At 39.9% G+C, this 115,343-nt stretch carries 105 protein-coding genes (2 of these 105 only partly in view); 46 read left to right on the top strand and 59 right to left on the bottom strand.

Going from position 1 to position 115,343, the window contains the following annotated elements; translation table 11 throughout:
- The 4 genes from DC498_RS02645 to DC498_RS02630 form a co-directional block, all read right to left on the bottom strand.
- Positions 1-59, bottom strand: the start of a protein-coding gene (locus DC498_RS02645) for a S8 family serine peptidase (protein WP_116872542.1). 1,630 nt of this gene lie to the left of the window's left edge; 59 of the gene's 1,689 nt are visible here — the first part of the coding sequence; it begins with the start codon at positions 57-59; its stop codon lies beyond the left edge, outside the window.
- A gap of 5 nt (positions 60-64) precedes the next feature.
- The gene (locus DC498_RS02640) at positions 65-955 is read right to left on the bottom strand and encodes a hypothetical protein (RefSeq protein ID WP_116872541.1); all 891 of its coding nucleotides are present in this window, start codon (positions 953-955) and stop codon (positions 65-67) included.
- A gap of 195 nt (positions 956-1,150) precedes the next feature.
- On the bottom strand, positions 1,151-2,245 hold the full coding sequence (gene mnmA / locus DC498_RS02635; protein ID WP_116872540.1) for a tRNA 2-thiouridine(34) synthase MnmA: 1,095 nt from the start codon (positions 2,243-2,245) through the stop codon (positions 1,151-1,153).
- Positions 2,246-2,341: 96 nt separating this feature from the next.
- The gene (locus DC498_RS02630) at positions 2,342-3,835 is read right to left on the bottom strand and encodes an aldehyde dehydrogenase (NADP(+)) (protein ID WP_116872539.1); all 1,494 of its coding nucleotides are present in this window, start codon (positions 3,833-3,835) and stop codon (positions 2,342-2,344) included.
- A 179-nt stretch (positions 3,836-4,014) separates the two neighbouring features.
- Here DC498_RS02630 and DC498_RS02625 point away from each other — a divergent pair, with 179 nt between their 5' ends.
- From DC498_RS02625 to DC498_RS02615, 3 genes are read left to right on the top strand one after another with little or no spacing between them, the layout of a single operon-like run.
- Positions 4,015-4,416: a DoxX family protein gene (locus DC498_RS02625; protein ID WP_116872538.1), complete on the top strand. Its 402-nt coding sequence runs from the start codon at positions 4,015-4,017 to the stop codon at positions 4,414-4,416.
- A 5-nt stretch (positions 4,417-4,421) separates the two neighbouring features.
- Positions 4,422-5,483 (top strand): NADPH dehydrogenase NamA, encoded by a 1,062-nt coding sequence (namA, locus tag DC498_RS02620; RefSeq protein ID WP_116872537.1) that lies wholly within the window; start codon positions 4,422-4,424, stop codon positions 5,481-5,483.
- Positions 5,484-5,528: 45 nt separating this feature from the next.
- Complete coding sequence (locus DC498_RS02615) at positions 5,529-6,131, top strand: CDP-alcohol phosphatidyltransferase family protein (protein ID WP_116872536.1); 603 nt, start codon at positions 5,529-5,531, stop codon at positions 6,129-6,131.
- A 4-nt stretch (positions 6,132-6,135) separates the two neighbouring features.
- On the opposite strand, the gene DC498_RS02610 is transcribed toward DC498_RS02615, so the two are convergent.
- Entirely contained in the window at positions 6,136-6,645 is a 510-nt protein-coding gene (locus DC498_RS02610) for a DinB family protein (protein WP_116872535.1), read from the bottom strand.
- A 111-nt stretch (positions 6,646-6,756) separates the two neighbouring features.
- On the opposite strand from DC498_RS02610, the gene DC498_RS02605 reads away from it, so the two are divergent.
- Together DC498_RS02605 and DC498_RS02600 are read left to right on the top strand one after the other, a co-directional pair.
- The gene (locus DC498_RS02605; RefSeq protein WP_206197506.1) at positions 6,757-7,266 is read left to right on the top strand and encodes a cupin domain-containing protein; all 510 of its coding nucleotides are present in this window, start codon (positions 6,757-6,759) and stop codon (positions 7,264-7,266) included.
- A gap of 224 nt (positions 7,267-7,490) precedes the next feature.
- Positions 7,491-10,187, top strand: coding sequence for a S8 family serine peptidase (locus DC498_RS02600; RefSeq protein ID WP_116872534.1), 2,697 nt, complete (start codon positions 7,491-7,493; stop codon positions 10,185-10,187).
- Between the two features lie 23 nt (positions 10,188-10,210).
- Here DC498_RS02600 and DC498_RS02595 read toward each other — a convergent pair whose 3' ends face one another.
- On the bottom strand, positions 10,211-12,412 hold the full coding sequence (locus tag DC498_RS02595; RefSeq protein WP_116872533.1) for a S9 family peptidase: 2,202 nt from the start codon (positions 12,410-12,412) through the stop codon (positions 10,211-10,213).
- Between the two features lie 404 nt (positions 12,413-12,816).
- On the opposite strand from DC498_RS02595, the gene DC498_RS02590 reads away from it, so the two are divergent.
- From DC498_RS02590 to DC498_RS02580, 3 genes are all read left to right on the top strand, one after another.
- Positions 12,817-13,230: an RNA-binding S4 domain-containing protein gene (locus DC498_RS02590; RefSeq protein WP_240627825.1), complete on the top strand. Its 414-nt coding sequence runs from the start codon at positions 12,817-12,819 to the stop codon at positions 13,228-13,230.
- A 292-nt stretch (positions 13,231-13,522) separates the two neighbouring features.
- A complete protein-coding gene (gene trmD, locus DC498_RS02585) occupies positions 13,523-14,200 on the top strand; it encodes a tRNA (guanosine(37)-N1)-methyltransferase TrmD (protein WP_116872532.1) in 678 nt (225 codons plus the stop codon).
- A 36-nt stretch (positions 14,201-14,236) separates the two neighbouring features.
- The gene (locus DC498_RS02580) at positions 14,237-15,847 is read left to right on the top strand and encodes a L,D-transpeptidase family protein (RefSeq protein ID WP_116872531.1); all 1,611 of its coding nucleotides are present in this window, start codon (positions 14,237-14,239) and stop codon (positions 15,845-15,847) included.
- Positions 15,848-15,903: 56 nt separating this feature from the next.
- Here DC498_RS02580 and DC498_RS02575 read toward each other — a convergent pair whose 3' ends face one another.
- Positions 15,904-16,980 carry a glycosylase gene (locus tag DC498_RS02575; RefSeq protein WP_165813729.1) on the bottom strand — a complete coding sequence of 359 codons (1,077 nt, stop codon included), beginning with the start codon at positions 16,978-16,980 and terminating at the stop codon, positions 15,904-15,906.
- A 193-nt stretch (positions 16,981-17,173) separates the two neighbouring features.
- Between DC498_RS02575 and trpS the strand changes: the two genes are divergently transcribed.
- Together trpS and DC498_RS02565 are read left to right on the top strand one after the other, a co-directional pair.
- On the top strand, positions 17,174-18,184 hold the full coding sequence (gene trpS, locus DC498_RS02570; protein WP_240627823.1) for a tryptophan--tRNA ligase: 1,011 nt from the start codon (positions 17,174-17,176) through the stop codon (positions 18,182-18,184).
- A gap of 114 nt (positions 18,185-18,298) precedes the next feature.
- The gene (locus tag DC498_RS02565; RefSeq protein ID WP_116872530.1) at positions 18,299-18,934 is read left to right on the top strand and encodes a deoxynucleoside kinase; all 636 of its coding nucleotides are present in this window, start codon (positions 18,299-18,301) and stop codon (positions 18,932-18,934) included.
- Between the two features lie 211 nt (positions 18,935-19,145).
- Here the strand turns inward: DC498_RS02565 and DC498_RS02560 are convergent, their stop codons facing one another.
- From DC498_RS02560 to DC498_RS02550, 3 genes are all read right to left on the bottom strand, one after another.
- Positions 19,146-19,568, bottom strand: a complete 423-nt coding sequence (locus DC498_RS02560; RefSeq protein WP_133176744.1) for a hypothetical protein — start codon at positions 19,566-19,568, stop codon at positions 19,146-19,148.
- A 58-nt stretch (positions 19,569-19,626) separates the two neighbouring features.
- Complete coding sequence (locus tag DC498_RS02555) at positions 19,627-19,986, bottom strand: hypothetical protein (protein ID WP_116872528.1); 360 nt, start codon at positions 19,984-19,986, stop codon at positions 19,627-19,629.
- Between the two features lie 126 nt (positions 19,987-20,112).
- Positions 20,113-20,559 carry a hypothetical protein gene (locus DC498_RS02550; RefSeq protein WP_133176743.1) on the bottom strand — a complete coding sequence of 149 codons (447 nt, stop codon included), beginning with the start codon at positions 20,557-20,559 and terminating at the stop codon, positions 20,113-20,115.
- Positions 20,560-20,828: 269 nt separating this feature from the next.
- Here DC498_RS02550 and DC498_RS02545 point away from each other — a divergent pair, with 269 nt between their 5' ends.
- From DC498_RS02545 to DC498_RS02530, 3 genes are all read left to right on the top strand, one after another.
- A complete protein-coding gene (locus DC498_RS02545; RefSeq protein ID WP_116872526.1) occupies positions 20,829-21,473 on the top strand; it encodes a hypothetical protein in 645 nt (214 codons plus the stop codon).
- Between the two features lie 648 nt (positions 21,474-22,121).
- Complete coding sequence (locus DC498_RS02535) at positions 22,122-22,937, top strand: sensor histidine kinase (protein WP_116872525.1); 816 nt, start codon at positions 22,122-22,124, stop codon at positions 22,935-22,937.
- Positions 22,924-23,574 carry a response regulator transcription factor gene (locus tag DC498_RS02530; protein ID WP_116872524.1) on the top strand — a complete coding sequence of 217 codons (651 nt, stop codon included), beginning with the start codon at positions 22,924-22,926 and terminating at the stop codon, positions 23,572-23,574. Before DC498_RS02535 ends, DC498_RS02530 begins: the two co-directional genes overlap by 14 nt.
- A 21-nt stretch (positions 23,575-23,595) precedes the next feature.
- Here the strand turns inward: DC498_RS02530 and DC498_RS02525 are convergent, their stop codons facing one another.
- On the bottom strand, positions 23,596-24,519 hold the full coding sequence (locus DC498_RS02525; RefSeq protein ID WP_116872523.1) for an energy transducer TonB: 924 nt from the start codon (positions 24,517-24,519) through the stop codon (positions 23,596-23,598).
- A gap of 924 nt (positions 24,520-25,443) precedes the next feature.
- Here DC498_RS02525 and DC498_RS02520 point away from each other — a divergent pair.
- Complete coding sequence (locus DC498_RS02520; protein ID WP_206197505.1) at positions 25,444-26,340, top strand: hypothetical protein; 897 nt, start codon at positions 25,444-25,446, stop codon at positions 26,338-26,340.
- 69 nt (positions 26,341-26,409) lie between these two features.
- Here DC498_RS02520 and DC498_RS02515 read toward each other — a convergent pair whose 3' ends face one another.
- From DC498_RS02515 to rpsT, 3 genes are all read right to left on the bottom strand, one after another.
- Positions 26,410-27,489: a family 10 glycosylhydrolase gene (locus DC498_RS02515; protein ID WP_116872522.1), complete on the bottom strand. Its 1,080-nt coding sequence runs from the start codon at positions 27,487-27,489 to the stop codon at positions 26,410-26,412.
- Positions 27,486-28,592 (bottom strand): carbohydrate-binding family 9-like protein, encoded by a 1,107-nt coding sequence (locus DC498_RS02510; RefSeq protein WP_116872521.1) that lies wholly within the window; start codon positions 28,590-28,592, stop codon positions 27,486-27,488. The genes DC498_RS02515 and DC498_RS02510 overlap by 4 nt, the downstream gene beginning before the upstream one ends.
- Before the next feature lie 86 nt (positions 28,593-28,678).
- Positions 28,679-28,933, bottom strand: a complete 255-nt coding sequence (gene rpsT, locus DC498_RS02505) for a 30S ribosomal protein S20 (protein ID WP_116872520.1) — start codon at positions 28,931-28,933, stop codon at positions 28,679-28,681.
- Positions 28,934-29,191: 258 nt separating this feature from the next.
- On the opposite strand from rpsT, the gene DC498_RS02500 reads away from it, so the two are divergent.
- From DC498_RS02500 to DC498_RS02475, 6 genes are all read left to right on the top strand, one after another.
- Positions 29,192-31,981, top strand: a complete 2,790-nt coding sequence (locus DC498_RS02500) for a 2-oxoglutarate dehydrogenase E1 component (RefSeq protein ID WP_116872519.1) — start codon at positions 29,192-29,194, stop codon at positions 31,979-31,981.
- 44 nt (positions 31,982-32,025) lie between these two features.
- Complete coding sequence (gene odhB, locus DC498_RS02495; protein ID WP_116872518.1) at positions 32,026-33,585, top strand: 2-oxoglutarate dehydrogenase complex dihydrolipoyllysine-residue succinyltransferase; 1,560 nt, start codon at positions 32,026-32,028, stop codon at positions 33,583-33,585.
- Positions 33,586-33,615: 30 nt separating this feature from the next.
- Complete coding sequence (locus DC498_RS02490; protein WP_133176742.1) at positions 33,616-34,431, top strand: hypothetical protein; 816 nt, start codon at positions 33,616-33,618, stop codon at positions 34,429-34,431.
- A gap of 54 nt (positions 34,432-34,485) precedes the next feature.
- Positions 34,486-35,400 (top strand): hypothetical protein, encoded by a 915-nt coding sequence (locus DC498_RS02485; RefSeq protein ID WP_133176741.1) that lies wholly within the window; start codon positions 34,486-34,488, stop codon positions 35,398-35,400.
- Positions 35,401-35,501: 101 nt separating this feature from the next.
- Positions 35,502-35,891: a hypothetical protein gene (locus DC498_RS02480; RefSeq protein ID WP_116872515.1), complete on the top strand. Its 390-nt coding sequence runs from the start codon at positions 35,502-35,504 to the stop codon at positions 35,889-35,891.
- 25 nt (positions 35,892-35,916) lie between these two features.
- Entirely contained in the window at positions 35,917-37,125 is a 1,209-nt protein-coding gene (locus tag DC498_RS02475; RefSeq protein ID WP_165813728.1) for an Fmu (Sun) domain-containing protein, read from the top strand.
- Positions 37,126-37,177: 52 nt separating this feature from the next.
- Here DC498_RS02475 and DC498_RS02470 read toward each other — a convergent pair whose 3' ends face one another.
- Both DC498_RS02470 and purL read right to left on the bottom strand, forming a co-directional pair.
- Positions 37,178-37,960, bottom strand: a complete 783-nt coding sequence (locus DC498_RS02470) for a tetratricopeptide repeat protein (protein WP_116872514.1) — start codon at positions 37,958-37,960, stop codon at positions 37,178-37,180.
- A gap of 331 nt (positions 37,961-38,291) precedes the next feature.
- On the bottom strand, positions 38,292-40,514 hold the full coding sequence (purL, locus tag DC498_RS02465; protein WP_116872513.1) for a phosphoribosylformylglycinamidine synthase subunit PurL: 2,223 nt from the start codon (positions 40,512-40,514) through the stop codon (positions 38,292-38,294).
- Between the two features lie 1,030 nt (positions 40,515-41,544).
- Between purL and DC498_RS02460 the strand changes: the two genes are divergently transcribed.
- A complete protein-coding gene (locus DC498_RS02460; RefSeq protein ID WP_165813727.1) occupies positions 41,545-42,195 on the top strand; it encodes a GldM family protein in 651 nt (216 codons plus the stop codon).
- Between the two features lie 84 nt (positions 42,196-42,279).
- On the opposite strand, the gene DC498_RS26065 is transcribed toward DC498_RS02460, so the two are convergent.
- From DC498_RS26065 to DC498_RS02445, 5 genes are all read right to left on the bottom strand, one after another.
- On the bottom strand, positions 42,280-42,447 hold the full coding sequence (locus DC498_RS26065) for a hypothetical protein (RefSeq protein ID WP_165813726.1): 168 nt from the start codon (positions 42,445-42,447) through the stop codon (positions 42,280-42,282).
- A 35-nt stretch (positions 42,448-42,482) separates the two neighbouring features.
- Positions 42,483-42,656, bottom strand: coding sequence for a hypothetical protein (locus tag DC498_RS26060; protein ID WP_165813725.1), 174 nt, complete (start codon positions 42,654-42,656; stop codon positions 42,483-42,485).
- Positions 42,657-42,663: 7 nt separating this feature from the next.
- On the bottom strand, positions 42,664-43,188 hold the full coding sequence (locus DC498_RS02455) for a hypothetical protein (protein WP_116872511.1): 525 nt from the start codon (positions 43,186-43,188) through the stop codon (positions 42,664-42,666).
- A 162-nt stretch (positions 43,189-43,350) separates the two neighbouring features.
- Positions 43,351-43,953, bottom strand: a complete 603-nt coding sequence (locus DC498_RS02450) for a hypothetical protein (RefSeq protein WP_116872510.1) — start codon at positions 43,951-43,953, stop codon at positions 43,351-43,353.
- A 51-nt stretch (positions 43,954-44,004) separates the two neighbouring features.
- Positions 44,005-44,487 (bottom strand): hypothetical protein, encoded by a 483-nt coding sequence (locus tag DC498_RS02445; protein WP_116872509.1) that lies wholly within the window; start codon positions 44,485-44,487, stop codon positions 44,005-44,007.
- A gap of 298 nt (positions 44,488-44,785) precedes the next feature.
- Between DC498_RS02445 and DC498_RS02440 the strand changes: the two genes are divergently transcribed.
- The gene (locus DC498_RS02440; protein ID WP_116872508.1) at positions 44,786-45,016 is read left to right on the top strand and encodes a transcriptional regulator; all 231 of its coding nucleotides are present in this window, start codon (positions 44,786-44,788) and stop codon (positions 45,014-45,016) included.
- A 119-nt stretch (positions 45,017-45,135) separates the two neighbouring features.
- Here the strand turns inward: DC498_RS02440 and DC498_RS02435 are convergent, their stop codons facing one another.
- The 6 genes from DC498_RS02435 to DC498_RS02410 form a co-directional block, all read right to left on the bottom strand.
- The gene (locus tag DC498_RS02435; RefSeq protein WP_116872507.1) at positions 45,136-45,798 is read right to left on the bottom strand and encodes a dual OB domain-containing protein; all 663 of its coding nucleotides are present in this window, start codon (positions 45,796-45,798) and stop codon (positions 45,136-45,138) included.
- Positions 45,795-46,274, bottom strand: coding sequence for a DUF488 domain-containing protein (locus DC498_RS02430; RefSeq protein ID WP_116872506.1), 480 nt, complete (start codon positions 46,272-46,274; stop codon positions 45,795-45,797). Before DC498_RS02430 ends, DC498_RS02435 begins: the two co-directional genes overlap by 4 nt.
- A 1-nt stretch (position 46,275) precedes the next feature.
- A complete protein-coding gene (locus DC498_RS02425) occupies positions 46,276-46,836 on the bottom strand; it encodes a DUF488 domain-containing protein (RefSeq protein ID WP_116872505.1) in 561 nt (186 codons plus the stop codon).
- Between the two features lie 293 nt (positions 46,837-47,129).
- Positions 47,130-48,449, bottom strand: a complete 1,320-nt coding sequence (locus DC498_RS02420) for a hypothetical protein (protein ID WP_116872504.1) — start codon at positions 48,447-48,449, stop codon at positions 47,130-47,132.
- Positions 48,446-48,988 (bottom strand): hypothetical protein, encoded by a 543-nt coding sequence (locus tag DC498_RS02415; RefSeq protein ID WP_116872503.1) that lies wholly within the window; start codon positions 48,986-48,988, stop codon positions 48,446-48,448. Before DC498_RS02415 ends, DC498_RS02420 begins: the two co-directional genes overlap by 4 nt.
- 353 nt (positions 48,989-49,341) lie before the next feature.
- Complete coding sequence (locus DC498_RS02410; protein ID WP_116872502.1) at positions 49,342-50,115, bottom strand: hypothetical protein; 774 nt, start codon at positions 50,113-50,115, stop codon at positions 49,342-49,344.
- A 291-nt stretch (positions 50,116-50,406) separates the two neighbouring features.
- Between DC498_RS02410 and DC498_RS02405 the strand changes: the two genes are divergently transcribed.
- Positions 50,407-50,790, top strand: a complete 384-nt coding sequence (locus DC498_RS02405; RefSeq protein WP_133176740.1) for a hypothetical protein — start codon at positions 50,407-50,409, stop codon at positions 50,788-50,790.
- Complete coding sequence (locus tag DC498_RS02400; RefSeq protein WP_165813724.1) at positions 50,709-51,452, top strand: hypothetical protein; 744 nt, start codon at positions 50,709-50,711, stop codon at positions 51,450-51,452. Before DC498_RS02405 ends, DC498_RS02400 begins: the two co-directional genes overlap by 82 nt.
- 483 nt (positions 51,453-51,935) lie before the next feature.
- Here DC498_RS02400 and DC498_RS02395 read toward each other — a convergent pair whose 3' ends face one another.
- The 5 genes from DC498_RS02395 to DC498_RS02375 all read right to left on the bottom strand — a co-directional run bounded on the left by DC498_RS02395 (position 51,936) and on the right by DC498_RS02375 (position 55,848).
- Positions 51,936-52,592, bottom strand: a complete 657-nt coding sequence (locus DC498_RS02395) for a ClpP family protease (protein WP_116872499.1) — start codon at positions 52,590-52,592, stop codon at positions 51,936-51,938.
- A gap of 1 nt (position 52,593) precedes the next feature.
- Positions 52,594-52,851: a hypothetical protein gene (locus DC498_RS02390; protein WP_133176738.1), complete on the bottom strand. Its 258-nt coding sequence runs from the start codon at positions 52,849-52,851 to the stop codon at positions 52,594-52,596.
- Positions 52,832-53,338 (bottom strand): RNA polymerase sigma factor, encoded by a 507-nt coding sequence (locus DC498_RS02385; RefSeq protein WP_133176737.1) that lies wholly within the window; start codon positions 53,336-53,338, stop codon positions 52,832-52,834. The genes DC498_RS02390 and DC498_RS02385 overlap by 20 nt, the downstream gene beginning before the upstream one ends.
- A gap of 594 nt (positions 53,339-53,932) precedes the next feature.
- Positions 53,933-54,763: a hypothetical protein gene (locus DC498_RS02380; protein WP_133176736.1), complete on the bottom strand. Its 831-nt coding sequence runs from the start codon at positions 54,761-54,763 to the stop codon at positions 53,933-53,935.
- A 176-nt stretch (positions 54,764-54,939) separates the two neighbouring features.
- Positions 54,940-55,848, bottom strand: a complete 909-nt coding sequence (locus DC498_RS02375; protein ID WP_116872495.1) for a metallophosphoesterase — start codon at positions 55,846-55,848, stop codon at positions 54,940-54,942.
- 255 nt (positions 55,849-56,103) lie between these two features.
- Between DC498_RS02375 and DC498_RS02370 the strand changes: the two genes are divergently transcribed.
- Positions 56,104-57,282, top strand: a complete 1,179-nt coding sequence (locus DC498_RS02370; RefSeq protein WP_116872494.1) for a glycosyl hydrolase family 28-related protein — start codon at positions 56,104-56,106, stop codon at positions 57,280-57,282.
- Between the two features lie 201 nt (positions 57,283-57,483).
- On the opposite strand, the gene DC498_RS02365 is transcribed toward DC498_RS02370, so the two are convergent.
- Complete coding sequence (locus tag DC498_RS02365; RefSeq protein WP_116872493.1) at positions 57,484-57,903, bottom strand: T9SS type A sorting domain-containing protein; 420 nt, start codon at positions 57,901-57,903, stop codon at positions 57,484-57,486.
- Between the two features lie 64 nt (positions 57,904-57,967).
- Positions 57,968-58,390, bottom strand: coding sequence for a T9SS type A sorting domain-containing protein (locus tag DC498_RS02360; protein ID WP_116872492.1), 423 nt, complete (start codon positions 58,388-58,390; stop codon positions 57,968-57,970).
- 390 nt (positions 58,391-58,780) lie between these two features.
- Here DC498_RS02360 and DC498_RS02355 point away from each other — a divergent pair, with 390 nt between their 5' ends.
- Positions 58,781-60,925 (top strand): transcriptional regulator, encoded by a 2,145-nt coding sequence (locus tag DC498_RS02355; protein WP_116872491.1) that lies wholly within the window; start codon positions 58,781-58,783, stop codon positions 60,923-60,925.
- A gap of 311 nt (positions 60,926-61,236) precedes the next feature.
- On the top strand, positions 61,237-62,592 hold the full coding sequence (locus DC498_RS02350; protein WP_116872490.1) for a sulfatase-like hydrolase/transferase: 1,356 nt from the start codon (positions 61,237-61,239) through the stop codon (positions 62,590-62,592).
- Positions 62,593-62,603: 11 nt separating this feature from the next.
- Here DC498_RS02350 and DC498_RS02345 read toward each other — a convergent pair whose 3' ends face one another.
- Together DC498_RS02345 and DC498_RS02340 are read right to left on the bottom strand one after the other, a co-directional pair.
- Positions 62,604-65,036 (bottom strand): T9SS type B sorting domain-containing protein, encoded by a 2,433-nt coding sequence (locus DC498_RS02345; protein WP_165813723.1) that lies wholly within the window; start codon positions 65,034-65,036, stop codon positions 62,604-62,606.
- A 217-nt stretch (positions 65,037-65,253) separates the two neighbouring features.
- A complete protein-coding gene (locus DC498_RS02340) occupies positions 65,254-67,008 on the bottom strand; it encodes a HAMP domain-containing sensor histidine kinase (protein ID WP_116872488.1) in 1,755 nt (584 codons plus the stop codon).
- Between the two features lie 293 nt (positions 67,009-67,301).
- Here DC498_RS02340 and DC498_RS02335 point away from each other — a divergent pair, with 293 nt between their 5' ends.
- Entirely contained in the window at positions 67,302-68,663 is a 1,362-nt protein-coding gene (locus DC498_RS02335; protein ID WP_116872487.1) for a TrpB-like pyridoxal phosphate-dependent enzyme, read from the top strand.
- Between the two features lie 210 nt (positions 68,664-68,873).
- Here DC498_RS02335 and DC498_RS02330 read toward each other — a convergent pair whose 3' ends face one another.
- From DC498_RS02330 to DC498_RS02295, 8 genes are all read right to left on the bottom strand, one after another.
- Positions 68,874-69,281: a hypothetical protein gene (locus DC498_RS02330; protein ID WP_116872486.1), complete on the bottom strand. Its 408-nt coding sequence runs from the start codon at positions 69,279-69,281 to the stop codon at positions 68,874-68,876.
- Between the two features lie 83 nt (positions 69,282-69,364).
- Complete coding sequence (locus DC498_RS02325; protein WP_116872485.1) at positions 69,365-70,054, bottom strand: hypothetical protein; 690 nt, start codon at positions 70,052-70,054, stop codon at positions 69,365-69,367.
- Positions 70,055-70,086: 32 nt separating this feature from the next.
- A complete protein-coding gene (locus DC498_RS02320; RefSeq protein WP_116872484.1) occupies positions 70,087-70,641 on the bottom strand; it encodes an RNA polymerase sigma factor in 555 nt (184 codons plus the stop codon).
- 20 nt (positions 70,642-70,661) lie between these two features.
- Positions 70,662-71,618 carry a transketolase family protein gene (locus DC498_RS02315; protein WP_206197504.1) on the bottom strand — a complete coding sequence of 319 codons (957 nt, stop codon included), beginning with the start codon at positions 71,616-71,618 and terminating at the stop codon, positions 70,662-70,664.
- 30 nt (positions 71,619-71,648) lie between these two features.
- Positions 71,649-72,707: a UDP-glucose 4-epimerase GalE gene (gene galE / locus DC498_RS02310; protein WP_116872483.1), complete on the bottom strand. Its 1,059-nt coding sequence runs from the start codon at positions 72,705-72,707 to the stop codon at positions 71,649-71,651.
- A 17-nt stretch (positions 72,708-72,724) separates the two neighbouring features.
- Positions 72,725-73,585: a glucose-1-phosphate thymidylyltransferase RfbA gene (gene rfbA / locus DC498_RS02305; protein WP_116872482.1), complete on the bottom strand. Its 861-nt coding sequence runs from the start codon at positions 73,583-73,585 to the stop codon at positions 72,725-72,727.
- 87 nt (positions 73,586-73,672) lie between these two features.
- Positions 73,673-74,866 carry an inorganic phosphate transporter gene (locus tag DC498_RS02300; RefSeq protein ID WP_116872481.1) on the bottom strand — a complete coding sequence of 398 codons (1,194 nt, stop codon included), beginning with the start codon at positions 74,864-74,866 and terminating at the stop codon, positions 73,673-73,675.
- Positions 74,867-74,936: 70 nt separating this feature from the next.
- Entirely contained in the window at positions 74,937-75,581 is a 645-nt protein-coding gene (locus tag DC498_RS02295; protein WP_240627821.1) for a DUF47 domain-containing protein, read from the bottom strand.
- A 238-nt stretch (positions 75,582-75,819) separates the two neighbouring features.
- Here DC498_RS02295 and DC498_RS02290 point away from each other — a divergent pair, with 238 nt between their 5' ends.
- Both DC498_RS02290 and DC498_RS02285 read left to right on the top strand, forming a co-directional pair.
- Positions 75,820-78,579: a TonB-dependent receptor gene (locus DC498_RS02290; protein WP_165813722.1), complete on the top strand. Its 2,760-nt coding sequence runs from the start codon at positions 75,820-75,822 to the stop codon at positions 78,577-78,579.
- A 29-nt stretch (positions 78,580-78,608) separates the two neighbouring features.
- Entirely contained in the window at positions 78,609-80,078 is a 1,470-nt protein-coding gene (locus DC498_RS02285; RefSeq protein ID WP_116872478.1) for a hypothetical protein, read from the top strand.
- Positions 80,079-80,260: 182 nt separating this feature from the next.
- Here DC498_RS02285 and DC498_RS02280 read toward each other — a convergent pair whose 3' ends face one another.
- Positions 80,261-80,548: a cell division protein ZapA gene (locus tag DC498_RS02280; protein WP_116872477.1), complete on the bottom strand. Its 288-nt coding sequence runs from the start codon at positions 80,546-80,548 to the stop codon at positions 80,261-80,263.
- Between the two features lie 119 nt (positions 80,549-80,667).
- On the opposite strand from DC498_RS02280, the gene DC498_RS02275 reads away from it, so the two are divergent.
- A complete protein-coding gene (locus DC498_RS02275; RefSeq protein WP_116872476.1) occupies positions 80,668-80,922 on the top strand; it encodes a hypothetical protein in 255 nt (84 codons plus the stop codon).
- On the opposite strand, the gene DC498_RS02270 is transcribed toward DC498_RS02275, so the two are convergent.
- The gene (locus DC498_RS02270) at positions 80,923-81,213 is read right to left on the bottom strand and encodes a hypothetical protein (protein ID WP_116872475.1); all 291 of its coding nucleotides are present in this window, start codon (positions 81,211-81,213) and stop codon (positions 80,923-80,925) included.
- Between the two features lie 18 nt (positions 81,214-81,231).
- The gene (pheT, locus tag DC498_RS02265) at positions 81,232-83,661 is read right to left on the bottom strand and encodes a phenylalanine--tRNA ligase subunit beta (protein WP_116872474.1); all 2,430 of its coding nucleotides are present in this window, start codon (positions 83,659-83,661) and stop codon (positions 81,232-81,234) included.
- 467 nt (positions 83,662-84,128) lie between these two features.
- On the opposite strand from pheT, the gene dnaB reads away from it, so the two are divergent.
- The 5 genes from dnaB to DC498_RS02240 all read left to right on the top strand — a co-directional run bounded on the left by dnaB (position 84,129) and on the right by DC498_RS02240 (position 90,612).
- Complete coding sequence (gene dnaB / locus DC498_RS02260) at positions 84,129-85,691, top strand: replicative DNA helicase (RefSeq protein WP_116872473.1); 1,563 nt, start codon at positions 84,129-84,131, stop codon at positions 85,689-85,691.
- A 165-nt stretch (positions 85,692-85,856) separates the two neighbouring features.
- Positions 85,857-87,926, top strand: a complete 2,070-nt coding sequence (locus DC498_RS02255) for a tetratricopeptide repeat-containing sensor histidine kinase (protein ID WP_165813721.1) — start codon at positions 85,857-85,859, stop codon at positions 87,924-87,926.
- A 98-nt stretch (positions 87,927-88,024) separates the two neighbouring features.
- A complete protein-coding gene (locus DC498_RS02250) occupies positions 88,025-88,729 on the top strand; it encodes an RsmE family RNA methyltransferase (RefSeq protein ID WP_116872471.1) in 705 nt (234 codons plus the stop codon).
- Between the two features lie 14 nt (positions 88,730-88,743).
- Positions 88,744-89,892, top strand: coding sequence for a DNA polymerase IV (gene dinB, locus DC498_RS02245; RefSeq protein WP_116872470.1), 1,149 nt, complete (start codon positions 88,744-88,746; stop codon positions 89,890-89,892).
- 84 nt (positions 89,893-89,976) lie between these two features.
- Positions 89,977-90,612 carry a peroxiredoxin gene (locus tag DC498_RS02240; RefSeq protein WP_116872469.1) on the top strand — a complete coding sequence of 212 codons (636 nt, stop codon included), beginning with the start codon at positions 89,977-89,979 and terminating at the stop codon, positions 90,610-90,612.
- A gap of 126 nt (positions 90,613-90,738) precedes the next feature.
- Here DC498_RS02240 and DC498_RS26055 read toward each other — a convergent pair whose 3' ends face one another.
- The 5 genes from DC498_RS26055 to DC498_RS02215 all read right to left on the bottom strand — a co-directional run bounded on the left by DC498_RS26055 (position 90,739) and on the right by DC498_RS02215 (position 95,037).
- Positions 90,739-91,290 (bottom strand): hypothetical protein, encoded by a 552-nt coding sequence (locus DC498_RS26055; RefSeq protein ID WP_165813720.1) that lies wholly within the window; start codon positions 91,288-91,290, stop codon positions 90,739-90,741.
- A 160-nt stretch (positions 91,291-91,450) separates the two neighbouring features.
- Entirely contained in the window at positions 91,451-92,374 is a 924-nt protein-coding gene (locus DC498_RS02230; protein WP_116872468.1) for a Dyp-type peroxidase, read from the bottom strand.
- A gap of 29 nt (positions 92,375-92,403) precedes the next feature.
- The gene (gene pyrF, locus DC498_RS02225; protein WP_116872467.1) at positions 92,404-93,207 is read right to left on the bottom strand and encodes an orotidine-5'-phosphate decarboxylase; all 804 of its coding nucleotides are present in this window, start codon (positions 93,205-93,207) and stop codon (positions 92,404-92,406) included.
- Between the two features lie 105 nt (positions 93,208-93,312).
- Positions 93,313-93,933 (bottom strand): FMN-binding negative transcriptional regulator, encoded by a 621-nt coding sequence (locus tag DC498_RS02220; RefSeq protein ID WP_116872466.1) that lies wholly within the window; start codon positions 93,931-93,933, stop codon positions 93,313-93,315.
- 9 nt (positions 93,934-93,942) lie between these two features.
- On the bottom strand, positions 93,943-95,037 hold the full coding sequence (locus DC498_RS02215) for an Mrp/NBP35 family ATP-binding protein (RefSeq protein WP_116872465.1): 1,095 nt from the start codon (positions 95,035-95,037) through the stop codon (positions 93,943-93,945).
- A 112-nt stretch (positions 95,038-95,149) separates the two neighbouring features.
- Here DC498_RS02215 and DC498_RS02210 point away from each other — a divergent pair, with 112 nt between their 5' ends.
- The 4 genes from DC498_RS02210 (at position 95,150) to DC498_RS02195 (ending at position 99,772) form a co-directional block, all read left to right on the top strand.
- Entirely contained in the window at positions 95,150-95,785 is a 636-nt protein-coding gene (locus DC498_RS02210) for a carboxypeptidase-like regulatory domain-containing protein (protein ID WP_116872464.1), read from the top strand.
- Positions 95,786-95,995: 210 nt separating this feature from the next.
- Positions 95,996-96,892, top strand: coding sequence for a 3-hydroxyacyl-CoA dehydrogenase family protein (locus tag DC498_RS02205; RefSeq protein ID WP_206197503.1), 897 nt, complete (start codon positions 95,996-95,998; stop codon positions 96,890-96,892).
- Between the two features lie 39 nt (positions 96,893-96,931).
- Complete coding sequence (locus DC498_RS02200; RefSeq protein ID WP_116872463.1) at positions 96,932-97,696, top strand: YdcF family protein; 765 nt, start codon at positions 96,932-96,934, stop codon at positions 97,694-97,696.
- Between the two features lie 147 nt (positions 97,697-97,843).
- Positions 97,844-99,772, top strand: coding sequence for a TonB-dependent receptor plug domain-containing protein (locus DC498_RS02195; protein ID WP_116872462.1), 1,929 nt, complete (start codon positions 97,844-97,846; stop codon positions 99,770-99,772).
- Positions 99,773-99,970: 198 nt separating this feature from the next.
- Here DC498_RS02195 and DC498_RS02190 read toward each other — a convergent pair whose 3' ends face one another.
- On the bottom strand, positions 99,971-101,878 hold the full coding sequence (locus tag DC498_RS02190) for a gamma-glutamyltransferase family protein (RefSeq protein WP_206197502.1): 1,908 nt from the start codon (positions 101,876-101,878) through the stop codon (positions 99,971-99,973).
- Positions 101,879-101,981: 103 nt separating this feature from the next.
- Here DC498_RS02190 and DC498_RS02185 point away from each other — a divergent pair, with 103 nt between their 5' ends.
- Positions 101,982-103,301, top strand: coding sequence for a DUF2157 domain-containing protein (locus tag DC498_RS02185; RefSeq protein ID WP_116872461.1), 1,320 nt, complete (start codon positions 101,982-101,984; stop codon positions 103,299-103,301).
- 23 nt (positions 103,302-103,324) lie between these two features.
- A complete protein-coding gene (locus tag DC498_RS02180; protein WP_116872460.1) occupies positions 103,325-103,915 on the top strand; it encodes a GDYXXLXY domain-containing protein in 591 nt (196 codons plus the stop codon).
- A 420-nt stretch (positions 103,916-104,335) separates the two neighbouring features.
- On the opposite strand, the gene DC498_RS02175 is transcribed toward DC498_RS02180, so the two are convergent.
- Both DC498_RS02175 and DC498_RS02170 read right to left on the bottom strand, forming a co-directional pair.
- Complete coding sequence (locus tag DC498_RS02175) at positions 104,336-105,025, bottom strand: LytR/AlgR family response regulator transcription factor (RefSeq protein WP_116872459.1); 690 nt, start codon at positions 105,023-105,025, stop codon at positions 104,336-104,338.
- Positions 105,022-105,426 (bottom strand): hypothetical protein, encoded by a 405-nt coding sequence (locus tag DC498_RS02170; RefSeq protein ID WP_116872458.1) that lies wholly within the window; start codon positions 105,424-105,426, stop codon positions 105,022-105,024. Before DC498_RS02170 ends, DC498_RS02175 begins: the two co-directional genes overlap by 4 nt.
- Before the next feature lie 79 nt (positions 105,427-105,505).
- On the opposite strand from DC498_RS02170, the gene DC498_RS02165 reads away from it, so the two are divergent.
- The gene (locus tag DC498_RS02165) at positions 105,506-107,662 is read left to right on the top strand and encodes an ATP-binding protein (RefSeq protein WP_116872457.1); all 2,157 of its coding nucleotides are present in this window, start codon (positions 105,506-105,508) and stop codon (positions 107,660-107,662) included.
- A 60-nt stretch (positions 107,663-107,722) separates the two neighbouring features.
- Here the strand turns inward: DC498_RS02165 and DC498_RS02160 are convergent, their stop codons facing one another.
- Complete coding sequence (locus tag DC498_RS02160) at positions 107,723-108,445, bottom strand: hypothetical protein (protein WP_116872456.1); 723 nt, start codon at positions 108,443-108,445, stop codon at positions 107,723-107,725.
- A gap of 92 nt (positions 108,446-108,537) precedes the next feature.
- Between DC498_RS02160 and ade the strand changes: the two genes are divergently transcribed.
- Positions 108,538-110,166: an adenine deaminase gene (gene ade / locus DC498_RS02155; protein WP_116872455.1), complete on the top strand. Its 1,629-nt coding sequence runs from the start codon at positions 108,538-108,540 to the stop codon at positions 110,164-110,166.
- Positions 110,167-110,335: 169 nt separating this feature from the next.
- Here ade and DC498_RS02150 read toward each other — a convergent pair whose 3' ends face one another.
- Positions 110,336-111,715, bottom strand: coding sequence for a dipeptidase (locus DC498_RS02150; protein WP_116872584.1), 1,380 nt, complete (start codon positions 111,713-111,715; stop codon positions 110,336-110,338).
- Between the two features lie 513 nt (positions 111,716-112,228).
- Positions 112,229-113,797 carry an LptF/LptG family permease gene (locus DC498_RS02145; RefSeq protein ID WP_116872454.1) on the bottom strand — a complete coding sequence of 523 codons (1,569 nt, stop codon included), beginning with the start codon at positions 113,795-113,797 and terminating at the stop codon, positions 112,229-112,231.
- Positions 113,798-113,837: 40 nt separating this feature from the next.
- Between DC498_RS02145 and DC498_RS02140 the strand changes: the two genes are divergently transcribed.
- Entirely contained in the window at positions 113,838-114,434 is a 597-nt protein-coding gene (locus tag DC498_RS02140; protein WP_116872453.1) for a hypothetical protein, read from the top strand.
- A gap of 5 nt (positions 114,435-114,439) precedes the next feature.
- On the opposite strand, the gene DC498_RS02135 is transcribed toward DC498_RS02140, so the two are convergent.
- Positions 114,440-114,820: an START-like domain-containing protein gene (locus tag DC498_RS02135; RefSeq protein WP_116872452.1), complete on the bottom strand. Its 381-nt coding sequence runs from the start codon at positions 114,818-114,820 to the stop codon at positions 114,440-114,442.
- 284 nt (positions 114,821-115,104) lie between these two features.
- Here DC498_RS02135 and DC498_RS02130 point away from each other — a divergent pair, with 284 nt between their 5' ends.
- A protein-coding gene (locus DC498_RS02130; protein ID WP_240627819.1) for a sigma-70 family RNA polymerase sigma factor crosses the window boundary here: on the top strand, positions 115,105-115,343 show its beginning. The gene runs 637 nt beyond the window's last position; only the first 239 of its 876 coding nucleotides appear in the window; the start codon lies at positions 115,105-115,107; its stop codon lies off the right edge, out of view.

Genomic DNA, 115,343 nt, shown 5'->3' with positions numbered 1-115,343 from the left:
TGTGCGCCTGCTGAAAGGAGCGATAGTGAAAGGATAAGGAATATAATGACTCTGTTCATGGGGTTTAATTATGCTCCATCATAGTGAGTTTAATACCATATCCGTTGTAGGAATAAGGTGTGATGGTATCACATATCGCGTATCCGTTTTTAGTTGCCGCCAGAGAGTCGCAGTTTAATCCAACCGGGCAGGGTGTATTTACAGGTTCACCGGGAATAACCATTCTGCAGTTCATCAGTGTAAGATCAACCACGTATACCCAGTGTATAAAATCTTTGTATATAAGCCCAATATCTTTACCATATACTTCTACACTATAAGTACTGTCTGCATAACTTGCAGGGTATGCAACCGGGTTGCCGGTTGACTGATCCTGTTGCAGAACCGTAACTGTATTTTCAACCGTTGTTCCATTTACAACGAAAGGTTGTTCCGCATTTTGATAAATATAGTTCCATTTAAAATAAAAGTCGTAGGGAGACTCGGAAGTGCTGCTGCTGTTTTCGGTTGTTCCCGTAAATATATAGCTGTTGCCTTCCCAGTAATAATCATTTTTTACAGGTGTAACCAGTTTTATGAACCGGAGATTATTTTCAACATATTCCACTGAGTTCGGCAAAACGGTAGCCATAAAAGTGGCATTATCCTGCCAGGGTGTGGTACCATCGAGGTCTCTTATCATCCGGCGTATTCGGAAGCCCGGGCGGCCAAGGTTATCAGTTATAGCTGCGTCAATAGAATCTTTTACCTGGTAACTGTGCACTTCCCTGTCGCGGTCAAAGTTGGTGAATACCACAGAATCGAGCCTGTATTGTATATATTTTCCAACTGCGGCAGGGTAATAAGTGGAGGAAGAAACCGGCGTATAGCTGTCTGTTTGTTTTTTACAAAAAGGTAATGTGCTTATAAGAAGCAGTATTGTAAAAGGAAGAATATATTTTCTTGTTGAAGTCATATAGAATTTGGCTATGGTTATCAGTAGTTAGCTATCAGCCATCTATTTGAAATCTTATAGATTTAGCCACCAGAAAGCTCAAAGCTGATACCTGATAGCTGACACCTGACACCTTATTCCCAAACGCTTTTCACTATATATTATTGCCCAAAAACGCTTTGTTTTACAGGTAGTTACAACATTACATACTTAGCATTACTGCCGCATAATTATACCGCCCCCAATTACATCATCGTCCTCGTAAAAAACGGCGCTTTGTCCGGGTGCAATGCCCTTAACCTGCTCATAAAAATGTACGGCAATTCCGTTGGCATGGTTGTGTAAATTTGAAAAAGCACCTTTATCCTTATACCGGATCTTGGTAACTGCTTCCATACCATCACCCACGCCGTCATATTTAAGCCAGTTCAGTTTGCTTACAAACATTTCCTGCCGGTTCAGGTCTTCTTCTTCACCCAGCACAACCGTATTTGTTTCAGGGATGATCTGCGTAACATAGGCAGGTTTGCCCAGCGCAATATCCAGGCCTTTACGCTGACCAATAGTATAAAAAGGATAGCCTTTATGTTGCCCGATTATATTTCCGGATGTATCAACAAAATTTCCACCGGCTACGCGTTCTTCCAATCCGTCAACCCTGCGTTTTAAAAAACCACGGTAATCATTATCCGGCACAAAACATATCTCGTAGCTTTCACTCTTTTTTGCCAATTCAGGATATCCGTAATCCAGCGCCATTTGCCTGATCTCTGTTTTGCGATATTTACCGAGTGGGAGCAATGTACGGCTCAGCAGATCCTGCTGCAAGCCCCACAGCACATAACTCTGGTCTTTTAACTCATCCAGTCCTTTGCTTATGTAGTACCTGCCATTGGTATGCTGATGAATATTGCCATAATGCCCGGTAGCGATAAAATCACAACCCAGTGCATCAGCACGTTTTAATAATGCCCGCCATTTAATATGTGTATTGCACATTACGCAGGGGTTGGGGGTACGCCCCGCAAGATATTCTTCAACAAAGTTTTCAATTACCGCGTCGCCAAATTCGCTGCGTATATCTAAAATGAAGTGAGGGAATCCATGTTCAACCGCGGCCATCCGGGCATCATTAAAGCTGTCTACATTGCAGCATCCGGTTTCCTTCTTACTGCTGCCGGCACTGGCATAATCCCATGTTTTCATGGTGATACCCACTACTTCATATCCTTCATCATTCAGCATAAGTGCCGCTACAGTACTGTCTATACCGCCACTCATTGCCACCAATACTTTTCCTTTACGGCTCATAATGCTACATTTTCAGCCTGCAAAAATACGGAGATTTGAGAGATAAGTGGCAAAGATTACTCCTGGCGTCAGGGATTTCGATTTTTCACAGCCCTGTCATACTTCAACCCCATCCCGCGTCAGCTCATTATTCACCGTTCTCCATATATCCAATGGGTTTTCATTCTTCAATTCCTCCGGCAAAAAAATGTCCGGGCAATTCTGGTAACTAACCGGCCGTGCAAAACGTTTTATACCATCGGCGCCAACAGAGGTAAATCTTGCATCGGTTGTTGCCGGAAATGGACCACCATGCTGCATGCTTAAACATACTTCAACACCTGTAGGCACACCATTAAAAATTAACCTGCCGCAGGTAAGCTCAATATTATCTACAAGTGTTTTGTATAATTCAATATCATTACCTGTGCCAATAACGGTAGAGGTTAGCTGCCCTTCTATATGTTGTACGATCAACTGCATTTCATCTGCGTCTTTACAACGGATAACTATAGAATAAGGACCAAAAACTTCCTGGTGTAAAACATGGTTATTTAAAAATGCTGCTGCTGTGGCAGAAGCTATGGTTGGTATTCCATCGTTTTCTTTTGCTGTTGCGGAGGCTACTGCAATTGTATTAACACCGGACTGGGTAAGTGCCTTTGTTCGGTTTACGGCAAAGGCTTTTGCTATGCCGGGGTGGAGCATTGGCGAAGGCATGATGTTTTTAATTTCGTTGCCAAGTGCAGTAATAAATTGTTGCAACCCATCTCCGTCAATGCCAATGATCAATCCCGGGTTTGTACAGAACTGCCCAACACTCAACGTTACGGAAGCGGCATATTGCCTGGCAATATCTGCAGCGGATTGCTGCAATTTTTCAGGAAGAAGGTATACCGGGTTAATGCTTCCCATTTCTGCAAATACAGGTATTGGCTCTTTGCGTTGATTAGCCATATCAAACAATGCTTTTCCTCCGGTATAAGAACCGGTAAAACCAACAGCCTTGGTATATGGATGCATTACCAAAGTTTTACCTGTTTCAAAACCTGCACCATGAATATGAGTAAAAATACCTGTCGGTAAATTGCTTTTTTTCGTTGCTTTGTTAATAGCAGCGGCAACCAATTCAGACGTTTCCGCATGAGCGGGATGCGCTTTTACAATAACCGGGCAACCCGCAGCAAAAGCACAGGCTGTATCTCCACCTGCAGTGGAATATGCGAATGGAAAATTACTTGCACCAAACACTACTACGGGGCCAAGCGGAACTAATGTTTTTCTTAAATCCGGCTTAGGCGGATTTCTGGCAGGTATAGCTGTATCAATGCGTGCATCAAGCCATACACCCTGTTCACAATAATCAGCATAGCTATTCAGCTGGAAAATTGTTCTTGTAAATTCACTTTGTAAGCGGGGCTCCGGTAAATGCGTTTCTTCCATGGCAACAGGAATTACTTTGTTTCGTATTATTTCCATTTCCGCAGCAATAGAACGCATAAAATCCGCTCTTCGTTTCAGCGAATATTTCCGGTATACATTAAAAGCATCCCATGCAGCTTGCATTGCGGTATTTATTTCCTCTTCTGTAGCGTCTGTATATTTATTCATAGCTGGTTATTTAAAATGTTTAAATAATGCAGCTTCAAATTTACGACTGGTATTTTTTTGATAGTGGTATTCATTGATTATTTTCAGTATCTGAAAAGTACGCTTAAACAGGAGGGACTTTTAATCTATACATTGTACTTTGTTGTATTTATTTTTACACATAGTAATAAACAGGAAATATGATAAATCATACGATAACATTTTTGTTGCTGAGGCTCGGTATTGGTATCAGCATGTTTGGACATGGGTTGGTTAGGTTGCCTAAACTTGAAGGTTTCAGCAAATGGATGACAGGACTGTTTGAAAAATCAATGATGCCTGTTGCATTGGTGGTTCCTTTCAGTTATATATTACCCTTAGCCGAATTTGTGACCGGACTATTTATTATTATCGGTCTTTTTACAAGACCGGCTTTACTCAGTGCGGCAGTAGTAATGTTACTGTTGTTATTCGGTACAACCCTTATTGAGAACTGGGAAGCATTGCCTTCTCAATTAATACATCTTAGTCTGTTGGCAGTTTTAGCAGGGTATGCACCTGCATACAATAGCTATGCAATAGACAAATTGATTAATAAATAAGCAACATGCCACTACTTTTTTCGCCATTTACTATAAAATATATCACTTTAAAAAACCGCATCGTGGTTTCACCAATGTGTCAGTACTCTTCCGTTGATGGGTTTGCAAACGACTGGCACCAGGTGCATTTAGGTAGCAGGGCCGTTGGGGGCGCCGCGGCAATTATTACAGAGGCTACAGCCGTTTCCCCGGAAGGGCGTATTTCTCCTGATGACCTGGGTATATGGAAAGATGAACATATTGAAAAACTGAAGCAGATCACCACATTTATTAAAGCGCAGGGAAGTGTTGCTGCTATACAGCTTGCGCATGCCGGCAGAAAAGCCAGCACAAGATCTGAATGGAAAGGCGGCGGTAATATTCCATCAGCGGAAGGTGGCTGGCAAACTGTATCTGCATCAGCCATTGCTTTTAATGAAGGGTACACAGTACCGTTAGCTTTGGATAAACAGGACATTGAAAAAGTGATTAAGGATTTTGTTAATGCTGCACAGCGTGCTTTGCATGCAGGTTTTGATATTATTGAAATACATGCTGCACATGGATATTTGATTCATCAGTTTTTATCACCGCTAAGCAACCGGCGTACAGATAATTATGGCGGCAGTTTCGAAAACCGCATTCGCTTGCTGTTGGAAATCATTGAAGCGGTTCAAAAAGTTTGGCCGACTCATTTACCATTATGGGTACGCATTTCCGCTACTGATTGGGTAGAAGGCGGGTGGAACATTGATGAGGCCGTACAACTTGCAGGCATTCTGAAAGAAAAAGCTGTAGACCTGATTGATGTATCCAGCGGCGGACTTGTGCCGGGCGCTAAAATTCCTGTGGCGCCAGCTTACCAGGTACCGTTTGCAGCACGCATAAAAAAGCAAACAGGCATAGCTACCGGCGCCGTTGGAATAATTACTGAAGCACAGCAGGCAGAAGATATCCTGGAAAACAGTGATGCCGATATCATCATTATGGGTAGAGAAATGTTACGTGATCCTTATTTTCCCATGCATGCCGCAAAGCAGTTAGGTTATGATTTTACATGGCCGGTGCAGTATAGAAGAGCTAAGTAATTTTTATCTTTAATTGAATTTAACCTGTCAACCTGAACCAGCTATATGAAAGCCCGCATACCGGTTTTATTGATTGTATTCCGCCTGATACTTGCGCCAGTAATATTATTTATTACATGGCAGTATAAGCATGAAGCAAAGCCATTAATATTGGTGCTCATGTACCTGGGACTGATCTCCGATATTTTTGATGGTATTATTGCCCGCAACCTGCATGTTGCAAGTACCGCATTAAGACGATTTGATAGCCAGACCGACATGGTTTTTTGGGTATCCATTGGCGTTAGTACATGGATGTTATATCCTGAGCTTATAAAGAACAATACTATTCCTATTATAATAATCTTTGTTATGGAAGGTATGTGTTATGCAATAAGCATTATAAAGTTTGGAAGAGAAACATGCACTCATGCTTTCCTCTCAAAAATGTGGGGTATTTCGTTATTGATAGCATTTACTTCTTTAATCGGGTTCAGTCATGCAGGAATACCTTTTACGGCAGCCATAGTGTTAGGATTAATATCGCATGTAGACAGGATAATGATTACGCTTATACTGCCTTCCTGGACGCATGATATTCCAAGTGCCTACCACGCTTACCTGATAAGAAAAGGAGTCGCATTTAAAAAAAATAAACTATTCAATTAGGCAATCATATCCCGTATTTTTCTTTGAATATTTTTTCATGATGCCGCCAGTGCCCGATAAGAATATAACCATAGCTGAGTGCTGTAACAGGATGATTGCTGGCAGTTCCTCTTTTATTCAAATCTTCATCCCGGAGATTTTCAAATAATAAAACAGAAGCTGTTCTGGTAAGTAATAACTCTTCCTTCAAACCTTCAAGCGAGCGTTTGCTAACATCTGCATTGTCTGCGTATTGATCCTGGTCAAATCCCGGTAAAGGTTGCTGCTCTCCACGCGCAATACACATGGCGCGATAAGCAAATACTTTTTCTGTATCAATACAATGCTGCAGTACCTGTTTAACAGTCCATTTGCCTGCTGCATAAGCGTAATCAGCCTTATCAGGAGGAATAGTATGCAAGAAATGCCCCATTGGCTTTAATGAATCTTTGAGCATTGCCCTTACATCGCCGGTTTCAACCAATGAAACATAAGTTTCTGAAAAAGGAGAATAGTCGGATGGAGATGGGCGCATATAATTTGATTTGAAGTGAATATAAAAGTAAACAATAAAAATAAGTTCAAAAGTTATAGCCCGGTTCCAATCCTTAAAAGGTTGGAAGACTTACAAAAACACTAACTTCAAATGATGATCACTGCTTTGGCGTTAATACAAAGATTTAACCTGCAACCACATCCGGAAGGCGGTTATTATGCTGAAACATACAGAAGTGCTGAAACAATTCCGCCAACAGGTTTACCGGAACGATTTGGGAGTAGCAGGACTTTTTCAACCGCTATATATTTTTTGTTGGAGCAGGGAAATTTCTCGGCTTTTCACAAGATAAAGAGTGATGAATGCTGGCATTTTTATGCAGGGCAAACTTTACTGATTCATGTGATTGATAAAGAAGGAAATCTTACCACTACAAAACTTGGTGCTGATATAAATCAGGGAGAGGTATTTCAGTATGTCGTTCCTGCCGGGTGCTGGTTTGCCAGCGAGCCGGGTACTAATACAAGTTTCGCTTTTGTTGGCTGCACAGTTGCACCGGGTTTTGACTTTAAGGATTTTGAATTAGCTGAGGCAAACGAACTGGTTGCATTGTATCCGCAACACAAGGATCTGACCGGAAGATTATGCCGTTCCTTATAAATTACACTCAGTATTTTCAGCATCTTTTTATCATTTAATCATAAGCCAGAACCGGGAAGACTAAAAATTATTTCAACTTTATTATAATCTCTCCGTAATTCTTTTTATCTTTTAACCGCATTATCCTTAATACATATCCTGCCCCGTCAATGCTTTTTAGCTACCGCTGCAAACACATATCCAACATCTTACAACCTGCATTTTAAAAATTTACAACATTTTGTATGAAACAAAAAGGATATTCCCTGCATATAGGGCTTAACGCCGTTGATCCCCAAAAATATAATGACTGGAACGGGCAATTGTTTGGATGTGAAAACGATGTCGCTATTTATAAAACTATTGCAACACAGGCGAAATTTGAAAATATTACAACCTTACTTACACAAAAAGCCACAAGCCATAATGTATTGGCTGAACTGAAAAAAGCCGCCACTGATTTAAAGGAGGGCGATATGCTGCTTATTTCATATTCAGGACACGGAGGCACGGTTGCCGATGAAAATGGTGATGAAGATGATTTGCAGGATGAAACATGGTGCCTGTATGACCGCCAGTTAATTGACGATGAATTGTTTGAGGCATTTAAAGATTTTAAAGCCGGTGTTCGTATCCTGATGTTTTCTGACAGTTGCCATTCAGGCACGGTATCACGTTTTGTGCCTGGCAGCAACAAAGCACTTGCAGAACAGATGCGTGCTGAGCAGGAAATAGAAAACACCTACACCAGGCTGGGGTATCGTTCAAGGCTTGTACCCAAAGAAATTCAACCCAAAATAAATGCGGCGCAGGAAAAAGTATTACAACCCATTAAGGAGCGTCCCCCCGTTTTTAAGAAAGATATCAATGCATCGGTTATGCTTTTTGCAGCCTGCCAGGATAATGAATCTGCAAGAGAATTGGGCGAGAACGGTGTTTTCAGTGCCACACTTAAAAAAATAATTAAAGCAGGGCTGTTTGATGAAGTCTCTGATTATAAAAGCCTTTATAAAAAAATTCTTTCAGTAATACCCAAAGTACAAAAGCCCAACCTTTTTGTTTACGGAAAATCACAGGGCGCTTTTAATGCATATCCACCCTTCAGCATTGATGGAAAAGCTAAAGTGAAAATCAGCTTTACCTCTTCAGCTACAGGCAAAAAAAAAGTAAAGAAGACACCTGCTGCTGACGCATTGCTGATTGATACCGGAAAAAAGTTCCTGACAGGGAGGAGTAAAGGAAAAAGCAGGTCTGCTGAAATACAGGTCCTGCAAACAGAACGCGCAGCAATAAAAACTTCGGAACATCCCTGGGATAAAGCCTATGAAACTTACTTCAACAGGAAAAAGTCAAAACAACCTGTTGTATTTGTTGAGCCGGATATAAAGTCCGTTTTTATTCGGGAGCCTGAAATAAAAATAAGCAGGGACAGTACCAATAATTACCTGGCTAACTGGCCAAAACCCCAGCCTTCACCCAATGAATTTATATGGCATTTAGATGATGAGCATTCGCAGCTAAGAAAAGCGAGCGATGAGGTACAGCAGAAATTAAAAAGAGATAAAAGAAGCAGTGAAACAATCCGCATCGGGCATGTTGACACCGGTTATTTACCCGGGCATCCCAGTATTCCAAGAAATTTATTGAAGGATATGGGCGTTAGCTTCTGGAAAGATGAGTTTGGCATTAATAAAGGGATTGATCAACTCAATACCGGCACAATAGCAGAACAGGATGGTCATGGTACGGCAACATTAGCATTACTGGCAGGCAATACTATTGCAGCAGCAGATGCTTATGCGGGTTATAGCGGCGATGTTGGTGCGATATCATTTGCTGAAGTGATACCGATACGTATCTGCGATACAGTATTCAATGCGTTTAATGCAAATGATGTGGCAAGAGGTATTGAGTATGCTGTTGAAAATGGATGTGAAGTTGTAACAATGTCAATGGCAGGTTATCCAACACGTGAGGTGGCAAAAGCCGTTAATATGGCTTATGAAAAAGGTGTTGTAGTGGTAACAGCAGCAGGAAATAATTTTGTAAAAGGGCTGGGAAAGCTTTCTCCCAAAGCTGTATTATACCCGGCACGCTTCGATCGCGTAATTGCAGCTACGGGCGCCTGTTATGATCATATGCCTTATGATGTGGATGCGCCGCGGGACGTAATGAAAGCCCGCTCTGAGGGCGGTGAATTTATGCAGGGTAGCTGGGGCCCGCAAAGTGCCATGAACAAAGCTATCGCGGCATATACGCCTAATGTGCCATGGGCATCATATGATAAGCCATATACCTTTTCAAAAGCAGGAGGAGGCACATCATCAGCCACGCCACAGGTAGTGGCTACCGCCGCGTTATGGCTATTGTATCATAGAGATGAATTAAGTGGGTTTACCGGAAAAAATGCCTGGAAAAAAGTAGAAGCAGTGCGGAAAGCAATGTATGCCACCGCGAATAAAGCATATCCTTATTACAAAAAATATTATGGCAATGGTATTATAAGGGCTTTTGATGCGCTGAACTATATTGATTTAAATGATCTTGCACCTTCCCGTGAAGCAAGAGTGTTTTTCTTTGGAATAATACCATTTATCGGCACATGGATAAGAAGTAAAGAAAAAGGCAGGGCGGCAGTATCCGCACAACAGGATAGTACTTTAAATGAAATGATCTCGCTTGAGTTAATGCAGGTAGTATACCAGGATGAAAGCTTAATGGATTATGCTGAAGTAATTGAATTTGAAGATGCGGATGGCGGCGCATTTCTCCAGGACAAAGCAGCGAGAGAAAAATTCTTTAATAAAATAAAAGCATCTCCTTATGCTTCTGAATTTTTAAAGAGTGTGCTTGTAACTGATGCGCCGGAAAAAAGAATAAGAGCAAAAGCAAAACCAAAATCAAAGACTAAGGCCGCCATAAAGAAAAAAAGAGGTGATTAAATCACCTCTGCTATAACTATATTTTACCTTGCTCCCGGCGGGCAATACTTCAGCAAATAATTAGTATACAATGTTTGCAGATGCTTACTTGTGCCCTCACCTTCACTTATGCTATGTGTACGGTTAGGATAAGCCATAAACTGGAATTGCCTGTTGTATTTTATTAATTCATTCAGCAGCATTTCGGCATTCTGATAGTGTACATTATCATCACCGGTTCCATGTATATACAATAAATTTCCACGAAGATTTTTTGCATGCGTTATGGGAGAACCTTTAATAAAATCTTCTTTATTCTCCTGGGGCAGCCCCATGTAGCGCTCCTGGTAAATATTATCATAAGTAAGCTGGTTGCCAACAGCGGCAATAGCAATCCCTGTTTTAAATATATCAGGATATTGAAACATAAGGTTTAATGTAGATGAACCGCCACCGCTCCATCCCCATGATGCAACTCTTGCTGTATCAAGATAGGGGCGCTCCTGTAATAATTTTTTCATTGCCATTGCCTGGTCGCGGATGTTTATTACGCCGATATTCCTGTAAATACTTTTTCTCCATGCGGCTCCTTTTAGTGTTGGCGTACCCCGGTTATTAAACGACACGTAAAAGTATCCCTGCTTAGCCATATCTCCCTGGAACATGCGGTTTCTGCCGGCATAGAAATTATCAATTACTGTTGCACTTGCCGGTTCGCCGTACACATACAATAACACGGGATATTTTTTTGCAGGATCAAAGTTTTCGGGTTTGGCTATCCATCCATTCATGGTTACATTATCTTCAGTAGTGATGGTGAAAAATTCCAGGTCCTTTCTGTCCTGTGTTTTTATATTCACAGCAATGCTTTCTTCATTACGCAATGGCTTATGATCCGGCAAACTGATCCATTCATATATATAAGGTGTATTGCGGTTGGTAAAAGAATGTACGGCAAGCTGTGCGCCGGGAGATATTTCGTAGCTATGCGTGCCTTTTAAATGCTCGGGACTCACCAATTCAAGCTTTCCTTTACCATCCATTTTTGTACGATACAGGTAACACTGAATAGCGCTGTTGGGAGACGCAATAAAATAGATATAATTATTCTTTTCGTCTACAGCGCTGATGGTTTCAATATCATAATCTCCTTTGGTAAGCAAGGTTTCTTTTTTACCATCCGCTGTAATCCGGTAAATATGACGCCATCCGTCTTTTTCACTCACCCATAAAAATGATTTGCCATTATCAATCCAGTCCCAACCGGTAGGGTCGTCATCGTTCCACCGCGATTTAATATCTATCCATGCTTTATCACTTTCTGCATATACGTTAGTTGCCGCGCCTGTTGAAGGATTACAAACAAAAATTTTACTCTCGTTTTGTTTGCGGTTAAGTTGTTGTGCAATTACAGCGCTGTTATCTGCAAGCCATTCCATTCTCGGCAGGTAATGCTGGCGTGGATCGCCGGGAATATCCATCCATTTTGTTGCTCCTCCTTCGGCGCTTACTATCCCTATTTTAACAATAGATGGCGGTTCGCCTACTTTAGGATATTCAACCGGAATAACAAAAGAATATATCGAGTCGGTTGTATTTAACATTAAGTAATCCCTGGTTTGTCTTGCATCAACCTGCCAGTATGCAATTTGCTTACTGTCGCTACTCCATCTAAACCCGTCTCTGCAGCCAAATTCTTCTTCATACACCCAATCAAAAGTACCATTGATCAGTTGCCTGTTACCATCGGTAGTGAGCGCTGTTGTTTTGCCTGTTGCAATATCTTCAACATAAATATTACGGTTGCTTACATACGCTACTTTTTTACCATCAGGAGATATTTTGGCGTACATCAGTGTTTGTGCGGGTTTGTCTTTGCCTATTTGCTTCAGCTCACCAGATCGCTTGTTCAATATCCAGTAATCACCTCTTGTATTATAGCGCCATACTCTTGCGGTATTGGTAAAAATGAGCATAATATTATTGTCGGCGCTCAGCGAAAAATCAGCTATGCTAAGTGATTTGTTATGGCCGGCAGGTGTTAGTTGGGCGGTAGTTGCCAGCACTTCCTGCTGACCGGTTTTCGGATTGTTTTTTTGAATAGCGTTATTTTCCGCTGTGTAAAAGCCGTTGCCATCGGCTGTCCATTTTATTTCTCCCGACCTGAACTGTGCAAAACAGGTCAAAGAAATAAGTGAAAAAATAATCAGTAAAAAAGTTCCCTGGATGTTTTTGGTTCGGTACATAATAAGCATTGATTTAAGCAGTAAATATAAAAGAGAAAAAGAAATTAAGGGAAAGGTTTTGATAAGTGGCTTCGGGTTTGATCATTAGATGGTGAATTGGGAAATGCGCATCTCTGAAAACTGAGGTCTGATTGCTGAAAGCTGATAGCAAAATGCAAAGGCGCTCTCCCGTCCTTTTGATCCCCGCCCTCACGAAAATTGAATTAAAAGTATTTTGCGGCGGGAGGGAATTTTTCTCACCGAAGGTAAACCTGCCTGCCGGCAGGCAGGTCTGTTGGTCAGTAGTATAAAAGTTGAGCAATAGTGCAAATGCCAGGCAGTTTTCTCCCTTGCGTAAATGTGATTAAAGCACAATGCCCGTGTTGGCTCGGTCGAAAAGACGGACATCCTTCTCCGGCAAATTCATGAAAATTATTGAACTTGCACATATGAACGAACCAAAAGAAAAGCTGAGGCTGGATAAATACTTATGGTCGGTACGAATGTTTAAAACGCGGAGTATAGCTACCGATGCGTGTGAAAAGGGCAAAGTAAAGTATAACGGCGAGCAGGCAAAGGCTTCAAAGAATGTGCATGTTGGCGATGAGTATGAAATAAAAACCGAGCATAAAAAATGGCGGATTAAGGTAACGGGGTTATTACACAGCCGGGTACAGTACAGTGAAGCGCTCAAATATTATATTGATATAACTCCGGAAGAAGAAATAGAACGGCTGCAATACCAGGCGGCAAGTTTTCATACAGGGAAACGCTTAAGCAAAGTTGGGCGGCCAACCAAAAAAGAACGGCGTGACATTGATGACTTTCTGAATGAGTAATTCCAGGATTTTTTTCAGAGATCATACATCCTTTTCTTAGCATATCTCGTCTGATAAAATGTAATTATTCATGCCAGAGATATATTAACGTGCTAACCTCTGTTCCCTAAACCAAAATTCACTTAGTTGTTCAGGACTTGCAAAAAGGCCGGCCAATAGTTGATTGACCGATCAGGAAAGCCGTTGTACCCTAACGGAGCATTGATCCGACCCCACCGGCCGGCCTTTTTACAAGCATACTTTCTTATTCGCTGGGGATTTATTTTGCTCCTGCCGTCTTTATCTTTGCCCGATGCATATAGATATTTTAACGGTATTACCTGAATTGCTGGAAAGCCCTTTTGCACACTCCATGATGAAACGTGCAAGAGAAAAGGGATTATTGCAGATAGAAATTCATCAACTCAGAAAATGGGCTGTAAACGCTTACGGACAGGTAGATGATTACCAGTATGGTGGTGGAGCGGGTATGGTTATGATGTGCGAACCATTGGTAAAAGCGATTGAAGAACTATCGTTATTAAGAAAATATGATGAAATTATTTACCTCACACCAGATGGCGAACGGTTAACACAACATACCGCCAATCAACTTTCGCTTAAAGCCAATCTGTTATTAATCTGCGGACATTATAAAGGCATTGATGAAAGAGTGCGTGAATATTTTATCACAAAAGAAATTTCTATCGGCGATTATGTATTAAGCGGAGGTGAATTACCCGCCGCGGTATTGGTAGATGCCATTGGCCGTTTGTTGCCAGGTGTTTTAAATGATGAAACATCAGCTTTGTTTGATTCTTTCCAGGATAATTTATTGTCACCGCCGGTATACACCCGCCCGGCAGAATATCGCGGCTGGAAGGTGCCGGATATTTTGTTAAGCGGCGATCCTAAAAGAGTGGCAGACTGGCGCCATGATATGGCGATAAAAAGAACTGAAGAACGGCGACCGGACATTCTTGAAGATTAACCAGCGTATTATTACATTTATCAAAACCTGCAGCAAGTGAAAATAAGCCTTTTATGTGTTGTACTTATTATATTCTTTTCATGTAATCAAAATGAAGAAGAAAAAAATATTGCCGGTAAAATAGAGCAGAGAGATACGACTATTAATGTCGGTAACTCCTTTACAGAACTCTTTTTTGATAGCACAAGTCTTGAAAATTATATTGAGCGATACAATATCAGAGATTCAACAGCCAACCGTTTAAGGAGTTTTTACAATGCAAGGAATTACCAGTATGCATGGTTTTCCAATGATGGACCTGCAGAACAGGTGTACAATTTTCTGAATCTTCAAAATGAATATGTAAGCTATACCCGGGACAGCAGTTTAGTGAACCCAATATTGCAACAGGTATTTGATACATTAGAAAATGGAGGACACGCAATTCAGTTGGCCGACAGTAACAGGCTGAAAGCAGAACTTACATTAACACGACAGTTTTTCAGGTATGCCGCAAAAGAATATACAGGTAGCTACGGGCTTAACACTAACGATCTGAAATGGTATATACCAAGAAAGAAAATTGATTTGATCGCTACGCTCGATTCATTGATTCAGCATAAGGGAGAAGGAACAAAAAGTTATGAGCCTATTAATCCTTATTATAAACATCTGAAAGAAGCGCTGATCAAATATTATGCTATAGAGAAAAACGGAGGATGGGAGCCCATACAAACAACGAAGAAGAAATTTCAGAAAGGAGATACATCAGTTGCTATTACAGATATAAAACGCAGGCTTTTGCTTACAGGAGATTTTACCATGCCTGACTCTTCAACCCTGTTTACAGATACCCTGGTTGATGCCGTAAAAAAATTTCAATACCGGTATGGCTTAAAAGCTGATGGAATAATTGCAGGTGCAACACTACAGGAAATGAATCAGCCAATTGGTAAACGCATAAAACAAATGCTTATTAATCTTGAAAGAATGCGCTGGGTGCCGGAGGAAATTAAAACCGATTACCTGCTTGTTAATATACCGGAATTTAAGCTGCATATATTTGAAGAAGGCAGGCTGAAATTTAATATGAATGTTGTGGTGGGCAGCGGACAGCACAATACGGTTATATTTAGCGGAGATTTAAAATATGTTGTGTTCAGCCCTTACTGGAATGTACCGCCAAGTATTGTGAGAAACGAAATTCTGCCTGGCATAAAGAAAAATAAAAATTACCTGGCTAATCATAATATGGAAATTACCGGTAATGCAGGAGGGCTACCCAACGTACGTCAAAAGCCGGGAGCAAACAACTCCCTGGGCAGGGTAAAATTTTTATTCCCCAATAATTATAATATCTACATGCATGATACCCCTGCAAAAAGTTTGTTCGGCGAAAGCAAGCGGGCTTTCAGTCATGGTTGTATACGCCTGGGGGAGCCAAAAAAATTAGCTGAATTTCTTTTGCGTGACGACAGTACATGGACATCTGAAAAAATTACTGCTGCCATGAAAAGTGGCAAAGAAAAGTATGTAACCCTTAAGGAAACAGTGCCTGTATTTATCGGGTATTTTACTGCCTGGGTTGACTCAAAAGGAGGGCTGAACTTCAGAGATGATGTATACGGGCATGACGCGAAGCTGGAAAAACAAATGTTCAACAAGTAATTTTAAACGGCTGCCTTTTCCGAAGAAAGCTGGCTGGATATTTTGGATGGTTAAATTTACTTTGACAGGTCTTTTGAAGTTGCCAATGCAATTACTCTTCCCTTATCTCCAACGGCATTATAAAAATGATATACCACCCCATTCCATTTTATTACCCAGGGTTTATGCGCATATTGTTTGTCAAAACCAACAGACGGCTGTATTAAATTTTCTCCTTCCCAGGGTGTCCAGTTAATTAAATCGTATGAACAAGCAAAGCGCTCAAATGCGGAATGATCTCCATCATGCCAGTTATAGCCAAAATAAAACATTACGTATAATTTTCCCATCTTCACAATCTGTGCGTCTCCACATATTCCCCTTCCTTTGGTGATCAGGGGACTATCTCCCAAACGTTTCCATTGTTTCATATCATTTGAAGCAGCCATTGCAATACTCTCAAACTGGTGACCTTCATGCGTGCTGTCCCCGGCAGCATTATAGTACATTATAAAAGGATAACCTGTTTTCTTTTCCGCATCATGTATAACCGAACTTTTGTAAATGGTTTTATTATCGTACCATCTCACATCATCATCAATTGCCGACAATACAGGCGCCGGGAATCGCAGCACTTCTTCTGTCTTACTGATATCCGCAGTAGTTGACATACCTATGCCTAACCTGCCTGCTTCATATCCTTTATCTGCACCACCTAAATAACTCATCCAGTATTTATTTTCATATTTCATTGGCTCATAAGTTCCGTTCCATATAATATCTACCAATGACGGGTAACCAGCTTTTTGACTCGCATCCCAGGTGTTTTCTGTAAAAGACATCAGCCGTCCTTTTGTTGTCCAATGCAGCAGGTCGTCACTCTCTGCCAGCCATGTTTCATATCCTCTTCCATCAAAGATAATATAGCTCATGTACCACTTTCCATTCATACGGAATACAGTAGGGCTGTCTGCCATTTTTGTGGTGTCAGGCGCGGCTAATACAACGCCATATTTATACGGAGTTTTTACTTCTTCAAATACTTTTTGCATCGTATCCGCAGGCACTTCTTTTGCGGGAACAGTTTTACAGCTATAAACGCTTATTGTAATAACGCAAACTAAAAAAGTAATGATGGCATAATTTCGGCTCATATAACAAAGTAATGATAAACAGGTCAGCAAGTTAATGAAATGTGATACACTCCATTATATGCCAATTAATAAATACAAGTACGGGCTGGTCCGGGCAATCTTAAATAACCTGAGAGCAACACAGTGGCAAAAAAAGTGAATTTAGCCGGGTTAACCATTTCCCGAAAATTTTATTGCCGTATCTTCGCCCGCTATGGAAAAAGTTGCAGACAGGCCGATAGTGATGAGTGGCATCCGCCCCACGGGTATTTTACATCTCGGCAGTTATTTTGGCGCGTTAAAGAATTATGTACGCATGCAGGAAGAATATGAATGTTATTTTATGGTAGCAGACCTGCATTCGCTTACCACGCATCCCGATACAAAAACTTTACGCCAGCATGTGTTACATGTTGTTTCTGAATACATAGCCTGCGGGCTTGACCCTGATAAAGCTGCCTTGTACTGCCAGAGTGATGTATATGAAACATCAGAATTATATTTTTATCTTAATACGCTTGCATACAAAGGTGAACTGGAGAAAACAACTACATTTAAAGACAAGGCCCGCCAGCAACCTCAGAATATAAATGCCGCTCTGCTGACTTATCCTGTATTGCAGGCGGCAGATATATTATTGCATCGTGCATTATATGTACCTGTTGGTAAAGACCAGGAGCAACACCTGGAAATGGCAAGGAATTTTGCGGCGAGATTTAATCACAGGTATGGTGAGATATTTCCTGAACCTGTAGCATTTAATTTTGGGGAGGAACTGGTTAAAGTGCCAAGCCTGGATGGTACGGGAAAGATGAGCAAGAGTGAGAACCAGAATGCTACATTGTATCTGTCTGATGATGATGAGCTGATCCGTAAAAAAGTGATGAAGGCAAAAACCGATCAGGGACCGCAGGAACCCAATACACCTATGCCGGATTATATTGAAAACATATTTCAGCTTATGAGATTAACCGGTAATGAAGAAGCGTATAATAAATTCCTTTTGGATTATAACAACTGCAATATCAGGTATGGAGATATGAAAAAACAACTGGCAGAAGATATGATCCGGTTTATAATGCCTGTTCGTGAAAAGGCACGCGAAATAAGAAATAATGAAACCTACCTTAAAGAGATATTAGAAAAAGGAGCCGCAAAATCCGGCAAAAGCGCTAAGAATACCATGGAATTGGTCAGGAAAGCAGTAGGTATAAAATATTTTTAAAAAAAATAAAGTTTATAAACGCTGAGCACGTAAAATTATTTAACTTGAACATTACCCGTGCTTATTAATCCGATCCCATATCCCGTTTTTCAAAATTGAATTTATTTTAAAGTAATGGCGAAAACTAAAAAACCCAAACACATTGCTATAGCCGGAAATATAGGAGCCGGAAAAACAACACTTACGGAAATGCTGAGCAAGCATTACCGCTGGATTCCACAATTTGAGGATGTAGATCATAATCCTTACCTCTACGATTTTTACGAAGACATGCCGCGCTGGAGCTTTAACCTCCAGATATATTTTCTGAATAACAGGCTGAACCAGTTGCTGGAAATTCAGAAAGGAGAGGAGACGGTTATACAGGACAGAACGATTTATGAAGATGCGCATATATTCGCTCCCAACCTGCATGAAATGGGTTTGATGAGCAAACGTGATTTTGAAAACTATTTCCGTTTTTTTGAAACATTAAAGCGCATGGTCAAACCTCCTGATCTTTTAATTTACCTGCAGGCTTCTGTGCCAACACTGGTTGGTCAGATTCAAAAAAGAGGAAGGGAGTATGAAGAAAATATCCGCCTCGATTACCTGAAACGCCTGAACGAATATTATAACAAGTGGATTGACGGTTATAAAGAAGGCCAGTTACTGGTTATTAATATTGACAAAAATAAATTTCCTGAAAACGAAGAAGACCTCGGAGATATCATACAAAAAGTAGATTCACAGTTGTATGGTTTATTTTAGGTATTGTTTCAGAACGGCGTTCCGGGTGAATATATTTGTGCAAAGCAGGAGACATTTGCATAGCATTATGAAGAACATAGAGCATGCGGGGTTGAGCATATTGTACAATAAGATGCTTTTAATTATGCAAAATAAGAATTGGAACTACTCTAAAAAGAAGACCGCCTCAAGCTAATGAGACGGCTTCTTATCGTAATTAAAAAACACCCTTTTAGTCGTCTCGTCTTGTTAAATATCCTGTCCCCTGTAAACTCCAGGTATCATAATCGCCGGATTGAATGTTGTTCACCTGCCTGGACCAAACAACATATAATTTGTCTGAATTAACATAGGAAAGCATATATGTTTGTGTTTCACTCCAAACAGTGCTGTTGTTCATCCAAAAATAGATATAGTTGTTTTTGTTGTAATCATACTTGGCGAATGCCGGGTAAGTGGGAGTCCAGATACTATTTTGCTCATTATAGAAATATTGAGTGATACTATTCGATTGGATTTTTATTCTTACCCACATGGTCTCGTTACCACCGTTGATATTAATTTTTCCTGACCAATCGCCATCGAATTTATAGGACTGTGAAAAGCTCATTTTAAAGGCAATAATATACATTGCAAGGGAAATCATCTTTTTCATAAAAATATTTTTTGAAGTTTTTGGTAAAAATGAATTATTAAGTTGCATAAGTATTTGTTTAAAATACAGGAATTGCTATGGGTTGTTTGCCGGCATTAAAAGTACCCGAACCAAGTATTATAAAATTTCCATTGGGAGCGGTCACTTTTGCATACCATTCTATTTTTTTATTGTCTCCCGGGTCATATAACACTACTCCTGGTACAGTGCCTGTTCCCGGACCGCTTGGGTAGAAAGCTGTAATGGTACCTATGTCCTGGTTATTTACATATACTTTTAAAGGATAGGATAATATAGAATACCATATTCCGCCAACATTATAACTTGCATATCGCGAGTAAAAAACTACTTTTTCAAATTGACAGCAATTGCAGTCTGCCTCTGCTTCAATATTATAGTTTGTCGCTTGTGAATCCATGCAACCTGTTTTTTTTCTGCATGAAAAAAATGAGGCACATGCTGTAGATATAAGTAACAGGAAATATATTTTTTTCATAACTATATTTTTAAAAATTATTTAAATAAATGAACCTGATTTCTTATCTCACTCCACTGTTCTGTAAAAAATTATGAAGTTGCATTTGGATGTGAAATGTTTTTCGAGCGAGGAGTAATTAGTTATTTTAACGCCACGATTCATATCGTAGGGAGGAACAAATTTTAATATCGAGATATCATCAAATTCATTATCCTGAAGATATACATTGCCGCTTGGGTAACAAACCTGAATATCTATATCCTGCACATCAGTATCATCTGAGTATGCAACTATTGCATATTCAAGCCCGTAATAAAAAGTATAGGTTACCGGTGTTGTGCTTTCACTTTCCTTAAGATAAGCATAACGGGTATCCGCTTTTTTAGTCCATCCGTAATTTTCCATTATGGATGCAACTTTTGAACTGGTTAATTGTGCATTAGCTTTCTGAGCGCCAAAAAAGATCATCGCTGCGATGATCATGAAGCATTGGTTGTTGAGAATCTTTTTCATAATTGTAAATTTTATACAGCAAATATGCTATTGCGGGAGAGGTGAAGTCAAGGTGGGAAATGCGTAAAATAAAAATGCAGTAGGTATACTTATAAAAGCTATTAGCATGAACGTATTTACCTGTTCAACTGATTATACGTAGAAATACGCATAAAACAAGTTTCTTAATTTTAAGAAAAGCTGTATATTTAATTCATACTCCCGCTCTATAGAAATTAAGAATAATCTCCCCGGATGAAAATTGGATTCTTAATTTTTAAATCTCTTTTATGAAGTGGCTAAAGTTTAATGCGCGACACATTTTCTTAATACTTATATCTGCTGTATTTGGATTTTCTATAACGAAGAAATCCAGTTTTGATCGCCAAGCTTGGTTTTATCCACAAAAAATCTCTAGGGATATTGTGAAGGACTGTTATTCTAAAAACCCTCAGGCTTATATAGTTATTCAAAATAAACTTAGGAAAAATGGAGGAGTTTTCAGAGCAAATAGACCAAGGTTTATTTTAAAGGGATTTGTTTTCGATCCAAGTTGCAATAGTGATACTTGCAAACCAATTTGCAAATTAGATTTTGACGAAATCGGAGAAGGGTTTAATGAAGTTCAAGTAGAGAATACAGTAGGAACAGGTGTTTATATTACAACAATAGAAAAACTTTTTTTTATGTTTGATAGCGTTGGTAAAGCTGATGCCTTGTACTTTATTCCAGATGTTATTAAGACAAATTCAAAAAGTAATAAGGTTGATTTTGTTTATTATTGGGTATATTTAAATAAAGATAAGGATGGAAGACCTCTTAGATACGAAGATGTCGAGAGGATACATGATAAAGAAGCGCTACAGGAGTTAAAAAAACGATTTAATGCGACACCTCTAAATCCTTCTCCACCCCGCAACGCCTCCAAGCAATAATGAATGATATTTTACAACGAATACTCGACTGGTCAGAAGTATGGGCGCTTTGCATACCATTATTTGTTATAAATAAACAATCGGTTTACTTATTAAAACCGATTTTTGTATATGTGACAATTGCTTTTTTAATGAATTTGAGTGGTAATATTATTGCTGATTATAAAGAGGAGTTACATTTGCCTGAATGGCTTCAGCAAAATACTTTTTTGTATAACCTGCATTCAATATTGAGATACGCTTGTTTTACAATTTTTTTTGCAGGGATAAAGGTTCCGTTTGTTGTTAAGTTCAACCGTTATATATCAGAATTTCTTTTGCTTTTTATTATAATTAATTTTTCGGTCTTTGAAAAATTTAATAGTAATGAGCACATAAGCGGACTATTGCTAAGTATTGAAGCTTTTATTTTATTGGTCTATTGTATTTCATATTACTTACATAATTTAAACGAAGAGCAGCAAAACGAAAGATATAGCGCTGATTTTTGGATTGTAACCGGGTTAAGCATATATGTTGTAATCAATTTTTTTGTTTTCCTTTTTTATGTGCCGTTAATTGATAGTAATATCGGGTTAGCTGAGAAAATATGGGATATTCATAATATTGCATACATTGTTTTTTGCATATTTATAGCAAAAGGTTTTTATGAGGGGAGATAATACCATCAGTGTGTTGATAATTGTCGGCATAATTACAATGCTGATACTATTCACCAGTTTTTTATATGCCTTTTTGCAAAACCGTAAAAGAAAAATCCAGCATCGGAAAAATTTAAAATTACTTAAAGAAGCACAGCAAAACCAACTTGTTGAAGCGGCCATAAAAAGTGAAGAAACGGAACGGCACCGCATTGCTGAAGAGTTGCATGATGAGGTGGGTGCCATATTATCAGCTTCCAAACTGCATTTTCAGGGAATCAAATTTGCAAATCTTGATGAGCGGTCACAACAGCTTTATCGGAAAGGGGAAGAATTATTGGATGAGGCTATTCATAAAGTGAGAGGAATATCTCATAATCTTCATTCTAATATTTTAAAAGAATTTGGATTAACTGAAGCAATCCGGCATTTTATTTCAAAAATTACCAACGGAACAATTATAGAGACAGTTGTAGAGTTGGATAGCAGCTATCCGGTTCAAAGTTGTGAAAGTGATATAAGCATATACAGGCTTATGCAGGAGTTGGTAAATAATATTCTGAAACATGCCGGCGCAACAAGGGTAGAAGTATATTCTAAGTTTACAAATAATGAGCTAATGCTCGTCATACTGCATAATGGTAAGGGGCTGGTGCAGGAAGAGTTTGAAAAATTACGCTATAATAAAGAAGGGCTTGGATTAAAAAACATTCAGAATCGTGTAACCTTGCTAAAAGGTAAAATTAATTTTTCAAGAGAAGACGGTAAGTTTAAAATAATAGTTATTGTTCCCCAGAAAATATTGTTAAATGAAAAAAATTAAAGTAGCTATTGCTGATGACTATAAAATTTACAGAGACGGTTTAAAAGTAGGGCTTGCTTCTGATGACAACCTTGAGGTAGTTTTAGAAGCCGACACCGGTGATGAACTGTTGGAAGGCATTCCATCTTCGTTACCTGATGTTGTTTTAATGGATTTAAAAATGCCTGGTATGGATGGCATGGAAGCAACTAAAGAAATAAAGAAAAGATATAGTAATATAAAAATACTTATTGTTACGATGTATGATGATGATAAATTTATCATTCATCTTATGGAAATTGGAGCCAACGGTTATCTGCTCAAAAACGCCCATGCCGAAGAAATCAGAAAGTCGATTTATGCGGTTCATGAAAATGGTTATTATTTTAATGATTTGGTTAATAAAGCTTTACTTAAAAAGCTGGTGATGAAATCAAACGTAAGGCCATCATTTAACCAGGATGTGGAATTTACTGAGCGGGAGCTGGAAGTGCTTCATCTTATCTGTCAGGAAAAAACAGCAGGCGAAATAGCCAAAGATCTTTTTTTGAGTCCTCGTTCTGTTGAGGGCATCCGACAGCGATTAATTGAAAAAGTAGGAGTAAAAAATACTGCAGGCTTGGTTATGTTTGCATTGAAAAATGGGATTGTAGAATAGCCATTATAGAAAACAAATTCGTTATTCGATATCAAAATTATCGCTTCCGCCTCCACCCAAATAGAACGGCACAGTATAGCTATACAGGTAATCAACCTTCCTGTTGTGAGAAACAGCAGGGTCCCATTGGGGAACCGATTTCAGCAACCGAACCACTTCTTCCTGTAGTAACTCATTGGCAACATTGGTGAAGTTTATGCGGGTAAGCTTACCTTCTTTGGTTATAATAAATTCGAATGATACATCACCTTCAATTCTTTTTCTCGCTGCTTTTTCCGGGTATAACAAATTATCCCTGATGAACTGATCGAAGCTCAAAGCGTTTTCCGGGCATGGCGCTCCGTCTATCCTGCAATTGCTGCCTGTTTTATTGCCGGATGTATCAAAGCAGGTAAGATCAGCCAATTTATTTTTCCTGTAAAGCTCAATAGTTGCAGGCTGCCCGTTTTCGTGATACCAGTTCCATACACTATCCGGCACGCCATCTGCAAACCAGCCTTCAGATTCTGCCTGACCACTTGCATACCATGTTTTCCATAAACCTGTTTTCAGGTTTTGTTTCATTGTGCCGGAGTCGCTTACCTGCCCATTGTTGTGCCACTTTAGTAATTGCCCTTCTAACATATTATTTTTGAAAAAAGTATTCAGGCTGGGCTTGCCGTTCTCAAAAAATATGTTGTATGCTCCTTCTCTCTCGCTTAACCTTTTATCTTTAAAATAGCCATGAATCAATAGCTGCTTGCCGGGGTAAAATACAAATACTTCCCAGCCTTTTGATGTGTTAACCATTTTACCTTCGTAAGCAGCATTTTTTTTATTGGTAAGCGCAAGCTGTTGATCAAAATAACAGTCTGTTGTATCCTGTGCATTCCCTGCGTAAAAAAATATTATTCCTGCAAGCATAAGTATGTATCGCATCCGCATTTCTGTTGATAGTGGCTTCATAGCGTTAAGTTAGGGGTAAATTATTAAATCAATATCAACCAATGCTCACCAAAGGTGAATTTGCCATGTTTTTGTACTACCGCTCAACATTTGTACTATAACCTGACAGATGTACGTTCGATGAAAAAAGTTCCTCTTAGCTATATTCATTTTAATTTGATATAATGTGCAGCCGGGATCAGGATGACGTTTTCAGGGTACGCATCATTTCGGCTACCAAACCTGATTCAGGAAAAATATAAGGACGACATTTGCTTTCTTTCTACAAACAGTTGGCCGCTATGCGGCAGGATGCCCGGTTACAGCTTATAAGTTCCCGGTTTACCGGTTGCATTATTCACTGGTTATTTCACGGAGGTACACGAAGGCTACACAAAGAGCCACAAAGAATAATAAATCGCTCTGTGTAACTTTGTGCATGCTTTGTGGCTCTTTGTGTAGCAAATCCTGTTTCGCCGATGCGAACACCGGAATTCGTGGCAGGAAATATATCAGGGGTTATTTAAAAATAACTTCGGGCATGCCCAATACGCAGAATGGAACACAGATAAAACGGATATGGCGGATATTTACGGAATGTATCGGTGTTTATCAGTACTATCAGTGTATTCCGTGTGCTATTCTATAAAAAGTATTTGTTGTAATGCTAAATCATTATACACACGGGGCAACGCAGGAAACCTGATTTCAATTCATACGTAATGATGTCATTATAACTGAGCCAACACGGAGACTGTAGTATAAACGCACTAACGCGAGTGAGGGCTATGCCGGGCGATGGTACTACTGCCAAATAGATTTTTAAACAGCGCAACCTTTCCTTTTGTATTTACGAAGAGTATACCACGGATTATAGTATTATTAATTACCACCACAGCGCTGTTTACTGGTATTGCTTATACATTCATTTAAAACCTCTATTGTATGTTTTATTCACAAATGCAATATCGGCCATTGTATACAAAAGCGCTTTATAATATTGTTTTGTTAAGTGTTTTGTTTATGGCTTGTGCTAAAGACAGTGAGCCTGAAACGCCGGAAAAGAAACCGGCAATTTTACTTGCATCCACCACTGATCTTGGTTCATATCTTACAGACACCTTAGGTAATACGTTGTATTATTTTTCAAATGACTATAATGGGCAAAACAATTGTTCGGGCGGTTGCGCTGCATTGTGGCCTGTATATTATGCAGGAGATATAACGCAGGAGAGCCTGGGTGAAGGGCTTGATATAGCAGATTTTGCTGAGATTACAACTTCATCCGGCGGCAAACAAACAACGTACAAATCCTGGCCATTATATTACTATGCGCCGCTTGTTAGTGGCGCTAACATAAGAGAAAGCCCGGGTGAAATAAAAGGAGAAGGCTTTAATAATGTTTGGTATGTTGCAAAACCCGATTATTCTATTATGCTTGTGAATGCACAGCTTGTAGGGCATGACGGAAAAAAATATAAAAGTGATTATACAGAAGGAGAAGGAAAGACTTTATATTTTTCTGATGCTATGGGCATAACATTATACACTTTTGCAAAAGACAGCGCCAACCTCAACAAATTCACCAACCCTGATTTTTCTAATAATGCTGTCTGGCCGATTTATGAAACTGACAAGGTTGTTGTTCCCTCAACTTTAGATAAAACATTATTTGGTGCTATCACTGTATTCGGTAAAAAGCAACTTACTTACAAAGGTTGGCCACTATATTATTTTGGTGATGACGAAATGGAACGTGGAAATAATAAAGGCGTGAGCTTTCCTGCTCCAAAAGTTTGGCCTGTAGCAGTAAAAGATGCGCCACCGGCGCCAACCCCTTAAAATATATTGGTATAAGGAGGTGTATGGTAACAACAGCAGGAGGGTGGTGAAGATGCCACCCTTTTATGTTTATGCCTTTACTGATCTTAATATATTCAATATACGGTCATCAACTTTTCCAAAGAAGGAAACACCGGCTGCTCCGTTCTGTAATGCGTATTGTATACCACCGGCTATTTCTTCATCGTTGTTAAAATCAGGAATAAATATACCTGCATATAAAGGAAAACTGCCATGAAGTGCTTTAACGCCTTCTGCTACCGCATCACCTATCCAGCTCACGTCTTCTTTGTAAAAGCCATGATATATCATTGGACATACGCCATCAAGATCCCAGTTTACCCAATCCTGCCGCACATTGCGTTTTGCTATTTCCGGTGTTGGAAAAACTGCGGCGGTAATTTTCTTTTTAAATTGATGTGCTGTATCTGACAGCCGGTTTACTACTGCAGTTATATTATCATACCTGAATTTTCTCCATGAAAGGTTTTGTTCGGGATATTGCAGCTGGCGAAGATCAAAACCTTTTAACGCTTTGAATTTTTCTATACAAACATCGCAATAGCAAAAATCGTATTCAGGCAATTCTTTGGTTTGTTCAATATTATAATTCTTCCAGAGATTTATAGGAAGAATTACGTCGCAATAACGAACATAATCCAGGTGAATACCATCAACATAATCCTTCTGTAAAATTTCTTTTACCTGTGCGTCAATATAATTCCTTACCTCTTCCCTGGAAGGACAAAGCCAGCGATAGTAGCCAACATACGGAGGTTTATCCGCGGATGATTCACCTTTCCTGTTTTTGGCATACCATTCAGGATGCGCAGCGAGCAGTTCTTTTTCTCCCCTGTTCATTGTCCACATCCAGCGATGCGCTTCAAGCTTTTTGCTTTTAGCGATGCGGTAATGTTTTTCACTGTCTGCTTCAAAAAAAATGCCTTTGATGCCTGCGTCATAATAAGCGCTGTATAATTGTTGCAATGTTTCTTCCTGGTCGTTAGGATTGGGGTTGATCCACACCCAATGTTTTATTTTATTCTTTTTATAGTTTACGGAAGATGGACTGCTTTTAGAAACCAGTGGAGAGGCAAGTGTTGAAGCGCCTGCAAGCAAAGATGTTTTTATAAAATTCCGTTTATTCATTTTTTTATGATTTTACCATTATGATCTATTGCCCAGCTTCCTTTATCGTTGTGAATAATTGTGCCTGTAAATTGTGTAGTATTGGCTTCCAGCTTAAAGATATATTTATTTTCTGCCCTGGTAGTAATAAGCGCCGGAATATTTAGTGCCGATAGCGTTTTTGCATAGGCCTTATTGCTGCGTTGATATTCTTTTTGCTTATAATACAACAACCATAAATATTTTTTCATGGTTTCTTCTTCCGGTAAAAAGAAAAGAACATTTCCCGGCTTTTCATCTTTCCCGGCAAATCTTATATAACCCCATCTTTCAGGGTAATGCATATTGATAAGCCCCTGCGGCGACCAAACCCAGTTATGTTCAGGCAATGGTTTGCCGGAAGCATTTGTTTTCTTTTTATATTTTCCATTCACAATTTCCGTATCCCACTGCACTCTTGAAAAATTTACGCGCCATAAAGTATTGGCAGGTGGAGCTGTATGAAAATGTGAACCAATGCGTAAAGCGGCAAACGGAATTGCCATTTCAATTGTCCAGCCCTTGTCCGTATCAGCCGGGTTATTCAATGTACCGTTAATCTGAACAGCGGTTTTTAAATTTTCGGTATTCCAGGTAGTAAGTAATGCACCGCCGTTTCTGTAAGGCTTTGATAAAAACAAATCAAATATGGTATTAAGCGCATTGATCTCTATTTCAAAATAATTATGCGTATCTCCGTCCGGATCTATAAATAATTCAAAGTCATTATCATGAAAAATGACCGCATCGTGTTTTGTAAGCGTGGCCCATACATGCGGTTCCTCAAGCTCAGCAAAAATGTACAGGTTATTTTCATCACGCAACATCTTCATGCGGGTTTGTAATGCAGGCAGCGGTTTCCGGGATCCCTCAATATCAACAAAATCAGCAGTCCATGGTATTGCCTCCCAGGTTTTCTCACTGGCTCTGCCATCAATGGTTATGGCATCGGTAGTATGGAATACGGTGTATTGCGTTGGCTCAGTAAAAAGATTTTCATAGCCTTTGAAAATATCCTGTCCTGAAACTGTAAGCATTCCGGATAAAAAAAAGCATGATAAGCATGCCCGTTTGATTTTCAGCATTGGCAGATTGATTTAAAACGAAAGGTATGGGCAAAAAAAATGCATTCCGGTCATAGGAATGCATTGCAATACTTTTTTATGATTATTTATGCAAGTGTGTTCACTTTTTTAGCAAGCTTGCTCTTAATATTAGCTGCTTTATTCTTATGAATAACGCCACGCTTTGCCAGCTTGTCAATCATGCTTGCTACAGAAGGAAGTTCTTTTGTCGCTCCGCTTTTTTCGGTTATAGCCTTCAGATCACGGATGGCATTACGGGTAGTTTTACCGTAATAACGGTTCCTGTCTCTGCGTTTTGCCGCCTGGCGCACATCCTTTTTCGTAGCTTTATGATTAGCCATACTTATTTTTTTAGGACGGCAAAGGTAAGTGGAGAAACAATATATTCCAAATTTTATAAAACAAAATACTGCAAAACACCATTATTACTGTTATTCTGCAGTTTTTATACCCGCCTGAAAATTATTGAGAAAAGCGATCGTTATAACAATGTTTTAAATTTTTAAAAATAATGCATAACTGCCTGCTTTTGATGGCTGTTTTACAAGCCATTTCGTCAAAATCTCGTAGGTTTGTGCCTCTTTTCAAAAGTTAGCCCAATGAAGGATTTTTCGTATATAACCAACTCAGATCCGGCATACATAGAAAACATGTATAAAGATTTTGTGAAAAACCCGGATAGTGTAGATCCCGACTTTAAAAAATTTTTTGAAGGTTTTGATTTTGCCGTTGCTAATGTAAAACCTGCTGTAAACGGTTCATCTGCTAAAACTGCCGCCGGCGCCACTTATACCACTACCGATGGGGTAGACTGGAAAAAGGAACTGGGTGCTTACAGGCTTATCCTGGGATACAGGAATAAAGGTCATCTTATAGCAGATACCAACCCCATCAGGGTACGCAAAGACAGGGGCGCAAACCTCAATTTGGCCTTTTTCGGATTTACCGAAGATGATATGGATAAAAATTTCTTTGCCGGTAATCTTATCGGCTTAGGAACCACTACTTTAAGGAAAATCCTTGCCCATTTAAAAGCATGTTATGCGGGTAAGGTAGGTATTGAATTTAAATATATCAGTGATCAGAAAAAAGTAGACTGGCTGACTACTGAAATGGAAAAGAACTTTACAAGGCCGCTTGAGCTTAAACAAAAAGAGCGAATACTCGAAAAGCTTAACCAGGGCGTAATGTTTGAAAAATTCCTTCACACAAAATACATTGGTCAAAAAAGATTTTCGCTTGAAGGTGGTGAAACCACCATTGCAGCCCTGGATGCCATTATAAACAAAGCAGCCGAATTTGATGTACAGGAAGTGGTGATAGGAATGGCCCACCGCGGAAGGCTGAATATACTGGCAAATATTATGGGAAAAACCTATAACCAGATATTCAGCGAGTTTGAAGGTACCGGCAAGGTTGATCAGACGATGGGCAGCGGCGATGTTAAATATCATCTTGGTTTCGGCAGCGAAGTGCAAACACCTTCGGGCAAACCCATGTTCCTGAAACTAATGCCTAACCCCTCGCATCTTGAAGCGGTAGATCCCGTGGTAGTAGGTTTTGCACGAGGCAGGGCAAACGTGTTGCACGAGGCCAATTATGAGAAAGTATTACCGATACTGATACATGGTGATGCATCCATAGCAGGCCAGGGTATTGTGTATGAAGTGCTGCAGATGTGTAAACTGGGTGGTTATTATACCGGCGGAACAATACATTTTGTGATCAATAACCAGATTGGTTTTACTACTGATTTTGATGATGCAAGAAGTTCGGATTATTGTACTTCGCTGGCAGCAATGGTGCAGGCGCCGGTTATGCATGTAAATGGCGATGATCCTGAGTCTGTAGTTAAATGTGCTGAAATTGCAGCACGCTACCGCAAGGAGTTTCAGTCAGATGTTTTTATTGATATGGTGTGCTACAGGAAGCATGGTCATAATGAAGGCGATGATCCTAAGTTTACCCAACCTACTTTATACGCGCTTATTGATAAGCATCCTAACCCGAGGGAAGTATATGTGAAGTATTTACTTGAACATGGCGAGCCGGAAGCACAAAGCCTGGCCAAGCAAATGGAAAAAAAGTTTTGGGATGATCTGCAGGACAGGTTAGATGAGGTAAAGCAAAATCCCTTGCCTTATACCTATACGCAGCCGGATCAATGGTGGAAGCAATTGCGCAAGGCTACCGATGCAGACTTTGATCAATCTCCTGAAACCGGTATCAGCAAAGAAAATTTTAAAGATATATTTGACGCCATGATGAAGTGGCCGGAAAAATTTACGCCGCTTCGTAAGGTTGAAAAAATCATCCAGGATAAGGTTAAATTATTTGAAACAGAAAATAAGCTGGATTGGGCTACCGGTGAATTGATAGCGTATGGCAGTATATTGCTGGATGGCAAAGATGTGCGTATGAGCGGGCAGGATGTGTGCAGGGGAACTTTCTCCCATCGTCATGCCGTGCTTCGTGATGAGAATACAGATGAGCCATACAACAGGTTGAGCCGTATTCCCGGTGCAACCGGCAGATACAGGATATTCAATTCATTTTTGAGCGAATATGGCGTGCTTGGTTTTGAATATGGATTTGGTCTTGCCAATCCTAATGCACTGGTAGTCTGGGAGGCGCAGTTTGGAGATTTTTGTAATGTTGCCCAGCCTATGATTGACCAGTTTATTATGGCTGGCGAGGAAAAATGGAACAGGATGAACGGGTTGGTCATGTTATTGCCGCACGGGTATGAAGGGCAGGGGCCTGAACACAGTTCCGGCAGAATGGAACGCTTTCTTCAAATGTGCGCTGAGCTGAACGCGGTAGTTACCAATATTACCACGGCGTCTAACTTTTTCCATGCATTGCGCAGGCAACTGGCATGGCCATTCAGGAAGCCACTGATCAATTTTTCACCAAAAGCAAATCTTCGTCATTCGGGTAGTTATTCGCCTGCCGAAGAATTCACCTCCGGCAGGTTCAGGGAAGTGGTTGATGATGCATTTGTGGCTAATCCTGCTGATGTAAAAAAAGTGCTCTTCTGTTCAGGAAAAATTTATTTTGATCTGGCAGAAAAGCAGCAGAAAGACAACCGTAAGGATGTGGCCCTGGTGCGTGTAGAACAATTATATCCGCTTCCATACAAACCTTTATCTGCTTTATACAGTAAATATGGTAAGGCAATATGGTATTGGGTGCAGGAAGAGCCCTTAAACATGGGTGCCGCGTCCTTTTTACAAATGAACCTGAATGGTGGTTTAAGACAATTAGGACTGCCTGAGATAAATTATGGGGTGATCAGCAGAGAAAGCAGCGCTGCCCCGGCATCTGGCTTTGCTAAAATACATGCTCAGGAACAGAGTGAAATTATCGAAACCGCGTTTTCTATATAACTTTAAGCAGAATAAAGAATACATTAGTATAAACTGACTATAACATGATTGATATAAAGGTTCCGACAGTAGGAGAATCAATAAGTGAAGTAACACTGTTAAAATGGGTTAAAAAGAATGGAGAGTATGTAGAAAGAGATGAAGTTATTGCTGAACTGGAAAGCGAAAAAGCCACTTTTGAAGTAAATGCTGAAAAGGCGGGTATACTTACAACAGCAGCTAACGAAGGAGACACGCTTGCTATAGGCGCTGTATTAGCTAAAATTGATGAATCTGCAGCAAAGCCTTCCGGCAACGGGCAGGTAGCAACTAAAGCACCCGCGGCAGAAGTGGCGAAAGAAGAGCCTGCAGCTACCACAGTGCAAACTGCAGCAAAAGCGGTGGGTAAAGGCGTGCTGGATGTAAAAGTGCCAACTGTAGGAGAATCGATCAGTGAGGTTACTTTATTAAAGTGGTTAAAGAAAGATGGGGACCTCGTTAAGCGTGATGAGGTGATTGCAGAACTGGAAAGCGAGAAAGCTACATTTGAATTAAACGCTGAAGAATCCGGTAGGCTCAGCACAAAAGCAAAAGAAGGCGATGTTGTAAAAATAAAAGAAAGCATTGCTTCTATTGATACTGATGTGGCAGTGCCTGACCAGGTAAAAGCAGAACAACCAAAAGCCGAAGCAAAACCACAGCAACAGCCCGCTGCAACGCAACCTGCAACCCAGGATGTTAAAGCAACTCCTGTTGCCGCTGCAATTATTGCCGATAAAAAGATCGATCCTAAAAGTATTACCGCAAGCGGCACAGCAGGCAGAATTGTAAAGGGGGATGTATTGGCCGCGCTGGCAAACCCGGGTAAAAAGCCTTTTAACGGACAGGAGCTTTTTGGCAGAAATGTGCGAAAAGAAAAAATGACCAGCCTGCGCAAAACCATCAGCAGGCGTTTGGTTGAATCAAAAAACACTACTGCCATGCTCACCACTTTTAATGAGGTGGATATGACAAGGGTGATGGAGATAAGAAAGATCTACAAAGACAAATTCAAGGAAGTGCACGGCGTTGGCTTAGGCTTTATGAGCTTTTTTGGGAAAGCCTGTGCAATAGCATTGGCAGAATGGCCGGCAGTAAATGCTTATATAGATGGCGAAGAATTAGTGTATCATGATTATGCGGATATCAGCATAGCGGTAAGCACACCACGCGGGCTAACAGTGCCGGTTATACGAAATGTAGAAAGCCTTAGCATGGCTGATATTGAAAAGAAAGTGGTTGAACTGGCTACCAAAGCCCGTGATAACAAGTTAACGATGGAAGAATTACAGGGCGGCACTTTTACCATTACCAATGGCGGGGTATTCGGTTCTTTGATGAGCACTCCTATTATTAACCTGCCACAGAGCGCTATACTCGGTATGCATAAAATACAGGACAGACCGATGGCTATTAACGGACAGGTAGTAATAAGACCAATGATGTATATAGCCCTAAGCTACGATCACAGAATTATTGACGGAAGAGAGTCTGTGAGCTTTTTGGTAAGAGTAAAAGAATTGCTTGAAAATCCTGAATTATTATTGTTTGGTAAAGACCCTGTAAAAACTTTGCTGGAAGTATAATCGTAAATACAATCTGTTCCTGCCCGCAATATGAGACTTGTAATTATAATAATGTTAGTGGTATGCTTTGCGTCCTGTCAAAAGGAGTTGAGTGTTGAAAACGGCCGTAATGATGTGGCTGGGTTACTCAGGCGTGCCGTGGCAGTTACTAATGGTGATACGCTGATTACATTTTATTATTACGATAACCTCAGCCGGCTGGAAACGGTAGTTACTGATGGTATTTCGGCAGGTGACACCTATTATGAATATCTCAACTTTACAAGAGATTTTACCAGCAGGATTATTAACGTTAAACAGCAGCTTACACAGTCCGGGTTTGCTTATGATACCATCAGAACAGCCATACATTATCCTGACCCGGTAGGGTTGGAGTATGATTATAGTATTACGTCAACAAACCTGGGATATTTAAGGGTAGATAGTACCACCTATAGTTTTGACGACACAAAAATGATGAGTAATGAAACATTTACATCAGGCATCTTAACAGGACGTAATGAATTTGTGTACGATAGTAGCGGAAATGTAATAGAAAGAGATATTTATTCTTCCTCTGGTGGTGGTTCAATCGAGTTTACTGCAACACTGAAATATACTTACGGAGATGAGCCGGATTATTTATGGCATTCCGTAACGGCTTCGCAAAACTATTGGCTGGTGGGTATACCTAACCAGCTCAACAAAAATTTGAAGCAGCTTGATGTAATAGATCAAGCAGGTAATGGACAGGATGTTAGAGTATTAACCAATCTCACGTTGGGCCCGGGCGATAAACCTGTTACCGGCGAGGTTATTGTACTGCCTTCCAATCAAAAGACCAGCTATACGTTTTACTATCAATAGCCGGTTGCTGATAAAAAGGGTATTCAAAGCAAATTCAAGGAATAGAATATTAATATGAAAGCACATAGACTCTTAATAGCGCTGATGATGATATTTTTCAGCGTTTCATGCACCAAAGAAATTTCAAGTGAACAGGATGATGACCCTGTAGTTGATCCGCCTGTTTCAGATACTACATCTACCCCTAAGGATAAACTTTTGATACGAGCGGTTTACTATGAAGGAACCTATCCTAAGGATTCCATAGTTGATACATATACCTATGATCAAAACAAAAGAGTGATCAGCGTAAAGTCTGAGTCATTTGGGGAAGGATTTGATAACGATTATTATTTCAACACCGAACATATTTTTTACAGAGATGCAGACGGAATAATAAAACGGATAACAACTGTATACACATACTATGAAGGGTATACCCCTGAAAGAACAGATAGTGCGGTGCTGGAATTATTTCATGACCCCATATCAAAACATTATACTTCCGGCATAGAAACAATTAATCTTGTTCCTATATATCCCGATCAGGATGATAAAATATCAGACAGCGTTATATATACCTATGATGCTAAAGATCATATTGTACTTTATCAAAGATTTAGAAAAGATATTTTAACGAATGTTGTTTTTGAAGCACAAAGGTTTGAGTATGTTTATGATCTGAATGGAAATATCATCAAAATGTTATATAATGAAAATTTTGACAACGATGGAGACCCTCTCAGGGATCTTTTATTAGAATATGATGATAAAAGAAATCCATTCGCCTCTTTGGGAAATGAAGCGCTTTTAATGGGTATACATTCTATCGGTACCCCTTCTCCGAATAACCCGGTAAAACAAGTTAGCAGCGGGGCAGAACTTGGCAGGATAACCTATTTATATGATATAGATGATTACCCTGTTAAAGCTGACGCAACTTATAATACCTCATTAGAGAAAGCAATCGCTTATTTCTATTATCAATAAACACAACTGTTTAAAAACTATTCTATGTGCAGCTTCCTATAATACACAATAATAAAAGATAGTATTGTATATGGTTATGATAGTAAAGACCGGATACGACAGTGGTTGTATGTAGAGAGGATAAGCTTAATGGAAACCAGCTTTTTGAATTACAAAAAACGGTATATACTTATGATGCGAAAAATAATATTGCTGAAATGAGCATTACTTTTAAAGATCATATTAACACTAATGATCCACCGCAGGTTTTAACTTTTACCTATGGCGATAGATTTTCAGCATTAGATCTTGGTATAGAAGGAGGCGCTTTGGAAGGGTTTATATCATATGGATTCAGTTCACCCAATAATTTACTTGGGATGGATAATCCCGATATTCCGCAAAGCATTTCATATTCATATGAATTTGACAACAACTCAAAACCCGTTAAAGCGGTTGAAACAGATTTGCTGACAAATGAGAAAATTAATATTTCCTATTATTATCAATAGCATTATATAACCTCACTTTTATTCGGTGAGCAAATTTCATTCATATCTTAATACAGCCGCAGGCATTATAAAAACTTATAGTGGTGATCTGCCACTGTCTGTATTCCTGAAATCATTTTTTTCAGCGAACAAAAAATATGGCTCAAAAGACAGGAAACAAATAGCGCATATCTGTTACTGTTATTTCCGGCTTGGCAAGATCATTGATAGGTTTTCGCTAAACGGCAATGATGAATTCTTGAAGCAATATATGCTAGCGGGTTTGCTTGTTTGTACTGACAAGCCGGATCAAATACTGGAAGCGTTTGCGCCTGACTGGAATGATAAAGTTCATTTACCGATAGAAGAAAAATGTATTTTTTTACAAGATGCCGGTTTACCAATTGAGATCAATAATGTTTTTCCATGGTGGGAAATGCTGAGCAATGATATCGACTATCATCAATTCTGCCGGTCGTTTTTTATACAACCGGATCTGTTTCTCCGCATACGGCCTGGCCATCAATCCAATGTAATAAAAAAAATAGCAGATGCCCGTATCAGCTTTTCTGCAAAGAATGGAGATGCACTGGCTTTGCCCAATCTTACAAAGGTTGATACTATAGTTTCGCCAGATGAAGAAGTAGTTGTACAGGATTATAGTTCTCAGCGTGTAAGTGAATTTCTAAAACCGGTTAAAGATAATTACAATCGTCTCGTTACAATATGGGATTGCTGCGCGGCAAGCGGGGGTAAATCAATACTCGCAAAAGATTACCTGACCAATGTAGATTTAACGGTGTCTGATATAAGACAATCAATATTAGCAAACCTGCAATCAAGATTCAGAAGAGCAGGTATAAACAGGTATAAATCTTTTATTGCTGATCTTGCACAGCGCAATATTCCTGCTGATCCGTCAGGCTATGATCTCGTGATCTGTGATGTGCCATGCTCAGGTTCCGGCACATGGAGCAGAACGCCGGAGCAGTTATATTTCTGGGAAGAAAATAAACTTGCTCACTATACTGATCTGCAAAAGAAAATCACATCGAATATTATACCTTTTATAAAACCCGGCGGCTATCTTTTATATATTACCTGTTCTGTTTTTAAAAAGGAGAATGAAGCAATTGTGGAAATGATAGGAGAAAAATTCAATCTTGAATTACTAGAGATGCATGTTATTAAAGGTTATAATGAGAGAGCAGATACAATGTTTGGTGCATTGATGAGAAAAGATGTGGAAGGATAATTTGATTACTGACTAAAGGGTATTGCCCTTTCGCAAGACCTGTGAAGGACGCTCACTCTGGCTTTTTCAAGCTTTTATCCAGCCCGTATGCCTTTTCATAATACAATTTAGCCTCTTCCTTATTCCCAAGCGCTTCTTCGCATCGTCCGGCATTGTAGTAACCTTCGGCGAAAGTATTGCTCACTTGTATGGTCTGCTCAAATACAGCTAATGCCGCTTTGTAGTCTTTTGAATCGTAGAGTAATAGTCCCTTCTCCACATACGCATCCAAAAAAGTATAATCATTCTTAATGCACTCATCAAAGCTCGCAAGCGCCCTGGCTTTATCGTTAATATTAGAGTAGTATAAACCCTGTATAAACTTTGCCTCAGATTTAATGCGTGGATCGGGAGCGATCTGTATGACTTTATTCGTGGTAGTGATCGCATTACTGTCAGACCGCGCCGCGTATACTGAAGCAATATCCAGCAGCGGCTCCATAAACATCGGCTCTTTTTGCATGGCTGTTTGCAAGGAAGTAATAGCAGCAGTTGTATCACCCTTATTCAACTGGATAGCGCCCCGCCGGTACCAGAAAACAGCATTAGTACTATCATCCTTCAGCAATGTATCATTCTGCATCATTGCTGCTTCATATAAATTATTTTTCAGCAATTCATTCATCAACTGGTAGCGTAGTCCCACAGAATCCGGGCGAGCCAATACCTGCTTTTCCAATAGTATCAGTTCAGCCGATTTGCCGGGTGGGTTATTGGTCTTATCAGCATTGCCATTACATGAAAAAAACAATACTGTTATAGCCGTAATAATTCCTGGTACATAATATTTAGCCATGAGCTCATAAAACTTTTAATTTGTCAGCAACGCAGAGATTTATCGCACTGTTACCAGTATCCGAATAAGCCACCTTTTTTTGCGTGAGATTTGTACTACCGCTGATCAAAGGAATGGATGAACAATGATATGAAGCTGACAGGTCTCTTCAAAGCAAAAAGCAGGGGTGTTTCGGATACGAAGCCCGCCGGCTTGAGGCAATCAGCAACTTAACCTTAAAAAAACTATGCCTTCTTAAGCAAACGACATTCATTCCTTAATGGTTCTTTATAAGAACTAACAGGTTTCCGGGTAATATATTCCTTCGCAGACCATCTCATGCCTCACGCCACTATATATACTGCTCCTCACGCTGCATATATTTTTCAATAGCCGTATCATATTTTTCCTTCCAGTCCCCAATATCACCCCAAACGGCACCATCAACAATCATCTCACTATCTGTAACCTCGCCCACTTTCATAAACGGCACACCACTTTCCTTCACTATCCTTTCAAATGCCGTAATATTGTCTGCACTAACGCTTACCGCCACACGACTTTGCGATTCCCCAAACCAAAAAGCATCCGGCCTCACCTTAGCAGAGGTAGCAGCATCAAAACCAAGATCATTATTAAACCCGCTTTCGCAAAGCGTAACAAACAAACCACCTTCGCTTAAATCATGCGCAGAAGCAATTACTTTGCTGCCGATCAGCTTACTAACGGTCTGCTGTAAACGATATTCCTCTTCCAGGTCAAAATGCGGCACAGGAGAATATTCTACCTCGTGCAGCTTATGTATATATTCCGACGAATTGATATCATCATTCACTTCACCCAGCAAATAAATAGCATCGCCCGCCTGCTTAAAATCAAGCGTCATCTTCGCATCAATATCTTCCAGCAAACCCACCATACCAATGGTAGGTGTGGGGTATACCGCGCCACCCGGATGCTGGTTATAAAAGCTCACATTACCACCCGTAACAGGTGTATCAAATTTTTTACAAGCCTCACCCATGCCCTTAATAGCATATACAAACTGGTAATACACTTCCGGGTCGTAAGGGTTACCGAAGTTCAGGCAGTTGGTCACACCCAGCGGAACGCCACCGCTCACAACAATATTCCTCGCCGCTTCGCTCACCGCGATCATACAACCCACAAACGGGTCGGCAAATACATAGCGGCTGTTACAATCAACCGTAACCGCCAAACCCTTTTTAGTACCCTTCACTTTCACGATCTGCGCATCGCTGGGTGCGTTGGTTGATGTATTGCCAGTGCCCACCATACTGTCGTACTGCGTATATATCCAGCGTTTGGACGCTATATTCGGAATAGTGATAATTTTCTCCGCCACCGCTTTCAGATCCTCCGGCACAGGTATCGAAGCCGGGTCAAACTTTTTGATCTCCGCAAAATATTTCGGTTCACGATATTCTCTTTCATATACCGGTGCGCCGCCACCTAATACTAAGCTCTCTGCCGGCACTTCCGCTTCCAGTGCACCATGCATATAAAATTGCAGCATACCGCCATCCGTCACTTCGCCGATCTGCGAACAGGGTAAGTCCCACTTTTCAAATACTTCCAGCACTTCTTTTTCACGACCTTTCTTCACGATCATCAGCATACGCTCCTGGCTTTCGCTTAAAAGCAGTTCCCATGCCTTCATATTCGCCTGGCGCATCGGCACTTTATCTAAGTCAATGCGCATACCCACGCCGCCCTTGGCGCTGGTCTCCGCGGTAGAACATATAATGCCCGCAGCGCCCATATCCTGCATACCCACCAACGCACCTTTCGGTATCAGCTCCAGGCAGGCTTCCAATAATTTTTTCTCCTGGAAGGGATCGCCTACCTGCACAGCGGGTAAATCTTCCACGCTGCTTTCCGTAATATCGGCAGATGCAAAAGCCGCACCACCCATACCATCCTTACCGGTAGCAGAACCCACAATAAACACCGGATTGCCTTTACCTTCAGCAGTAGCGCTCACGGTTTGCCCCGCTTTTACCACGCCCACGCTCATCGCGTTCACCAGTGGGTTGGTATGATAGCAGTCTTCAAAATATATTTCGCCGCCCACGGTAGGCACGCCAAAGCAGTTGCCATAGTGACCAATACCATGCACAATACCATTCATCAGGTGCTGCGTTTTTTCTTCTGTAAGCTTACCGAAGCGCAGCGAATTCAGCGCCGCTATCGGTCTTGCGCCCATCGTAAAAATATCGCGGTGAATACCGCCCACGCCGGTTGCCGCACCCTGGAAAGGCTCAATGGCAGACGGGTGGTTATGGCTTTCAATCTTGAACACCACGCCCCAGCCGTCGCCGATATCGGCAAGCCCCGCGTTTTCCTCGCCGGCTTTCACCAGCAGCTTCGCGCCCTCACGGGGCAAAGTTTTCAGCCACTTAATAGAGTTTTTATAGCTGCAATGCTCACTCCACATTACAGAGTAAGCGCTCAGTTCGGTAAAGTTCGGTGTGCGCCCCAGTATCTGTTTGATCATCTCAAATTCATCCGGGCGAAGTCCTAATTTTTCGGCTGTTTCAACTGTTGTTTCCATGTATAATATGTATCAAAGTATAGGAAGCGGCGAAATTACGAAAAGCGACCGGGATTTAGACCGGGATGACGGGATATTGGGATGTTCGGGATAAGCTGTGGAGAAGAAGGGGATTTTTATGGGCCGGGCTACATTGCTACTATCATCGTCTGTTGTGTCACTCACTTGTACGTTCGGAACGCTATTCAGCAAGGCACAGTGTTAGCTATGGTTTTCACAGCTGTTTATTTTCCGGGAATCTTGTAACCGGTCCTGATAGCGAATGTGTGGAAATGTTCTCCGTAAGCCGACTCATCAGAAGAAAAAAGACGAACAGCGGGCAGCCCTGCAATCCTTTGTAGATTGCTTCGCCGCGCAACATTCGCTTAATTCCATACAACCTGCGGGTGGGTTTGCAGTGATAAAGGTGTTTTGTTTTTACAATCAGCACTATAGCAAAGTATACATTTACTCAACCCCTCGCCGTCATTGCGAGCCGCCTACAGGAACTTGTAATATCATGCTGTTTCGCGGCGAAGCAATCCCACGCTTTGAATAATGAATGAGACTGCTTCACCCGCCGTAACATTCTTTTAATTCAAATCTCCATGAGGGTGGGTTCGCAGAGACCAAAAGTGTTTTGCTGTTACAATCTTGCACTAAAGCAAAGTATACATTTACTCAACCCCTCGCCGTCATTGCGAGCCGCCTACAGGAACTTGCAATGTCATGCTGTTTCGCGGCGAAGCAATCCCAGCCTTTCAATTATGAAGGAGACTGCTGACCGCCCCGGCACATGTCTCACGTGCCGGAAAGATGACCAGGACGGGTAAAGACACATACCAGTATAGAAGAGGAATGATGTAAAACTGATAAGATTGCCGCGCTGTCATGTCTTCCGGTAAATTGTAAAAGTTTAATAAAAAGTATAACCACTCAACCGTCTCTGCATTCTTCCTTTAAACTTTATCTTTCCTTTAAGAAGCGAATAGCAACAATAGTACTACACTTGCGTTGGTTTTAGATTCAACCAGTTTAAAAATATTATATTGTGCGTATATGCCAGTTGCTGGTATTTTTCATACTGTCTACGTTACAATTACCAGCGCAACGTTTTTTAGTAAGCAATGAGAATGAAAACCTTCTTTATGCACGAGTTCAAAATCCTGTGGCTGTTGTGGTAGATGGCGTTGATTGTAAACATTTAATAGTGAAAACGGATAACGGAACTATTTCAGCCGAAGATGCGAATAAATATTCTTGTAAATATATTGTATTACCCGAAATGCCGGGTACAGCTAAAATAACCTTATACAAAAAATATCAGAGGAAATTAAAGAAAGTAGGGGAAATGTTTTTCAGGGTTAAGCAGCTCCCGGCGCCAGAACCGATGGTTGGAAATATAGATAAAGACACTGTAAATAAAAAAATGCTGATAGCAATGGGCGGTGTAAGAGCCCTGCAAGTCAACAGTAATATATGTGCAACTTTTGAAGTTTTGAGTTACAAAGTAACATTAATGAGAAACGATAACACTTTTGCTGTAATCAATAATACAGGGGCACGATATAATCCGGTATTACTTGAGCATTTGTACAATTTGAAAAGCAACGATCAAATTATTTTTTCAGACATTACTGTTCGCTATTTTGACGATAAACCTTTTGGTTTAAAAATGCTTTCATATAAAGTTACGGAATAGTCTACCTTCTTTGCTTACATGAATTCCACACCTGCAGGCGTAATATCCGATCGTGCCTGCCTCCGCCGTGGTTCGTGTGGATTATCAGGTAAGTTGTTTTTCTGATTTATTTTTTTTCCGCTTTTTCGTTCTGCTACGTTTTTCTTTCAATTTTTTAATGAAAGCACTGATAGCAAGTTGCTCTTCTTTGGTTAGTGGCTTGCTTTGTCCACCAATAAAATCCACGTCTAATTCTTTTGTTTTGTTTTTCATTTTGCAAATGTCATGTCCGCGATTTGAGGTTTTTATCAGGCAGGTTGTTTTACTTTTCGTTTTGTAGTCGCTTTTTTCTTAAGTTCTTTAAGTTTACGCTTCTCTTTATCAGCACGAATGAAGTCGCTGATAGCCTTTTCTTCTGCCTTTGTCAAAGGTCTTGGATCAACTACAAAATCTACGTCAAGTGGTTCTTTTATCAGTCCCATTTTTATGCTATTTAAAATATTTATTTGTCAATTTTAATGCTACTTCTGTTGTTATAACCATATTGCGTCCTCCAAAATGCACAGCTCCTAAGGTCTTTTCATAATGCTCAATCAACCGGGTTTTAGAAAGAAACGAAACATAACCTTCCCCGCCACGCTGAAATGATAGCTTGCAGGCAAAAGCCACCAGATTTCCCGGAACACCTAAATAAGTCTTGCTCTTTCCAATGTTGAATGGCGCACTTTCAATCAGGTGCATATAAACATGGTCGGTCTTTACTTCCAAACTTATAATACCTTGAATAATGCCTGGATTGTTTGTAATTGTCAGTTTGTAAACTTCCCTTGCCGGAGCTTTAAATTCACTCGCCCAATTAAATTGCCAGCCATTTTTCTTTGTCAGGGGTTTTAAATCAGCCTTTGTTAATAATGAAATTTCGGTTGGAAAACTGTCTCCCGATTTTACATTTTCAATCGAGTTGGTCAGTTTATCTACCTCAAAATCAAGTCCTGTTTCTTTTCGTTTTTTCACCTCACGAATTTACGATTTTCGGGGCTGTTTGGCAAGTTATTGTATGCCGCCGCAGTTCATGTCTCACGTGCCGGAGAAGGATGAACCAGGGCGGGTAAAGACACACCAGTACGGAAAATAGTGTAAAGTAGAACCATCCCCCTTGCGCAAATGCCATTATAATTACAATGCCCTGCCATTCTTCAAATATTCACCCACATGCGTTACCTCCCTTACATCAACCAGGTGCGCGGCTTCTACCAACTTTATTAAATGGGTGCACACTGTCAGCGGGGCTGTTATAGCAGTAGTATCACTGTTCAGGGCATTTTCCACTACCTGCTCCCAGCACTGCAGCCAGTTGTTGAGCGACTGGTAGCTGAAAAACTGTTGAAATACCCGGTAGGGATTACTATACTCTTTTTCAGACAGGTGGCGTGGAAACTCCTTCCATTCATCGGCGCTAACGTAATGGCTGCAATAGTATTTTTTATTAAAGAGCTCTTCTTTTTTAATGGTTACCGCACTGTGCTTTGTATGCCTCAAAGTATAAACCGCTTTTATAAGCGAGCGGATGAGTTTGCTATATAAAAGTATATCGCCGGGCGAATCTCCTTTGTATACACCTGCCCCGCTGGCATGACACACCAGCTTTTTGATGAGCCTGCGAAATTGGTGCACATGCGCTTCGGCAAAGAAGTGGGCAATTACCTGGTAAGGGTCTGTAATGCATTCGCAGAGCCAGCATTGGGTTGTAAACGGGTCTTTGTGGTGTTTGGTTTTCATCTTTTTATTTTTTAGGTGAGGCTTAGACAGACCTATAAGGTTTTGAAAATCTTACAGGGCTTGCTGCGGCGGCAGTACGCCGGGGAAGGCGGTGATGATCTCTCCGCCGGTGCTGGTAATGACCGTAAGGGTGGTTACGGTATTGCCTGAAGTATCGTAGCCGAGCGGTGTGCCGGTATCCAGTACCCGCTGCAGGTGGGGGCTGCGCGGCATAGGTTGGGGTGGTTGCTGACAGGCATCTCTTATGCAGGCTACAATTTGCGGTATGGGTATGGTAAACTTGCCGGTAAGCGGGTGGCGCGGCACTTTGTAGTAATGGCGCTCCAGTATATGCGCCAGGGCTTTGCTGCTCAGGTAGGAGCCTTTGCGCAGCAGCTTTTTACGGTGCTTTACGGGCAGTTGCCAGATAAGCCCCTCCTGCATTTGCTGCAGCCAGCTTTGGGTATCTGCCAGCAGGAACAGGGCTTGCAGCCATTGGGTTTCGTTAAAATGGATGTTAGTGTTTTGTGCAGGTGTGGCAACGGCGTTGTTCATAACAAAAGTTTTGGGCTGGCGCCGCGCACAAAAAAGGCGTGGCACTCAACTTACCGCATTAGAGGTACTGGTATACCCGCACACAGATAAGAGAGCTCACGCCTAGGTCGTGGGCTATTCTGCTTATCATCTCGTGTGCAAAAAATTACCAGTTTTCTAATGCGAGATTCAAAGCGAATGCTTCAATACTTTTATGAAGTAATCGCGAAAATATTTTATTCAAAACAAATATACGTTGTTTTAAATAATGCGGGGTAAAATCCGCAAAATATTTTTTTATAAGATTTTTATTTGCTTAATGCTTGATCTTAGTGCCGATATATGTAACTACATCAATAAAGAATGGATTGCCCGTTGGGAAGGTTCTATGCGCTCTTTTGCTGATGAACATGATGTAGATGAAAAGACGATACGGCAAATAATTGACTTTAAAAATACATCGTACAAAATTAGCCTTTACACCTTGCATAAGATGTGCAATGCAAGAGATTTAACGCTTGAGGAGTTTTTTAGGGAGATTAAGAGATAGTTTTTCTGCATTTATTCATCTTATGTCCGAGTGGGCTCTTGAATCTATTTCGCTTAATAGTGTTTTTGTGGTGCTTACTGCGAACGTTTAAGGCCTGCGATAGAGCACGTTTTTATTTGTCAAAAAAGTAAGTCGTCATCTTCGTCTGATTGTATTCCTAAGTCATACCAACCTGAAAGCTGTAACCAACATTTCGGTGTTTCATACTCTTCAAAGGATTTCCATCTTGCTAATGATACTCTTATTAAAGTGCCTGCCGGAATAATATCAACAGGCTCGTCAAGCCCTTTATATTTAATGCTTCTCCAACAGTTAGTTGAAGGATATTGGTATCTTACTCCTTTGTAATCTTTTTTCCTTAAATCTCTATCACTTATCCAGAAACCAACACTATGCTTTGGAACTCCACCTTCCTTGTCAATAAATCCACTGCCACTTGAAGTCCATTGAATTAATTTGTCAAAAAGATTGTCTGGATGTCCTCGCCAAATTGGAATTTTTCTTTTTTCAATAAAGTCTTTTATAGTAATACCGTCTTTTAAATTGCCCTTTCTTATTCTATTTTTAACAAGAATATCTTCAACATGCGGCGGCACATTATGAGGACGTTCTGTGAATTCAATTTCCCATGCTTGCTTAGGGGCTAAATCTGTATCTTCTGGTTGGTTGTGTCCATCTTCATCAAGAAGCCTTACATATCTCCCTTTAGGCGTTAAACCACCAACACAAACTTGATTATTATTCATTTGTGTTTTAGAGAGAATTAAGACTACTTCTTTCATAGGTGAGTGATTTTATAATTGAAAGTGTTTTGAAGTTTGTCTGCTACGATAGAGCGGTGGCAAGCTTCGGGGTGTTCTTCAACACAGAAAAGTGCAATTCGGGTTGCTCCAATATTATCAAGGTTGTCAAAGAATTTCTCGAAGTCAAAGTGGCCCAAGATTTTATTCTTATATTCAATTACAAAAACCTTCCCTAATTCCTGCCTTTCGCTTTTTAGTTCCCCCTTTTCAGCGTCTATTTCCTTTTGAAGAGCCCTTATTTCTGTTGTCGGTGCTAAGTTTGGTATGTACCCATACTTAATTTCTAATGCATTTAACCTTTGTTGAAGCCTATTACTATTTACAAACGCATACTTTGCACCCCGGACGCCCCTTCGTTGCCTAATGTCGCAAAAAGTATCAATATTGTTTTGAATTAATTTATCAAAAAACTCATCTTCTGTTGAGTTGTAAACCCCGATTGTAAAAAATTCCATTTTAAATATATGATTTTCGGGATGTAGTATTTATAGTTATTTCGTCAGGGAATAAAGTGGTATCAGAATAACCCTTGTTTAACTCATTTATTACGTCCGCTTGCGTTTTAAGTTTGTTTTTTTCGTCGATATGTTTTAAGAATATTTGTTCCGCTGAAAGAACTCTCCCAATCAATTTACTTCTATGGCATTCACAAGGGTTGCTTTCACTACACATTATTGCGACGTTCATGTCTTTATTATACGCTGTTTTTAATCTGTCAATACCTTGCAAGAAAAAGTCTTTAGTTTTTACTATCTCATAATCAACTTTTCCTTCACTGTCATAACAAGAAGCGTCTTTAGGTCTGCCACCAATACTATCGCCCATAAATACATATTTAATTCCGTTGCGCTCCAAAAAGAATTTCAATTCATTTTGATTGAACTGCGGATTAAACTTTGAGTAGGGTTGTGAGCGAACGTCAATAAGATATTCGATGTAGAAATTTTTTAACAAGGCAAGAAACTCATCTGGTTTCCTGTTTCCATGCCCTATTGTATAAAGCGGCAACTTTTCCATACGCCAAATTTACGAAAATATTACTTGTCTGTCTGTTCTATTGGTTTTGGCACTGTTGTCTTAAAATGACGCCCAACATTGGAGCATTCAGGGTTGTGGTGAAACTTGAAATTCGTCGGACTATGTACAAATGCTGATTAGAAATAGGAAAGTTCATTGTAATTCTACAGCTCGGTGTTATTCGTCTACCGAAACTGAAGCTGATTAGCGAATAAAAGCTGACAATATTGTTCGACACTCCGCCATATTGCCAATGCATTGTTAGCGGCATATTTGGGTTTTGCATCTAAATATTACAATAAATCAGGGTTGCCGATTAGCTTTTTTCCAGCCTCCCAGTCCTTTTGTTCTTCGTCATTTTTGAAATCTGTCTTGGATAGATGTTTTAACTTAAAATAAAATTCATTGTAGAAGCCTTTTAAAGCTTTGGTGTACTCAATGTTTGTATTTTCAATTCTGAAGTCAGAATAAGAAACAGTAAAACCAGTATTAGAGTTAAAATTTACGTCTACAACAATATCTTCATTCAGAATAATTGGTGAATGGTCTGCTGGCTCAATTTGGTTAGTTTTAAAATTCCATTCAGCAGATTTCATTTGCTGTTTAAAAATGGTTGTTTTATGAACCTTACCATCTTGTGAACTTCGTCTGTGTGTTATAGAGTTCTCCAATTCTCCTATATCTTCTTGAGTGATGGGTTTGAATGTTAAAAGTTTCTGACGCTGTTTATTAACAATTTTGCTTACAAACTTTTTATTAAAATCCTCTGAATCATAATAGCCAACTTTATAAGGTGAACTATTTGATTTTATCCTAGTTAAAGGTTTAAATATTTCATTTACTTCGTCTGGTGAATAATAGTTTTTGATTTTCTGGATATCGTCATCATTCAAAGGGTTAACAAATATTTCATTATGATATTTTGCAACAACATTTGCTTTTAGTTCCAACAATTCTTGGCTTTCCCCTTCTCGGGAAAGAAAGTCGTTAGCAATTGAAAATTTAAAACTACCATAAGAAGAACTTGTAACTAATGGATTAATTAGTTTATCAATCTCATTTTTAAAAGAATCCTCGATTTCTTCACCAAGTTTAAAAACCTGTCTAAGTTTTGATGTAGCAAATGCTTTTAAAGATTTTAAGTAATCAGCAGTAAAATCTCTAATTGATTCTAAACTTACTGAATGTCCAAATACTGGAGTCGCAGGCTCAATTACATAATGAATACTTCGTTGTCTAAGAAGATTTAAATAATTAAACTCCCGACTTGCTGCATCGTTAGTCATTTGTCCCAAAGAAACAGCTAATTCAAGTGCATTATTTAGCTGGCTTAGTATCTGCTCATCTTTCGAGTTAAGCAACCCAAAAAAGATGAATCGCTTTGCATTCTCGACCATACCTGCTTTTATGTTTAGGAAAGCCGCACTCCGTATAATGACACTTCGAGTTGGCTCCAAGTCGGGTTTGTCAAAATAAAATTCAGCAACTTGACTTTCTAATTCAGCCGCTTTAGAATATAAGTCAAATGCATTAGCGTAAAACCCCTGTTCTAAAGCCTGTCTGGCTTTAAAGGAATAGTCCATTGCTTCCTGATGAATAATCTTAGGTTTCACTTATGAATTTCTTTAACAGTTTTCGGTTGACTAAATAATGTTACTATAACAGAAGAAGACTCATTTCGTTTTCCGCCTCTGTCAATTTGCTCATGTTTATCTTTTATTCTGCCTTTTAAAGTATTTGTCTTGTACTCTTGCAAAATACCAGATATTTCTACATGATGAAAATTATCCATAAAATTTAAATCATCATCATTTGGTTCTTGTTTCATAAATCGGTAGTCAACTCCATCACCTATTTCGGTTTGTTCCACATATCCATAATCCAGTAATACAGACATCGCAAACCATGCTAATGCTACACCACCATGATTTGCCATATCCTTTTCCTCTTTCATTGCAGCTTTTGAAAAATTGGAATCCCACAAAAGCTTGGCAGTAGTAGTCGCCCCATCAATCTCGAATTCAATCTCTGCTTCAGAATTTACATGAAATTTGTCGAGACCAGTTGCCGCCCACTGGTTACATGTAATAATTTGAGCCTCTGTCGGCCCTTTGAGTTTTGTTATAGTTATGTCAAGGTGATATTGATTCATTAATTGAACGATTTCGAGGGTTAAATTTAGTAAATTGTCAGTTAGAAGACTGCTTGAAAAAGTTGCTGATAACGATACTGCTTGGCGATGTGGCGAAAGTCCGTGATTCGTCTGCCGTAACCTCTGTTAAATTTAATAAATAAAAGTTCATTATACATTCTATTGACTGGCGTTATTCGTCAGCTGGGACTGAAGCCGAGTATATATTCGTCGCGCTGCCACATTGCTAAGCCGAATGGTAGCAGATGTTTTGTATATTTGCAATCTCAAGTCGAATAATCTTTTTCACGATAATGGAAGAGCCCAACGGTTTAAGTCCTTGCGAAAGGCAATAACCTGCGGGCTCGATTTTTTTACACATAATACCTCTTTTTATCTTTTATGAAGGTTAGATAGTATTTGAATAGGTTATTCTTAATCGTCATTTTACTTTTTGGTGTCAATTTGTTTGTATAATAAGGTCTTTGCCGAATAGTTGAATGTTTGGGGTCAAAGTGGTCAATCAGCGAGGCTATAATTATTCCGAATGTCAAGATATTTTGTCGTAGCTCTTTATTATGAATAGTTGCAAATTTTTGATCTAATTTTAAAATCCATTTGTTTAGTGATGATGAATTATTATCTGTCAGAGCAATAAATTCATGCAGAGTCATTACTCTGAACTTTTGGTCTTTCCCTGAAATCATATGTTCGCCAATTATTCTTTGTACCGACCTGTCCAAAATTCGATACTTTCTTGCTTCAAAAGTTTCTATAAACTTAAGTAGATGGCTTCCTTTTTTAATTTTTGACAAGGAAATGTATTGATTTTGCAGTCGTAAATATTCTAATTGTCCCCAAAATTGTGCGAACAGATAATAGATATACTTTTTGTTTTGGTCTGGGTCGCTAGATGTGGAATTTATAGGGTTGATAAATGTTGCAAAATCCTCTTTAGCCAATGAGAGAAGTTTACCATATAATTCGCTGGCAGATTTTAATATTGGGTCAATGCTATGATAAAATGACTTTTTTGCTTCAATTCTCGAAGTAATTGGTCGCTTAATGTCAGGATAAATAAATTTAAAGCCTTCCCAAATTGCACCACCTGTCAGTAATGCTAATATTGATTGAATGATTGGGTGCATAAAAAATATCTGCTAACGTTTGTATTTGCGCTAATATACGCTATAAAAGCGTCCGAGTAAATAACATCAGTTTGTTCATCAAGTAATGATTACAAATATTTTATCCCATAACCCCGCCCTTGCGCAGGTCTGTAGCAAAGCTATTGTGTACTGGCCGATCTGATGCCTATACGTTACTTATTCCGCTATAATAATTAGCCCTGCTATATTGATTTTGCAGGCGCAGGGCTGGTAGCATCGCTTAAATTACTGTTATCGAGCCCGGCTCTTTTTCATATTAAAACATTATATTTGAATTGTTTTAATATAGCACACTACACCATTCCTGCTATGCATAAAAAACCTATAGCTAACCGGGACAATACCATGCCGCGCAAAAAAGACGATGCTCTTTTAAAAGCCGCTTTTGAAGAACTTTTTCCTTACCTGCTTCGTTTTTGTTTTCCCAATGCAGATAAAGTATTTGACTTTCGTAAAGGTTTTGTATTTCTTGATAAGGAACTGACTGAACTATTCCCCGAGCTCAAAAAGCAGGGCGGAAGCAGGTTTGTAGACATGTTAGTAAAAACATTCCTGAAAAACGGGAAGGAAGAATGGATATTAGTGCATATAGAAATACAGGGTGGAAGCGCGAAAAACTTCCCCAAACGCATGTTCCAGCCTGCCTGCCGGTAGGCAGGTACTGGTACAGGATATACGACCGCTACGGAGTGGATATCACTGCCCTGGCAATATTTACAGGCAATAAGCGCCAGCAGCACCCCGATACGTTTCATAAGACGTTTATGGGAACTGAAATTACTTACCGCTACAATGCATATCATATATTCAACCATTCCGAAGCGGAGCTGCTGGCTATGGACAACCCATTTGCCCTGATCGTGCTGGCAGCACAAAAGGCGCTATTGCAGGGTAAAGTGGCTGAAGAAGAGTTAGCAAGCCATCGGCTGACGGTAGCCCGTGCATTGATACAAAGCAAAAAATTCAGCCATAATAAGATAAAGAGGCTGCTGCTTTTTCTTAAAAACTTTATCTATATTGGAAACGAGGAAATAAACCGTAAATTTGATAACCAAATTGAACAATTAACAGGAGGAGCAATTACCATGGGTATTATAGAAACCATAAAGAAAATAGAACGTGAAGAGGTTTTTGAAAAAGGTATAGAAAAGGGTATGGAGAAAGGAATAGAAAAAGGTATTGAAAAAGGTAAGAGGGAGGTTATTGAAAACCTGATCATCAAGCTGGGGTTATCGGATAAGCAGGTAGCCGATGTTACCGAAATGCCGGTAAGCTTTGTAAAAAAGATCCGTGCCGCACTGAAAAAGAAAAAATAAAACTGATTAAAATCCGGTTTCACTTTCTCCTGCTATAAACGCTATACATATATGTAAGATTGAATTTTTCAAACGCCGTTACCCAATGCCCAATAGCACCCCGAACGTACAAGAGTGCGACGCAACCGCAGCTTAATAGTAGCAACACAGCCCAGCCCATAAAAATCCCCTTCTTCTCCACATTTCTTCCCCTTATCTTATAATCTCAGCATCCCAGTCCCAATATCTCATCCGCCCTCGCGCAGGTGCTGAAGGTATGTCTGTCTCTTTATGCGTACTTTTTGCATTCTTCAAAATCCACCAGCTTTACCGGGAATTTGATATAAAGGAGTATAACTTTTTAAAAGATTTGAGACAAGTGTTTTGACCTACGGTTTTGTGGTTCGTGAGCGAAACCATGGCGGCCGGGGTGGTACTAACAAAAAGAAAACAGGCAGCATACTTAACGGATGAACTTATGATGATATGCCTGTCAGGTAATAACTATCCTCTTTTAAACCCAATCATCTCCCTGTTTTTACCCGCTTGAAATTGAATTTTGCATTTGACATCTTCTATGCTGATCAAATCATCTGTATCGCCTAATACTTCATCAACCAAACCATACTCTTTTGCTTCAACAGCATTAAAAAAATGGTCGCGGCGAAACATCTCTTCAATTTCATCTTTGGTGTGTCCTGAAAATTTGCCGATCAAATGAAATATCTGGTTTTGTAATCGCTCTTGTTCTCTGTAAGCAATGCGAACATCTTCGGTATAACCTTTTGCACCGCCACCTGCAGGATGCATGTGCACAGTTGCATAAGGAAGCGCATAACGTTGTCCTTTGGCACCTGCCGTAAGTAAAACGGTTGCCATGCTTCCGCAAAAACCAACTGCAACAGTTGATACAGGTGATTTTAATTTTCGTATCGTATCATAAATAGCAAACCCTGAATACACAACGCCGCCGGGACTATTGATGTAAAGCATAATCGGCTCGTGACTTTCACTATCGAGGTAAAGCAATTGTGCTACTACAAGATTTGCCATATTTTCTTCAATGGCAGTGCCTAAAAAAACAATTCTTTCTTTTAGCAAAAGGCTATAAATATCGTAAGCACCTCTTGTGGTACTGTCTATTACTGTAGGGATGATCATATCAGGCAAAAATGTTTTTTAGTTGTTGCGCGAAAGAAGGTTCACGCAGCAGTTGCTGATAAACTGATTCCAGCTTATTTCTTTGTTGTCTGCGTGAAAAGATCCGGATAAGTTTATGAACATGTTTTTGCGCTTCTACTTTTTCAAACAGCGATCCGTCAAGAAGCATGCGTGTTTCAAATTGTGCTTTTTTTTCGCCGCTCATTTGATGCGATAAATATTTTTCTATCTGCTCTACCTCAATTAAATCGTTCCTCATATACATTTCTTTTTTTTAGCGCTGTGCGAATTTTTTCAATGCATTTATGTTTTTGCACTGTTGCCGAACGAACGCCATTGAAACCAAAATTTGCAGCGATCTGTTGAAGCGAAAGATTATCGTAATAAAATGCTTTGAGCATGTGCAAACATTTTTCTCCTGCCAGCAATAAATAATGAAAAACATTTTTATCTTCATCTGCAGCTTCATTTTCTTCATCAACAAATGCTTCAACATCTTCCGGCAAAGGATCGAAATATTGATTTTTAGCATGAAGCCAGAGTATTTTAGCAGTGCCCAGCAAATATGCTTTTGCTGAAGTATGAATTTGCAATGTACCTTTTGCTTCTCTTTCAAGATATATCAATAGTGCGTCGTGAAAAGTATCTTTCGCTTCTTCCGGATTTCCACCCAAACGCTTTATTAAACGCGCTGCTTCGGGAAAGACTTCCCGGTATAATTCAACTAAACTTTCGTGCTTCATCATTCCATTTTATTATTAGTGTTCAAAAAGGTAGGATTATCACCTTAAATCATGAATTTTTTTTAAGAAATATCCATTCAGCTTCAAATCATTTCCCAACAGATTTACCTTCGGTGAGAAAAGTTCTGTCCCGCCGTAATATATATTAATTCAATACAGTCTACAGGCGGGATCGAAATGACGGTCTTCGGTTCCGTCATTTCGACCGAGCCAATACGAACACTATAAGTTAATGTAACTTCCACGAGGGAGAAATCTGCCGGGTTTTGAACCACAGTTCAACATATATTCTAAAGCAGGAGATGATAGCAGTAATTATAGTATACATTAGAACTAATACCACACCGCTATTTGCCATATCGGGATATAGAAATATCTATTCAGATCCAAATCATTTTCCAACAGATTTCTCTCCCGCCGCGACATACATTTAATTCATTACAATCTGCGGGCGGGTTCGAAATGACGGTCGCCGCCGTTTCCGTCATTTCGACCGGGCCAACACGAACATTATAGTTTGGTGCAATTTTTACGAGGGAAAACTTTTCTCACAGAAGGTAAATCTGCCGGGCATTGGACCGTAGTTCAACATATATTCTACTGACAACCTTCAATATCTGCTTTGAGGAAAAAGTAATTTGCGTCTGCAAATTTAAGATTGACCTGATCTGGACAATTCGGATGCTCTAATAACATGAAGTCCATTGATGATGATCCCCGAATAGTTAAGGGAATATTTTCAGAATTGATAAAAAATAAATACTCTGCAAATCGCGTATTTGAACTTAGCCAGTGAAAAGCCATCCAGGGAGCAAGCTGCAATAAGTTTTTCTTAAGATAAGGTGGCAGTTTCTGGTCGCTGTATGTTACATCGAAATAATCCGCCCCATAAGAAATACCTTGAGTATTCAATATCAATTTGGTAAGGTTGCCATTCGTATATTGAATTTGTTGCACGGCCTGGATCTGGTAAGGGAACCCATCCGGGGCAAAGTCTGTCTGATAGTATTTGGATATCTCATTTCCGTTGAATGCAAGTTCATAGGCATTTAATTTTCTGAATAAGCCGGTATTCCTTGCTACCTGTGCCGTCACCATCTTATACACACGGGAGTCCTGATAATAGAAACTGTCGATGTATTGAACAACACTATTACTTGCATCGTGCACGTCCCGGACCCTGACAGCAATTTCACCTGCTTCATTGTACTGTAGTTTATAGAAGTCACCAAAGACATTGGAATAAAAGGAGTCGATTTTATTGCCAGTGTAATAATAGGTCAGGGTATCAATTCCTACAAAATACCTGTAAATCAAACTTTTCAGTGCTCCGTTAGGTGGTTTTGTAGCAGGCGTGTTTTCGGAATCCTGCTTGTTACAAGAAATAATGATAAGAGATATCAATACAAGGTTGCAAAGAGATTTCATATTCTTTATAATTTCCTTCTCCGCACCGTCTCCCAATATTCAAAAGCTGAGAATTTGTATACCGCTCAAGGAGACGTTGCGGACTATTAGATTACACTTAATAATTATTTATTTAGTAAGGCGTTTTGCTAAGTCTCGTGAGACACGAGCCCTGGCAGGGGAAGATAATTTTAGCATTAAGATTTGAGCCGGGTTTTTGAAACGGCTCTGCGGTACCCTCTTATTGCTATCTCCCGGTCCTTCCCGATCTCCACAATTGCATAGCTGTTGTTCTGATCACCCTCACCTTCTATTACAGCCTTCAACGTATAATAAGGTATGCCGTCAATTATGTTGTATCCCCCGTCATGATAATGACCCTGGAAAACAACAAGCACTTTACCCGACCGTTCAAGAATTGCTCTTACCTTGTCTGCATTATCCGGACAATACCTGCTATGATCACCCTCAAAAGCAGGGCCATCCAGTTGCTGATGAATAAAAACAACCGTGGGCTGGTGATGTTCCCTTAAATCTTCTTCTAACCATTTTAATTGCTCCTCAGGGATATGACAATCCTTCCAGTCAAAATTTCCCCGGTCATAACCAATACCTTCCCTGGTATAATTAGCATCCAGCACAACAAAATGGTGATGTGCCGCATTAAAGGAATAATGACCCCGGGCTTTTGAAAAACCGCTGTTATGTATCTTACTTAAAAACTGTTCTTTTGAAATAGAGTCCATATCGTGGTTGCCTAATACATGGTATACCGGTCCTTTAAATTGCCTGAACTTTGCCTCAATGGTTTCAAGGAACCGCAGGGTTTCTCCTTCGTCCGGCTGAATGTTCTGATCTTTAAAGTCGCCCAGTTCAATGAGAAAATTCACACGCTGCTCATTCATCAGCTCAACGCATTCTGACAATTTGGTTAAAGACTCCCTGTAATAGCGGCTGCCATTCGGAGTCCGGTCGGCATAGTGCAGGTCTGTAACAATACCAAATCTTATTGCGGGAGCCGCAACTGTTTTTCCACCGCCTGCAAACGACAGTTTAGTGCCTGCAATCAGTGTTAATGACGATAAAAGAAACTTTTTCCTGTTCATTTAAGTTTTTTTATTACCTGGTGGCTGTTCAACGGTACCACACCAACATCGCAACATCCACCGTGTACCGATATAACAGAGCAGAAAAAAAGTATAAGATACCTTATGTGCATTAATTATTTTATAACAGCGCTCCGCCGTGGTTCGTGTCCCATAAAACATTACCACGGATTCCATTGATTATACGAAACCTTTTTTGGTTGCAAATTTATATATTCGCCTTTCTTGAATATTTGTAATAAGCCTTGTCTGTATATGTTTAATTTAATATTGCAAAAAGTAAGATCAGCTTCTGTTTTTATTTTATTGATTAATGGGTTAGTGGTATTATTTTCTCCGGCGGAAGTTGTTTCCCAAACATTAAAGAAAGATATTCCTGCATATAATGTAAAAGATTTTGGTGCGAAAGCTGATGGGAAAAGTGATGACACTTATGCTATTCAGAAAGCATTGGATTACCTGATAGACCATGGAGGCGGAACATTATATTTTCCTAATGGCAAATACAGACTTGCTACCATACAAGAAAAATATGAAGTAAAAGCTCACCTCATTATTAAACCAAAAGCCACCAGGGGAAGAAAGTATGTTATGATAAGGTTGATGGGAGAGGGCAGCGTGGTAACACCAAGTGCATATGCTAACCACACCGGAAAAGATGAGGCTGCGGTATGGGATAATGGCACTGTTTTATTTTCGGATGTTTTAGGAGAGAAGCTTATTAATCCTAAAGACAAGCCTACGTTTTTATTAGCAGCAGGTTCCGGAGGAGGAACATACAAACTTAACCAGGCTGTTGTTAGGTTGCAGGATATTGCTTTTCAGGCAAAGTCTGAAAAAGGAAAGTATCCCTATCTTTCAGGTATAAATATGGCATATGCAGCCACCCTGTATACTGATAATGTATTAATATACTCATCAACAAAAAGTGTTGACTTAACAGCTCCAACAGATGATGGACATTATTCCGCAGGGATGGTTGCGCCAAGATTATGGTGTAATCCTGAACAAGAATTAAGGAATACATATGTGAAAAGCGCTTTTCGGTATGGCTTCATATTTTCTGAACATATGAACGGAAATAACCTGTCTGTTTGGAACTGTGACAATGCGTTTGTTTTTGCAAAAATGGATCATGCTGCATGGCTGGGTCGCATTCATGCTCAAAATGCCAAGAATATTATTACATCCCTGGATGTTGAATTTGCTGATCATTTTTTGGGCGCCTCATATTTTAAAATAGAACAGGTGGGAATTGAGATCAATACTGGCCAGGAGCCAACGTCGTTTAATTATAGTCATTTTGTTGTTGACCCAAAAGATTTGCTCTTTGGACTCCTGAACTATCATATTGTAAAATCGAATGTGGGTGCCGATAATTCTTATTTTAATAAAGTGGGTGCCAATAACCTGAAAGCTACCCCTTCTTTTTAGTTAGCTGATACCTAAGTAATTTTTCTCCTCCTTAGCTGCGAAACCTTTTTATATTAAGAAGTTCGGGATTAGCATATCGTTCCGGGAGTATTGCAAAAGCTTACGACCTATAATGTTTGCATTTACATACTGGCCAATAAAACGATATTACACAAACACCACGGTCTCCCGTGGCGCATGCTTATATTTCATAATAACAGGTTATTCAACTATGATACGTGTAAAGACACTCTCGGATGATTGCTTGATTTCAAACCGTGATACTATTTTTTGATTTTTATCAGACACTTCAAAAGTGTAGATACCGGCATCTGCATCGTTAAGATTAAAATCGCGGACTACCCTGCCTGAATTTTTGGTCATGAAGCTGCTGATCTGCACTCCATCTGGATTTAACAGGCGTACCCAAACCTTTTTTCCTTCAGTTTTAAGTAATAGCAATTGTATGCCCAACCCTTCTTTTTTCTTTTTCAGTTCCATCCTGAAAGACTGTTCGTGTGCTGTTGTTCTTTTAAAAGTATACCAGGGCTCTGTATGAGCTTCACCTGCGGTTACAGGATTAACGAATAAAACAAATGCCCCAATAAAAATAAATGTGAGTGATGTGATGATCCGTGACATAAAATATGTTGTGAGATTAAATGAATGTATTTCTGTGTAATAAAAAGGGATTTACTTTACCGCATCAGGGTAAAACAATCTGGGTGGTTGTTGCAGTTGTAAAACGTTCAAGTGTTACTTTTTTGCTTATTTCCCTTTTGCCATCTGATATTTTGAATACATATACGCCTTCTTCAGCGTTATTGAAATTATAAAACCTGTTTATGTTTGTCTCTTTTTTGCCGGCCATATATTTTTCAATAATATTACCACTTGGTGAATATAGCTCGATAGAAAGTTTTTTTCCTTCCTGCTTCAATACATAAAGTATGATGGATTCTGTATTCCTGCGCTGTACTATTTTAATATCAAAGGATTTTGTTTCTTCAGATCCCTGATTTTTATGAACAGGGGTTTCGTTAAAAATTTCTGCTGACATTGCGGGGGCTGACATAAATGTGAATGCAACCATTACTCCGGTTGCGATTGATTTTACAAATTGGTTCATAATTTTTGTTTTTATTGTTTATAATATTTAGTCAGCCTGCTTATGCAATGCAACAGGGGCTACTTTTTTTAAAAACTGTCTTTCTACCCGTTGTTACAAGTCAATTGCTGACATGCCAATAACTTTCCGAAAGCGTGCCATTACATATTTAAGTGAGAATCAATGTGGTTGTAAATTGTTAAAGAAAACTAATGTATCAATACCGGACAAACGGTGTTCAAATTTGATACAATACAATGCATTTGTACATTTTTATGATCATCCGGAAGGGTATAATATCCGGGATACAAAAATTATTAAGACAGAATATTATCTGCAACAACAAAATTACAGTATCAATCCTCCTTACGCTTCTCTAACAAAATATTACTCAGATCAACCGCCTGGTATATGATTCGCATTTTATCACTCATAATGTTTGCAGGGATATGCCTGATTAATAGTATAGCTGCTCAAACAAATAATAATATTTTTTACCAGAAAGTAAGCAAGACAATTCCTCTGCCGTCTTCCGCAGGAAGAAATGTAATACGCCTGTTTTACTCTAACAACATCATTACAGCTATAACCAATAAAGGCATATTCCGTTATCAAAACGGCAAATGGTGGGGCAATGCTGGTAATGATAATTGGGTAATGGCCGCGCTGGACAGTAAGCAAAATATATGGTTGGCGTCGCAAAAAATAATTTCAAATGAACATGGCAGAATAATTCCTCTTCCGGTTGTGATGCAAAAAGATTCGATAAGCTGTATGTTCTGGGAAAATGATCATAGACTGCATGTTGGCACTAACGATGGGTTATACACGTGGACCGGAAAATGGGAGCAGGTGCCGGAACTTAAAGCCATTGCTGTTAATGATGTTGTTGCAGATTCCGGGAAAAGCTTATGGGTAGCTTCCGGAGATGGTTTATGGAAACGGGCAAATGGTAAATGGCTTAATCTTGATGACCTGCTGATGGCTGAAGGCAACCAGCGAAAATATTATGCGCTTACTACTATCAACAATGGGGCTGACGTGGTTTTCAGTACGCCTTATACTGTAGGCTGCATTGCTGCTGATAATGAACATTGGGTATGGAGATCAACCGAAGGGTTACCCTACGGCCCGGTAAACTGTATCCGCGCAGCAGGAAATGATTTTTGGTTAGGTACAGCTAAAGGTGCCATACAAAAAGACAGCGCATGGCATTATTATCATGGTAAGCGTTGGTTGCCCGCATCAAGGGTGAATGACATGTTGAAATTATCAACAGGGGAAGTCTGGATTGCTACAGCAGGAGGCATCAGTGAAATAAAAAATGTCTCCATAACATTGGAACAAAAAGCAGCATACTACGAAAGCATAATTGATAAGCGCCATAACCGCCGCGGCCTGATCAATATTTCCAAACTTTCAACCCCCGGTGATACAACCACCAGCTACATGGAGAATGAAGATAATGATGGATTATGGACATCCTGCTATCTTGCAGCAGCGTGTTTTCGTTATGCTGTCACCAAATCGCCGGATGCAAAATTAAAAGCCATACGAACTTTTGAGGCGCTGGAACGGCTGGAAACAGTAACGGGTATTCCCGGTTACCCGGCAAGATCTTATGCAACCGCTTCAGATAAAGTAAAGCAATCCCGTTCGCCGCATCCCAAGCAATGGCATTTTTCTCCTGATGGTAAATGGCAATGGCTCGATGATACAAGCTCTGATGAAATTACGGGTCATATCTTTACGCTTTCGCTATTTTATGAATTAGTAGCAGATACAGCACAAAAAATTCGCGTAAAAGCATTGATCAGCCGCATTGTAACGCATATTGTTGACAATGATTTTCGTTTAATTGATTTTGATGGTAAACCTACACGCTGGGGTATCTGGCATCCTGATTCTTTAAATCATTCTGAAAACTGGATGTACGAACGTGGGTTGAATTCATTGCAGATACTCTCATTTTTGAAAACCGCGATACATTATACAGGTAATCCTAAGTTTGAAAAAGCTTATCAAACACTCGTTAAAAAGCATGGCTATGCACATAATGCGGTTGCTGTAAAAATGTATGGTCCGTATGAAACAAGCCACTCAGACGATATCCTTAATTTCTTTCCTTATTATGGATTATTTCAGTATGCCGGTAATGATACCAGCTATGCTTACTTTGTTAAAAGCCTGGAACGCAGCTGGCGTAATGTACGCAATGATCGCATGCCTGTATGGAATGTAATTGCCAGCGCTTTGCTGGGTAAGGATTGTGACTTGGATATAGCATTGAAGGAGCTTCGTGAGTACCCGCTTGATCTTATTGACTGGACAATGGACAACAGCCACCGGTGGGATTTAGAAACAGACCCGATGGTTGACAGGGGAAGACAGCAACAGGCTGTATATCCTGTGCCGACGCCTGAAAGCGGAGTATCGCGCTGGAATACAAATCCTAAAAGATTAAAAGTGGGCCAAGCCGGGCAAACTGAAGAAACAGGTACTTACTTTTTATTTGCTTACTGGATGGGAAGGTATTATGGATTTTGGAAAGAATAGCAGTTGCTGTTGTGAAAAAATCGCTGCCGGGTTGTCATGGCACCATTCCTGTATTATGCTCTTTAATATACTGTTGAAGTGATCACATAACAGGTGAAAAATAACAGGCCGGAATTAATATTACGGTAATATCTTTTAAACAAAATACTTTACTTCACTGTTGGTTTGTATAAATAAGTATAAGACCTTAATGCATCCTAACTTCTTAATGGTTTGTAAAAGCCGGTATTGTTTTCTCTTAATCATAATTATCTTTGAATGATATACTGATAAAAACGGATTTGATTTTGATCTGACAATATAATTTTGCCATGTACAGAAAAATTTTACTCGCATTTATTGCTGTATGCTTACTGCAGCAAATTTCTTTATCACAAACAAATTCAAAACATCCCAATGTAATTGTTATCTATACTGATGACCAGGGAGCTGATGATCTTAATATTTATGGCGCTGCAGATTTGATGACGCCAAATATTGATAAGCTTGCCCGCAATGGCGTCCGGTTTACGCATTTTTATTCCGCGTCACCTATATGTTCGCCATCCCGGGCTTCATTGCTTACAGGCCGTTACCCGCAAAGAGCGGGACTTCCGGCAATGGCTTCATCTAAGGAAGGTGATGCAGGAATGCCTGCCGAACAATTTACTATGGGTGAGCTGTTTAAATCTGCCGGATATAAAACTGCGCATATCGGCAAATGGCATGTAGGATATACGCCTGAAACAATGCCTAACGCACAGGGCTTTGATTACTCCTTTGGTTTTATGGGCGGATGTATTGATAATTATTCACACTATTTCTACTGGAACGGACCTAATCGCCATGACCTTTGGCGCAATGGCAAAGAAACATGGGAGCCCGGAAAATTTTTTCCTGACCTGATGGTAAGCGAGACCAATAATTTTCTGACCGAAAACAAACGCAATCCGTTCTTTATATACTTTGCCATCAATATTCCGCACTATCCTCTGCAGGGTGAAAAGAAATGGTTGGATTATTACAAAGATCTTCCTTCCCCACGCAGAATGTATGCGGCATTTATATCTACCATGGATGAAAAAATTGGATTGGTTTTAAAAAAACTGGATGATTTAGGATTAACTGATAATACCATTATTGTTTTCCAGTCAGACCAGGGTTTTTCAAGAGAGGAAAGAACTTTTGGCGGCGGTGGTTCAGCAGGAAATTTACGCGGTTCTAAATTTAGTTTGTTTGAAGGAGGTGTAAGAGTACCTGCAATCATCAGTTGGAAAGGGCATATACCCAAAAATGAAGTTCGTGATCAGTTTGCAGCTAATATAGACTGGTTTCCTACACTGGCAGACTATTGCAATATCAGTTTACCGCAAAGAAAACTGGATGGTAAAAGCCTGAAACCGGTTATAGCATCAGCAAAAGCATCAAGTCCTCACCCGGAATTTTACTGGCAAAGCCAGGGTGCTAAAGATAATCCTCAATGGTCTGTAATAGAAGGCGATTGGAAATTATTACATAGCCCGTTTGAAAGTGAAAAAAGCGAACTTACTGCCGATGGATTTATGCTGGTAAATATCAAAACAGACAGCACTGAACGCATCAATGAAGCAGATAAACATCCTGATATAGTACAGCGGCTCTATGCCAAATATCAGTCATGGATAGCCGAAGTTACGGATCAGAAATAAGTATATACCTTTTATTGTATTAATGTTACAGTACCTTTCCTGGTAATTATCTTCCCGGTATAATCTATTCCCTGTGTTACATACACATAGGTATCTGTTGTTTGCAATTTACCATTAATGGTGCCATCCCATCCACTTTCCATATCTGTAGTGCTGAACACAAGTTGTCCCCAGCGGTTATAGATGCGGAAATAATGAAGTTGGGAAATCCCAACACCAATAGGTCTTAGCACATCATTGCGCCCATCCCTGTTAGGTGTGAAGGCAGAAGGAACGAAAATATCCGGAGCAGTTGTGAATACCATCACCTTTATATTGTCTTCCCCAAAACATCCTTCAGCAGTTGCAGCTCTTACTGTATATGTAATAGTGCTTCCGGCCATGTTTGACAGGTTGGCAACCGGGTTAGCAATATGAGTGTTATCTAAGCCGGTGCCGGGTAACCAGGTATATTGATTTGCAAGCGAATCACTTACTGTGATATTAAGTTGAAGAGGCTGACTGGCAACAATGGAAGTATCATTGCCTGCAAATACGGTAATAGGCTGCGTAACAAAAACATGAAAAGTATCAAGTAATGCATTCGGGCAACCTGCATTGGTTACACTTAGTATATAATCAGTGTTCTGCAGTGGAGCGGCAGTAGCATGAATGGCATAAGGCCATGCGCTTACCTGCCCATTACCGGTATTTGTGAGTGTAGAGGTATTGTTCCAGGTATAATTGGTGCCGGCAGTAATTACAGCATTCAGTGCTGTACTTGTACCATAACATATTGAAGCGGTATCAGGGTTAATTGTTGCTGAGGGAAAAGGCACATTAACAAAATTGACTTTAGCTATAGTGCTGGTGTCTGCCGGGCACACGCCACTTTTCAGTAAGGTTCTGTAATAAGTGGTTTGATTAACCGAGCTCACACTGTAGCTTGTATTTGTATTCACCGGAGAGAAATTACTCCAGTTGGCTCCATCGTAGGAATATTGCCAGTTTTGGACCTGGCCTACACTGCCATTCAGCAAAATAACATTTTGCTGTGTTTGAGATGGGCAGATAGTGAATTCGTCCGGATCAAGGTTGCCACCATTGGTTTGGGGATTTACCGTTACCAGTGCCGGTCCGCTGGTATCTATACTGCAGCCACTGCCATTTTGTACTAATGCACGGTATTGAGTTGTACTGTTAAGGTTCTGCGCAGTATACTGGTTGGTTGTGTTGGTAATAGCAGACCATCTGAGTCCATCAGTTGAAGATAGCCAACCCAGTATATTGCCGGTCTCGCCATTGAGGGTTAATATGGTGCTGTTGGCATCTGCACAAACGGTATTATCACCCGTAAGAAAACCTGCCACTGTGGGTGGTAATGTTGTTACGGTAATGGTATCCCTGAGGTCTGCGCAACTATTAATTTCCTGTGCTGTAATAATGCCTCCGGCAGCGCCGGGTTTTACTGTAATAATATTGGTGTTGGCGCCTGTAATAATTGTCCAGCCTGCCGGAACTGTCCAGGAATATACGCTATTGGCTAAAGCCGGAATAGAATATACTGTATTGGTATTACTGCAGGCTTCCTTGTAGCCGGAAATTTCGAGACCGCCACAATCATTGCGCAGCGCGATATAAGCATAGGCAAAGTGAGCACCCGGCGTGCAGTTGCTGGCTTCAAAAGTTAATGTTACCTGCTGTCCCCGGTAGGGAGACAGATCAAAAGTTACTTCTGTCCATGGTTTTGTCCAAATATCCTGTAGCAGGGTACCATTGCCATTATTCTGACCGGCATGTGAAAGAAACAACGTAGAGCTTAATGAAAATCCGTCTGCTATTGCAGCGGCAGAATCAAGCGTAGCTCCTGTAGGTGTTTGTCCGTTTCCTCCCGTTGCATTGTTCAATGTAGGCAGATAATAAGAAGGAGATGCACAAGTGATGATACCGGCAGGCCCTTTTACCGTAGCAGTAAACACTGGTTGCTGGTTAGAATTGTGGGTCCCATTTTCAAGAACCAATGCATAGGCGTATGTCATGGTATATGGCTCGGAAGGCGAGCCTGCCGGAACATTGACGGTATAGGTAACTGACCTGACGAAGCCTCCCGGACTGCGCTGATTGTCTTGCTGGAGATCCCATGAGGTAGCTTCTGATCCTAGTTTGATAGAATAGTCATATGAGTAACCATTAATAACAGGAACTGTTGGAAACCCGCCAAACCTGTCGGTGCCGGCAGAGGTGAGCACCTGTATGCCTGTGTTTAGTATGCTGTATTCCGGAATTACAGATACTCCGGTATTGGTAGGATATTGCCGTGTGGAACCGCCCACCAAACCTGTTTGGGCAGACCAGGAAGACAGGTCTCCTGCTGAAAAATTGATATTAAACGGGCAGGATTGGTCCTGACTGAAAGCCGCAGAAAACCAGGATGCCAGCAAGCCGGAAATTATGATTATTTTCAATCTTGCCATCTTACCAATAACCAATTGAATAAATTACATGTTCAGACATATGTACGAAGAAATCTGCAACAAAGTCTTGTATGCAATTTATCAAAATGCCAGGCACGGACATGCTTTAATCTTATTTAATAGGTGAAAAGGGTAAATATTTCGGTTAATGGGGTGAAGCCATTTTGTTTTATGAAGGAGGTATATTGACCTGCAGGTTTGCCTTGATTCAGATAAATGCTTCTTTCTCGTTAATCGGGAAAGCAACTTTAATCATAGTGCCTTTTCCTATTTCTGAGTGCAGCGACAATCTGGCACCTACCATTATCGCCCTTTCATTCATCCCCAGTAAACCAAGTGAGCCGGTTCGGGCACCGGTGGATGTTTTAAAACCTTTACCATTGTCTTTTACCGTAAGCAATAATTCATTGTTCTGTATATCAAAATTTATTTCCACCCGGGTAGCGTTTGAATGCCGGGCAATGTTAGTAAGCGATTCCTGGCAAATTCTGAATAAACCTGTTTTAACCTGGGGAGGAAGTGATATATCACTATGCAAACAGTTGAATATAACAGGAATATTATAACGCCTTGTGAATTCCTGCGTATACCATTGAATAGCGGCTATTAATCCAAGATCTTCGAGCGGACCTTCTCTTAATTGAGAAGATAGTCGCCTTACAAACCGGATAGCATCGTCTACAAGGCTGGTCATGGACTGTATGTGTTCCTTAACTCTTTCATTGCTACCCGCCGGCAGGTGATTCTTTAAAAGCTGGACATCCATTTTAAAGCCGGTAAGCAGTTGACCAAGCTCATCATGCATTTCTCTTGCAATGCGCTTACGTTCTTCTTCCCTGATATTCTGTTGGTGAGCAGAAAGTTTTCTTAGTTGTGTATTTAAATGCTCAGCCTCATTTATCTTTTCTTCCATCTTTGTTTTTGCATCTTTCAGGCTTAGCGTCATTTCATTAAATGCCTGTGCCAGTTTTCCTACTTCATCATTTCTGTTAACAGGTACTTCTGCAAATTCTCCTGACGAAAGATTGGTAACAGCATTGGTTAACTGATTGAGCGGGCGCACAAGGTTTTTCCCAATTATCCAGGCTGCTGTTATCCCACAAATAATCAATATTGTTCCCAATACAAGCAACCAAAAAAGGAATTTTGATGATCCCTGGACAATAACACTGTAAGGGAATTCGAGTGCAACCAGCCATGGTGTATCCGGCACGAACCTGAAAGCTCCTACCATCCGGGTACCGTTTTCATTTTTATAGCTGTAGCTTTTGTCTGCCTGCGTTTGATCTACCGGTAATGTATATTGTACCGGTTTGAACAGATCTGTACAAAAACTATTATTCTTATTAGCTACATATAATTTAGCGCCATAACCTGCAAGCGTTGAAAATTGCAGTACCATTTTAGAGGTTATTTTCACAAACCTGTATCGGGTAACGTATCCTGTTAGTTTTCCGGCTTCCATAACGGGTAGGGTCAAACTGTAAAAAACAGAATCATTATGACCGTAAAGATCCCCTGACATTATTTTTTTAACATAATGTGGCCGGCTGTTTTTATCCGGTAAATAAAAAGGATCACCCGCACTTAACAAAGGATTATAATTGGTGTCAAGTATCTCTGCATATAGAGATGATCCGGAATGACCAATTTGCTCTAAAATACTATCTGCCTGTTTTTGCAGGAGTTCAGTTCGCTTTGTTATGAATGCAGGAATGATTGTATCTGCAATAACCCGCCTTGTATTTGTATAATCTTCCCTGATGGATTCCGAAAACATATTACCTGCCTGTTGCGTTAAATCAAGCAAACGTTGCTCACCGGCCTTTAATTCAAATTTTTTTATACTTAAGTAAGATATGATACTGAAAAGAGTGATCGCACCTGTCAATAGCAGGCAAACAAATAACGGTAATCGTTTTTGAAGTGAAAGATTTTTAAAGGTAGAAAGCGTCAACCTCATGGCGGTACTTGTTTATTCAGAAATTTCGGTATTATTTCTATCTGGTTAAATAGCACACAAATTCTGAACATTGCACAGCAGGTTAGAAACCAGCTAAGTTTTCTTTATAGCAATATAACAATTTAAAGTTGAAATTCTTTTTTAATGAGCAGATAACGGTAATGCATAGATGAAATGTCAAAATGATAGGTAGAAGTATGTATGATTTCTGTAATGATTTTTACTGATTATATTGGCGAAATTCAGCTTTGGCTTTTATCTTTTCAGTATCTTAACTCACTTAAATTATCGACATGGCACAAAGAAAGATCACTTTACAGGAATCTGAAATTCCTACACATTGGTATAATATCCTGGCGGATATGCCTAACAAGCCTTTGCCGCCTTTGCACCCCGGCACACACCAGCCTATTGGCCCTGAAGACCTGGCACCACTTTTTCCTATGGAACTTATTAAGCAGGAAGTGAGTACGGAAAAATGGATAGAGATACCCGAAGAAGTGAGGGATATATATACGATATGGCGACCCACGCCTATGTACCGTGCATATGGATTAGAAAAAGCGCTGGGTACCAAATCCAGGATCTATTATAAGTATGAAGGCGTCAGCCCTGCCGGCTCTCACAAACCTAATACTGCTGTTCCCCAGGCATATTATAATATGAAAGAAGGCGTGAAGAAAATTTCAACAGAAACCGGCGCCGGTCAATGGGGAAGCGCTTTAAGTTTTGCCTGCAAGCTTTTTGATATAGCGTGTGAAGTGTTTATGGTAAAAGTAAGTTATGAAGGAAAGCCGTATAGAAAAGTAATGATGAACACCTGGGGTGGTACCGTGCATGCATCGCCCAGCACATTAACCAATGCCGGTAAAACCGTTTTAGCAAAAGCCCCTGATTCCCCGGGTAGTTTGGGCATTGCAATATCAGAAGCGGTAGAAGTGGCAGCCATGAATGCTGATACAAAATATTCGCTGGGCAGCGTATTGAACCACGTATTAATGCATCAAACCATCATAGGGTTAGAAGCATTAAAACAAATGGAAAAAGCCGGCGACTACCCTGATATTGTTGTAGCGCCTTTTGGCGGTGGATCAAATTTTGCAGGAATAACATTTCCTTTTTTGCAGCATAACCTTACGGGTGGTAAAAAAATCAGGGCTATAGCTGTTGAACCCACCTCCTGTCCTAAGCTTACAAGAGGAGAATTTCGCTACGATTTCGGAGATACTATTGGAATGACGCCATTAATACCAATGTATACGCTGGGGCATAATTTCATTCCTTCGCCTATACATGCAGGTGGCCTTCGCTATCATGGTGCAGGCGCTATTGTGAGCCAATTACTGAAGGATGGTATTATTGAAGCTGATGCTATCAATCAAACTGAATGTTTTGAATCAGGATTACTGTTTTCAGGATCTGAAGGCATTATTCCGGCACCTGAAGCAACACATGCTATTGCAGAAGTAATCCGCCAGGCAAAACAGGCCGATAAAGAAGGCGTTTCAAAAACGATATTATTCAATTTATGCGGTCATGGACATTTTGACCTGAGCGCATATGAAAATTATCTTGCGGGAAAGATCGTTGATTATGAAGTTGCAAAAGAAGATATTAATGCTTCATTGGCGGAGCTGGATACACCCGTTATTTAACCTGGTGATTGATTGTATCTGAATAAAAAATGCGAAGTTTTGCTTCGCATTTTTTTATACTATTTGTAGTTAACTTATTTATTTGCCACATTAAAAAGTCCTATAAAAAAATAAGGCCAGCCCTAGAAAGAGCCAGCCGTTGCTAACCTATGAAAAACACCAAGTTAAAATTAGGTAAATTATTTTGTATTTAAAAAATCATTTGTCGATTTATCTTCTTTGTCTACCGGCTCCCCGTTCTTTCAGCCTGTTATTCATTTCCTTTTTTACAAGCATCTTAAATCTATCCTCAGCATCATAGAACTTTTGGGCCCTTTCATTACTTAAAACAGCAGCAAAATTCTTTTTGTATTTTTTTCTAATATCCAGAATTTTCTGTTCCCTGTCCAGTTGATCTTCACCGGAGCTTTCCACAACTGCAGTTCTCAATTCTTTCCGGTACTGATTAAAAACCGGCCAAAATTTTTCTGCTTCTTCAGGAGTAAGTTGGAGTTGCCTGGTTAGGTAAGCAATCTCAAGAGATTTTATTCTTTCCCCTTTTTCCGGCTCAGTAACCTGAGCCTGGGTTAGCAAGGTTGCAAATGTAATAAATCCAAAAAGTATAAAAATTTTTTTCACAGAAAAATATTTAAAAATTTAAAACTCCTGCAGCATGATGTTTTGAGGTTACAGCTCCTGCTCTTTTATTGTAAGTATTATAATTATAATGATACATCTTCACTCCTGGTATCTTCTGCATAACTGATCAGGTCTTCGTCTGGCAGCTCACGAAGTATATTGGTGAGTTTATTATCATCAATATCTATCATAGCAATAGCATCAATATTTGCTTCATCGCTATCTGTTGCCGTAAATGAATTTACCGGAGCGGAAGAAAGAAATCCTGCAAGCGCTTCATCCGGTATTCCGCTAAAGTCATTTGCAGAACGGTTTTTATCGTGTTGAACAGCGGTTTTATCTTTCTCCGCCGGATTTGCTGATCTGTTTAAAAAGAAGAATGTACTTAAACCAATAAACCCGGCTACCATTGCGGCGACAGCATATTTAATCCATTTTCTGCCTGCAGAGACTGATCGCACAGGCGCTATCGCAGTTCCATCTTTGCTCTCCTGCGGTGCAGGTATTGCCGGAGTGCTGAATTGTTCAAAATAATGTTCAGGAATTGTTAAAGATGATTTATTCCTTAAGGATGCTAACAGCGGTGATAATGCCTCTATTTCATCTTTTACCGGAACAGCAGTACTTTCATTTTGCAGCACCAGGCTTAAAACGTTTTCAGAAAATTCAGCAAAATAGCCTGCAGGCACTGAAAACGGATTGTTTTTCTTAATACCTGCTACTAATGTGCTTATTTCCTTTAATTCTGCTGCTATGTCAGGGGCTTGTTCCATCAACTGTTAAGACTAAGTTATAGCTAAATGGTTTAATGGTTTAAGATAAAATCTTCAATCTTTTTAACCGCATGATGATAGCTTGCTTTTAACGCTCCCTCCGAAGTATCCAGAACTTTACTCATTTCTTCGTAAGGCATTTCATCATAATATCGCAGGTTAAATACAAGTCTCTGTTTTTCAGGAAGTTGCTGGATAGCCATCTGGAGTTTCCATTCAGCTTTGGAGGCATCAAAATCTTTTTCGGCCTGTAATCTTGCCGCAACCGGGTTTTCTTCGTTATCAATTGATAATGAAGATTTCCTTTTTTGTTGCTCAAGATAAGTTAGTGATTCGTTTGTGGCAATCCTGTATAACCAGGTATATAATTGCGAATCTTCCCGGAAGTTTTCTAAGCCATTCCACACTTTGATGCATACATTTTGTAAAACATCGTTGGCATCTTCATGCTGAATAACCAGGCGGCGTATATGCCAGTAAAGCTTTTCCTGGTATTTTTTTATTATGGAAGTAAACGCTTTTTCTTTAGTAGCGGAATTACGGAATTCCTGCAACAAAAAAATGTCGTCCGGATGGTTATTACCCATGCATAAGTGATTTGCAAATGTTATTTCCGCTTTATTACTTTTTCAGCAGCGGCAACAATATCAGGGGTATCTAAACCATACTTTTTCAGCAGTTCCAGCGGTTTGCCACTTTCTCCAAATGTATCTTTGGTTCCAATATATTCAAACGGCACAGGAAAATGCTTTGCTGCAACCTGTGCAACAGCATCGCCTAATCCACCGATAATATTATGCTCCTCAACTGTTACGGCACATTTGGTTTTACGGATAGATTTAAGGATGGCTTCTTCATCCAGCGGCTTAATGGTATGTATATTGATTACCTCCACGCTTAATCCTTTCTCCTCCAGTATAATACCCGCTTCAATGGCTTTCCAGACCATGTGCCCGCATGCAAAAATGGATACATCTGTTCCTTCAGAGAATACCTGTGCTTTACCGATTTCAAATTTTTGATCTGCGGCGGTAAATATCGGCCAAACAGGTCTGCCAAAGCGCAGATAAACGGGGCCGTTAAGCTCAGCTATGGCAATGGTAGCCGCTTTTGTCTGGTTATAATCGCATGGCACGATAACCGTCATCCCGGGCAGCATTTTCATCATGCCGATATCTTCCAGTATCTGGTGTGTAGCACCATCTTCACCCAGTGTTAAGCCTGCATGAGAGGCGCATATCTTTACATTTTTACCAGAATAAGCTACAGACTGGCGGATCTGGTCGTATACACGGCCGGTTGAAAAGTTGGCAAAAGTAGTAGTGAACGGTATTTTGCCACCTATTGTTAAGCCGGCGGCAATGCCAATCATATTGGCTTCGGCAATACCACATTGTATGAACCTGTCCGGAAAATCTTTAATAAAAGCATTGAGTTTCATTGAACCGGCAAGATCGGCGGTAAGCGCCACCACATTCGGATTCTTTTTTCCTAATTCATAAATTCCATCACCAAAACCACTTCTTGTATCTTTTTGTCCGCTTACCTGTATTTCTTTCAGCATAAAAATTTCTTTAGTTGCGCAAAATATGGATTAATTCAACTGGATATTTTTTCCTGTAAATAATTTTTCGTCGTCTTTGAGCTTTTGTTCCCATTTCCAGGCTGTTCCCAGTATATCTTCCAGGCTGTATAAAGTTTGCCATCCTAAAATGGTCTTGGCTTTATCGTTATTGGCATAAATGGCAATAACATCTCCGGGACGATTGGCTCCAACAGTATAATTGAGTTTAACGCCGGTAACCCTTTCGAATGCCTTAATGGTTTCAAGCACCGTTATGCCTTCGCCTGTACCTAGGTTAAAAATTTCAGGGTTTGTTTTGTTTTTATTATTGATGAGAAATTCCAAAGCCAGCGTGTGAGCATGTGCAAGATCTGAAACATGTATAAAATCTCTTACACAGGATCCGTCCCTGGTTGGATATTTGTCGCCAAAAACTGTAATGCCGGGTATTTTACCAATAGCACTTTGAGTAATAACCGGTACAAGGTTTTGTGGCTTATCAATCGGCAACTCACCAATAAGCGCGGAAGGATGCGCGCCTGCCGGGTTAAAATACCTCAGCAAAATACATTTGGTATCCTTGTTCGCTTTGGTAAACTCGCCAATGATCTGTTCGCCCATTTGTTTGGTATAGCCATAGGGAGATTCCGCCGGTTTAGTTGGCGTTAGTTCTGTAACAGGAATGCTATCAGGATTGCCATATACCGTACAGGAAGAGGAGAAAACAAAATAAGGTATTTTGAAGGCTTCCACACATTTCAGCAGGTTGATCAAAGACAGGAGGTTATTTTCAAAATACATGAGCGGTTTCTCCACTGATTCCCCTACTGCCTTATATGCTGCAAAATGTATGATGCCTGCTATATCTTCATTTTCTTCAAATACAGCATTGGTATCATTAAAATCACACAGGTCAACTTTATAATTCTTGATTTTCTTCCCGGTGATCTTTTCAATGCCTTCTAATAAAAAGGTGGATGAACGGGAGTTGTCGTCAATTGATATAACATCAAAGCCATTTTCAATTAAATCAACAATAGTATGTGATCCAATATACCCGCATCCGCCTGTTACCAAAATTTTTTTCATATCCAATAAAAATTAACTCAAGATACTAAGTTCAGCAGATATTCACCGTAACCGCTTTTAATAAGCGGCTGGGCGATTTGTTGTAATTGTTCTTTGGTTATAAACCCTTTTCTGTAAGCTATTTCTTCAATGCAGGCAATCTTTATGCCCTGCCGCTGCTCAATAACCTGCACAAATAAAGAGGCTTGCATTAATGAATCGAATGTTCCTGTATCCAGCCATGCAGTGCCCCTGTCAAGTACAGATACTTTCAACTTTCCCTGCCTCAGGTACTCTCTGTTTACATCTGTAATCTCATATTCGCCTCTTGGTGATGGCTTTAAATTTTTAGCAATGTGTATCACATCGTTATCATAAAAATATATGCCGGGCACCGCATAATTGCTTTTGGGTTTAGCAGGTTTTTCTTCTATTGATAGCGCGTTCATGTTTTCATCAAATTCTACCACGCCATATCTTTCCGGGTCGCTTACCTGGTAGGCATATACTATGCCGCCATCAGGGTTGCTGTTACCACTGAGCTGGCGGCCAAGCCCTGCGCCATAAAAAATATTATCGCCCAATATCAACGCTATTTTCTCTTTACCGATAAATTTTTCGCCAATAACAAAAGCCTGGGCCAATCCGTTTGGTGTTGCTTGTTCTGCGTAAGAAAAATTCAAACCCAACTGGCTTCCGTCACCAAATAATTTTTTGAATTGCGGAAGATCATGTGGTGTTGAAATGATCAGGATATCGCGTATGCCTGCAAGCATCAGTGTAGATAAGGGATAATATATCATCGGCTTATCATACACAGGCATGATCTGTTTACTGATGGCATATGTAATGGGATACAGGCGTGTGCCGGATCCTCCCGCCAGAATAATTCCTTTCATTATTTACCCGCTTTTTTTATTATTGTTTATAATAATATAGCGGCGGCGAAGATACCCTGTTTTGCCTAATATGAAAACAGCTTATGATTAAAAAAAGAAATGGAAGATATAATATATCAATCCTGCCATTAATGCGCTGATGGGTATGGTTATTATCCATGCCCACAGTAAATTAACAGTAACGCCCCAGCGCACCGCAGATAATCTTTTGGTAGCACCCACACCCATAATAGAGCCTGCAATGGTATGTGTGGTACTTACAGGTATTTTAAGATGTTCTGTGAGGAACAGGGTAATGGCACCTGCTGTTTCTGCAGCCACACCTTCAAAGGGCGTAACTTTTGTTATACGGCTGCCCATTGTTTTTACAATTTTCCAGCCGCCGCTCAGCGTGCCCAGCGCAATAGCCGTATAGCACGAAATAGGAACCCAGGTAGGCATTTGCTCAAACTCCTGTATGTTGCCATGAGCAATCAGCGCAACGGTAATAATACCCATTACTTTCTGCGCATCATTGCCACCATGCCCAATGCTGAAAGCTGCAGAAGAAACCAGTTGTAAACGCTTAAACCATACCGTTGATTTGTGGGCATTCAGCCTGCTGAGGTAAAGGGTAAAAATACACATCACCGTCATGATGAATCCCATAAGAACCATCTTGAAGTTATGAGAATGAAAAATCACTTTAAGTATATAACTGTTATAATGAGAGGATAGTTTGGCAGGGTCGAACTCCATAGTTTTGTATAAAACAATTCCAACCGCAAACAGTATACATAAAGAAAACACTTTAGGCCATATACTTTTTCTGAAAGAGTTAATAAACCAGAGCGATATAATAAAAGCCATGATCATACCAATGAGTGGCGCAAGAAGTATGAAGGCTACGATCTGCAAAACCGGGGTTATATTAATCGATTCAAAACCGGCATGCGCTATGGCCGCACCTGCAAAACCACCAATGAGTGTATGCGAAGAAGATGAAGGAATACCAAACCACCAGGTAAGCAGGTTCCATATAATGGCTGCAGAAAGCCCGGCTAAAATTACCTGTAATGTTATATAACTTTCTTTAACGGTTTTGGCAATAGTGTTAGCTACACCATGATCTTTAAAAATAAAAAAGGCGATAAAGTTGAATAATGCGGCCCATAGCACAGCCTGGAAAGGCGTAAGCACTTTTGTAGATACGATGGTGGCTATGGAGTTAGCGGCATCATGAAATCCGTTAATATAATCGAAAATAAGCGCAAGAACTATGATGATTACTAACAGGGTCATACAAACAGGTTTGAAAATCTGATAATGATACGATTGTAATATGGTGATAATGTTATCAGGCTTTCAAACATTATGCGTATTTAACAATAATAGATTCAATTACATTGGCAGCATCTTCACATTTATCTGTAGCAATTTCAAGCACCTGGTATATTTCCCTTTTCTTTATTACTTCTTTGGCATCAGGCTCCATTTCAAATAAGCGTTCTATGCTCATGTCAAAAATATCATCAGCCTGGTTTTCTATACTATTGATTTTTACCAATGACTCCGTGATCTGGCGCAGATTTTTCATGTTGCGCAGTTCATGCACCGCGATATTTATATGTTCGGCGCCGGCAACAATCAGGTCTGCAAATTTTTGCATACCCTGTTCATTGGGATTAACCTTGTAGAATTTTATTTTTTTGGAAGAAGCATGGATGTAATCCGCGATATCATCCAGCGCGGACGCGAGGTAGTGAATATCCTCCCTGTCAAAAGGGGTAATAAAGTTCCTGCCTAATTCGGTAAAAATTTTATGGGTAAGATCGTCATTCACATGTTCCAGCTCTTCAATTTGCGAAGCAATGGCAGATCTTTTATCATGATCAGGTTCATGCATCAATTCCCTCAGCTTCCTGGCCATTTCTAATACTTTGGATGCTACCTCTTCAAATAACTGGTAAAAGATCCTGTCTTTAGGTAGAAAAAGCTTCATTATAGAATTAAGCATGAACAAAAAATTTGGACAAAAATAGTTTTATCATTTGCGGTCGGCCAAATATTTTTATACTTAATGATTTCTTAACATTGGAAATTTTTAAAATGCACATTTTCTACACCGGGGTAATGTTTGCATAATATTCCGGTAATCTACTATTAATATTCCGGTAACCATTCGGTAACAGTACCTGTATTCCTTTGCCGAAAATTCTGGTATGCAGATCAAGCTAAAAAGTTGTGCGGTATTCATGCTTTTATTTTCTTTCTCATTTGTTCAGGCTCAAACAGTTAAGTTGTCTGGTAAGGTAATAAATGAAAAAAACGAACCGGTTTCCGGCGTTACGGTAAAAGTAACCGGAGCTTCAGGAACAGTAACGGATATCGGGGGTATATATACATTATCTCTTAGCATTGGTAAGAAATATGAACTTGAATTTTCTGCAGTTGGCTATGAAAATAAAACTATTACGGATGTGGAGGTGAGCAGCGGGCAGGTTAATGAATTGAACGTAGTAATCAATGTAAAAGCAAAAGACCTGGAAGGCATTGTTGTAACAGCAAAGAAATCCAGTGCAAGAATGGAAACGGTTTCTTCTGCTATACAATTTCAAAAAAATACAAATACCGTTGCTTCTGTTATTTCAGCCGAAAGTATACGCAGAAGCCCGGACAGAAATACCGGAGAAGTATTGAAACGCATACCCGGAGTGAGCCTGCAGGAAAATAAATTTGTGGTAGTGAGAGGATTGGCAGACAGGTACAACCAGGCAATGCTGAATGGAATTTTACTTACCAGCACTGAGCCTGATCGTAAAGCGTTCTCTTTTGATATGTTCCCGGCGCAGATCGTTGATAATATCGTTATCAATAAAGCCTTTGTTCCGGAGTTTCCCGGCGAGTGGGCAGGCGGGTTGATACAGATCAATACCAAAGATGTGCCGGCGAAGAATTTTTTTAATGTGCAGGTGGGCACCGGCTTTAATTCCCAAACAGTAGGTAAAGATTTTTATAAAGTGCCCGGAGGCAAATTTGACTGGCTTGGTGTTGATGATGGTTATCGCAGTTTACCGGCAACGTATACCACTAAATCACAGTTTGATGAATTATCTGCCGCTGATAAAGCCGCTATTGGTAAATCCATGAAAAATTCCTGGACCGGTGTAAAAGGAAAAGCACCGCTTAATACTTCCTTCCAGGTAAACGGGGGAATGAATACTACATTATTTGGTAAAAAAACCGGTGGCGTAATAAGTGTAGTATATAATAAAATCAACCGTTACCAGAAATTACTGAACAGGGTGAATTCTATAGATCAGCAGAATGTTTCAATTGATTATAATTATAATGACGATAAATATTCGCAGGATGTAAGCTGGGGTGCTTTGGGCAGCCTGACCATGCAGCTTAATTCACTCAACAAAATTTCTGTTAAGTCTGTTTTAAATGTTAATACTACCAACTTCATCACTAACCGCTCAGGTATAAGCAATGTCCGTAATGATAATATTTATGGCGCTGAAATAAAATTCAGGCAGAATACTTTTTTTACTGTGCAGGCAATTGGTGAGCATAGTTTAGCTGCTCCGTTAAAATTAAAATGGTATGGTTCATTTAATATTTTGGATGCATATACTCCTGATCAGCGCCGGATATTATATACACAAACCATCGGCTCACAGGATCCCTATCTGCTTGCTATAGGAAACTCACTTTCGCAGGAAAGTGGCAGCAGGATATATCAAACACTCAATGATTATATATACACTGCGGGCGGCGATCTGAACTATAATTTCAATCTCTTTAATCAAAAGCAAACCGTTAAGGGCGGTTATATGCTGCAGGTAAAAGACCGTTTGTACGATGCAAAACCTTTTTCAGTGTATTTGCCTGTAGATAATGCAGCATTGCGCCAGTTGCCCGCTGACCAGGTTTTTGCACCTGGAAATTTTGGAGACGGTGCCGGCAACAGTAACAAATTCGCTTTTGATATTATTAAAGGAACCAATTTCCGTTATCTCGCTAATACAATTCTCAATGCAGGTTATATTCAGTTTGATAATCAATTTTCGCCGTTGCTGCGTGTAGTTTGGGGATTGCGTGTAGAAAATTATGATCAGTTGGTAGGCAGTACAAAAACAAGCGACCCGAGATATACATATTCAAAAGTAAATGACTTTTTGCCGGGCTTGAATGCAACACTGAAATTAAACAGTAAAACCAATCTTCGTTTGTCAGGTTCGCAAACCGTTATCAGGCCGGAGTTGAGAGAGCTGGCATTCTTAAACCTCTACGATTTTGAATTGAATGCTTCCATACAGGGCAATCCTGCATTAAAACGCACAAAGGTTTCTAATGCTGATATCAGGTATGAGTTTTATCCACGCGCCGGTGAAATATTTTCTATTGGAGTTTTTTATAAATACTTCGCTGATCCTATTGAGCAGATATTTAACGCCGGCAGCGGTGGCGCCAGTACTTTCAATTATCAAAACCCGGAGAAAGCAAAATCATACGGTGCAGAATTGGAAATACGCCAAAAGCTTGATTTCGTAAACGCGCTTAAAAACTTCACATTCCAGGCAAATGCGGCATACATATACAGCAGGGTAGAAGATAAAGGACTTAACCTGAAAAGATCTTTGCAGGGGCAATCTCCCTACACTGTTAACCTTGGTTTGATGTATGATTTGGAGAAATCAGGTATTACAGCAACTGTTTTATTTAACCAGATCGGAGAGCGCATATACCTTGTAGGAGATATATCTGCCGGCGCGGGCTCGCCTGATATATATGAAGCCGCAAGACCCATTCTTGACTTTCAGTTAGCAAAAAAGCTTATTAAGAATAAAGCGGAAATACGATTGAATATTTCAGACATCTTAAATCAAACACAGTACTTCTACCAGAATACTGATGATAAAACAAGCTTTCAGAAAGATAAAGACCCCATCCGTTTTTCACGCAAATGGGGAACAACCTTTAGTATAACATTCAATTACAGTTTATAAAACAATCACACAAAACAAACAAAAAATACATGAAACAATTTACACTATCGGCTGCAGTGGCGATAATATTGATGACAGCCAGTTGCCGTAAAATTGAAATGGATGGTAGCGGAAGTGGAAATGGTAACGGTAATGGCAATGGCAATGGCTCTACTGTTACGTTAACTGGACGTATTACTGAAAATATTACATTAAAGAAGGGCGATGAAAATATTTTGTCTGGTATTGTTTATATAGCCAATGGTGCTACATTAACGGTGGAAGCCGGCGCTACAGTTAAGGGGGATTATAAAGGAACAAACGTAGCAGCACTTGTAATTACGCGTGGATCTAAAATTGAAGCAAAGGGTACACAGGATGAGCCGATTGTGTTCACCAGCTCCTCACCTGACCCCCGTTCCGGGGATTGGGGCGGTATAGTAATTTGCGGAAAGGCAAGCATTAATACAGAGTTTACCGGCACCGGTGGCGGTAAAGGTATACTTGAGGTAGAAGGTGGAATTAATAACGCTAATGGCGACGGGCTTGCAGGTGGCGGTGCTACACCTGATGACGCTGACAACAGCGGAACATTACAGTATGTAAGAATTGAATATGCAGGCTATGCGTACCAGCCTGATAAAGAAGTAAACAGCCTTACCCTGGCAGCAGTAGGTAGCGGCACAACAATTGATCACGTGCAGGTTTCTTATGCAAAAGATGATGCGTTTGAGTGGTTCGGCGGTACGGTGAACTGCAAATATCTTATTGCATATAAAACACAGGATGACGATTTTGATACGGATAACGGTTATAGCGGCAGTGTACAATTTGGTTTGATCGTTAGAGATTCTCTGATTGCTGATATTTCAAAATCAGAATCATTTGAAAGTGATAACAATGCTGCCGGTTCTACTGTAACGCCACAAACCAGGGCTGTATTCTCTAATGTCACTTCTGTAGGGCCGTTGGCTACATTGAGCAATGTGGGCAACAGCAACTATCTTGCTGGCGCGCAGATCAGGAGAAATTCTTCTATATCTATTGTAAATTCAGTGTTTCTTGGCTGGCCTACTGGTATTCTTATTGATGCAAGTACAGGAAGGGCAACTGATAGAAATATATTTGATGATAACACATTAAGAATAGGAGGGGTGATTGTTGCCGGATGTAAAACTCCTGTCAGCTATACTAAAGGAAGTAATTCTGATGTTACGGGTAAAACCACAGATGATATTTATAACTGGTTTTTGGATGCTAAATATAAAAACAGGAAGTTGGATGTTGCCGACAATTTATATACCCGTCCGTTTGATTATTCAACACCTGATTTTATTCCTTTCGGTAATGCTTCTTCAATCCTGGTAGATCAAAAAGATAAAGACTCATATACTTATTTTGACGATCCGATTATTACTGCAAGAACGTTTATAACAAAGGTGAATTTCCTGGGAGCGATTGCACCTGCCGGCGAATATGCAGGCTGGCACAAAGGCTGGACAAAATTCGCGAATAACTGATCCTGTATGTAAATTTTAATAAATAAGCATCGTCAAAAAAGGCGATGCTTATTTATTCAGCGTTTTGATTCCTGCAACTCACTATCCTTTGTAGCTATGGCATTATTTTACCCTGCTGCATAACCAATGAAACTAACCTCTAAATGTTACCCTGATAAAAAGGCATTCCTGGTTGATATTTGTTAAATACCCAGCGCCTTATCTAACTGCTTTTCCATCTTTTTTAATGCTTCGGAAAAATCATTTTCCAGTACATTGGCTTTACCACTTTGCAACTGGGTGGCATACCACAGCAATACCATTGAAATATAATCCTGCATATCTTTTCCTGCAAACTCTGTCTTAAATTCAATGATTTTATCATTAATGATCTTCAGGGTTTTCCTTACCTGTCCTTCGTCATTGGGAGCTATCTTAATCCGATATGTTCTGTCTCCTATTGGTACGTTTATGGCAATGAGTTGATCCATATTTCGGTTATTGTATGACGTTATAAACAATTTGTCAACATAAAATTGAATATTTTACGTTTATCAAAAGTAGCTTTTTCATATTAGGTATAAATATCCGTACATGAAAACCTGATTGTATGCCCGCAAAACTAAGATCGCTGGTGTTTATCGACACCCTGGTTTTTGAACTGGGTGATGAACCTTCTGTATACCTGAAGGCCATACTTAAGGATGAGACCGGAAAAGTATGCAGCATGCTCGAAACCAAAATCTCTCCTGATCAAAAAACATTCTCCTGGAAGGGTTTGAATGATCTTCCTTATGGTGTATATATCCTGGAAATTTCCAATGATAAAGAAGCATTAAGAATGCGGCTCGTTAAAAGAATATGATTATTGGTGCTGTAACATTGCAATGCATTGATCTATCTCTTTTATATATGCGTTAAGCCTTTTCTCCAGCTCATTTTTGTTTTTTTCATCCGGCACCCCTGAAACCGCTGCTGCTATCTCAGCCTGCTGCTGCAACTGCTTTACCTTTTCCTGTGTATCTTTTTCCGTGCGTTCCTTTTGCTCAAGCTGCTGCTTAAGTTTTTCATTTTCTTTTTCAAGCTTGTCGTATAGCTTCATCAGCACCTGCAGCTTATCATTTACCCGGCTTATATGTGCTTCAATATTGCTCATATTGCATGCATATTATCGTTATTTCCTTATTTCAGCCGACAGATCCTGCTCAAATGTTTTCATGATCTTTTGCATCATGCCGTCAATCTCTGCATCTGTCAATGTTTTCTCCGTATCAATAAAGGTAAAGTTTATTGCAAATGATTTTTTGTCTTTCCCCAGTTTGTCGCTTTCAAATAAATCAAACAGCTTTAAGGATTGTAGTTTCTTAATGCCGGCTTTTGCAACAGATTGCTCCACTTTTTCATAAGAAAGATTTTTATCAATCACGATTGCCAAATCTCTTTGCACTGCCGGAAAACGTGGTATTTCTTTATAGCCTGATTTTTGTTTTGCAGCCAAACCGCATAATGCCTCCCATTCAATTTCACCATAATAAACCGGCTGTTTTATGTCAAACTTTTTGGTAACAGCATTTTCTACCAGACCTAATGATATTAATACTGTATTTCCCTGCTTTATTTCCAGTGCGTACTGCATTTGCCTGGCTTTAACTATAGTGATGGAGTATCTTTCAACGCCGGCGAGTTGCAAAATGCTTTCGGCTATGCCTTTCAGGTAGTAAATATCACTTTTTTCATCTTTGTGTTTCCAGGACGATTCCTGCGTTAAGCCGGTAATATATAAGCTCAGTTTTTCAGTTTCGCTATACCTGCCAACACCCGATGTGGAATATACTTTTCCAAATTCATACAGCCTGAGATTATTGTTCTTGCGGTTAAGGTTATGCAGTATGCACTCTAACCCTGTTTCCAGCATAGAAGGGCGCATAATATTCAGGTTAGCGCTGAGGCTGTTCAGCATTTTCACGCTTGTTTGCAGTACTTCCTCCGAAAAATACCCACTGTTGGTAATAGAGTTGGTAAAAATTTCATAGAAGCCATTACCGGAAAGATAGTTGGCTATCTTCTCTTTAAAAGCGTTTTGAAAACCCAGCGCTTCAACAGAAGGACTGATGAATATGCTTTGCGGAATCTCAACATTGTCGTATCCATCTATACGCATCACTTCTTCCACCACATCAGCAGGTAATTCAATATCAGGCTTGCTGTAAGGCGCGTCAACCACAATGGCTTCGGCTGTATTGCTTACTATTTTAAATCCTGATACGGTAAGAATATTTTCAACTGTGCCAGGATTATATACTTTTCCGCTTAATTTTTTCAGGTAAGCATACGTGAGCGTAATGCGTTTTTGAGGCTGGGGATCCGGATAAACATCAATAATATCTGATGCAATTACACCGCCGGATAGCTCCTTAATGAGCATGGCAGCCCGTTTCAATACGCTAACTGTATTGCTGATATCAACCCCCTTTTCAAAACGCGCCGCGGCATCGGTGCGCAAATTATGCCTGAAAGATGTTTTGCGTATTACAACAGGATTAAACCATGCGCTTTCAAGAAATATGTTTTTTGTGCTGGCTGTTACACCGCTATCCAATCCGCCAAATACACCGCCAAAGCACATAGGCGTTCCGTTTCCGTCACATATCATTAAATCTTCCCCATTCAGTTTTCGTTCTTTTTCATCCAGCGTAATAAATGTTGTTCCTGCCGGAAGGTTTTGCACGATCACTTTTCGCTCCTTAATCTTATCCGCGTCAAATGCATGTAAGGGCTGCCCTGTTTCATGCAAAATAAAATTCGTGATATCTACTATATTATTGATAGAACGTATACCTATAGATTTCAACCGCTGTTTCAGCCAATCCGGGCTTTCTTTAATAGTTACGTTTTCAATATACACCCCGCTGTAGCGTTGGCAGGCTTCGGTATTTTGTATAGTTATATCAAATGCAGGCGCGTTGGTATCTTTTTTAAAATCATCTTTATACGGGTATTGTACAAAATGATTTTGATGATCATGCACCGTTAAATAAGCGCAAACATCTTTGGCAACACCAAGATGGCTCATGGCATCCATGCGGTTGGGTGTTAACCCTATTTCATAAACCCAGTCTTTTTGCGGCTTTATATAATCGGCTACCGGGATGCCCTGTACCGCATCATCGTTCAGTATCATTATGCCCGCATGATTATCACTGATGCCTACTTCATCTTCAGCGCAGATCATGCCGAAGCTTTCCACGCCACGGATAGTGGCTACTTTCATGGTAACCGGGTTACCTTTAAGAGGGTAAATGGTTGTGCCAACAGGTGCAACTATCACTTTTTGTCCTGCTGCAACATTAGGCGCGCCGCATACAATCTGCAGCAGCTCACCTTTCCCGGTATCTACTTTTGTAACCCTCAGTTTATCCGCGTTAGGGTGTTTTTCTACTTCTGTAACATATCCTGTCACCAATCCTTCCAGGTTGCCTTTGATTTCTTCATAAGGTTCAAAGCTTTCTACCTCAAGCCCGAGAGAGGTTAATATAATGGAGAGCCTTTCTGGTTCAATTTTTACCGGTAAATACGTGGAAAGCCAATTATAGCTGATTGTCATAATATTTAATACTGTTTCATTTAGCGCTTAAATGAGCGCGGGCAAAGATAATTAAATTGATCAGAGCATATAAAATCGCTGAAATGCCATACTGTTATTTCTTGTTTGAAACCAAAAAATCAAGCGGCATTTATTACTAACAAAGGATGTGGATAGCAAAGAGAAACAGGCGTATTTTTCTGCCGGTCTGTGTATAAATAATTTTATACAGTGGATAATACCCAAAAATCTGTGAAAAAGCTGTAAATTATTGTTTACATCTATTAATAAAAAAATAGGCTAAGTAAATTTGGTTATCAAAAATCATTGAGCTTAAATTCGCCGTCCCAACAAAGTTTTGGTAACATTCCGGTAATGTTATTTTAATATTCCGGTAACAAAGCGCAGCGGGCAGTGAAATAATGGATTTGAGATTAACCTTGGGAACACAAGATTTAAAATAATTACTCTATATATAAATTTTTTTAATGGACCCCCTTACTAATCTGAACAAAGATCGGAAAGCCCGCAGAAAAAGTACCCTTGATCTCAGTACTATGGTATATGGCAAAGTGCCTCCACAGGCAAGAGATCTGGAAGAAGCGGTACTTGGTGCGATTATGCTTGAAAAAACAGCTTTTGACACGGTTGTTGAAATTTTAAAGCCAGAGTGTTTTTATGTAGACGCCCATCAGCGTATTTTCCGTGCTATGCAAAGCCTGGCACAAAAAAGTATGCCTATAGATCTTTTAACCGTAGTAGAGGAATTGAAGGTAAAAGAAGAACTGGAGCTGATTGGCGGCCCATACTATGTTACCAAACTTACCAGCGTTGTAGTTTCTGCGGCTAATATTGAAACGCATGCCCGTATTATTCTGCAAAAATTTATCCAGCGCGACCTTATCCGCATAAGCGGAGAGATCATCAGCGATGCGTATGAAGATTCTACAGATGTGTTTGATTTGCTTGATGAAGCGGAAAGCAAGCTTTTCGACATCACCAATAATCACCTGCGCAAAAACTTTGACAGTATTGATGCTGTATTGGTAAAAACCATTCAGCGCATTGAAGATATGCGCAACCGCCAGGAAGATATAACCGGTGCGCCAAGTGGCTTTCCTTCGCTCGACAGGGTTACTTATGGATGGCAGCCTACCGACCTGGTTATTCTTGCCGCCCGCCCTGCCGTGGGTAAAACAGCCTTTGCACTTAACCTTGCCCGTAATGCCGCATTGCATCCTACCAAGCCTACACCCATCGCCTTTTTTAGTCTTGAAATGAGCTCCGCCCAGCTTGTGCAACGTATATTAAGTGCCGAAAGCGAAATATGGCTCGAAAAAATTGCAAGAGGTAAGATGGAGCAGCATGAAATGGAACAGCTATACCGCAATGGTATACAGCGCCTGCAAAATGCCCCCATCTTTATTGACGATACGCCTGCCTTAAACATATTTGAATTAAGAGCGAAATGCCGTAGGCTAAAAAATAAGCATAATGTTGGATTGGTAATTATTGACTATCTCCAGCTGATGAGTGGCACTGGTGATAAACGCAGCTCAAACAGGGAGCAGGAGATCAGTACGATTTCAAGAAACCTGAAAGGGCTCGCTAAAGAATTAGGGATACCGATTATCGCATTAAGCCAGCTGAGCCGCGAAGTAGAGAAAAGAAAAGATGGCGATAAGATGCCCCAGTTAAGTGATTTGAGAGAATCCGGCGCTATTGAGCAGGATGCCGATATGGTGATGTTCCTCTACCGCCCGGAATACTATAATATCACCGCAAATGAAATGGGTGAAAGCAATAAAGGGGAAACCCATGTGAGAATTGCCAAGCATCGTAATGGTTCTCTGGAAACAATAAAGCTCCGCGCTTTGCTGCATATTCAAAAGTTCGTTGAGATGGAATCTGATGATTTTGGAGGAATAGCACAGCCGGGTAGTAATTGGAAACCCTTACCCGGTGATTCGGGAGACGATGCGGCAAGATTGTTTATACAGAAAGGGAGCAGGATGAATGATAGCAGATTTGATGAAGATGCTCCGTTTTAATATATTTTGAGGTTGCCACGGGATCTGGCATTGAGCCTTTCAGCGATGAAAGGCTTTTTTTAATTTTTATGCCGTATTAGTTAAAATTTGCAAATCTCTGACGTTATATAAATACTATTTTTGAATGTACGCCAGATGATGTGTTCAAAAACTAACTTAAATCTTTTGTTGCGGTTCATTGAACTGCTCTTACTGCCTGCACTGCTTTTTCTACATGCCTGCAATGAAAAAACAGTAATTAAGGATATTGATACTGATGATTTCCGGTTTAAAAAAATTCAGTCTTTTATAGACGACAGCGCACATTATTTTAAGGCGATAGATTCTGTTTATGATGATCTTCCGCCATTAAAACGGGCATACCAGATTTATAACAACAGGCGGGGGTATTTTTATACCTATAAAAGAGATCGTGAAAAAGCGCTGCTCTATGCTGATAGTTCGCTTTTGTTATTGAACGAGTATAAGAATACGCCGGAATATACACTATGGTATCCGCGGGCTTTATCGTTAAAGGCAGATGACCTGCATGCATTAAAAAGATACAGCGAAGCCTTTACTTACTATTATCTTGCAAGAGAAGCCATTTATAAATCAGGAAATGAGTGTTTATACGCAGATTACAGTGCAAAACTGGGAATGGTTTCTTACAGGCACAGGCAGTATAAGGAAGCTATTGAATACTTTAAACAGGCTGCTAAACAAAAAACAGCTTGTAAAGAGGACGATAATATAGATAACGATTATGTACTCTTTGCCAATCATCAAAGTAACCTTGATAACATAGGCTTATGCTACAGCCGGCTGGGAATACATGATTCCGCTATTTATTATTTTGACAGTACGTTAAGGTATATTGAACTTAACCGGTTTAAAGCTATTAAGTACGATAAAAACAATAAGAAAATAAATGATACCGATTTTGTGCAGAGTGCAATAGGTGTTGTATATGGAAACATGGCTACAGATTTAAGGGCTGTTGGAAATGATACTGCCACAGAGCGATTGCTGAGAGCAAGTATTGCTATCAATAGCGAACCACATCGTGCTACAGAAGATGTTCCTTATTCACAATCCAAACTGGCAGATCTGTATATCACACAGTTGCGTTTAAACGAGGCGCATGTTGTGCTTGATTCATTAAAACAACTGCTGGATATTATGCCCAACGCAGAATTGTTGCAGCGATGGTATAATCTTAAAGCAAAATATGCTTCTGCCGGAAAAGATTATTCAACGGCTAATAATTATCTCTCAAAATTTATCACTATAAAAGACTCTCTTAATGCCATTGAACGGGAAAGGCTGGCTATAGATATTAATCAGACATTTAGTTTCCTGAAGAGTCAGAATGAGCTATACTTTTTTAAGCAGGATGATGAGCGTAAAAGATTTTATATTTCCCTGCTTGGGTTAGCTGTTATTGCGGTTGTGGTTGTGTCTTTACTTATCTGGGGGAACTACAAGCAATCAAAAAAGCACGTAAAAACTTTGGGAGAATTAAATGAGCGTTTACATATAAAGCAAAATCACCTGGAGAAAACGCTCGTTGCATTGCAATCCAGTCATGATGATAACAGCAAGCTGATGAAGATAGTGGCGCATGACCTCCGCAACCCTATAGCAGGCATAGCAGGAGTGAGCGATTTTTTGCTCAAGGAAAACAGCTATGGTGACCTGGAACGGAAAATGCTCGAAATGATCCGGGAGTCGAGTTATCATTCTATCGAGCTTATCCAGGAGCTTTTGAATGTAAACAGTAATGTAAACGATTTAAAGAAAGAACCGATCGACCTGTATGTGCTGATCAACTATTGTATAGAAATGCTGCAGATAAAAGCAGATAAAAAATCGCAAACAATAAAGGCTGATATAGCTGCCGTAAAGGTGATTGGCGACAGGGAAAAGCTTTGGCGTGTTTTTACCAACCTGCTGGGCAACGCGGTTAAGTTCAGCCCGCAAAATGAGCATATTGAAATTAGCACTACCGTTAAAGATAAGCATGTCGTAATTGGTATTAAGGATAATGGCATTGGTATACCGGAAGGATTTAGGGAAAAGATTTTCAAAATGGATCCCGATATAAAACGCAAGGGAACATTGGGTGAATCGTCTTTTGGTTTTGGTTTGGCTATCTGTAAACAAATTATTGCAAATCATGGTGGAGATATATGGTTTGAAAGTATGGAAGATAAGGGCACTGTATTTTATGTTTCACTTCCGATTGCGGCGTAAAGCAGGCATTTTGTGTGCTGCCTGCAAAAAATCTGCAAGTCGCCAATTGACCCGATTGGATAAAAGTTTCTTTTATTTGCAGGCAATAACAATTATACATGCCGCTCCCTCTTTTTTTTGCAGAAAATATAGCTATAAATGCTCCGCGGGTTACGCTTGATGAGGGCAACTCCAAACATATTATACAGGTGCTGCGCATGAGGAAGGGTGATGCCCTGAGCCTTACAGACGGAAAGGGAAATGTTTTTATTGGTAATATATTTGATGAACATAAAAAAGCCTGTGTGGTAACTATACAGGAACATGCTTTTCAACCATCTTCTTCCCGTACATCAACCATTGCCATTTCACTGGTAAAAAACGCGGCGCGTTTTGAATGGTTTCTGGAGAAAGCTGTTGAAACCGGCATAAGTAATATAGTGCCATTATTATGTGAACGTACTGAAAAAGCGCATTTCCGCTATGACCGCATGCAGCAGATCATGATAAGCGCCATGCTGCAAAGCCGGCAGGCATGGCTGCCTGTACTTGCGGAACCGGTAAAATTTAAAGACTGGTTACCTGCGCACAACAATACTGTAAAATGCATAGCCCATTGTATTGACGAAGCAAAGCAATCTTTCCGGCAAATTACAGATAGCAATGATGATATAACCATCTGCATAGGACCCGAGGGCGATTTTACGGAACAGGAAATAACATTAGCCCTGCAGCATGCATTTAAGCCTGTGAGCCTGGGTAATACAAGGCTTCGTACAGAAACTGCCGGTATAGCTGCCGCGGTTTTACTGGCTATTAAGTAAATTGCCTTTATATTATGCCATCTCCCCAACGAATAATCGCTCATTTTGATCTTGATGCATTTTTTGTGTCGGTGGAATGTATTAACAACCCTTCATTAAAAGGAAAACCTTTGATTGTGGGTGGTAGTAAGGAGCGGGGAGTGGTGGCAGCCTGTAGTTACGAGGCAAGAAAATATGGTATACACTCAGCCATGCCTATGGCTAAAGCAATGAAGCTATGCCCTGATGCAGCGGTTGTAAAAGGTACAAGAGGTGAGTATAGCAAATATTCCCGATGGGTAACGGAAATCATAGCCGCGAAAGCGCCGCTGTTTGAAAAAGCCTCCATAGATGAATTTTATCTTGATCTTACGGGCATGCATAAGTATTTTAATCCCTGGCAATGGACAATTGACCTGCGGCAGGAGATCATTGATAAAACCGGGCTTCCTATTTCTTTTGCACTGGCTTCAAATAAACTTGTTGCTAAAATAGCCACTAATGAAGCAAAACCCAATGGCTATATGCAGGTGCCCGCCGGTATGGAAAAAGAATACCTGGCGCCCTTGTCTGCCGACAGAATGCCGGGTATAGGAACGCAAACCTACCAGCAGCTGCTGACCATGGGCATTAAAACCCTGGGTGATATCGGCAGCAGAACACCTGCTGAACTTGAACTTTGGCTGGGCAACTATGGCGTTGAGTTATGGAGCCGGGCACAGGGTATGCATAACAGTGAAGTAATTCCTTATCACGAAGCAAAATCAGTATCTACAGAAAACACATTCGATTCAAACAAAACAAGCGTGGAATTCCTGCTTTCGCAACTGGTGCGCATGACGGAAAAGATAGCTTTTGAGCTAAGGCAGGATAATAAAATGGCCGGCTGTATAGCCGTAAAGATCAGGTACCCTGATTTTGAGACTACTTCCAGGCAAACTAGTATTCCCTACACATTTTATGATGATGAGTTGATTCCGGTAGCCAAAGACCTGTTTGATAAGCTGTACCGTAAAGGGCAGCCTGTGCGGCTTATAGGAGTGAGGCTGAGTGAGTTAACCAATGAAGCCCTGCAGACGAACCTGTTTGAGAATACGGAGAAAAAGGCAGGCTTGTATAAAGCGATTGACGCGGTGAAAGACCGGTTTGGTAAGGGCGCAATAGTGAGGGGGAGAACAATTTAAATTTTTTTTATACAAATAGTCTACAAGGTTAGTAGGAAAACAATATATTTGCAATCCAATTTTTAACTTTTAAACAGAAGTATTATGAGTTTGCGTTTAGGTGATATAGCACCAAATTTTACCGCTGAAACCAGCGCTGGAAAAATTGATTTTTACGAATATCTTGGCGATGGCTGGGGTGTTCTTTTTTCTCATCCTGCTGATTATACGCCGGTATGTACTACCGAACTTGGCAAAACAGCATTATTACAGGAAGAATTTGCTAAACGCAATGTGAAAGTGCTTGCTGTAAGTGTTGATTCTCTCGACAGGCATACTGGTTGGATAAAAGATATTAATGAAACACAGAATACGGATGTAAAATTCCCTATCATAGCAGATCCTGAAAGGAAGGTAGCCACTGCATACGGTATGATCCATCCTAATGCATCTGAGAACTTTACTGTTCGTTCTTTATTTGTAATAGGGCCTGATAAAAAGGTAAAGCTCACCATTACTTACCCGGCATCTACAGGAAGAAATTTCTATGAAGTATTGCGTGTAATTGATTCATTGCAATTAACCGCTAATTACAGCGTAGCTACCCCTGCAGACTGGAAGCCAACAGAAGATGTTATAATAGTTCCTGCTGTATCAACAGAAGATGCTATCAAAAAGTTCCCTAAAGGTGTTAAGGTGGTAAAACCATACCTGCGTTATACACCTCAACCTAATTTGTAAGATCAGCGGAATCGTTGATTTTTCTTTATAAAAACCCCTTTGGTAGTAATACCTGAGGGGTTTTTGTTATTGAATGAAAAAAAATAAGTAAGCTTTGTACATATTCTAAATATTATTCCTAATTTTCTACATCAAAACATCTCTTCTACAAACACAATAAATTCCAACAATCATGGCTAAAGCAAAGAAAAAAAGTGCTCCTAAAAAGGCTGCTCCAAAAAAGAAGGCCGCGCCTAAAAAAGTAGCTAAGAAGGCAGCAAAAAAAGCAGCTAAGAAGGTGGTAAAAAAAGCTGTAAAAAAAGCAGTTCCTAAGAAAAAGGCGCCTGCAAAAAAAGTAGCTAAGAAGGCAGCAAAAAAAGCGGCTAAGAAGGTGGTAAAAAAAGTAGCAAAAAAAGTAGCTCCCAAAAAGAAAGCACTGGCAAAAAAGGCACCGACAAAAAAGGCTCCAGCTAAAAAAGTGCCAGCCAAAAAAGCACCGGCAAAAAAAGCAACAGTAAAAAAAGCCCCTGTTAAAAAAGCGGCACCTAAAAAGAAATCAACTCCACCAAAATCAGCTCCGCAGGAAGTGATTACACCTGATGTAATAGTGGTAGAAGAAATAATAGTTACAGAAGAGGCTGTTATTGAACCTCCAATCGTAGAAGATGATACCCCATCGACAGACGAAGGAGATAACAACAGTGGTTTGTTATTTAGCTAAACTGTTTTCAGATAATAATGTTTCTCAATAATGAAAGCGTAGCTATATAGTTACGCTTTTTATATACCCTTCTGCGAATGAGTTGATAGCCGGTGCAACTGTTATACCCGGGTAGAAAACAGGAGCAAAAGCATTGTGCTACCCTGCAAAATCATTCAGCATGTCAAAGGTGGGCACAAAAAAAAGTGTGCCTGTTTCAGGAGTGCTGAAATCTAATATCCGGTCATAATTGCCCTCCGGAACTCCTACAAACATGTTTGTAAGCATTTTTTTTACAGTGGTAAAGGAGCTTGCATAAGCTATAAAATAAGTTCCCATTTCATTAGTAGAGATATTTCCAAATGGCATATTGTCGCGAATGATTTTTAAATCATCTCCAACATTGGCAAGTGCAGAGTGAGCATTGGACGGTTTAATATCATCAGGCATTTCAATGTCATCAACCTTTGATCTGCCGATCACTTTTTCCTGTTCACTTACAGGTAAAGATTTCCAGGCGCTGATGTTGTGCATGTATTTTTGTACAAACAGGTAACTCGCACCTTTATAATCAGGGTCTTCATCACCAATTATTCCAAAATATTCCCTGTCAGTACCATGCGGATTTTCAGTACCATCAACAAATCCCAAAATGCTGCGGCTATCCCAGTATCTGAATCCATGTATTTCTACTATACTTTCTGCTGCCTTGTTTAATATATCCGAAATAGCGGATGCTGCATCAATACAAAAACTAGGCTCATCTGCCCGTATATGAAAATGGAGGTCGGCTTTTGTTGACACTGCGGTATGTTTGGACCCGGCAATAGGAACAAATTTTTCAAATTCTACAGGCAGGGGTTTCGGAAGATCAAGCATGTGCCAGGCCTCATAACCAATGCCCATAACCACACTTGCTTTGGAATTGGGAAAACGGGTGTTGGCGGAATTATTGATGTTGATAATTAATGCGCAAACTTTCTTAAAGACTTCTTTGATTTCAACCCCATCTTTAAAGTTCCAGGCAAGAAAGATAGTATTGTTGTTTGAATAATCCAATACATTTTGTGAATCGATACCCATACATTTTATTTGTTGCTGAAAGTATTAATTTACTTAAGATAGCCACTCATTTCTACCTTATATTGCTCCGCAATAGCTTTTGCTTCTTCGGCGAAATTTTCATCTTCGCCTGCAAATATCACTGCCCTTGAAGCATTCACCAGTATGCCGCAATCAGTATTCATCGCTTTTTCAGAAATTTCTCTTAAACTGCCCCCCTGGAAACCTACACCGGGTACAAGGAAAAAATGGTCAGGTAATATTCGCCTTACATTGATAAATTCATCTGCCTGCGTAGCACCAACAACAAACATAAGATTATCGGGGGTTCCCCATCTGGAAACGGTTTTTAAAACTTTCTCATATAATTTTTCGCCCGCTGTTTCCTGCAATTCAAAATCAGCCGCGCCTTTGTTGGAAGTAAGACCGAGTACGATCGTCCATTTATCCGTATATTCCAGGAAAGGACGTACACTATCTTCACCCATATATGGCGCTACGGTAATGGCATCAAAGTTCAGCGTTTCAAAAAATGCTTTTGCATATTGTGAAGAGGTATTGCCGATATCACCCCGCTTGGCGTCAGCAATTTTAAAATGCGTTGGAGGTATATAGTTAACGGTTTTTTCCATCGTTTCCCAGCCCCTTACACCAAGACTTTCATAAAAGGCTGTATTAATCTTATAGCTCACACAAAAATCTTTGGTGGCATCTATAATCTGCCTGTTGAATTCAAACACAGGGTCAGCAACCGATAAAAGATGTTTTGGTATTTTGGTGATATCACTGTCCAGCCCAACACATAAATAAGATCCCTTTCTTTTGATTTGCGCTATAAGTTCTTTTCTGGTCATGATTGTTTATGGTTTGTTGTTTGATGTTTGTGGTTTATAGTTTATGGTTTAGTGTGTAAGGTGTAGGGTTTGTTTAAACTGCGTGCACAAACCACAAACCCAAAACTACAAACCCCTCTTCTCCATTTCTTCCGCTATCCTGGTTGCCCCGGGTTCATTACTTTCTTTAAGCTGGTGAATAATATTTTTATAAGATGTTTCTTCCCTGTTCTGGCTCAGCTTAAAGGTATTTTGTAATTCAGTTACTTCAATCTCAAATCCTATAATAGCTTTTATTTGTTTCGCTATATATTCTTCCGGCATTTTTTCATACAATGCCGTAGAATGAGGATTGTTTTCATACTGTGTTGTTGTACGTTGCAATATATTGCGAAGGCTGTCTTCATCTAAAAAACTGATTTTTCCTTTTGCCTGTACACTCATATAATTCCATGTAGACGCTACCTGCGGGTTAGTATACCAGCTGGCACTAACATAAGTATGCGCCCCGGTAAACAGCACCAGCACATTGGGATTTTGTTCCAATGCGAGGTGATGATCGGTTTTGCGTTGTATATGCCCTATCAGTATAAGGCTGCCATTCCTTTCCTCAATTAAAAAAGGAACCTGTGTTGCAACAGGCTGGTTATCCGCACCGCAAGCGCACAACACAGCAAATGAATTTTGCCTGATAAAATCCATTACTACCGCGGTATCATTTTCCCGGAAATAGTTGGGACTATACATAAGTAAACATTAAACAACCACTTCAACAATTTTTGTAGGGCTTATGCTGGCGTTGCGCATGGCTATACTGCGCACGGTATGACCTGCAAAATCCCAGAATGCCTTCTTTGTAATTTCATCATCACTCATCATTACCGGCACACCGATATCTCCACCTTCTCTTATACTCTGAACAATGGGTATTTGCCCCAGAAAAGGAATATCAAATTCATCAGCCATTTTTTTACCACCTTCTTTACCAAAAATATAATATTTGTTTTCCGGTAATTCGGCAGGCGTAAACCAGCTCATATTTTCTACTATGCCTATTATCGGCACTTTTATCTGCGCCTGCCCAAACATGGCAATGGCTTTTTTTGCATCAGCCAAAGCAACCGGCTGGGGAGTGGTTACCACTACTGCGCCTGTTACCGGCACCGTTTGCACCAGTGTTAAATGAATATCGCCGGTACCCGGAGGCATGTCAATCACCAAATAATCAAGATTACCCCATTCCACATCCGTTACAAACTGGCGTATAGCACTGCTTGCCATCGGCCCGCGCCAAACAATGGCCTGCTTTTCATCAACCAGCAAACCAATACTCATCAGCTTAATGCCGAACTTTTCAAGCGGAATGATCATTCCCTTGCCATTATTATCCTTCATTAAGGGGCGCTCACCTCTTACACCAAACATAATAGGAGCGCTGGGTCCGTAAATATCCGCGTCCATCAGCCCAACACTTGCACCACCTTCTGCCAGTGCCAATGCAAGATTGGTTGCCACGGTTGATTTACCTACACCTCCCTTACCGCTCACTACCACAATGATATTTTTTACCCCTGGCAGAACCGCGTCATTACCCTTGCGGGCGCTATTGGTATTAGCGGTAAACTTTATATGAACGTCGGCGTTTTTATTCACCAGCAGGCGAACAGCGTTTATGCAGGCATTTTTGATCACATCCTTCAGGGGGCAGGCCGGCGTGGTAAGCACTACGGTAAAAGACACTTTATCTCCTTCAATTACAATGTCTTTTACCATATTAAGGGTAACCAGGTCTTTGCCAAGATCAGGCTCAATAACATTACTGAGCGCTTTAAGTATATCACTTTCTGTCATCTACCGAACTTTTTGTTAAAAGATATTAGTTGGCGGCAAAGTTAACCCCATAAATCCTTACTTTGTTTTTTTAGTAAGTTCAAGTATTATTGCAAACCCATTAAGTGTGAGAATGAAATATTTTTTACGATACGTTTTTTTTATTGCCTTTCTTTTACCCGTGGCTGCCAAAGCACAGTTTGAATCATTAAAAGACTCTGTGGTTCAGCTATATGGTATCGTGATGACACACGACAGTCTTAAAGGTATTGCCGGTGTTTCCGTTATGGTAAACGGCCGCGGAACAGTTACCAATGAACAGGGCGTGTTTTCCATCGTGGTATTAAAGGGCGATGAGGTAAAGTTTACCCACGTATCGTACAGAACAGAATCAACCAGGATCCCTACTGATTTGCCGGGCAATCATTATAACATGGTAAAACTCATGACAGAGGATACCGTATATCTCCCAACTGCTATTATTAAACCACGCCCAACCCGCGAACAGTTTGAGCGTGATTTTGTAAACAATGAAGTGCCTGATGATGGTATTGAAATAGCACGGCAAAACCTTAGCGAATCCAAACGGGCAGCATTGGCCCGTATATTACCGCGGGATGGAACGGAAGCTGCAAATTATGCGCTTACCAAAAGCGCTCAGAGCTATTACTATAATGGGCAGTCTCCCCCCATGAACATCTTTAATCCGTTTGCCTGGAATGAATTTATAAAAGCCTGGAAGCGTGGCGATTTTAAGAAAAAGAACTAGCGGTTAATCAAGGGTTATATTTACCAGTGATATATTTTCATGGCATCGTTCCTTGCGACGCTCCTTTCATCTGTATATTTTCATGGCGGCATAGCTGGGGTTGTTTGAATTGAAACAGTCGGCTTGTGTGTTACAAAAAGAAGAAGCTTGCTGTTGCTGCTGTTAAAACTTTAATGCTCAGCTTTTCCTTTATCCATTTATCTTTAAAACATGAATGCTATAAAAAATGTAACCGTTATTGGCGCCGGCACAATGGGTAATGGCATTGCTCATGTATTTGCACAATATGGTTTTGCTGTAACGCTTACTGATATTAATGAAGCCGCGCTTACAAAAGCAATGCAAACCATTACCAAAAATACCGACAGGCAGTTGGCAAAGGGTGCAATAACTGAAGCTGTAAAGCAAAGCATTTTTTCTAATCTCCGGGCATCAACAGATCTATCAACGTCTGTAGAAAATGCAGACCTGGTAATAGAAGCCGCAACAGAGCGCAAGGAAATAAAACTACAGATATTTAAACAACTGGATAAGCTTACTCAACCACATACCATTCTTGCAACCAACACATCTTCTATTTCAATAACAGCAATTGCAGCAGTTACGAAAAAGCCTGATAAAGTTATTGGTATGCATTTTATGAATCCTGTGCCGGTAATGAAGCTGGTAGAAATTATTAAGGGTTATGCTACTTCTGCTGAAATAACTGAAACAATATTTGGTTTGAGCAGGCAGTTGGAAAAAGTTCCCTGCGTTGTAAACGACTATCCCGGGTTTATAGCCAACCGTATTTTGATGCCGATGATCAATGAAGCAATCTATAGCTTATATGAAGGTGTTGCAGGTATTGAAGAGATTGATAAGATTATGAAATTTGGAATGGCTCATCCAATGGGGCCTTTACAACTGGCTGATTTTATTGGGTTGGATGTTTGCCTGAATATTATGAAAGTTTTGTATGATGGTTTTGGAAATCCCAAATATGCTCCTTGTCCGCTATTGGTTAATATGGTAACATCAGGTAAGCTGGGCGTAAAAAGCGGCGAAGGATTTTATATATATACGCCCGGAACAAAAGAGATGAAACCGGTGAAGGTGAGAATGTGAGAATGTGGGGAATGTCAGGCTTCTTATATTTGTACCAACATGCATATCCTTTCCAGGCTGATTACTATTCTGCTAAGCCCGCTTTTGTGGATCATTATTATTTTTCTATGGGGTTTATTCACCAAAAAAGAAATAAGAAAGAGAAGATGCTTTACAGGAGCACTGTTGATGCTTTTCTTTTTCAGCAATCCCTATATTATTAAAAAATTAATGCTGGCATATCAGCCTGAAAAATACACCATGCAAAATGGTGAAGTATATAACGCCGGCATTGTATTAGGTGGTTTTGCAGGCATGAATAAAGCAGACCGGAAAACATATTTTAATGAAAGTGCCGACAGGTTTTTGCAGACAGCTTTATTGTATAAAGGAGGGCATATCAAAAAAATAGTAATTGCGGCAGGTGATGCTTCTATTATAAATAAAAATGATTTCCGGGAAGCTGATTTTGCGCAAGATCAGTTGATGCAACTTGGTATACCTGCTTCAGATATTTTTATCGACAGGAATTCACGCAATACTGCCGAAAACGCGGTCAACTCAAAAAGAATCATTGATTCATTAGGTTTACCCGGTCCATACCTGCTTATTACTTCTGCTATGCATATGCCACGTGCAAAAAGAACATTTTCAAAAGCTGGTTTAAATATTAAACCTTACCCTTGTGCATATAGTGTAACACCATTTGAAAAATACGCAGTTGATGAGTATCTTATTCCTTCAGCCGTTGCTTTACGCAACTGGAATATTTATTTGAAAGAAGCTGTTGGTTTATTAATGTATAAGGTTTTAGGAAGAGGATAATATCATGTTGAGCCTATTATATAGCATGCATTCGTGAAAAGTGAAATGTGGGATGTGGAATTCCCGGTTACCGCCTGACTTTTCATGATCAGCTTAACACTATTCATTTGTTTTAAGTTCCCTACTTTTGCCGCCATTACATTTGTTATGAAATATTTTTTGCCAATACTGCTGTTGATATTTGGCTACTCAGGCTACGCGCAGGAAATTGAATTAGACCCTATCACAGTTACGGCTACACTAAGCCAGAAGAGATCATCTGAGACAGGAAGAAACATAACTATAATAAAGGGTGATAAATTCAAAAATCTGCCGATACATTCTTTAGATGAGCTACTACGCTATGTTCCCGGTGTTGAAATGCAGGCACGTGGCCCGATGGGCGCACAGAGTGATATTGTATTACGCGGAGGCACATACCAGCAGGTGTTGGTAATATTGGATGGTATGCGGCTGAATGATCCTAACACTGGTCATTTCAGCAGTTATATACCAATCGCTCCTGCTGAAATAGAAAGAATAGAGATATTAAAAGGCGCTTCTTCCGCTATATATGGCGCTGATGCGGTTGGGGGCGTAATTAATGTAATTACCAAAAGCTTTGCTGCGAAAGAACACCGGGAAAATGTAAATATAAACGCAGGTATTGCAGCCGGGGAATATGGTTTTTTAAGCGCTGACGCAGGCTTTTTTGTGAGCAGTAAAAAACTGAGTATTGGTGGCGGTGTTATCACCAATAATGCGGATGGCTTTCAGCAACGTGGCATTCGGGGATACTTCCATAATACTACAGCTTCTTTGTCTGCCAATTATCATTTCACTAATAACTGGAATATTGCTTACCGGATCGCGTATGATAACCGTGACTTTGCCGCTCAGAATTTTTATACAACTTATTCTTTTGATACAGCTACAGAAAAAGTATCTTTCTTATGGAACCAGGCGCGGTTGGCATATCAAACACAAAAGCAAAGTTTTATTGTAGATGCAGGATTTAAAAAAGTAAATGACGAATATCGTTTTGCACCGGCGTCTGTTCCCAACTCAAATAAATCGGAGTTATTCCAGGTATTGGCTCAATATCAAAACCAGTTGTCTGTCAGTACATCTTTAGTTGCCGGCATCAATTATCAACAAAAAAGGATTTGCTCCAATGACAGGGGAAACCATTCGTTATTTTGGGCTTCACCTTTTATTTCATTTTCTCAAAGAATAGGAATTCATTTTTTGGTAAGGCCATCATTGCAATGGGTTTTCTTCCAGAAGATAAATGCTGAGCTGGTGCCCCAGCTTGATCTCTCTTATAAAACAAAGCAATTTCAATTCAGGGCAAGTGCCGGCAAAACGATCCGGGATGCTGATTTTACAGAGCGGTATAATAACTACAATAAAGAGATCGTGCGGTCGGGCTCAATCGGGAATCCTGACCTGAAAGCAGAAAGATCATTTAGCTACGAAGCAGGTTTTGATTGGTTTGTAAAAGAGCATTTAAAGATATCTTCTACTTTCTTCCAGCGTTTTCATCGCCGCCTGGTTGATTTCAATACTACACCTTATGAGGACATGCCGCGTAAAGATAACCTGGTTCCCAATGGTGTATACGCGCTGGCAAAAAATATTGCTGAAGTAAATACAACAGGTTTTGAAACAGATATACAGTATACACATGCCATCAACGATAAACAACATCTTTCAGGTAGCATAGGACTGGTATGGCTCGATAGTAAAAGCAGTGATAGTATTCCTTCTTTTTATATTTCCTCTCATGCAAAATTTCTTACTAATTTTTCAGTGATATATCAATACCATAATTTTTCTTTTAGTGTAAATGGCTTATACAAAAAGAGAAATGAGCGTATTGCTTCTTCCATCAATACAGCGGTATCGCCAGATTATTTTTTAATGAATGCAAAAATGGGATATGATCTTTCTAACCGCCGTTTTTCTGTATTCGTGCAAATGGATAATGTATTTAACCGGCAGTATAGCGATCTGCTTGGATCAGTTATGCCCGGCAGATGGTTTATGGGAGGAGTGAGGTACCAGTTTGGGAAGGCAATACGCAATAGGGAATAGTCAATAGTGAATATTCGTTGATGCTTAGGGTTTCTAATTTTGATATACAAAGAATAAGCTCTCTTCACAAACTTCACGTGTTATTATTCATTGCCTGAAACAAAGAACAATAACCTCAGAGTGATATTCAAAGCCCAATTGATCTATACATAGAAGGATTGCAGAATAACTCACCATTCACTATTGCCCATTCACCCTTCACCATCCAATTCCATAATCTTCTCCATTATTACTGCTGCCGCCCCACAGTGTTTTGTGTTTCCAGTCGAAATATATAGCATTAATAGGACCGGAGGTTCTTTGCCCGTTGGTGATTTTATATCCTTTTTGTATCAATTCTTTTCTCACCCAGTCCGGTATATCAGCGCTTAAAATAATACTGCCAGCTCTGGGGCTTCTGTCGGCATTGGTTGTACCACCTAATGATAGCCATAGCTGGTTGGTATTTACATTAGCCGCTTCGGTTGCCTCCTGTACTGTCATCCCAAACTCTACTATGTTCAAAAAGAACTGTAATAAATTCTGATCCTGCGTATCGCCACCCTGCACGGCAAAAGATAAGAATGGTTTACCGTCTTTCAAAGCTAGGGTAGGTGTTAACGTTACCCTGGGTCGTTTGCCCGGCTCCACTACATTAAAAGGATTGAGTGTGCTGTCGCAGACAAAGCTCTGCATCCGCTGGCTCATGCCAATACCTGTGTTGCCGGCAATGCAGGCAGGTATCCATCCACCGCTCGGTGTAATGGATACTACCCAGCCCTCTTCATCGGCAGCCTCAACAGAAGTAGTGCCCCTCCACATCCTGTCCATATATGCATTATCAATTAAGGCATCATTTAAAAATGAAGCACTCAATGCATCATGAGCCGGCAATACGCCGGGCGATTTTTTATTAGAGGAATCCGATGTAAAACCACGTTGCTTTAATAGCTGCAGGTAAGGATTTGTTTTTCCTTCAAAAGGATATGGATCTCCGGGACCAGCTGTTGCATCATTTCTAAGAGGAGAGATTAAACCGGCTCTTGTTTTTGCATACGCTTTGGAAAGTAAACCTGCCATAGGTTCCTGTGGAGGAAAAGCCGGATCGCCATAATAAAAATCCCTGTCGGCAAAAGCATAATGCATTGCCTGGCAAACGGTGTGTATATAATTCGCAGAATTATAACCCATGCTTTTCAGGTCAAAATTTTCAAGAATGTTAAGTGCCTGTAACATGGCAGGGCCTTGAGTCCATTGCGACAATTTATATATATCAATGCCTTTGTAATTTACTTTAAGCGGTTCTTCTGTTTTTACATTCCATTGTGCAAGATCATTCATGGTAATTAACCCTCCCTGTTCCTGGCAACCTCTTACAAATTCCTGTGCTATATCACCTTTGTAAAACCTGTTGTATGCGGCATATATCGCTTCTTTACGGTTTTTCTTTTGCTTCAGCGCCTGCTGTTCCGCCTCAACCATTTTTTGTAAAGTTTGCAACAGGTCATGTTGCACAAATATTTCTCCGGGCTCAGCAGCTTCACGGTGCTCACCCAAATGAGGTAACAAAACTTTAGTGGAATAAGGCCAGTCCTTTATCAGTTTTTTATTACGCTCAATACTGTTAGCGGTTTGCGCGTCAATAGCATAACCCGCTGCCATTTGTATGGCAGGCGCCAATACTTCTTTCAAACTCATTGTACCATATTCTGCAAGCATGGTGCATAATCCGCCCGGCGTACCTGGTGTAACTGCAGCAAGCGGACCATATTCAGGCGGGAAATTCATTCCTTTATTTTTAAAGAATGCGGTTGTTGCTCCTGTTGGGGCAACGCCAAGTGCATTAATGCCGATTACCTGACCTGTTTTTGGATTATAAATAAGCGCTTGTGTTTCTCCTCCCCAACTCAGCACATCCCACATGGTGCATGTGGCTGCAAGCATTGCGCATGCGGCATCAACTGCATTGCCGCCTTTTTGAAAAATAGCTGCGCCGGCTGTTGCGGCTAATGGTTTGCCCGTAATTGCCATCCAGTGTTTGCCATGCAATGGTGGTTTTTGTGTTGACTGACCTATACCGCATATACTATGCAAAAGCATTGCTGAAGTAATAATGGCATATTTCATTGCGTACTTGTTTCTTTAAAGATAATGCATGGAGTAAGGCAATCCTTAATTTAAACTGCCGTTATATAATTTTTTGTAGGTTTATATAACATTATCTCCATGTATGAGTAAACCCGTTGTAAAAGATCTTGACGAGCTGGTGCAGGCAAATATTATATCTGCCGGAACCGCGCAGGATATTCTTCACTATTATCAGCATAAGGCTGCTGAAAAGCCCAACCGTTTTCCCATTATTGTAAATGTGCTTGGCGCTTTGCTTGCAAGTCTGGGTATAATACTGGTAATAGCACATAACTGGGATGAGCTTGGGCGACTCTCAAAAACAATTATTGCTTTTCTGCCATTGCTGTTAGGGCAGGGGTTATGCGTATTTGCATTGTTCAAACAAAAAAATAGTATAGTATGGAAAGAAACAAGCGCAGTTGTTTTATTTTTTGGAGTTGCCGCGTGTATATCTCTTATTGCTCAAACCTATAATATTTCAGGGGAGTTGAGCGACTTTTTGCTCACATGGATGTTGCTGGTCATACCGCTGGTATATATTATGCCGTCTGCTGTAACCGCATTGCTATACGTTGGTGGTATTACCTGGTATGTGTGTGAGGTCGGGTATTTTGGATATTCACGTGCCAGCCATATTCCATATTACTATATAGGATTGCTTGTTTTGATAGTGCCGCATATTTATCAATACTGGAAAAATAAAAAAGATAGTAACCGTTTCATCCTGCTTGCATGGATGATTACTCTTTCTTTAACCATTGCACTCGGTGCATTTTCGGAAAGTAGTTTTAACAGCCCTGAATGGGTATCCTGTGCTTATATAGCAATGTTTTGCATTTTTTACCTGGCAGGCAGGTCGGAAGCATTTGAGAATAACCGCTTATTTGCAAATCCTTTTTTAAGCATAGGCGCTTTAGGTATATTGTTTCTCCTTTTCTTCTGGAGCTTTGAAGGAATATGGAGCAATATGTTACATCCCTATTATGGTAATACAGAAAGATCTGATTTTTTTTATGTTCCTTTTTTCTATCTCAGTTTTGCAATGTTGCTGGTGGCAATATGGTTGATTGTTGTGGATTACAGGCGTGTGAATAAAGTTATTTTTGATCCAATGGGGTTTTCCGGTTTGTTGCTTTTCCTGTTGCTGCTGGTGGCAGGAAATAATCCGCTGTTTGCTACACTGATCATAAATGCCTGGATATTGTTTGTAGCTGTATTCTTTATAAGAAAAGGGGCAATAACAGACCACCTGGGTATTTTAAATTTTGGGTTAACCATAATAGCCTTGCTGGCGCTGTTCAGGTTTTTTGATGACCAGATTCCTTTTGTATGGCGGGGACTATTCTTCCTTGCTACCGGCATTGGTTTTTTTGTTGCCAATTACCTGATGGTGAAAAAGCGAAAGGAACTGAAAGGATAATAATTACAGGTTAAAATAAAACTATGAAGAAGTTACTGTTGATAATATGCATAATCACTTTAATAGCTCAATGGGCTGTGCCTGCAAAAATGATCTGGCAAAAGGAAAACGTTTTGAGAAGCGGTAAGCTTTTTAATTTCCGTACTCAGCCTGTTGATCCTGCGCATCCGTTTAAAGGAAGATATATTACACTGAATTTTGAAGCAGGTAGTTTTACAACTGTTCATCTTGACTCTGCCATAGAAAATTATGATCCGGAGGTTTATGTATTGCTTGATGTGGATAAAGACGGTTTTGCTAAAGTGCGGCAACTGGTTAAGCATAAGCCGGTAAATGCCGCTGATTATGTGAAAGCAAGCGTTAATTATATCAACAGGATGGAACATGACTCTGCCATGGTGATGATAGATTATCCGTTTACCGAGTTTTATATGGATGAATTTAAAGCAATAAAAGCAGAGGGCGCATACAGGGAAAGCACGATTGATTCTACACAAAGAACATATGCTGTGGTTAGCGTCTTAAATGGTGATGCTGTTGTTAAAGATGTAATGATCAATAATAAACCGATAAGAGAGGTAGTGAAAGAAATGAATAATGGTATAAAGAAATGAAAGCCACGCTTTTGACGTGGCTTTGAATGTTTTGACTTTCTTCAGAGGTTAATGCAATGGGGAAGGTTAGGCTTAAAAATTACGGAATAACTTCTGTTTTCGGGGGTTAGCTTTTTCAAAGGATTGGTTTCGGTTTTAACGGATACCGGTTTGCTGCTTTTCTGAATATTGGATGAATAACTGGTTTTATAAGATCCGGATTTCAGCTTTCAAAAGGTATTGGGTTTTCTGATCTTTCAGCAGGATTGGATCATCGCGTTTGACAATACAAAGATGCACCGGATATTGCTGCTTTTAAACTTATTTCGACAGTAATACTTTTTCCTTCGATTTCCGGAAATATATCTTCGATAAATAAAAAAATCATTTACCAGCCATTATACAACAGTTGATAAATGATAACAGAGATTGTGAATTATGCTATATAATATTGATCTTTTGCATTACGCCTGATTTGTGCGTTTTGCTGATGGGTATCATATTCCCATTGATAAACAGTACATTTTCCTGTATATCGTTGATCTTGGTGAAGTTTACAATATAGGAGCGATGCACTTTCATAAAAACCTGTGGATTCACCTTGGTTTCAAGGTTCTTTATAGTATTGTGGGTGATATACTTTTTTGCAGGGGTAATAAACTTTACGTAGTCGCCCATGCTTTCAATAAACAAAATATCATCATTGTGCAAGCGGATAAGCTTACCATCTGATTTTATAAACAGGTGATCCTGCTCTGAATTCCCGTTCGCCTGCTCTGATTTTTTACTTACTTTTTGTACAGCTTCAAGAAAACGCTGATACGTAAAAGGCTTCTTCAGGTAGTCGGTAACGTTATATTGAAAGGCGCTGTAAGCGTATTCTGTTTTTGAAGTAGTAAGTATTACCTGTGGTGTGTATACCAATTGATCCAGTAGTTCAAATCCGCTGGCTCCCGGCATTTCCACGTCAAGGAATATAAGGTCTACAACATTGTCTTTTAAAAATTGTAATGCATCTTCCGCATTAAGAAAATGTTGAACTACATCTATCACCCCGGATTTTTCGCAGAACTTCCTTAGAAACTCCGCTGCAACCTGGAGGTCTTCAACGATGATACTTTGATACTTCATAGATATTGGGTATTGAATTGTTTCAAACGCTTTACTTCTTTTTCTGCTTTTAATAAACTCTGTTGTGTGGTAATAAGTATGTATTGAAATTTTTGTTCAATATCTGCTGCTGTTTTTTCTTCCTGGCATACTTTTTCAAAAGCAGCAAATTCTTCCATTGCTTCATTCATACCTATATAACCAAACAATGGTTTCATTTTATGAATAACCTTTTTCAATCCCTGTAAATCACTATCATAAAACCTTGCCTGTGCAAGTACAATCTCTGTTTTTATTTGCTGGGCAGACGATTCAAAAACCATTTCAGCTTGTTGTAAATCATCTCCATACAAGTCATAGAGAAAAGCTGTATCCAGTTCTTCGGAAAAGGCAAACATTATTTTATTTTCTGTATTGTGCATATCACAATTTGTAATAAACTAAGTCGTTTTATCCTCTATTTGATTGCATATTATATGTAACCAAACCAATATCTCGGTTATGAAAACGAACATTTTAGACAGATTAGTATCTTTTTTCTATGGTATTTTCAATAGTGGCATAGATCCTGCCAAGAGCCACGAGGAAAATAAAAGTGTTCAAAGGCTCATAATCTTTATCTTTTTTGGTATTGGTGTCAACCTTATTTCGGTATTGCTTAACTGCCTTCATGGGCTTTATATAAGTGTTTCTTTAAATCTTACCTCCATTTTACTGCTGGCAGTAAGTTATTTTCTCAATAAAGACGGTAAAAGAGGTTTTGCCAAAGCGCTGGGTATTATTACGCTTAATCTATATTTGTTTGGTATAAGTTATGTTGAAGGATTGCGGGCCGGAGAGCATATGTATTACTTTCCGTTTCTGCTGGCATTAATTTTTGTTATTGATATACGGCAGGATTATGAAGAGCTCGTCATGACAGCCATTGTAACTTTTATTACTGCGGCTATGATATTTATCCTGGCTCCCTATGTAAGCACTATTCAAACCATAAGCAATGAACAATACAGCGGATTATTCAGCCTTAACCTGAGCTTGTCTCTTGTGCTTACTGCTTCGTTTACATATTATATATTAAAAACACTTGAAAAGAACGAATATAAAATCCTGGACGAAAAACGGTTTAAAGATACGATGTATGATACGTCGCTGGATGGGTTGTTTATTGTGGATGTGAACAGCCTGATTATAACAGACTGTAACAAAAGAGCGATAGAGATATTTAGCTATAAGAAAAAAGATGAAATTATCGGAACTCCTGCAAAGGATCTGCTTGGCGATAAAATGGAAGAGCATATTATGGTTCAGGCAAAACAACAGTTTACCCAAAAATCGCCCTGGTATGGTAATATGGATTTTTTCAGGAATGATAACACACCCTTTTTCGCCTACGTAAATATTGTGCCTTTCTCGCACAGTGAGTTCAATTATTGTAAGATCAGTATTCTTGATATAACTGAGATTAAAATTGCAGAGTTTGAAATCCTGAAGGCGAAAGAAAAAGCGGAGAAGGCAGCACAGGTAAAATCGAGGTTCTTGTCGAATATGAGCCATGAATTACGAACGCCGCTTAACGCGATTATCGGTACAACCAATCTTGTTTTGCAGGAAGAATACCTGCCAAGCCAGCGTCAAAGTTTTGAAGTGCTTAAATACTCTTCTGAACATATGATGCAGTTGGTAAATGATATTCTTGATTTCAGCAAGATAGAGGCTGGTAAGATGGAAATTGAAAATGCTCCTTTTAATCTTAAAGCGTTTATGCAAAAAATTGTGAGCTCTTTCACCGCGCCTGTTTCATCAAAAAATCTTGGATTTAATATTGATATCGATCAGCTGTCTGATATTGAGATATATGGAGATGAGACACGCCTGCACCAGGTAATGAACAATTTGCTGGCTAATGCTATAAAATTTACTGATAAAGGCACAATAGGTATTGAAGTGAAATTGAAAAACACAAAAAGTAATAGTACAGATATTTATTTTGCCATTACTGATACCGGAATTGGTATTCCCCAAAATAAGATCCGGCAGATATTTGAAAGTTTTATGCAGGCTGACATAGAAACTACAAGAAAGTTTGGAGGCACAGGTCTTGGCCTGGCTATCAGTAAAAAAATTATTGACCAGATGGGCGGAGAGCTGCACGTTGACAGCAATATTGGCGCCGGAAGCTGTTTCTATTTTACGTTAAGTTTTAAAATGACGAGAAAGCAAAAGTCTTATGTTGATGAAGACAGACTTAAATCACTTTCCGGTCTTGATGGCATTACCGTTTTACTTGCAGAAGACAACCCGATTAATATGATTGTAGCAAAACGGTTTTTGCAAAAATGGAATATAGAGGTAATTGAAGCTGAAAATGGAGCGAGGGCTGTTGAACTGTTCTATGGTAAAGAAAATAAACCGGATATTTTACTCGTAGACCTTGAAATGCCGGAAATGGATGGCGCTCAAACAGTAGCTGCTATCCGGAAAACGCACCAGGAAATACCCATTATAGCATTTACTGCGGCAACTTATGAAAATATAAAAGAAGATTTATTGAGTAAAGGTTTTAATGATTATATGCCAAAACCCTTTAAGCCGGAAGAGTTACACAAAAAACTGGTTCAATACACCGATAATACAAACCAGCACAGGCAGGCATCATAAAATAAAAGCGTGCAGCATCAACTTTAATGCTGCACGCTTTATATTGCTTGCATAAACAGATCAATTTTTCTTTTCCAGTTCAGCTATATCTACAGGTTTATTAATATCAAGTTTTGTAATGGTAGATTTAATCTCCCCGATCATTGGATTATTGATGGTAAGGGAATAGGGAAATACGTAGCCTTCAGGGCTTGTTTTGTAATCTGAGAAAAGCGTAGTTATCTCAACAGATTGACCGCCGGCATTACCTTTGGTAATGCTTTTGGTAAGGAGGTTGGTTTTTACATCTATATAAAGAATAGTCTCAGATGAATCTTTTGCCAGTTTAATTTTATATGCATCGCTGGCATTTACGGCTTCTTTCCCTTCAAATGTAGCAGCATAGCCATAGTCTTTAAAGGAACTTAGTTCACCACCGGGATCAAGCATGCCTAAATAGCCTTTAATGGCATCCTCTGGCAGGGGTTGTGCTTCTGTAGAGCCCATCATAGGGTTAATTGTCCATCCACTATTTTTGCCTACAAAGGTTGCTATTTTCTGTCCTTGTATGTCAATTTCCTGGCGCATGGCGGTTTTGTATACTACCCATAATTTTGCAGGCATTACCATGCCCATAACTTCCATGTCAGCTTCCTGGTAAATATTTTTAAGTGTAGAAAGTTTGGATTTGCCTCCTAAAGCTGTAATATATTTTTGTTGAATTTCATCAACGGTTTGAGCATGAGAAAACGATATTATCATGCAAAAAAAGGTCAGCAATTTAATCATTTTTGATTGTGTCATTTCTTTGTTTTTTATTTTGTGTACCAAAAATAAGGCTTTCCTTTATTCATAATTTTCAGGTAGCCAGATAACTTAAATGTAATGAGTGCATCATGAATAAGCAAATCAGGGGCCGGATTGTAGATATTCTGCAAAAAAAAATATATGCTGGTATTATCCTTTGCAGCGAGGGTAAAATACTATCAATACAGCCCTTAGGTAAGATACCTGAAGATGTTGATGCTTTACCCTTTATAATTCCCGGGTTTATTGATGCTCATGTGCATGTCGAAAGTTCAATGCTGATCCCGTCGCAATTTGCCCGGCTTGCTGTTGTGCATGGCACTGTTGCTACGGTGAGCGACCCGCATGAGATCGCCAATGTATGCGGTATGGCCGGTGTGCAGTTTATGATTGAAGATGGAAGGAAAGTTCCTTTAAAATTTTATTTTGGAGCACCGAGCTGTGTGCCTGCTACTGTATTTGAAACGGCAGGCGCGGAACTGAATGCAGCGGATATTACAAAGCTGCTGGAAATGGATGAGATCAAATACCTGAGTGAGATGATGAATTTTCCGGGAGTGTTGCATAAAGACAGGGAGGTAATGGCAAAGATCGCGGCAGCCCATAAATTACACAAGCCTGTTGATGGCCATGCACCGGGGTTAACAGGTGAATTGGCAAAGCAATATATTAACGCTGGCATATCAACAGACCATGAATGTTTTACAAAACAAGAAGCGCTTGATAAATTGAAGTTTGGAATGCATATTTTAATAAGAGAAGGAAGCGCTGCTAAAAATTTTGAAGCACTGATTGATTTGCTGAATGATTATCCTGAACGGATAATGTTTTGCAGCGATGACAAACACCCGGATAGTCTGGTAGAAGGACATATTGATCAACTGTGTGCAAGAGCTGTTGCAAAAGGTATTGATGTGTTTAACGTATTGCGGGCAGCCTGCATAAACCCTGCACTTCATTACAAACTGGAAACAGGGCTTTTGAAAGAAGGGGATAATGCTGATTTTATAGTTGTAAAAGACCTGGTAAATTTTAAAGTATTACAGACATATATACGAGGTGAGCTTGTAGCGGAAAATGGAAAAACTCTGATCGGATTTACCGTACCGGATACTAAAAGCCGGATCAATAATTTTTCCTGTGATAAAAAAATACCGGCTGATTTTGCAGTAGCGGGTGGATCTGGTAAAGAATTTTTTGTGATAGAAGCGCTTGACGGGCAACTCATCACCAATATATTAAAAATGCAGGCACCGGCGGCAATAGATATTGATAATGATATTTTAAAAATTGCGGTGGTTAACCGGTATGCAGACACGCCTGCAGCTGTTGCCTTTATTAAAAATTTTGGATTAAAACAGGGCGCGATTGCATCTTCGGTTGCGCATGATAGTCATAATATAGTAGTAGTAGGAACAAGCGATGAAAGCATTTGTGAAGCGGTAAATATGATCATTGAACAAAAAGGAGGCGTCAGCCTGTATTCCCCGGATCAGTCTATAATACTTCCTTTACCGGTAGCCGGTTTAATGAGTGATGAAGATGGCTATACGGTAGCTGAAAAATATTCAGCCATTGATAAAGCGGCAAAATCTGTCGGCTCAACATTGTCTTCTCCTTTCATGACATTATCATTTATGGCATTGCTCGTTATACCTCATTTGAAATTAAGTGATAAGGGATTGTTTGATGGAGACAGGTTTGAGTTTGTGAAATGAAGAGTAGCAGCCCATCCCGTCAAAGCAACCTCGCCCTATTATCGCTCTCCGCAAGGAGAGCGATGGTGCTGTAGAATATTTACAAACTACATCACTACCACATCATCTATCAAATAAATTCCGGACAAAGCATTTCCACACTACCACATCTTCTCGTTTTCAAATTCCTCTATTTTTCAAATTCCCCCATCTCCGCAAAATACTTATGGAAATAAGGAATGGTTTCAATGCCTTTGTAAAAGTTGAACAGGTCAAATTTCTCATTGGGCGAATGAAGATTGTCGCTGTCTAAACCAAAGCCAAGAAAAACTATTTTAACGCCCAGCTCCTTTTCAAAAAGAGAACAAATAGGAATGCTTCCGCCGCCGCGAACAGGAATAGGTGATTTGCCGAATGTGGTTTCAATAGCTTTTGCGGCAGCTTTATATCCTGTAGAGTCTATTGGCGTCATATAAGGTTCGCCGCCATGATGCTCTTCCGCCTTTACCGTAACGCCCGGAGGAGCGATGCTTTTAAAATAGTTAAGCAATTTCTCTGTAATTTTTACAGAGGATTGGTTCGGTACCAAACGTGCGGAAATTTTTGCAAATGCTTTTGAAGGTAATACCGTTTTAGCGCCTTCTCCTGTATAGCCTCCCCAAATACCGTTCAGTTCAAGCGTTGGTCTGATGCCTGTTCTTTCATTGGTAGTATATCCTTTTTCACCCCATAGCGCATTCACCCCTAAATCTTCTTTATACGCTTCTTCATCATAGGGCGCTTCAGCCATCAGCTTTCTTTCTGCCGCTGATGGTTCTACCACATCGTCATAAAACCCGGGAATGGTAATATGATTATGCTCATCATGACAGGATGCGATCATTTTTGCAAGCATAGTAACGGGGTTAGCAACAGCGCCGCCATACACACCGCTGTGTAAATCCCTGTTAGGGCCGGTTACTTCAACTTCTATATAAGAAAGCCCGCGAACACCGATATCAATTGACGGCGTATCCATGCTGATCATAGCGGTATCACTGATCAGTATTACATCAGCTTTCAGCAGATCATTATGTGAGGAAACAAATTTTGCAAGATTAGGCGATCCTATTTCTTCCTCACCCTCAATAATAAATTTAATATTGGTTGAAAGCGAGTTGGTATTTACAAGTGTTTCCAGTGCTTTTACATGCATGTAAAATTGGCCCTTATCATCACATGAACCACGGGCAAATATTTTTCCGTCTTTTATTACAGGTTCAAAAGGCCCGCTGTTCCATAAATTAAGCGGGTCGGCAGGCTGCACATCGTAGTGACCATATACTAATACTGTAGGCTTCGATGGATCAATTATTTTTTCAGCATACACCACAGGATGTCCTTCAGTGGAATACACTTCGGCTTTATCTGCACCGGCTTCAAGCAGCCTGTTCTTAACTGCTTCCGCGCAGGCAATCATGTCTGCTTTGTGTTCGCTTCGTGCACTAACTGATGGAATGCGTAATAGTTCAAGCAATTCATTAAGAAATCTATCTTTATTTTTTGTTTGATATTCCTGCCAGGTCTGCATAGCTTTTATATTTTCAGTGAAGATTGAGGGAAACGAAAATAGGCAGTTTTTTATAAACTCAACTTTGTATATTTTAAATGGACTTATTTCAAATAATTTTCCCACAACATTCTCCTTCCGCAATGTGCCTGAACATAAGAAGCTAACTTGTACAGGACAGGCTTTGTTCTAAAGATAACAGGAGTTTGCAGAGGGTATATTTCAATTTTTGTATCGTAAAATACGTCTTGCATAAGGCATAAACCTTCTTTCCGGAACCGCTCCACGGGCTGTGAAATTTATGCTGAACTATAATTATAATTGTTGAAAATTTATCCTGATGCTGAGCTTCCGCTGTTATATAGTTTAAACATAAAATGAGGGGCAGTTTTTATTTTATCATTTCTTTAAAAAATTATGTTGTTGTATGTAATATTGAACTGTATATTTGCTCCCGATTGCAAGTCATAATCAGCCTTTGTTGGTCCGACCGTTATAGAAATTATGGAAGGTTCTGACAAAGGCTGAGTCAATTTAAGCCATTGCCGCAGTTGCTTCTTTTTTACTCCTGAATTTTTGAATAAGTAAGCGTAGTTTCTTAAATGTGCGGTAATAAAATTCTTTATTAAATAATTGTGAATCGTGCATGGCTTTATATGTAAGGAAAAAGCCGACAGGTAACAATGCCAATGTAGACAACCACATTCCCACAAATGCTGATGTAATATCTTCTCTGACAAATTTTTCTCCAAACATATTCAGCAGGTGAAAAATGAGAAAGAAAATAACAGCGATAACCAGCGGCATACCCAAACCGCCTTTTCTTATGATAGAGCCGAGTGGGGCGCCTATAAGGAACAGCACTACGCAGGCAAATGAAAGCGAAAATTTCCTGTGCCATTCAATCAGGTGGAAGCGCAGGTCTTTTTGTTTTGCCTGTGTGTCTGCCGCAATAATATCCAGCGCATTTTTTGAGCTGTTTACTTTATCAATTACTCTTGTTACTATCGATTTTCTTACGGAATCTGGCAGCAACTGATCGTACGTAGCGGGTGGGGGAGCCTGTAATGCCAGTCCTATAGCATTTCTTTGCTGATCATATCTTGCGGGAATGATTGGCGTGGAGAGCGGAACTTTTTCGTATACAACCATTTCCGCCGGGGGAATTACAGGGTGGGGCAGCGGCTTTTTCAAAGAGTCCTTAGCATCTTTTACAAAAGTGTAATTAAGGCTGACTTCTCTTTCTATTCTTTTCGACATTCTGCCTCCGGCCTGCACTTTAAGAGAGTCAATAGCATTATTTAACTGCCGCACATTCAGCATTCTGAAATTGTCTTTAAACAGGCTGTCGGGGGTGCGCATCATAGCAAAGGAGCTAAGGTCAAATACTTTTTTATATTCTTTAAAGCCCAGGCGTAAATAGTCGGTATTTACAGTATAAGAAGGTCCTCTTTCTTCATTGCGCCAACCGTTTTGTAAGTAAAACTCCAGGAATTTTTTATCATCACTCATTTTCATTTGTCCATGCTCTGCCACAATTATATTATCCTGCAGGCTGTAATTCCTTTCAAAAATGATGATATTATGTATAGTGACATTATCCTTTTCCTTTTTACCGATTTTGATGGTATAGCCGTCAAACTCTTTAAAAAAAACGCCCTCCTTAAGATTGAATGCCGGTTTAGCTACTGTAATATCATATAATAAAGTTTGAAACTTTAGCTGTGCAACCGGGATAATATAATTTGAAAAAAGAAATGCAACCATTGAAATGATAACAGAGAAAATGAACAAAGGCCGCATGAATCGTAACAAAGGAATCCCTGCTGATTTAATGGCAACTGTTTCGAAGCTTTCGCCCAGTTTTCCAAAGGTCATTATTGATGAAAGCAGTACGGCGAGCGGTAAAGCCAGGGGGACCGCAGTTGCCGTAACATAGCTGGTAAGCTGCAGTATGGTTATGGTGTCAAGTCCTTTTCCTACAAGGTCATCAATATATTTCCAGAAAAATTGAAGCACCAGCACAAATAAGGTTATGAAAAAAGTGGCAATGAAGGGACCCACGAATGCTTTTATAACAAGCTTGTCTAATTTTTTAATCACTTTCCAGGTTTACTATTTTGTGCTGTAATAACTTTACCCAATGATAGATGCAAAAATACAGTTTTCAGAAAACGAACTGAATTTAGCTGCCGATATAGATTTTATTTTAACAAAGAACCGTATAATTGAAAAGGTTTATAGTCTTTTTGGGCTACTTGCCGGTACCTATGTGAAGCTCGGCAAAGATTTATTACCTCAGGAAACGGCATCAAATTCACCCAAAATATCACGCGGCGAAAATTACAAAGGGCTTCCTTATGTTATGCTCGATTACCCGCGTTTTTTTACCAGGGAAGATGTTTTAGCTATAAGAACTATGTTTTGGTGGGGAAATGATCTGAGCATAACCCTTCACCTGAAAGGGAAATTTAAACCAGCTGATCCCGCAATGTTTTTTAAGCTTAATGAAAGTGATCCTTCAAGCTGGTACCTGCAGTTAAGCGATGACGAATGGCTGCATCACAAAACAGCAATATCTCATAAGCGTGTAATTGATCTCACATCCGGGGAAATGAATAATCTTATGATAAGAAAAACACCGTTTGTGAAAATAGCCCGTTTTTATCCCTTACAGCAGTGGTGTAATGCAGATAAATTCTTTGAAAAAAGCTTCAGCAGCCTCATACAGAACTTGTGAGCGGGTTAGTTACCAAGCCTGTGGAACAAATCTTTAACCTGCGAATCCCACAAGCGGCTTTGATCCGCAATATCTCTTTTTTCCGCAAAATCTTTAATTACCAGTATAGTTTGGTTGGTTACCTCTGATTTTTCAATGCCAAATTCAAAATATTCGTCTTTAGGGGCATGTTCCCAGTGAAAGCGAATAAACTTGTCTTCTTCTCCCTCTAAAACCTCCGCTTTATCGGTAGAATCTTTCCAGGTAAAACTGAAAATCATATCCCTTTCGTCCACTTTATCGGCAAACCATTCCTGTAAACCCGCCGGGGTAGACAAAAACTCGTATAATATTGTAGGCGAGCAACGTACAGGATATTCTAATGTATATAATTGTTTCTTACTCATTTGTCAAAAATCAATTTATCCTAGCTTAAGCTGGCTTGCAATAATATAAAAATAATAGAAGCATCAAAGTTTTTTATAAAATATTTTTTCCTAAAAAGCAGGTAACAAAAGTCCACGGGCTTTTATTTTTTTAAACTGGTTGAGGCACAGATAATAATATTTTTTTCTAATACCTGCTATTTCCTTAAATTGCTTAAGGTACAATATCTAATGGTAGCCAGCGTTTTAGAGCTTGAAATCCGTGCTTTATAGATTTCTTTAAAACCCCTTAAATATTCTCTTTTATGAGTATGCGTCAGCTCAAAATCACGAAATCGATTACGAATCGTGAGTCTCAAAGTCTGGAAAAGTACCTGCAGGAAATTGGACGTGTAGAGTTGATTGGTTCAGAAGAAGAGGTAAGATTGGCAGAATTAATAAAACAAGGCGACCAAAAAGCACTTGACAGGCTGACAAAAGCAAACCTGAGATTTGTGGTATCTGTGGCTAAGCAGTATCAAAACCAGGGGCTGTCTCTGCCAGA

Origin of the sequence: Terrimonas sp. (assembly GCF_003075435.1) — a bacterium.
Lineage (GTDB): Bacteria > Bacteroidota > Bacteroidia > Chitinophagales > Chitinophagaceae > Agriterribacter.
Note: the sequence above shows the minus strand (reverse complement) of the source record. Positions and strands in the feature narration are given on the sequence as shown.

Excerpts from the sequence above, each read along its gene's own strand:
- DC498_RS02640 (WP_116872541.1), bottom strand. The coding sequence starts at position 955 with ATGACTTCAACAAGAAAATATATTCTTCCTTTTACAATACTGCTTCTT.
- mnmA (WP_116872540.1), bottom strand. The coding sequence starts at position 2,245 with ATGAGCCGTAAAGGAAAAGTATTGGTGGCAATGAGTGGCGGTATAGAC.
- DC498_RS02630 (WP_116872539.1), bottom strand. The coding sequence starts at position 3,835 with ATGAATAAATATACAGACGCTACAGAAGAGGAAATAAATACCGCAATG.
- DC498_RS02625 (WP_116872538.1), top strand. The coding sequence starts at position 4,015 with ATGATAAATCATACGATAACATTTTTGTTGCTGAGGCTCGGTATTGGT.
- namA (WP_116872537.1), top strand. The coding sequence starts at position 4,422 with ATGCCACTACTTTTTTCGCCATTTACTATAAAATATATCACTTTAAAA.
- DC498_RS02615 (WP_116872536.1), top strand. The coding sequence starts at position 5,529 with ATGAAAGCCCGCATACCGGTTTTATTGATTGTATTCCGCCTGATACTT.
- DC498_RS02610 (WP_116872535.1), bottom strand. The coding sequence starts at position 6,645 with ATGCGCCCATCTCCATCCGACTATTCTCCTTTTTCAGAAACTTATGTT.
- DC498_RS02605 (WP_206197506.1), top strand. The coding sequence starts at position 6,757 with ATGATGATCACTGCTTTGGCGTTAATACAAAGATTTAACCTGCAACCA.
- DC498_RS02600 (WP_116872534.1), top strand. The coding sequence starts at position 7,491 with ATGAAACAAAAAGGATATTCCCTGCATATAGGGCTTAACGCCGTTGAT.
- DC498_RS02595 (WP_116872533.1), bottom strand. The coding sequence starts at position 12,412 with ATGTACCGAACCAAAAACATCCAGGGAACTTTTTTACTGATTATTTTT.
- DC498_RS02590 (WP_240627825.1), top strand. The coding sequence starts at position 12,817 with ATGAAAATTATTGAACTTGCACATATGAACGAACCAAAAGAAAAGCTG.
- trmD (WP_116872532.1), top strand. The coding sequence starts at position 13,523 with ATGCATATAGATATTTTAACGGTATTACCTGAATTGCTGGAAAGCCCT.
- DC498_RS02575 (WP_165813729.1), bottom strand. The coding sequence starts at position 16,980 with ATGAGCCGAAATTATGCCATCATTACTTTTTTAGTTTGCGTTATTACA.
- trpS (WP_240627823.1), top strand. The coding sequence starts at position 17,174 with ATGGAAAAAGTTGCAGACAGGCCGATAGTGATGAGTGGCATCCGCCCC.
- DC498_RS02565 (WP_116872530.1), top strand. The coding sequence starts at position 18,299 with ATGGCGAAAACTAAAAAACCCAAACACATTGCTATAGCCGGAAATATA.
- DC498_RS02560 (WP_133176744.1), bottom strand. The coding sequence starts at position 19,568 with ATGAAAAAGATGATTTCCCTTGCAATGTATATTATTGCCTTTAAAATG.
- DC498_RS02555 (WP_116872528.1), bottom strand. The coding sequence starts at position 19,986 with ATGGATTCACAAGCGACAAACTATAATATTGAAGCAGAGGCAGACTGC.
- DC498_RS02550 (WP_133176743.1), bottom strand. The coding sequence starts at position 20,559 with ATGAAAAAGATTCTCAACAACCAATGCTTCATGATCATCGCAGCGATG.
- DC498_RS02545 (WP_116872526.1), top strand. The coding sequence starts at position 20,829 with ATGAAGTGGCTAAAGTTTAATGCGCGACACATTTTCTTAATACTTATA.
- DC498_RS02535 (WP_116872525.1), top strand. The coding sequence starts at position 22,122 with ATGAGGGGAGATAATACCATCAGTGTGTTGATAATTGTCGGCATAATT.
- DC498_RS02530 (WP_116872524.1), top strand. The coding sequence starts at position 22,924 with ATGAAAAAAATTAAAGTAGCTATTGCTGATGACTATAAAATTTACAGA.
- DC498_RS02525 (WP_116872523.1), bottom strand. The coding sequence starts at position 24,519 with ATGAAGCCACTATCAACAGAAATGCGGATGCGATACATACTTATGCTT.
- DC498_RS02520 (WP_206197505.1), top strand. The coding sequence starts at position 25,444 with ATGTTTTATTCACAAATGCAATATCGGCCATTGTATACAAAAGCGCTT.
- DC498_RS02515 (WP_116872522.1), bottom strand. The coding sequence starts at position 27,489 with ATGAATAAACGGAATTTTATAAAAACATCTTTGCTTGCAGGCGCTTCA.
- DC498_RS02510 (WP_116872521.1), bottom strand. The coding sequence starts at position 28,592 with ATGCTGAAAATCAAACGGGCATGCTTATCATGCTTTTTTTTATCCGGA.
- rpsT (WP_116872520.1), bottom strand. The coding sequence starts at position 28,933 with ATGGCTAATCATAAAGCTACGAAAAAGGATGTGCGCCAGGCGGCAAAA.
- DC498_RS02500 (WP_116872519.1), top strand. The coding sequence starts at position 29,192 with ATGAAGGATTTTTCGTATATAACCAACTCAGATCCGGCATACATAGAA.
- odhB (WP_116872518.1), top strand. The coding sequence starts at position 32,026 with ATGATTGATATAAAGGTTCCGACAGTAGGAGAATCAATAAGTGAAGTA.
- DC498_RS02490 (WP_133176742.1), top strand. The coding sequence starts at position 33,616 with ATGAGACTTGTAATTATAATAATGTTAGTGGTATGCTTTGCGTCCTGT.
- DC498_RS02485 (WP_133176741.1), top strand. The coding sequence starts at position 34,486 with ATGAAAGCACATAGACTCTTAATAGCGCTGATGATGATATTTTTCAGC.
- DC498_RS02470 (WP_116872514.1), bottom strand. The coding sequence starts at position 37,960 with ATGGCTAAATATTATGTACCAGGAATTATTACGGCTATAACAGTATTG.
- purL (WP_116872513.1), bottom strand. The coding sequence starts at position 40,514 with ATGGAAACAACAGTTGAAACAGCCGAAAAATTAGGACTTCGCCCGGAT.
- DC498_RS26065 (WP_165813726.1), bottom strand. The coding sequence starts at position 42,447 with ATGAAAAACAAAACAAAAGAATTAGACGTGGATTTTATTGGTGGACAA.
- DC498_RS26060 (WP_165813725.1), bottom strand. The coding sequence starts at position 42,656 with ATGGGACTGATAAAAGAACCACTTGACGTAGATTTTGTAGTTGATCCA.
- DC498_RS02450 (WP_116872510.1), bottom strand. The coding sequence starts at position 43,953 with ATGAAAACCAAACACCACAAAGACCCGTTTACAACCCAATGCTGGCTC.
- DC498_RS02445 (WP_116872509.1), bottom strand. The coding sequence starts at position 44,487 with ATGAACAACGCCGTTGCCACACCTGCACAAAACACTAACATCCATTTT.
- DC498_RS02440 (WP_116872508.1), top strand. The coding sequence starts at position 44,786 with ATGCTTGATCTTAGTGCCGATATATGTAACTACATCAATAAAGAATGG.
- DC498_RS02435 (WP_116872507.1), bottom strand. The coding sequence starts at position 45,798 with ATGAAAGAAGTAGTCTTAATTCTCTCTAAAACACAAATGAATAATAAT.
- DC498_RS02430 (WP_116872506.1), bottom strand. The coding sequence starts at position 46,274 with ATGGAATTTTTTACAATCGGGGTTTACAACTCAACAGAAGATGAGTTT.
- DC498_RS02425 (WP_116872505.1), bottom strand. The coding sequence starts at position 46,836 with ATGGAAAAGTTGCCGCTTTATACAATAGGGCATGGAAACAGGAAACCA.
- DC498_RS02415 (WP_116872503.1), bottom strand. The coding sequence starts at position 48,988 with ATGAATCAATATCACCTTGACATAACTATAACAAAACTCAAAGGGCCG.
- DC498_RS02410 (WP_116872502.1), bottom strand. The coding sequence starts at position 50,115 with ATGCACCCAATCATTCAATCAATATTAGCATTACTGACAGGTGGTGCA.
- DC498_RS02400 (WP_165813724.1), top strand. The coding sequence starts at position 50,709 with ATGGATATTAGTGCATATAGAAATACAGGGTGGAAGCGCGAAAAACTT.
- DC498_RS02395 (WP_116872499.1), bottom strand. The coding sequence starts at position 52,592 with ATGATCATCCCTACAGTAATAGACAGTACCACAAGAGGTGCTTACGAT.
- DC498_RS02390 (WP_133176738.1), bottom strand. The coding sequence starts at position 52,851 with ATGAGGAACGATTTAATTGAGGTAGAGCAGATAGAAAAATATTTATCG.
- DC498_RS02385 (WP_133176737.1), bottom strand. The coding sequence starts at position 53,338 with ATGATGAAGCACGAAAGTTTAGTTGAATTATACCGGGAAGTCTTTCCC.
- DC498_RS02380 (WP_133176736.1), bottom strand. The coding sequence starts at position 54,763 with ATGAAATCTCTTTGCAACCTTGTATTGATATCTCTTATCATTATTTCT.
- DC498_RS02375 (WP_116872495.1), bottom strand. The coding sequence starts at position 55,848 with ATGAACAGGAAAAAGTTTCTTTTATCGTCATTAACACTGATTGCAGGC.
- DC498_RS02370 (WP_116872494.1), top strand. The coding sequence starts at position 56,104 with ATGTTTAATTTAATATTGCAAAAAGTAAGATCAGCTTCTGTTTTTATT.
- DC498_RS02365 (WP_116872493.1), bottom strand. The coding sequence starts at position 57,903 with ATGTCACGGATCATCACATCACTCACATTTATTTTTATTGGGGCATTT.
- DC498_RS02360 (WP_116872492.1), bottom strand. The coding sequence starts at position 58,390 with ATGAACCAATTTGTAAAATCAATCGCAACCGGAGTAATGGTTGCATTC.
- DC498_RS02355 (WP_116872491.1), top strand. The coding sequence starts at position 58,781 with ATGATTCGCATTTTATCACTCATAATGTTTGCAGGGATATGCCTGATT.
- DC498_RS02350 (WP_116872490.1), top strand. The coding sequence starts at position 61,237 with ATGTACAGAAAAATTTTACTCGCATTTATTGCTGTATGCTTACTGCAG.
- DC498_RS02340 (WP_116872488.1), bottom strand. The coding sequence starts at position 67,008 with ATGAGGTTGACGCTTTCTACCTTTAAAAATCTTTCACTTCAAAAACGA.
- DC498_RS02335 (WP_116872487.1), top strand. The coding sequence starts at position 67,302 with ATGGCACAAAGAAAGATCACTTTACAGGAATCTGAAATTCCTACACAT.
- DC498_RS02325 (WP_116872485.1), bottom strand. The coding sequence starts at position 70,054 with ATGGAACAAGCCCCTGACATAGCAGCAGAATTAAAGGAAATAAGCACA.
- DC498_RS02320 (WP_116872484.1), bottom strand. The coding sequence starts at position 70,641 with ATGGGTAATAACCATCCGGACGACATTTTTTTGTTGCAGGAATTCCGT.
- DC498_RS02315 (WP_206197504.1), bottom strand. The coding sequence starts at position 71,618 with ATGCTGAAAGAAATACAGGTAAGCGGACAAAAAGATACAAGAAGTGGT.
- galE (WP_116872483.1), bottom strand. The coding sequence starts at position 72,707 with ATGAAAAAAATTTTGGTAACAGGCGGATGCGGGTATATTGGATCACAT.
- rfbA (WP_116872482.1), bottom strand. The coding sequence starts at position 73,585 with ATGAAAGGAATTATTCTGGCGGGAGGATCCGGCACACGCCTGTATCCC.
- DC498_RS02300 (WP_116872481.1), bottom strand. The coding sequence starts at position 74,866 with ATGACCCTGTTAGTAATCATCATAGTTCTTGCGCTTATTTTCGATTAT.
- DC498_RS02295 (WP_240627821.1), bottom strand. The coding sequence starts at position 75,581 with ATGCTTAATTCTATAATGAAGCTTTTTCTACCTAAAGACAGGATCTTT.
- DC498_RS02290 (WP_165813722.1), top strand. The coding sequence starts at position 75,820 with ATGCTTTTATTTTCTTTCTCATTTGTTCAGGCTCAAACAGTTAAGTTG.
- DC498_RS02285 (WP_116872478.1), top strand. The coding sequence starts at position 78,609 with ATGAAACAATTTACACTATCGGCTGCAGTGGCGATAATATTGATGACA.
- DC498_RS02280 (WP_116872477.1), bottom strand. The coding sequence starts at position 80,548 with ATGGATCAACTCATTGCCATAAACGTACCAATAGGAGACAGAACATAT.
- DC498_RS02275 (WP_116872476.1), top strand. The coding sequence starts at position 80,668 with ATGCCCGCAAAACTAAGATCGCTGGTGTTTATCGACACCCTGGTTTTT.
- DC498_RS02270 (WP_116872475.1), bottom strand. The coding sequence starts at position 81,213 with ATGAGCAATATTGAAGCACATATAAGCCGGGTAAATGATAAGCTGCAG.
- pheT (WP_116872474.1), bottom strand. The coding sequence starts at position 83,661 with ATGACAATCAGCTATAATTGGCTTTCCACGTATTTACCGGTAAAAATT.
- dnaB (WP_116872473.1), top strand. The coding sequence starts at position 84,129 with ATGGACCCCCTTACTAATCTGAACAAAGATCGGAAAGCCCGCAGAAAA.
- DC498_RS02250 (WP_116872471.1), top strand. The coding sequence starts at position 88,025 with ATGCCGCTCCCTCTTTTTTTTGCAGAAAATATAGCTATAAATGCTCCG.
- dinB (WP_116872470.1), top strand. The coding sequence starts at position 88,744 with ATGCCATCTCCCCAACGAATAATCGCTCATTTTGATCTTGATGCATTT.
- DC498_RS02240 (WP_116872469.1), top strand. The coding sequence starts at position 89,977 with ATGAGTTTGCGTTTAGGTGATATAGCACCAAATTTTACCGCTGAAACC.
- DC498_RS02230 (WP_116872468.1), bottom strand. The coding sequence starts at position 92,374 with ATGGGTATCGATTCACAAAATGTATTGGATTATTCAAACAACAATACT.
- pyrF (WP_116872467.1), bottom strand. The coding sequence starts at position 93,207 with ATGACCAGAAAAGAACTTATAGCGCAAATCAAAAGAAAGGGATCTTAT.
- DC498_RS02220 (WP_116872466.1), bottom strand. The coding sequence starts at position 93,933 with ATGTATAGTCCCAACTATTTCCGGGAAAATGATACCGCGGTAGTAATG.
- DC498_RS02215 (WP_116872465.1), bottom strand. The coding sequence starts at position 95,037 with ATGACAGAAAGTGATATACTTAAAGCGCTCAGTAATGTTATTGAGCCT.
- DC498_RS02210 (WP_116872464.1), top strand. The coding sequence starts at position 95,150 with ATGAAATATTTTTTACGATACGTTTTTTTTATTGCCTTTCTTTTACCC.
- DC498_RS02205 (WP_206197503.1), top strand. The coding sequence starts at position 95,996 with ATGAATGCTATAAAAAATGTAACCGTTATTGGCGCCGGCACAATGGGT.
- DC498_RS02200 (WP_116872463.1), top strand. The coding sequence starts at position 96,932 with ATGCATATCCTTTCCAGGCTGATTACTATTCTGCTAAGCCCGCTTTTG.
- DC498_RS02195 (WP_116872462.1), top strand. The coding sequence starts at position 97,844 with ATGAAATATTTTTTGCCAATACTGCTGTTGATATTTGGCTACTCAGGC.
- DC498_RS02190 (WP_206197502.1), bottom strand. The coding sequence starts at position 101,878 with ATGAAATATGCCATTATTACTTCAGCAATGCTTTTGCATAGTATATGC.
- DC498_RS02185 (WP_116872461.1), top strand. The coding sequence starts at position 101,982 with ATGAGTAAACCCGTTGTAAAAGATCTTGACGAGCTGGTGCAGGCAAAT.
- DC498_RS02180 (WP_116872460.1), top strand. The coding sequence starts at position 103,325 with ATGAAGAAGTTACTGTTGATAATATGCATAATCACTTTAATAGCTCAA.
- DC498_RS02175 (WP_116872459.1), bottom strand. The coding sequence starts at position 105,025 with ATGAAGTATCAAAGTATCATCGTTGAAGACCTCCAGGTTGCAGCGGAG.
- DC498_RS02170 (WP_116872458.1), bottom strand. The coding sequence starts at position 105,426 with ATGCACAATACAGAAAATAAAATAATGTTTGCCTTTTCCGAAGAACTG.
- DC498_RS02165 (WP_116872457.1), top strand. The coding sequence starts at position 105,506 with ATGAAAACGAACATTTTAGACAGATTAGTATCTTTTTTCTATGGTATT.
- DC498_RS02160 (WP_116872456.1), bottom strand. The coding sequence starts at position 108,445 with ATGACACAATCAAAAATGATTAAATTGCTGACCTTTTTTTGCATGATA.
- ade (WP_116872455.1), top strand. The coding sequence starts at position 108,538 with ATGAATAAGCAAATCAGGGGCCGGATTGTAGATATTCTGCAAAAAAAA.
- DC498_RS02150 (WP_116872584.1), bottom strand. The coding sequence starts at position 111,715 with ATGCAGACCTGGCAGGAATATCAAACAAAAAATAAAGATAGATTTCTT.
- DC498_RS02140 (WP_116872453.1), top strand. The coding sequence starts at position 113,838 with ATGATAGATGCAAAAATACAGTTTTCAGAAAACGAACTGAATTTAGCT.
- DC498_RS02135 (WP_116872452.1), bottom strand. The coding sequence starts at position 114,820 with ATGAGTAAGAAACAATTATATACATTAGAATATCCTGTACGTTGCTCG.